The sequence below is a fragment of the Belnapia rosea genome (assembly GCF_900101615.1).
Classification (GTDB): domain Bacteria; phylum Pseudomonadota; class Alphaproteobacteria; order Acetobacterales; family Acetobacteraceae; genus Belnapia; species Belnapia rosea.
This window is the reverse complement of record NZ_FMZX01000006.1, coordinates 114,591-209,599: the sequence shown is the minus strand read 5'-3', so window position 1 is coordinate 209,599 and position 95,009 is coordinate 114,591. Positions and strand designations below refer to the sequence as shown.

General features: G+C 70.3%; 90 protein-coding genes, 1 tRNA gene and 1 pseudogene (1 of these 92 only partly in view). 50 read left to right on the top strand and 42 right to left on the bottom strand.

The window, feature by feature from the left end; translation table 11 throughout:
* The first annotated feature begins 974 nt into the window (after positions 1-974).
* Both BLR02_RS13890 and dinB read left to right on the top strand, forming a co-directional pair.
* Complete coding sequence (locus BLR02_RS13890) at positions 975-1,316, top strand: SOS response-associated peptidase family protein (protein WP_245704774.1); 342 nt, start codon at positions 975-977, stop codon at positions 1,314-1,316.
* A 46-nt stretch (positions 1,317-1,362) separates the two neighbouring features.
* The gene (gene dinB, locus BLR02_RS13885; RefSeq protein ID WP_281201064.1) at positions 1,363-2,472 is read left to right on the top strand and encodes a DNA polymerase IV; all 1,110 of its coding nucleotides are present in this window, start codon (positions 1,363-1,365) and stop codon (positions 2,470-2,472) included.
* 45 nt (positions 2,473-2,517) lie between these two features.
* On the opposite strand, the gene BLR02_RS13880 is transcribed toward dinB, so the two are convergent.
* The 3 genes and pseudogenes from BLR02_RS13880 to BLR02_RS30865 form a co-directional block, all read right to left on the bottom strand.
* Complete coding sequence (locus BLR02_RS13880) at positions 2,518-3,459, bottom strand: alpha/beta fold hydrolase (RefSeq protein WP_090663609.1); 942 nt, start codon at positions 3,457-3,459, stop codon at positions 2,518-2,520.
* A 157-nt stretch (positions 3,460-3,616) separates the two neighbouring features.
* Positions 3,617-4,373: pseudogene (locus BLR02_RS13875) on the bottom strand (Bug family tripartite tricarboxylate transporter substrate binding protein).
* A gap of 30 nt (positions 4,374-4,403) precedes the next feature.
* A complete protein-coding gene (locus tag BLR02_RS30865) occupies positions 4,404-4,538 on the bottom strand; it encodes a hypothetical protein (protein ID WP_281201062.1) in 135 nt (44 codons plus the stop codon).
* Positions 4,539-4,711: 173 nt separating this feature from the next.
* On the opposite strand from BLR02_RS30865, the gene BLR02_RS13870 reads away from it, so the two are divergent.
* Genes BLR02_RS13870 through arsB form a run of 3 tightly spaced genes read left to right on the top strand, consistent with a single transcriptional unit; the run spans position 4,712 to position 6,584 of the window.
* Positions 4,712-5,047 (top strand): ArsR/SmtB family transcription factor, encoded by a 336-nt coding sequence (locus tag BLR02_RS13870; RefSeq protein ID WP_408735518.1) that lies wholly within the window; start codon positions 4,712-4,714, stop codon positions 5,045-5,047.
* An 11-nt stretch (positions 5,048-5,058) separates the two neighbouring features.
* A complete protein-coding gene (gene arsC, locus BLR02_RS13865) occupies positions 5,059-5,487 on the top strand; it encodes an arsenate reductase (glutaredoxin) (RefSeq protein WP_090663607.1) in 429 nt (142 codons plus the stop codon).
* An 11-nt stretch (positions 5,488-5,498) separates the two neighbouring features.
* Positions 5,499-6,584 (top strand): ACR3 family arsenite efflux transporter, encoded by a 1,086-nt coding sequence (gene arsB, locus BLR02_RS13860; protein ID WP_456303765.1) that lies wholly within the window; start codon positions 5,499-5,501, stop codon positions 6,582-6,584.
* Between the two features lie 377 nt (positions 6,585-6,961).
* Here arsB and BLR02_RS13855 read toward each other — a convergent pair whose 3' ends face one another.
* The 5 genes from BLR02_RS13855 to bdcA all read right to left on the bottom strand — a co-directional run bounded on the left by BLR02_RS13855 (position 6,962) and on the right by bdcA (position 10,969).
* A complete protein-coding gene (locus BLR02_RS13855; RefSeq protein ID WP_090663606.1) occupies positions 6,962-7,372 on the bottom strand; it encodes a CopD family protein in 411 nt (136 codons plus the stop codon).
* The gene (locus tag BLR02_RS13850) at positions 7,372-7,722 is read right to left on the bottom strand and encodes a DUF3817 domain-containing protein (protein ID WP_245704773.1); all 351 of its coding nucleotides are present in this window, start codon (positions 7,720-7,722) and stop codon (positions 7,372-7,374) included. The genes BLR02_RS13855 and BLR02_RS13850 overlap by 1 nt, the downstream gene beginning before the upstream one ends.
* A 124-nt stretch (positions 7,723-7,846) precedes the next feature.
* Positions 7,847-8,446, bottom strand: coding sequence for a TetR/AcrR family transcriptional regulator (locus BLR02_RS13845; protein ID WP_090663605.1), 600 nt, complete (start codon positions 8,444-8,446; stop codon positions 7,847-7,849).
* Positions 8,447-8,525: 79 nt separating this feature from the next.
* Positions 8,526-9,902 carry a carbohydrate porin gene (locus BLR02_RS13840; RefSeq protein ID WP_090565686.1) on the bottom strand — a complete coding sequence of 459 codons (1,377 nt, stop codon included), beginning with the start codon at positions 9,900-9,902 and terminating at the stop codon, positions 8,526-8,528.
* A 353-nt stretch (positions 9,903-10,255) separates the two neighbouring features.
* Positions 10,256-10,969: an SDR family oxidoreductase gene (gene bdcA, locus BLR02_RS13835; RefSeq protein ID WP_090663629.1), complete on the bottom strand. Its 714-nt coding sequence runs from the start codon at positions 10,967-10,969 to the stop codon at positions 10,256-10,258.
* A 75-nt stretch (positions 10,970-11,044) separates the two neighbouring features.
* Here bdcA and BLR02_RS13830 point away from each other — a divergent pair, with 75 nt between their 5' ends.
* From BLR02_RS13830 to BLR02_RS13815, 4 genes are all read left to right on the top strand, one after another.
* Entirely contained in the window at positions 11,045-11,650 is a 606-nt protein-coding gene (locus BLR02_RS13830) for a TetR/AcrR family transcriptional regulator (protein ID WP_090663604.1), read from the top strand.
* A gap of 560 nt (positions 11,651-12,210) precedes the next feature.
* Positions 12,211-12,879 (top strand): HAD family hydrolase, encoded by a 669-nt coding sequence (locus BLR02_RS13825; protein WP_090663603.1) that lies wholly within the window; start codon positions 12,211-12,213, stop codon positions 12,877-12,879.
* 2 nt (positions 12,880-12,881) lie between these two features.
* Positions 12,882-14,498 (top strand): alpha-amylase family glycosyl hydrolase, encoded by a 1,617-nt coding sequence (locus BLR02_RS13820; RefSeq protein ID WP_090663602.1) that lies wholly within the window; start codon positions 12,882-12,884, stop codon positions 14,496-14,498.
* 59 nt (positions 14,499-14,557) lie between these two features.
* A complete protein-coding gene (locus BLR02_RS13815) occupies positions 14,558-15,826 on the top strand; it encodes an amidase (RefSeq protein ID WP_245704775.1) in 1,269 nt (422 codons plus the stop codon).
* Positions 15,827-15,948: 122 nt separating this feature from the next.
* Here BLR02_RS13815 and BLR02_RS13810 read toward each other — a convergent pair whose 3' ends face one another.
* From BLR02_RS13810 to BLR02_RS13790, 5 genes are all read right to left on the bottom strand, one after another.
* Entirely contained in the window at positions 15,949-16,755 is an 807-nt protein-coding gene (locus BLR02_RS13810) for an enoyl-CoA hydratase/isomerase family protein (RefSeq protein WP_090565739.1), read from the bottom strand.
* A 2-nt stretch (positions 16,756-16,757) separates the two neighbouring features.
* Positions 16,758-18,707, bottom strand: coding sequence for an AMP-binding protein (locus BLR02_RS13805; protein WP_090663600.1), 1,950 nt, complete (start codon positions 18,705-18,707; stop codon positions 16,758-16,760).
* A 32-nt stretch (positions 18,708-18,739) separates the two neighbouring features.
* Positions 18,740-19,525: a short-chain dehydrogenase/reductase gene (locus BLR02_RS13800; protein WP_090663599.1), complete on the bottom strand. Its 786-nt coding sequence runs from the start codon at positions 19,523-19,525 to the stop codon at positions 18,740-18,742.
* Positions 19,525-20,739, bottom strand: a complete 1,215-nt coding sequence (locus tag BLR02_RS13795) for an ABC transporter substrate-binding protein (protein WP_176849562.1) — start codon at positions 20,737-20,739, stop codon at positions 19,525-19,527. The genes BLR02_RS13800 and BLR02_RS13795 overlap by 1 nt, the downstream gene beginning before the upstream one ends.
* A 64-nt stretch (positions 20,740-20,803) precedes the next feature.
* Positions 20,804-22,759: an AMP-binding protein gene (locus BLR02_RS13790; protein WP_090663597.1), complete on the bottom strand. Its 1,956-nt coding sequence runs from the start codon at positions 22,757-22,759 to the stop codon at positions 20,804-20,806.
* Between the two features lie 398 nt (positions 22,760-23,157).
* On the opposite strand from BLR02_RS13790, the gene BLR02_RS13785 reads away from it, so the two are divergent.
* Complete coding sequence (locus BLR02_RS13785) at positions 23,158-23,904, top strand: SDR family NAD(P)-dependent oxidoreductase (protein ID WP_218127464.1); 747 nt, start codon at positions 23,158-23,160, stop codon at positions 23,902-23,904.
* Between the two features lie 161 nt (positions 23,905-24,065).
* A complete protein-coding gene (locus tag BLR02_RS13780; RefSeq protein ID WP_245704770.1) occupies positions 24,066-24,986 on the top strand; it encodes an IclR family transcriptional regulator in 921 nt (306 codons plus the stop codon).
* A gap of 368 nt (positions 24,987-25,354) precedes the next feature.
* On the opposite strand, the gene BLR02_RS13775 is transcribed toward BLR02_RS13780, so the two are convergent.
* The gene (locus BLR02_RS13775; protein ID WP_090663628.1) at positions 25,355-26,617 is read right to left on the bottom strand and encodes an aminopeptidase; all 1,263 of its coding nucleotides are present in this window, start codon (positions 26,615-26,617) and stop codon (positions 25,355-25,357) included.
* Positions 26,618-26,682: 65 nt separating this feature from the next.
* Here BLR02_RS13775 and BLR02_RS13770 point away from each other — a divergent pair, with 65 nt between their 5' ends.
* The 4 genes from BLR02_RS13770 to BLR02_RS13755 all read left to right on the top strand — a co-directional run bounded on the left by BLR02_RS13770 (position 26,683) and on the right by BLR02_RS13755 (position 30,955).
* Positions 26,683-27,258, top strand: a complete 576-nt coding sequence (locus tag BLR02_RS13770; protein WP_090565663.1) for a DUF1349 domain-containing protein — start codon at positions 26,683-26,685, stop codon at positions 27,256-27,258.
* 162 nt (positions 27,259-27,420) lie between these two features.
* Positions 27,421-28,713, top strand: coding sequence for a paraquat-inducible protein A (locus BLR02_RS13765; protein ID WP_143018129.1), 1,293 nt, complete (start codon positions 27,421-27,423; stop codon positions 28,711-28,713).
* Positions 28,710-30,401 carry a PqiB family protein gene (locus tag BLR02_RS13760; RefSeq protein WP_090565660.1) on the top strand — a complete coding sequence of 564 codons (1,692 nt, stop codon included), beginning with the start codon at positions 28,710-28,712 and terminating at the stop codon, positions 30,399-30,401. Before BLR02_RS13765 ends, BLR02_RS13760 begins: the two co-directional genes overlap by 4 nt.
* A complete protein-coding gene (locus BLR02_RS13755; RefSeq protein WP_090663593.1) occupies positions 30,398-30,955 on the top strand; it encodes a PqiC family protein in 558 nt (185 codons plus the stop codon). Before BLR02_RS13760 ends, BLR02_RS13755 begins: the two co-directional genes overlap by 4 nt.
* Positions 30,956-31,063: 108 nt before the next feature.
* Here BLR02_RS13755 and BLR02_RS13750 read toward each other — a convergent pair whose 3' ends face one another.
* Genes BLR02_RS13750 through BLR02_RS13740 form a run of 4 tightly spaced genes read right to left on the bottom strand, consistent with a single transcriptional unit; the run spans position 31,064 to position 34,370 of the window.
* Entirely contained in the window at positions 31,064-32,077 is a 1,014-nt protein-coding gene (locus tag BLR02_RS13750) for an MFS transporter (RefSeq protein WP_342670580.1), read from the bottom strand.
* Positions 32,071-32,358 (bottom strand): hypothetical protein, encoded by a 288-nt coding sequence (locus tag BLR02_RS30995; protein ID WP_342670579.1) that lies wholly within the window; start codon positions 32,356-32,358, stop codon positions 32,071-32,073. The genes BLR02_RS13750 and BLR02_RS30995 overlap by 7 nt, the downstream gene beginning before the upstream one ends.
* A 10-nt stretch (positions 32,359-32,368) precedes the next feature.
* A complete protein-coding gene (locus tag BLR02_RS13745; RefSeq protein ID WP_218127943.1) occupies positions 32,369-32,959 on the bottom strand; it encodes a TetR/AcrR family transcriptional regulator in 591 nt (196 codons plus the stop codon).
* 58 nt (positions 32,960-33,017) lie between these two features.
* The gene (locus BLR02_RS13740) at positions 33,018-34,370 is read right to left on the bottom strand and encodes a hydrolase (RefSeq protein ID WP_090663592.1); all 1,353 of its coding nucleotides are present in this window, start codon (positions 34,368-34,370) and stop codon (positions 33,018-33,020) included.
* A gap of 514 nt (positions 34,371-34,884) precedes the next feature.
* On the opposite strand from BLR02_RS13740, the gene BLR02_RS13735 reads away from it, so the two are divergent.
* The 4 genes from BLR02_RS13735 (at position 34,885) to BLR02_RS13720 (ending at position 38,446) form a co-directional block, all read left to right on the top strand.
* On the top strand, positions 34,885-35,103 hold the full coding sequence (locus BLR02_RS13735; protein WP_090663591.1) for a hypothetical protein: 219 nt from the start codon (positions 34,885-34,887) through the stop codon (positions 35,101-35,103).
* Positions 35,100-36,248, top strand: coding sequence for an acyl-CoA dehydrogenase family protein (locus BLR02_RS13730; RefSeq protein ID WP_090663590.1), 1,149 nt, complete (start codon positions 35,100-35,102; stop codon positions 36,246-36,248). Before BLR02_RS13735 ends, BLR02_RS13730 begins: the two co-directional genes overlap by 4 nt.
* A 103-nt stretch (positions 36,249-36,351) precedes the next feature.
* Positions 36,352-37,329 (top strand): Bug family tripartite tricarboxylate transporter substrate binding protein, encoded by a 978-nt coding sequence (locus BLR02_RS13725; RefSeq protein WP_176849561.1) that lies wholly within the window; start codon positions 36,352-36,354, stop codon positions 37,327-37,329.
* A 13-nt stretch (positions 37,330-37,342) separates the two neighbouring features.
* On the top strand, positions 37,343-38,446 hold the full coding sequence (locus tag BLR02_RS13720) for an LLM class flavin-dependent oxidoreductase (RefSeq protein WP_090663588.1): 1,104 nt from the start codon (positions 37,343-37,345) through the stop codon (positions 38,444-38,446).
* A gap of 22 nt (positions 38,447-38,468) precedes the next feature.
* Here the strand turns inward: BLR02_RS13720 and BLR02_RS13715 are convergent, their stop codons facing one another.
* The gene (locus tag BLR02_RS13715) at positions 38,469-38,699 is read right to left on the bottom strand and encodes a hypothetical protein (protein ID WP_090663587.1); all 231 of its coding nucleotides are present in this window, start codon (positions 38,697-38,699) and stop codon (positions 38,469-38,471) included.
* Between the two features lie 590 nt (positions 38,700-39,289).
* On the opposite strand from BLR02_RS13715, the gene BLR02_RS13710 reads away from it, so the two are divergent.
* Positions 39,290-40,027, top strand: a complete 738-nt coding sequence (locus tag BLR02_RS13710) for a CBS domain-containing protein (RefSeq protein WP_245704769.1) — start codon at positions 39,290-39,292, stop codon at positions 40,025-40,027.
* A gap of 185 nt (positions 40,028-40,212) precedes the next feature.
* On the opposite strand, the gene BLR02_RS13705 is transcribed toward BLR02_RS13710, so the two are convergent.
* From BLR02_RS13705 to BLR02_RS29485, 4 genes are all read right to left on the bottom strand, one after another.
* Positions 40,213-41,364 (bottom strand): MFS transporter, encoded by a 1,152-nt coding sequence (locus BLR02_RS13705; protein WP_218127942.1) that lies wholly within the window; start codon positions 41,362-41,364, stop codon positions 40,213-40,215.
* A 395-nt stretch (positions 41,365-41,759) separates the two neighbouring features.
* Positions 41,760-41,835: transfer RNA gene (locus BLR02_RS13700), tRNA-Glu, on the bottom strand.
* A gap of 44 nt (positions 41,836-41,879) precedes the next feature.
* A complete protein-coding gene (locus BLR02_RS13695; protein WP_090565638.1) occupies positions 41,880-42,059 on the bottom strand; it encodes a DUF2256 domain-containing protein in 180 nt (59 codons plus the stop codon).
* Entirely contained in the window at positions 42,056-42,328 is a 273-nt protein-coding gene (locus BLR02_RS29485; RefSeq protein WP_245704768.1) for a DUF6476 family protein, read from the bottom strand. The genes BLR02_RS13695 and BLR02_RS29485 overlap by 4 nt, the downstream gene beginning before the upstream one ends.
* Here BLR02_RS29485 and BLR02_RS13685 point away from each other — a divergent pair.
* The 3 genes from BLR02_RS13685 to BLR02_RS13675 all read left to right on the top strand — a co-directional run bounded on the left by BLR02_RS13685 (position 42,315) and on the right by BLR02_RS13675 (position 45,055).
* On the top strand, positions 42,315-43,331 hold the full coding sequence (locus BLR02_RS13685) for an RluA family pseudouridine synthase (protein ID WP_090663585.1): 1,017 nt from the start codon (positions 42,315-42,317) through the stop codon (positions 43,329-43,331). The two genes, BLR02_RS29485 and BLR02_RS13685, sit on opposite strands and share 14 nt — an antisense overlap.
* 240 nt (positions 43,332-43,571) lie before the next feature.
* Positions 43,572-44,453, top strand: a complete 882-nt coding sequence (gene rpoH, locus BLR02_RS13680) for an RNA polymerase sigma factor RpoH (RefSeq protein WP_176849560.1) — start codon at positions 43,572-43,574, stop codon at positions 44,451-44,453.
* Between the two features lie 92 nt (positions 44,454-44,545).
* The gene (locus tag BLR02_RS13675; protein WP_090663584.1) at positions 44,546-45,055 is read left to right on the top strand and encodes a VOC family protein; all 510 of its coding nucleotides are present in this window, start codon (positions 44,546-44,548) and stop codon (positions 45,053-45,055) included.
* On the opposite strand, the gene BLR02_RS13670 is transcribed toward BLR02_RS13675, so the two are convergent.
* Both BLR02_RS13670 and BLR02_RS13665 read right to left on the bottom strand, forming a co-directional pair.
* Positions 45,056-45,787, bottom strand: coding sequence for a metallophosphoesterase (locus BLR02_RS13670; protein ID WP_090663583.1), 732 nt, complete (start codon positions 45,785-45,787; stop codon positions 45,056-45,058).
* Positions 45,784-47,238, bottom strand: a complete 1,455-nt coding sequence (locus BLR02_RS13665; RefSeq protein WP_342670578.1) for a cryptochrome/photolyase family protein — start codon at positions 47,236-47,238, stop codon at positions 45,784-45,786. Before BLR02_RS13665 ends, BLR02_RS13670 begins: the two co-directional genes overlap by 4 nt.
* Positions 47,239-47,447: 209 nt before the next feature.
* On the opposite strand from BLR02_RS13665, the gene BLR02_RS13660 reads away from it, so the two are divergent.
* The gene (locus BLR02_RS13660; protein WP_176849559.1) at positions 47,448-47,972 is read left to right on the top strand and encodes a fasciclin domain-containing protein; all 525 of its coding nucleotides are present in this window, start codon (positions 47,448-47,450) and stop codon (positions 47,970-47,972) included.
* On the opposite strand, the gene pdeM is transcribed toward BLR02_RS13660, so the two are convergent.
* From pdeM to BLR02_RS13645, 3 genes are read right to left on the bottom strand one after another with little or no spacing between them, the layout of a single operon-like run.
* On the bottom strand, positions 47,950-48,699 hold the full coding sequence (gene pdeM, locus BLR02_RS13655) for a ligase-associated DNA damage response endonuclease PdeM (protein WP_090565624.1): 750 nt from the start codon (positions 48,697-48,699) through the stop codon (positions 47,950-47,952). The two genes, BLR02_RS13660 and pdeM, sit on opposite strands and share 23 nt — an antisense overlap.
* Positions 48,696-51,245, bottom strand: a complete 2,550-nt coding sequence (locus BLR02_RS13650; RefSeq protein ID WP_090663580.1) for a ligase-associated DNA damage response DEXH box helicase — start codon at positions 51,243-51,245, stop codon at positions 48,696-48,698. The genes pdeM and BLR02_RS13650 overlap by 4 nt, the downstream gene beginning before the upstream one ends.
* 42 nt (positions 51,246-51,287) lie before the next feature.
* Positions 51,288-52,319, bottom strand: coding sequence for a sensor histidine kinase (locus BLR02_RS13645; protein WP_090565620.1), 1,032 nt, complete (start codon positions 52,317-52,319; stop codon positions 51,288-51,290).
* 337 nt (positions 52,320-52,656) lie between these two features.
* Between BLR02_RS13645 and BLR02_RS13640 the strand changes: the two genes are divergently transcribed.
* Both BLR02_RS13640 and BLR02_RS13635 read left to right on the top strand, forming a co-directional pair.
* Entirely contained in the window at positions 52,657-53,700 is a 1,044-nt protein-coding gene (locus BLR02_RS13640) for a ligase-associated DNA damage response exonuclease (protein ID WP_090663579.1), read from the top strand.
* Positions 53,697-55,301 (top strand): cisplatin damage response ATP-dependent DNA ligase, encoded by a 1,605-nt coding sequence (locus BLR02_RS13635; protein WP_090663578.1) that lies wholly within the window; start codon positions 53,697-53,699, stop codon positions 55,299-55,301. The genes BLR02_RS13640 and BLR02_RS13635 overlap by 4 nt, the downstream gene beginning before the upstream one ends.
* Here BLR02_RS13635 and BLR02_RS30420 read toward each other — a convergent pair.
* Positions 55,274-55,990 (bottom strand): winged helix-turn-helix transcriptional regulator, encoded by a 717-nt coding sequence (locus BLR02_RS30420; RefSeq protein ID WP_090565614.1) that lies wholly within the window; start codon positions 55,988-55,990, stop codon positions 55,274-55,276. The two genes, BLR02_RS13635 and BLR02_RS30420, sit on opposite strands and share 28 nt — an antisense overlap.
* 60 nt (positions 55,991-56,050) lie before the next feature.
* Between BLR02_RS30420 and BLR02_RS13625 the strand changes: the two genes are divergently transcribed.
* The 6 genes from BLR02_RS13625 (at position 56,051) to BLR02_RS13600 (ending at position 60,171) form a co-directional block, all read left to right on the top strand.
* Positions 56,051-56,473 (top strand): VOC family protein, encoded by a 423-nt coding sequence (locus tag BLR02_RS13625; RefSeq protein ID WP_090663577.1) that lies wholly within the window; start codon positions 56,051-56,053, stop codon positions 56,471-56,473.
* 73 nt (positions 56,474-56,546) lie between these two features.
* The gene (locus BLR02_RS13620) at positions 56,547-56,939 is read left to right on the top strand and encodes a hypothetical protein (protein WP_090663576.1); all 393 of its coding nucleotides are present in this window, start codon (positions 56,547-56,549) and stop codon (positions 56,937-56,939) included.
* Positions 56,940-57,002: 63 nt separating this feature from the next.
* Positions 57,003-58,169, top strand: a complete 1,167-nt coding sequence (locus BLR02_RS13615; protein ID WP_090565607.1) for an ATP phosphoribosyltransferase regulatory subunit — start codon at positions 57,003-57,005, stop codon at positions 58,167-58,169.
* Positions 58,169-59,458, top strand: a complete 1,290-nt coding sequence (locus BLR02_RS13610; RefSeq protein WP_090565605.1) for an adenylosuccinate synthase — start codon at positions 58,169-58,171, stop codon at positions 59,456-59,458. Before BLR02_RS13615 ends, BLR02_RS13610 begins: the two co-directional genes overlap by 1 nt.
* Positions 59,459-59,471: 13 nt before the next feature.
* A complete protein-coding gene (locus BLR02_RS13605) occupies positions 59,472-59,759 on the top strand; it encodes a contact-dependent growth inhibition system immunity protein (protein ID WP_090565603.1) in 288 nt (95 codons plus the stop codon).
* 133 nt (positions 59,760-59,892) lie between these two features.
* Complete coding sequence (locus tag BLR02_RS13600; protein ID WP_090565601.1) at positions 59,893-60,171, top strand: DUF4242 domain-containing protein; 279 nt, start codon at positions 59,893-59,895, stop codon at positions 60,169-60,171.
* A gap of 68 nt (positions 60,172-60,239) precedes the next feature.
* On the opposite strand, the gene BLR02_RS30080 is transcribed toward BLR02_RS13600, so the two are convergent.
* Positions 60,240-61,265: an alpha/beta hydrolase family protein gene (locus tag BLR02_RS30080; RefSeq protein WP_090663575.1), complete on the bottom strand. Its 1,026-nt coding sequence runs from the start codon at positions 61,263-61,265 to the stop codon at positions 60,240-60,242.
* Positions 61,266-61,405: 140 nt separating this feature from the next.
* Entirely contained in the window at positions 61,406-63,046 is a 1,641-nt protein-coding gene (locus tag BLR02_RS13590; protein ID WP_090565597.1) for a peptide chain release factor 3, read from the bottom strand.
* A 156-nt stretch (positions 63,047-63,202) separates the two neighbouring features.
* On the opposite strand from BLR02_RS13590, the gene BLR02_RS13585 reads away from it, so the two are divergent.
* The 5 genes from BLR02_RS13585 to cofC are packed head-to-tail and all read left to right on the top strand — an operon-like array spanning position 63,203 to position 67,365.
* Complete coding sequence (locus BLR02_RS13585; protein ID WP_176849558.1) at positions 63,203-64,060, top strand: TIGR03620 family F420-dependent LLM class oxidoreductase; 858 nt, start codon at positions 63,203-63,205, stop codon at positions 64,058-64,060.
* 13 nt (positions 64,061-64,073) lie between these two features.
* Positions 64,074-65,078 carry a glucose-6-phosphate dehydrogenase (coenzyme-F420) gene (gene fgd / locus BLR02_RS13580; RefSeq protein ID WP_090663573.1) on the top strand — a complete coding sequence of 335 codons (1,005 nt, stop codon included), beginning with the start codon at positions 64,074-64,076 and terminating at the stop codon, positions 65,076-65,078.
* A 27-nt stretch (positions 65,079-65,105) separates the two neighbouring features.
* The gene (gene cofE, locus BLR02_RS13575) at positions 65,106-65,819 is read left to right on the top strand and encodes a coenzyme F420-0:L-glutamate ligase (protein ID WP_245704767.1); all 714 of its coding nucleotides are present in this window, start codon (positions 65,106-65,108) and stop codon (positions 65,817-65,819) included.
* On the top strand, positions 65,816-66,724 hold the full coding sequence (gene cofD, locus BLR02_RS13570; protein ID WP_090663572.1) for a 2-phospho-L-lactate transferase: 909 nt from the start codon (positions 65,816-65,818) through the stop codon (positions 66,722-66,724). Before cofE ends, cofD begins: the two co-directional genes overlap by 4 nt.
* The gene (gene cofC, locus BLR02_RS13565) at positions 66,721-67,365 is read left to right on the top strand and encodes a 2-phospho-L-lactate guanylyltransferase (protein ID WP_090663571.1); all 645 of its coding nucleotides are present in this window, start codon (positions 66,721-66,723) and stop codon (positions 67,363-67,365) included. The genes cofD and cofC overlap by 4 nt, the downstream gene beginning before the upstream one ends.
* Before the next feature lie 12 nt (positions 67,366-67,377).
* On the opposite strand, the gene BLR02_RS13560 is transcribed toward cofC, so the two are convergent.
* From BLR02_RS13560 to cofH, 5 genes are all read right to left on the bottom strand, one after another.
* Complete coding sequence (locus BLR02_RS13560) at positions 67,378-68,139, bottom strand: DeoR/GlpR family DNA-binding transcription regulator (protein WP_090663626.1); 762 nt, start codon at positions 68,137-68,139, stop codon at positions 67,378-67,380.
* Between the two features lie 7 nt (positions 68,140-68,146).
* Positions 68,147-70,423, bottom strand: coding sequence for a 4-hydroxythreonine-4-phosphate dehydrogenase PdxA (gene pdxA / locus BLR02_RS31075; RefSeq protein ID WP_090663570.1), 2,277 nt, complete (start codon positions 70,421-70,423; stop codon positions 68,147-68,149).
* A 6-nt stretch (positions 70,424-70,429) separates the two neighbouring features.
* Positions 70,430-71,422 (bottom strand): 2-keto-3-deoxygluconate permease, encoded by a 993-nt coding sequence (locus BLR02_RS13550; RefSeq protein WP_090565584.1) that lies wholly within the window; start codon positions 71,420-71,422, stop codon positions 70,430-70,432.
* Between the two features lie 310 nt (positions 71,423-71,732).
* On the bottom strand, positions 71,733-72,725 hold the full coding sequence (locus BLR02_RS13545; RefSeq protein ID WP_090565582.1) for a Bug family tripartite tricarboxylate transporter substrate binding protein: 993 nt from the start codon (positions 72,723-72,725) through the stop codon (positions 71,733-71,735).
* Between the two features lie 94 nt (positions 72,726-72,819).
* Positions 72,820-75,165, bottom strand: a complete 2,346-nt coding sequence (gene cofH / locus BLR02_RS13540; RefSeq protein WP_218127941.1) for a 5-amino-6-(D-ribitylamino)uracil--L-tyrosine 4-hydroxyphenyl transferase CofH — start codon at positions 75,163-75,165, stop codon at positions 72,820-72,822.
* A gap of 88 nt (positions 75,166-75,253) precedes the next feature.
* Between cofH and BLR02_RS13535 the strand changes: the two genes are divergently transcribed.
* The 3 genes from BLR02_RS13535 to BLR02_RS13525 all read left to right on the top strand — a co-directional run bounded on the left by BLR02_RS13535 (position 75,254) and on the right by BLR02_RS13525 (position 78,671).
* A complete protein-coding gene (locus tag BLR02_RS13535) occupies positions 75,254-76,204 on the top strand; it encodes an LLM class F420-dependent oxidoreductase (RefSeq protein WP_090663568.1) in 951 nt (316 codons plus the stop codon).
* A gap of 6 nt (positions 76,205-76,210) precedes the next feature.
* Positions 76,211-77,248, top strand: a complete 1,038-nt coding sequence (locus tag BLR02_RS13530; protein ID WP_090663567.1) for an LLM class F420-dependent oxidoreductase — start codon at positions 76,211-76,213, stop codon at positions 77,246-77,248.
* Positions 77,249-77,366: 118 nt separating this feature from the next.
* Positions 77,367-78,671: an alpha/beta hydrolase family protein gene (locus BLR02_RS13525; RefSeq protein WP_090663566.1), complete on the top strand. Its 1,305-nt coding sequence runs from the start codon at positions 77,367-77,369 to the stop codon at positions 78,669-78,671.
* Between the two features lie 36 nt (positions 78,672-78,707).
* On the opposite strand, the gene BLR02_RS13520 is transcribed toward BLR02_RS13525, so the two are convergent.
* The gene (locus BLR02_RS13520) at positions 78,708-79,559 is read right to left on the bottom strand and encodes an LLM class F420-dependent oxidoreductase (RefSeq protein ID WP_090663565.1); all 852 of its coding nucleotides are present in this window, start codon (positions 79,557-79,559) and stop codon (positions 78,708-78,710) included.
* Between the two features lie 47 nt (positions 79,560-79,606).
* Positions 79,607-80,920, bottom strand: a complete 1,314-nt coding sequence (locus BLR02_RS13515) for an LLM class flavin-dependent oxidoreductase (protein WP_090663625.1) — start codon at positions 80,918-80,920, stop codon at positions 79,607-79,609.
* A 104-nt stretch (positions 80,921-81,024) separates the two neighbouring features.
* Between BLR02_RS13515 and BLR02_RS13510 the strand changes: the two genes are divergently transcribed.
* Entirely contained in the window at positions 81,025-82,593 is a 1,569-nt protein-coding gene (locus tag BLR02_RS13510) for an ABC transporter substrate-binding protein (RefSeq protein WP_176849557.1), read from the top strand.
* On the top strand, positions 82,590-83,969 hold the full coding sequence (locus BLR02_RS13505) for an LLM class flavin-dependent oxidoreductase (RefSeq protein ID WP_090663563.1): 1,380 nt from the start codon (positions 82,590-82,592) through the stop codon (positions 83,967-83,969). The genes BLR02_RS13510 and BLR02_RS13505 overlap by 4 nt, the downstream gene beginning before the upstream one ends.
* On the opposite strand, the gene BLR02_RS13500 is transcribed toward BLR02_RS13505, so the two are convergent.
* Complete coding sequence (locus BLR02_RS13500; RefSeq protein WP_090663562.1) at positions 83,921-85,108, bottom strand: FAD-dependent oxidoreductase; 1,188 nt, start codon at positions 85,106-85,108, stop codon at positions 83,921-83,923. The genes BLR02_RS13505 and BLR02_RS13500 overlap by 49 nt on opposite strands.
* A 10-nt stretch (positions 85,109-85,118) precedes the next feature.
* A complete protein-coding gene (locus BLR02_RS13495) occupies positions 85,119-86,102 on the bottom strand; it encodes an MBL fold metallo-hydrolase (RefSeq protein WP_218127940.1) in 984 nt (327 codons plus the stop codon).
* Positions 86,103-86,105: 3 nt separating this feature from the next.
* On the opposite strand from BLR02_RS13495, the gene BLR02_RS13490 reads away from it, so the two are divergent.
* From BLR02_RS13490 to BLR02_RS13475, 4 genes are all read left to right on the top strand, one after another.
* The gene (locus tag BLR02_RS13490; protein ID WP_218127939.1) at positions 86,106-86,990 is read left to right on the top strand and encodes a hypothetical protein; all 885 of its coding nucleotides are present in this window, start codon (positions 86,106-86,108) and stop codon (positions 86,988-86,990) included.
* Positions 86,991-87,000: 10 nt separating this feature from the next.
* Positions 87,001-87,789 (top strand): aldolase, encoded by a 789-nt coding sequence (locus BLR02_RS13485; protein WP_090663561.1) that lies wholly within the window; start codon positions 87,001-87,003, stop codon positions 87,787-87,789.
* 13 nt (positions 87,790-87,802) lie between these two features.
* Positions 87,803-88,786: an alpha/beta fold hydrolase gene (locus BLR02_RS13480; protein ID WP_090663560.1), complete on the top strand. Its 984-nt coding sequence runs from the start codon at positions 87,803-87,805 to the stop codon at positions 88,784-88,786.
* A gap of 88 nt (positions 88,787-88,874) precedes the next feature.
* A complete protein-coding gene (locus BLR02_RS13475; RefSeq protein ID WP_090663559.1) occupies positions 88,875-89,234 on the top strand; it encodes a hypothetical protein in 360 nt (119 codons plus the stop codon).
* A gap of 76 nt (positions 89,235-89,310) precedes the next feature.
* Here the strand turns inward: BLR02_RS13475 and BLR02_RS13470 are convergent, their stop codons facing one another.
* The gene (locus BLR02_RS13470) at positions 89,311-90,165 is read right to left on the bottom strand and encodes an NUDIX hydrolase (RefSeq protein WP_090663558.1); all 855 of its coding nucleotides are present in this window, start codon (positions 90,163-90,165) and stop codon (positions 89,311-89,313) included.
* An 81-nt stretch (positions 90,166-90,246) separates the two neighbouring features.
* Here BLR02_RS13470 and BLR02_RS13465 point away from each other — a divergent pair, with 81 nt between their 5' ends.
* The 3 genes from BLR02_RS13465 to BLR02_RS13455 all read left to right on the top strand — a co-directional run bounded on the left by BLR02_RS13465 (position 90,247) and on the right by BLR02_RS13455 (position 92,882).
* Positions 90,247-92,115, top strand: coding sequence for an ABCB family ABC transporter ATP-binding protein/permease (locus BLR02_RS13465; RefSeq protein WP_090663557.1), 1,869 nt, complete (start codon positions 90,247-90,249; stop codon positions 92,113-92,115).
* A gap of 57 nt (positions 92,116-92,172) precedes the next feature.
* Positions 92,173-92,439: a hypothetical protein gene (locus BLR02_RS13460; protein ID WP_090565554.1), complete on the top strand. Its 267-nt coding sequence runs from the start codon at positions 92,173-92,175 to the stop codon at positions 92,437-92,439.
* A gap of 101 nt (positions 92,440-92,540) precedes the next feature.
* The gene (locus BLR02_RS13455) at positions 92,541-92,882 is read left to right on the top strand and encodes a hypothetical protein (protein WP_090663556.1); all 342 of its coding nucleotides are present in this window, start codon (positions 92,541-92,543) and stop codon (positions 92,880-92,882) included.
* Positions 92,883-92,902: 20 nt separating this feature from the next.
* Here the strand turns inward: BLR02_RS13455 and BLR02_RS13450 are convergent, their stop codons facing one another.
* Positions 92,903-94,558: an NAD(P)/FAD-dependent oxidoreductase gene (locus BLR02_RS13450; protein ID WP_218127938.1), complete on the bottom strand. Its 1,656-nt coding sequence runs from the start codon at positions 94,556-94,558 to the stop codon at positions 92,903-92,905.
* A gap of 68 nt (positions 94,559-94,626) precedes the next feature.
* Between BLR02_RS13450 and BLR02_RS13445 the strand changes: the two genes are divergently transcribed.
* A protein-coding gene (locus tag BLR02_RS13445; protein ID WP_090663555.1) for an aldo/keto reductase crosses the window boundary here: on the top strand, positions 94,627-95,009 show its beginning. It continues 583 nt past the right edge of the window; only the first 383 of its 966 coding nucleotides appear in the window; the start codon lies at positions 94,627-94,629; its stop codon lies beyond the right edge, outside the window.

Here is a 95,009-nt window from a genome sequence, read left to right as displayed (position 1 = left end):
TCCTTGAAAGCCTCAAGACCTTCCAAGGTGGCGCGGCCAGAGACCAGATCGGAGCCAGATCGGTTAGTCAGACAGTCCGGTCACAGACCCTAGCTGCCAAGGTCGGGGCCGGGAGCGTTACCGCGAACGAAACAACGGATGCTGCAGCCGGCCTCGCCGGACCGGTGCTGCGTTACTCTGCCAAGGGGGCAACGGCGCGGTGTCTGGTGCCGTCCGAATTCGAAGGAATGCCTGCGACCTATGCCGCGGGGCGAATCAGCGCCTTGTGCCTCCTCTCCGGCCTCGACACGGACGGATGCCCTATCCGCATCACCGCCAGTGGGGCAGACCCTTCCGCTATCCATGTGCGGGGCCGCTCTACGCGCCTGGGCGAAGATAGCGTGGTCGCACAATTAGCTGAGGCAAGTAGGAGTACACGGGCCATGAAGACGCTTAATCAATGAGGAAAATCTTGGCGGTTCCAATTCTCTTGCTTGGCCTGCTGTTAAGCGTATTGGGAATTATCTTCGATCGAATAGGTGGAGCGTTCGTGGGCCTCTCCATCATCATTGCTGGGGGAGGCGCAACCGACGCCAACCGCATACTCAAGCCCAAACACAGGGACTTGAAATTGAACTCATAGCAACAACGCACATCTCATGCGCCTCCACGAATATCCCTGCCGGAACTCGGTCCTGACTCAGCGGTGTTTGGCTCGGCCAGCAGCGGCCGAAAGAACAGAGTGGTTGTGCCGCTGGTTCGTGGCTGAAGTAGTTACAACGGCCTGCGCGCAACGCAGTCAGGCGAGCCGCTGTCTCGGCAGGCAAAAGGATGGTGTTCATGACCGTCGAGGATGAGCATGGCATCGGCGAGCTGGTGATCTACACCGATATCGCAGCCCGGGATTCTGTGGCGCCGGGGGCTGGGTCGAGCGGCAGGTGGAGCTTGCCGAGGTGCCAATCATCCATCTTGTCCTCCGCCAGGAGGGCAATTGGGTGAGCCGGGTGCTGGGTCCCGCCGATAAGGTTCGCCCTGGGCGAGACCATCCGCTCGCGGTGGCTGCCGGTATCTGGACGCGCTGGACCTTTATCCGGAAGATCAAGGATGGCGAAGCCACCGCCGGCCTGTTCGCCTTCCTGACCGCCGAGCCGAATCCCAGGGTCGGTGTCGTGCATCCCAAGGCCATGCCGGTTATCCTGACCATGCTGGAGGAGATCGAGCCGTGGCTGAGGGCGCCAGCGAAGGACGCCCTCGAGCTGCAGCGGCCCCTGCCTGACGGCTCGTTGATCGTCGTGCCCTGCGGCGAGAGGCAGGACGGAGCGCCCGCCGCGACCTGATGGTGTGACCTTGTCCGACGCCAGCCACGACGCCAGCCAGGGGAAGATCGATCAGGCAGGACGCAACGGTGCGGCGGCCGAGGTCGTCCGGCCGCGCAAGATCATTCACATCGACATGGACGCCTTCTACGCCTCGGTCGAGCAGCGGGACAATCCGGCACTGCGTAGCCTGCCGGTTGCCGTTGGTGGCTCGCGGGAGCGCGGCGTGGTAGCTGCCGCGAGCTATGAGGCCCGCAAATTCGGCGTGCATTCAGCCATGCCATCGGTGACCGCCCGCCGGAAGTGCCCGGAGCTGATCTTCGTGCCGCCACGCTTCGACGTCTATAAAGCGGTGTCCTTGCAGATCCGCGGCATCTTCGCCGAATACACGCCCATGATCGAGCCGCTCTCGCTGGACGAGGCCTATCTCGATGTCACCGAGAATTTGCCGGGCATCGCCACGGCAACCGAGATCGCCCAGCGCATCCGTGCCCGGATCAGGCAGGAGACGGCGCTGACCGCATCGGCCGGCGTGTCCTACAACAAATTTCTGGCCAAGCTGGCTTCCGATCACCGCAAGCCTGACGGCTTGTTCGTCATCACGCCTCGGATGGGCCCTGCCTATGTCGAGGATCTGCCGGTCAGCAAGTTCCATGGGGTCGGCCCGGCGACTGCCGCCAGGATGAACCAGCTTGGGATCCAGACCGGGCTCGACCTTCGGGCGCACAGCCTGGCCTTCCTGCAGCAGCATTTCGGCAAGGCTGGCGCCTATTATTACTGGATTGCCCGCGCCATCGACGATCGCCCGGTCCGGCCGGACCGGATCCGCAAATCGGTTGGCGCCGAGAACACCTTCAGTGCTGACCTGTTCACCTTGGGGGAGGCCCATGGAGCGCTGCAGCCGATTTTCCAGAAGGTCTGGTGCTACTGCGACAGCACCGGGATCCGTGGTCGCACCGTAACGCTCAAGGTCAAGTACGCTGACTTCAGCCAGGCCACGCGCAGCCGGACTGCGGCTGCACCCATCTCGAGCCAGCACGAACTTGAGCGGGTGGGCCTCGCGCTGCTGGAGCCGCTCTTTCCGGTGCCGAAGGGCATCCGGCTCCTGGGCATTACGCTCTCGACGCTCAACGACCAGCCAAGGCAGACAGCGGCGCAACTGCGATTGTCGGTGTAGCGCGCTGCATAGCCGCGCTGGTTTTGGCGCGGTGCCCGGCAAGCGTCAGCCGTCTGCTTCGGCCTCGAGGAACGCCCGCAGCGCCCGCGCCGAGACCTCCGGCGCCTCCTCCATCGGTACATGGCCGATCCCGGGCAGGATCACCCTGCGCACATCGGGCAACGCACGCTCGTAGTCGGCGGCATGGGAGGCGGGCACCGCGCCGTCCCGCTCGCCCCACAGCAGCAGCACCGGTACGCGGATCGTTGCCAGGATCGGCTCGGGCGGCACAAGGCGCGTCTGCAACACGCGGTCGAGGATGGCGCGCCGCACACCAGGGGCGAGCAACATGGCATGGTAGCGGTCCACTACCGCATCCGTGAGCACGCCGGGGACGGCGTAGGCGTTCTGCATCGTCCTGCGCAGAAGCGGCTTCGGCGCGCTGTAGGGCAATAGCCGCATCAGCCAGGGCAGCCGCTCCGGCGCGCGGCCGTACTCGCGGCCCAGGCTCGCAAAACCGTCCGGTGCCATCAGCACAAGCTTCGAGACGCGCGTCGGCTCGGCCGCGGCGAAGCGCCAGGCAATCCGGCCGCCCATGGAGGAGCCGACCACCGCTGCCTTCCCGATCCCGAGCCGGTCCATCAGCGCTGCAAGCACGGCGACGCTTCGCTCGTCGGAGTAGTCGCCAGTCGGGTCCGGCCCGGTCAGGCCGAAGCCGGGCAGGTCGAGCGAGACGACGCGGAAGCGGCTCTCCAGCAGCGGCATCCACGCCTCCCAGGTGTGCAGGGAGGAGCCGAAGCCATGGATCAGCAGCACTGCCGGACCATCGCGCGGTCCGGTGTCGCGGATATGGAGCCGCACTCCTGCTGCCTCCACGAACTGTGAGGGTGGCGGCGCCCAGCGGCGTTCCAGCGCGGCTCGGGGCAGGTCGGGGTTGTAGAGCCAGCTCCCGCCGCCCACCAGCAGGATGCCCAGCACCACGGCGATGAGGGTCACAATGCGTCCCATTCAACTCCTCTTCGCCGCGATCAGCAGCTTTCCACACTGCATATGCGGAAGGCGGCGCGTTTGTCACCGGGCGCATTGACGCGTGGCGTCACTCCAAAGGAAAGCGCGACACCGCGCAAATTGAGATCGTCCTCACCGACAAAAGTCGGACCTCATGTCACGTCGTGTCCATCACGAGCCCTTCGCGACGAATGACCTCCCGCCACTTCGCTATCTCGACCGCGATGAAGTCGCCGAATCCTTCGACGGTCGTGACATGGGCTTCGGACCCTGTTTGGGTCAATTGCGCAACTGTACCCGGACGCGTCAGCGCTCGTCGTGCTTCCCTATTCAGGGCTGCAATCGCCTCCGCGGGTGCCGCCGCTTGTACGAAAAGCCCGACCCAGGTGCTGACGCCATAGCCGGCCAGTTCGGGCGCCAGTTCCTGCAGCGCCGGAAGCTCGGGCAGCAGGGGGCTGCGATGAGCGGAGGTGACGCCGAGCGCGCGCAGGCGGCCCGCTTGCACATGCTGGCTCGCGGCGATCAGGTTCTCGAACATGAACTGGACATTGCCCGCGAGCAGTTCGGTCAGGGCCGGGGCCGAGCCGCGGAAGGGCACATGCGTTGCTTCGGCTCCGAGACTGACCGATGCCAGAGGAGCCATAGTTCAGCTGACGTGGCCGCGCCCGGAGAAGCGTGACCAGCTCCCGCAAGCTTGTCGCCGGCACCGAGGGGTGCATGACCAGGATATTGGGGTCGCGAATGAGGCCGGACACCGGAGCGAAGGCCGCCGGCGTATAGGGCAGGTTGCGGAACAGCGTGTAAGCCGTCGCCTGCGGACCGATATTGCCGACCAGCAGGGTATGCCCATCCGCGGTCGTGCGGAGGAACTCGTTGGTACCGCTCAGCCCGCCGCCGCCCGCGCGGTTGTCCACCACCACCGGTTGTCCCCAACTTGTCTGGAGCTACGCGGCGAGGATGCGCGCGGCGATGTCGGTGATGCCGCCCGGCGGTGCCGGGACGATGATGCGGAGCGGCCGCGACGGTCGCCAGGCGCTTGCCAGCGCCGCCGGCGGTGCCGCACGGACGCCTGCCAGCATGGCAGGCAGCAGGCCGGCGGGAGATTGAGACCATGGCTGCTTCCTCCCATTCGCGGCGCTCTCCGGCGCCGCTCAATTGATCCGCCTTTTGAGGATCATGGAAATGGGCTCTTGCTTTGCGTCGTCATGTCCACGATAAACGACATATGGACCTGAGCGCTGCTGTAGAAGCCATGAATGCCCTTGGGCAGGAGACGCGCCTGCGTGCGTTCCGCCTGCTCGTGGAGGCTGGCGAGGAGGGGGTGTCGGCTGGCGAGATCGCCCGCCGGCTGGAAGTGCCGCACAACACCATGTCCACGCATCTGGCGCAGCTGACGCGCGCCGGCCTGATCCGCTCGCGGCGCGAAAGTCGCTCCATCATCTACATGGCGGATCTCGCCGGCACCCGCGCGCTGCTGGCCTTCCTGGTCCAGGATTGCTGCCATGGCCAGCCGGAGGCCTGCGCACCGCTGCTCGATGCGGTGCTGCCACTCGCGGCTTGCTGCCCGGCACCGCAGCGGCCGGCGTAAGGGAGGCTCCGATGACGGCGACTGTCACGATCTACCACAACCCGGACTGCGGTACCTCGCGCAACGTCCTCGGCCTCATCCGCAATGCCGGCATCGAGCCACTGATTGTCGAGTATCTGAAGACACCGCCGAGCCGTGACGAGCTGGCCGACCTGATCCGCCGCGCCGGCCTCAACCCGCGTGACGCGCTTCGGCAGAAAGGCACACCCTACGAAGCGCTGGGCCTGGGCGATCCGTCGCTCACCGATGACCAGTTGCTTGACGCCATGATGGCGCATCCTATCCTCATCAACCGTCCCCTGGTGGTCACCGACCAGGGCGTGAAGCTCTGCCGCCCCTCGGAAACGGTGCTCGATCTCCTCATCTTGCCGCAGCGAGGCGCCTTCACCAAGGAGGACAGCGAGCGTGTGGCGGATGGGCAGGGCCGCCGGCTGCGCTGAAGGAAGCCGATATGTCTGATACAGCAATCTCCGCCGGCACTGCGGCAACGCCGCCTGCCATGGGCAGCTTTGAGCGCTTCCTGACGCTGTGGGTCGCCCTTTGCATCATCGCCGGCATCCTGCTCGGCCAGCTCGCCCCCGACGTCTTCCGTGCCATCGGTGAGGCGACGGTGGCCGAGGTCAATCTGCCGGTCGCGGTGCTGATCTGGCTGATGATCGTCCCGATGCTGCTGAAAATCGATCTGGGCGCCCTGCGCCAGGTCGGCAGCCACTGGCGCGGCATCGCGGCGACGGTCGGCATCAACTGGCTGGTGAAGCCTTTCTCGATGGCGCTGCTCGGCTGGCTTTTCATCGGCTGGCTGTTCCGGCCCTACCTGCCGGCCGATCAGGTGGATAGCTACATCGCCGGCCTGATCCTGCTGGCGGCAGCACCCTGTACGGCCATGGTCTTTGTCTGGTCGAACCTGGTGGACGGCGAGCCGCACTTCACCCTGAGCCAGGTGGCACTCAACGACCTGATCATGGTGGTGGCCTTCGCGCCCATCGTCGGGTTGCTGCTCGGCCTGTCCGCCATCGCCGTGCCGTGGGACACGCTGGTTCTCTCGGTGGTGCTCTACATCGCCGTGCCGGTGATGGTGGCACAGCTCTGGCGCCGCGCGCTGCTGAGCGCTGGCGGGCCGGCCGCGCTGTCGCGCACCCTGGGCCGCCTGGCACCCGTCTCGCTGTCGGCGCTGCTCCTTACCCTGGTGCTGCTGTTCGGCCTGCAGGGCGAGCAGATCGTCCGCCAGCCGGCAGTGATTGCCCTTCTGGCGGTGCCGATCCTGATCCAGGTCTATTTCAACGCGGGGCTGGCCTACTGGCTGAACCGCAAGCTCGGCGTCGAGTGGTGCGTGGCCGGCCCCTCGGCGCTGATCGGCGCCTCCAACTTCTTCGAGTTGGCGGTCGCCGCCGCCATTGCCCTGTTCGGCTTCCAGTCCGGAGCGGCACTCGCCACGGTGGTCGGCGTCCTGGTCGAGGTGCCGGTGATGCTGTCGGTCGTGCGTATCGTGCGGCGTAGCCGGGGCTGGTACGAGGCCGGTGCGGCGGCTCAGAGGTAGCAGCTGGCTGTTCCTTGAGCCCGGCTTCACTCCGCCTCTGCCGTGAGCCATGCTGCGTAGCGTCGCCGGTGCCGGCGCTGCACATGGTACGGTTCTGGTCCTCATCCGTCCTTGACCACTGGCGGCTGGACGTCAGCCTGCGGCGGCCCGCTGTCCGTGACCCTCATGCGGCTTCGATGCCGGTTCTTGGCGGGAGAGCGGGCATCTCCAAATGCCAGTGAGGGCTGGTGACTTCGCGCCCATTGTTGGCGAGTGAAGTCGCTGTCTGCTCTACCGAGGGCGGACCTGATCCTGGACGGCTCTCCTGGTCGAGTTTGGCAAAAGGCGAACATCCTTGCCCCGTCAGCATCCGGCAGCGCCGTGGGCCGCAGCCGCTCTCAGAACGGCTTGGCGACGGCCAGCAACGCGACGGCGACGAATGACAGAACCACCGCCACCGGAGCCCAGCCAAGGCTGCGCGGTGGCCTTCCTGCCTCAAATGCCAGCCGACGAAGTGCGCCGGCTTGTATCCCGTGCAGGCCGGTGAGCGAGATGACCAGCAGCAGCTTGGCGGACAGCCAGCCTGCCCCGAACCAGCCGCCTTCCAGCACCGCAGCGATGCCAAGAGCCCACATGGCCAGCAGTGCCGGAGCGGTGATGCGCTGGTCCCACCGGCGCAGCCGGGCGAGGACGCCGGGGCTCACGCTGTCCTGCAGCGCAGCCGCGAGCGCGAGTGACTGCGCGAGAAGCCCACTGGTGAAAAGCAGCACTGCCGCGACGTGCAGCGCCTTCAGCCAGAGCAGGTCCATCACGCCTGGACCCGGCTGGCCGCCACCAGCGTCGCTTCCTTCCGCTGCAGCAGCCCTGCGCTGAGGAGGGCGCCAAAGGGCACGAAGGCAGCGACCACCAGACGCAGGATCTCCCCCCGGCGCCAGGAACCGCCCGACACGGTTGCGAGAAGCATCCATGCATAAGCCACGAAGGCGAGGCCGTGTACCGGCCCTATGACCTTCGTTGCCGCAGGCAGGCCGAACAGGTGCTTTGCCGGCACCGCGACGAGGACGAGGACGACCAGCGTCACCCCTTCCACTAGCGCCGCCAAGCGCAGCCGCCGAAGCTGTGCCAGCTCCGCGGCCCTGATCCCCTCGCTACGGCTCACGCGCTGATCACCGCTCGCCCCAGGGTGGCCTGCGTGCCGGGCCGATGCAGGGCCGTGGCTGTTTGCGATTGCTGGCAGGATGGGCTTCGGATCCCGAGCGGCATGGCGGATGTTCCAGTCCTGGCTAGCTCGGCAGCGCCGCGCCGGCGCGGCGGAGCAGGGCATCAAAGGCGTGGCGTGCCCGCGTCTCGGCGGCAGGATCACGCAGGAAGCGGGCAGAGGCATGATGGCTGAGGTAAATGCCGCAGAGGTCCCAGACGAACTGATCCACATCTGTCTCTGGGCGCAGATGTCCCAACGCGGCGGCAGAGGCCGTAAGGGAACGGAGAAGCGCGCGCCATTCCTGCTCCAATGCGGCGACGTGGTCGCGCACCTCGCCCTCGCGGTCGTCCAGCTCAAACAGGGCCGCCGCGACGGGACATCCACCGGGCAGGCCAGCGCGCGAGGCCCAGCCGAGCCAACGCTCCACCAGCACGCGGAGCCGAGGCAAGCCTGCCGGCGCTTCCATCGCGGGTTCGACGACATGTGTGTGCGCCAGCCGCGCCGCTTCGTCGAGCAATGCTAACTCAAGCTGCTCCTTGGAGCGGAAATGGGCGAAAAGGCCGCTTTTGGACAGTCTGGCTGCCTCAGCCAGCCGGCCCAGGGTCACGCCCGACAGGCCATAGACGCTCAGCACGTTAAGGCCGTGGTGGAGGAGCGAAACCCGGGTTGCCTGCGACTTCATAGCCCATAATACGACCGGTCGTGCTATTTTCCAAGCGCCGGCCTGTTGCGGGTCCCGTGGACCTGTGCCGAAGCCTCCCTCAGAACTGCAGGTAGCTGCGGAAGCCGAGCACCAGGGCCTCGCGGCGCGCATCACCGCCAGGGCGCCAGACATGGGTGAGCGCTGGTTGAAGGCTGAACCCCGGCCGAACCTCGGCCACATAGGTCACCTCCAGGTTCATCTCGAACTCGCGCACTGCCGCTCCGGCGCCGGCCAGGCGGTCACGGTCAAAGCCGCGCACCGCGTCGGAGAAGCGGGCATAGATCAGGCTGAAGCCAAAGCGGTCCCGCGGCCGCGTCGCGACGAGACCGGAGAATACCACGCCGCCGTCGAGGTACAGGCTGATCGTGCTGCGGTCGGACGGGGCAACCGAGGCGCGCCCGAACGCTGTCACGCCGCTTTCTTCGTCGCCGCCGCGCTTGCGGTAGAGCTGGTGTTCGCCCACCGCGTATAGTCCCCAGCTGCCGCGCAGACGCCGCGGTGCGCCCGATCCCGCCGGGTCAGCCAGCAGCCCGCCATCCTCGGCGAGCCGCCGGTGGTCGAACTGGCCCAGATGCGTCCATCCACCAACCTTGATCGTGCGGGCGAGCCCTGTGTCTCCGGGCGCCTGGTTGGCGCTGAGCTGAAGCTCGGCCAACACCAAAGCGGGGTCGCGCACCCGGAAGGCGAGGCCGTGCCGGTTCCGTCGTTGCTCGTCACCCGGCCCAGGTCCGGCGGGGTTCCCGTTATAGACACCGAGCTGCAGCGTCACGCCCGGCTCGGGGTCGAGGGCAAGGAGGGCGCCTGGCGTGGACAGCGGGTAGGCAGGGCCGCCGCTCGGCAGGTTGAGCGCGGCGATGGTGGGCCAGTCGGTCTGCAGGAAGATGTCGGCCGCTTGCGCGAAGAAGAAGTCCGCGTCTGCCGCGAGCTGCCCGGCCCTGAACCGCGCAAGGCCGCCGAGCAGCTGTTGCTCGAGCCAAAGCTCGGAGAGGCGGACCGTCGGCGCGGCCTCGATCGCGGCGATCGTGTTGACGCCGCCTACAAGGTCTCGGCGGATGCGTCCGGTGTTATGGATCAGAAACAGGTTCGTGTAGAGGCGCAGCCCGTGCAGGCCTGCAAGCTGCCCGAGGTCGACGGACAGGCTGGGCTCGAGCAGGCCCTGATTGATCACCTCGCGCTGGGACCCGCCGGAGGTGCTGGCCAGGACGTCGTTGCGATACCAGAGATTGTAGTAGATGCCCCGCGCTGCCAGCCAGCGGCGATGACCGAACAGGTCACCATTGCCTGGGAGAGCGGTGGCGATGGACCGCTCCGGCAGGCCGTCGGGGCGGTACTCCGGCTCTTCGGTCCGCCTGCGGACCTCGTCGGCACGAGCACCGGCAGCGACCGCGGCGAGAAGGACGAGGCCAAGCCATGCGTGGAGGAGCAGCGCTGCCAACGGGGCCTTCCAGGCCGGAAGTGAAGAAGCCTGCGACGGCTATCCTGCGGCCGTTCCGAGCGTCAAGTGACAGGACTGGGGCATGCGTGGACGGCAGTGATGCCCTGTCCGCGCTCAGGTGTTGGATGCTGGCGTCCACGGACGGCAGGCCTCGTGCAGTCGACTTCGCCCGCGCCGATGATGCCGATCATTGTCATGGGTGGCGGCACCTTTGGGTCTGCATGACTGACGGAGATGATGGTTTGCCGTTGGTTCGGCTGTCCGACGGCGATACGAGGTCTTGAAGCGGTGAACTGGGCCACCGGAAACCGGCCGGGGCCGCCGGTGCCCCGGCCGCCCCGTATCCTAATGGATCAGGCACCGAAGCCGCCGTCGATCGTGTGCATCGCCCCGGTCACGAAGCCTGCCTCCGGCCCGGCCAGCCAGGCTACCATTCCCGCCACGTCCTCCGGCCGCCCATGACGTTTGATGGCCATGACGGCGTGCTGGATATCCTTCATCGGCCCGTCCGCCGGGTTCAGGTCCGTGTCGATGGGCCCGGGCTGTACGACGTTCACAGTGATCCCGCGCGGCCCGAAATCTCGCGCCAGCCCCCGTGCCATACCCTGCAGCGCCGACTTGCTCATCGCGTAGGCCGCCAAGCCCGGGAAGGGGATCCTGTCCCCGTTGACCGAGCCGATCACGATGATCCGCCCGCCCTCCGGCATCCGCCGCGCCGCCTCCACCGCAGCGTGGTAGGGCGCGTTCACGTTGATGCGGATCAGCCGGTCCACTGCGTCCGGGTCCTGCTCCAGCGGATCGCCGAAGGCGCCAACCCCCGCATTCACCACCAGTACGTCCAGCGGCCCGCTCTCCCGCACCCGCGCGATCACCGCATCCCGATCCGCACTGTCTGTCACCACCGCCGTGGTGCCCGTCTCCGCCGCCAGCCGCTCCGCCGCCTCCTTCGAGCCGGCATAGGTGAAGGTTACCGCCGCGCCGTCGCCTGCGAAGCGCCGCACGATCGCCGCCCCGATCCCCCGGCTGCCGCCGAGCACGAGAACGGACTTACCCTGAAAACTGGCCATCAGGCCCTCCTTGAGGATCAACCTAGTGACCGCTACATAAATCATCCGACAGCCTCGTCAAGGCGTTCTGTATCAATGACTACAAAATCCTCTCGCCCCCGTGGCCGCCCGCGCCGCTTCGACCCCGACCAAGCGGTCGCCACCGCCCAACGCCTCTTCCACGCCCGTGGCTACGACGCCGTCAGCGTCGCTGACCTCACCGAAGCACTGGGCATCAACCCGCCCAGCTTCTACGCCGCCTTCGGCAGCAAGGCCGGCCTCTACGCCCGCATCCTCGGCCGCTACACGGCTGCTGAGGGCGTTCCCCTGGCTGAAATCCTGCGCCCTGGGCGCCCCGTTGCCGAAGCCCTCACCGAGATGCTTGAGGAGGCCGCGCGCCGCTACGCCGCCAACCCTGCGGCCGCCGACCCTGCTGCGGCCGGCTGCCTCACCATCGAGGGCGCCCGCTGCAACGACCCCGAGGCACGCAAGGCTGCCCGCGCCCTTACCGCCGCCGCCGAGGACACCATCCGCCGCTTCGTCGCCGCGACCCATCCTGAGGCGGCCGGGCGCTTGGCCGACTATGTCGTGACAATCATGACTGGCCTTTCCACCATGGCCCGCGAGGGCCACGGCCTGGACCGCCTCCTCGCCACAGCCCGCCTCGCCAGCTTGGCCCTCGCGCACGGGCTCCGAGCCTGAGCACCTCACTGGCGGATCGTCTGGAAAGGTCAATCAGGCGGCAATACGGAGGAGCATGACGCGCCACATTGCCGTATGGATCATGACTTGGCCTGTTCGGGGCCGGCGTTCGCCATCGTGGGCGAACCTGCGTGAGCGCGACAACCATGCTGCGTCTCTTTCCGCAACCCAGTCCCGCAGGATGACCTGAAAGCCTTTGGCCTTTTCTTCCAGGCCGTATCGCCAGGGATCGCTATCACGATGCTTTGGCGCCGCGACGCACCAGTCTCGCACCAGTGGGCGAAGGTGCCGGACCGGGCACCATCTGCTCCGACCGACTCTAGATGGGGGGCATCGTCTGGCTCGGTTGGACATGATCGCCCCTTGGCTCCGTATGCGAGAGCGCATCAGCCCAGCGGGTGAGGGCAGGTAGTTCCTGCTGCGGGAAGTTCTCGTGCAGGGCATGGAGGCCGATATGCGGAGGGGAGCCATGGTCGCCTCCTTGCGGCATGTCCCACAGGCCGGGAACTTGCGACGCGCGTTCCGGTTGCCGAAGAGCATGCGACGGAAAAGGAAACGCGATGGTCAAGGCAGTCATCTTCGATGTGGACGGAACGCTGATCGACACGAATGATCTGCATGTCGCCTCCTGGGTCGAAACCTTCCGGCGCTTCGGCCATGAGGTTGCGCAGGACGCAGTGCGCGGCCAGATCGGCAAGGGCAGCGACCAGCTCATGCCAGTCTTCCTGCCGCCTGAGTTGGTCGAGCGGCGTGGCGAGGAAATCGCTGCCGCCCGCACCGCGCTGTTCCTTCAGGACTATGTCGGCCAGGCGCGCGCCTTCCCCGGCGTGCGGCCTCTGTTCGAGCGCCTGCACAGGGCCGGCCAGCGCATCATCCTCGCCACCTCCGCCAAGGGCAAGGAACTCGAGCGGTATCGGGAAATCCTCGGGGTTGATGACTTGATCGACGATGCCGTCACCTCGGATGACGCGGAGCATTCCAAGCCGTCTCCGGACATCTTCCAGGCGGCGTTGAGTCGGCTCGCACCGCTGACAGCCGCGGAGGCGAGCGTCGTCGGCGACACTCCCTACGACGCGCAGGCGGCTGGCAAGGCTGGGCTCAGCACGATTGGGCTGCTCTGCGGCGGCTTTTCGGCGGCCACATTGCGGGAGGCCGGCTGCGTTGCCCTTTACCGAGATCCGGCGGAGCTGCTGGCGCAGCTCGACCACTCGCCGCTGGCCGCGCGCTGACCATGGCCGGCAAGAACTTCGCCTGGTGGCAAAGCGGAGTGATCTATCAAATCTATCCGCGGTCTTTCCAGGATTCGAATGGCGACGGCGTGGGAGATCTGCCCGGTATCCTGACGCGGCTCGACTACCTGGTGGCTCTCGGCGTGGACGCGATCTGGATCTCGCCGGTCATGCCCTCGCCAATGGCAGATTTCGGCTATGATGTCGCAGACTACACAGGCATCGACCCGGTCTTCGGCACGCTCGGCGATTTCGACCGCCTTGTCGCGGCGGCGCATGAGCGCGGCCTGTACGTCATCCTCGACTATGTGCCGAACCATAGCTCGGACCGGCATCCCTGGTTCCTCGAAAGCCGGGCGTCCCGTAGCAATCCGAAGCGCGACTGGTACATCTGGTGCGATCCGGCGCCGGATGGCGGTCCGCCCAACAACTGGCTGAGCGAATTCGGCGGCCCTGCCTGGACCTTGGACGCAGTGACCGGCCAGTACTGGTACCATGCCTATTTGCCGGAACAGCCGGACCTGAATTGGCGCAACCCACAGGTACGGGACGCCATGCTGGCGGTGCTTCGGTTCTGGCTGGACCGCGGCGTCGATGGCTTCCGCGTCGATGCCATCCATCACCTGTTCGAGGATGGGCGGCTGCGCGACAACCCACCCAACCCCGACTGGAAGCCCGGCATGTCACCGGCACGCCGGGTGATCCGCGCCCATACCATGGACCAGCCGGAGGTGCAGGAGGCGGTCGCCGCCATGCGCCGCGTAGCCGATGCCTACCCCGGCAAGCGCCTGCTCATTGGCGAAGCCTATCTGCCGATCGACCGGCTGATGGCCTATTACGGCCCCGGGCTCTCGGGCTTCCAGCTGCCCTTCAACTTCCACCTTCTCTCGACACCCTGGGAAGCAGGCGCGATCGCTGCTCTTGTCGCGCGCTATGAGGCGGCGCTGCCTCCTGGCGCCTGGCCGAATTGGGTGCTTGGCAACCACGACCGCTCGCGCCTCGCCAGCCGGCTGGGCCCAGCGCAGGCGCGCGTCGCCGCCATGCTGCTGATGACCCTCCGCGGCACACCGACGATCTACCAGGGCGAAGAGATCGGGATGACCGACGTGCCGATTCCGCCAGGGCGTGTGCAGGATCCTTGGGAACGGCGGGTGCCGGGATTGGGCCTTGGGCGTGACCCGGTGCGGACGCCTATGCAATGGGAGGCGGGCGCCGGCGCCGGCTTCACCACCGCCGCCGAACCCTGGCTGCCTTTGGCCGATGACTGGACCTCGTTGAATGTCGCGGCACAGGAACGGGATGCGTCCTCCATGCTCTCGCTCTATCGGGCGCTCCTCACCTTGCGCCGCGCCGAACCCGCGCTGTCGGCTGGCGCCTATGGTTCCGTCGTGGTTGGTGCGCCGGATGTGCTGGCTTACGATCGCTGGGATGAGGCCACTGGCCGAAGGTTGCGCATTGCCTTGAACCTGGGCGATGGCCCGCAGATGCTGGCGGGCTTCGCACCAGGGGCCAGGGTGCTGCTTTCCAGCCACCTCGACGAAAGAAGCGGCCCGATCCAAGGCGCAATGCGGCTTCGGCCGGCTGAAGGCGTCGTGTTGGAACTGCCAGCCGGCGCCTGAGCGGCGTCTCCATCGGCACGAACGCCTTCTCCAAGCTGAAGGGATCCGGCTTGGATGCCGTGCCACGCTTCCAGGACGGCACGGACACGCCGCGCGCCTATCTGGAGCGCTGCCTGGAGGTGATCGCGGCGCGCGAGCCGGTGGTGCGCGCCTGGGTGACGCTGAACGAGGCTGGCGCGCGCGAGGCTGCCGATGCGGCAACGGCTCGGTACAAGGCCGGGCGCGTGCTCTCGACCATCGACGGCATGCCCATCGGCATCAAGGACATCCTGCAGACGAAGGACATGCCGACCGAGCAGGGTACGCCCCTGTTCAAGGGCGTGCAGACGAAGACGGACAGCGCGAGCGTCCTGGCCCTGCGCCAGGCCGGCGCTGTCATCCTCGGCAAGACCGTGACGACGGAGTTGGGCATGTCCCATTCCGGCGCCACCACCAACCCTTTCAACCCCGACCACACGCCCGGCGGTTCCTCCTCCGGCTCTGCCGCCGTGATCGGGGCAGGGATGGTGCCGGCGGCGCTAGGCACGCAGGTGGTGGGCTCCATCATCCGCCCAGCGGGATTCTGCGCGAACACCGCCATCAAGCCAAGCTTCGGTGCCATCATCCACCGGGGCGAGCGGCTGGCCTTCAGCCAGAGCCATATCGGCGTGCATGCGGGCGACCTGACGGATATGTGGCGCGTCCTCTACGAGATGGGTGTGCGCTCCGGCGGCGACCCGGGGCAGCCCGGCCTCTACGGCGAAGCCGCCCTCCGGCCCGCGGCAAAGCCGAGCCGGCTGATCGTGATGGAGAGCGAGGGCTGGGCGATGACGGATGCGGCCACCGCCGGCGCCTTCGAGCAGATCCTTGGCCAGCTGCGTGACGCGGGCGTGACGATCCTGCGTCGTGGCGACAACCCGCTGATCGAGAACTTCGAGCACGCTATTGGGGAAAGCCTGGCGATTTGCCGCGACGTCTGCGGCTACGAGCTGCGCTGGACGCTGGAGAACCTGGTCGAGCGTTTCACGACCGGGCTCAGCAACAGCATGATGTCTCGCCTCGACCTTGCCCACAGCATGACGATCGAGGATTACCGCCTGGTGCTGATGCAGCGCGAGGCAGCGCGGCGCGCCTTCGAGGCGATCGGATATCTGGCCGATGGGCTGATCAGCCTCTTTTCCATCGGCCCGGCGCCGCTGATGGAGAACAAGGCCAAGGACTCCGGCGTGACCCACACGACGGGCTTGCCCGCCTATAACGCCGCCACCTCGGTCCTCGGTTCCGCCGCCATCACTCTGCCGCTCCTCTCCGTGAGCGGCATGCCCGTGGGCGTGCAGGTGATCGGCTAGTACCGGCGTCGCTGTTGCCTGGGCTGCTGATGCCACTACGCTCGCCCCAAACGAGGCTTATCAACCCAACCTGACACCAATCAGGCATCCTTGCAGAGCCCTGACCAGGCAGGTTTCGGTGGTCAGACTTCAGACCCTGTCGGAAAGCTTGGCTTTCGCTTTTCGAGATGCGAAGATAGGCCTTCTTTGACCTCTGGCCCACTGAAGCCCATGAACTCCATGGCCAGGGAGGCATCGAAGCTCGGGCCTGCCATGCGCAACCAGTTGTTCAGGGCGTATTTGGTCCACCGTATCGCTCCCTGCGCACCCTCCGCCAGGCGCGACGCAACCTCCACCGCCTTGCCATCGAGCTCGGGATCCTCCACGGCCAGGGAGATCAGGCCGATGCGCTCCGCCTCCTCTCCCTGAAGGAGGTCGCAGGTCAGCAGGTAGTACTTCGCCTTGGCCATGCCGCAGAGCAGCGGCCAGATGATCGCGGCGTGGTCGCCCGCCGCGACGCCGAGCCGCGTGTGCCCGTCGGTGATCCGGCAATCCTTCGTCGCGATCGAGACATCGGCCAGGATGCCGCAGACGAGCCCTGCGCCGACCGCCACGCCGCGCATGGCGCTGACCACGGGCTTGCGGCAGTTGATCAGGTTGTAGACGATGTCGCGCGCTTCCCGCCAGACGCGGGTCCGCGTCTCGAAATCTTCGGATATGGCCCGCACCATCTCGAAATCGCCGCCGGCGGAGAAGGTCTTGCCCGCCCCGGTGAGGATGGCGCAGCTCACGCTGTCATCGGCGTCGATGTCGCGCCAGATCCGCACCAGCTCGCCATGCATGACGGCGTCGGCCGTGTTCATGCGGCCATTGTCCATCGTGATGCGCAGCACGCGCGGATGCGGCCGGTCGAAGCGCAGCCGCTGGTAATTCTCGTAGGTCACGGTCATCGTCATTCCTCCGTTCCTGCCGCGGCATGGCGCGCCAGCTCCTCGACCGTCTCCGGGTTCACCAGGCTGGACAGGTCGCCCGGCGGCTGGCCCGCCAATGTCGCACGCACCACGCGTCGCAGTACCTTCATGGAGCGAGTGCGCGGTAGTTCTCGCATGAACACAATGCGTTTCGGCCGGAAGGCCCGGCCCAGCGCGGCCGATGCGGCCTCGGCCAGGAGCCGTGCCTGCGCCGCATCCCCGGCCTGGCCCGGCGCCGGCACGACCACGCAGGTCACGGCATTCCCGGTGACCGCATCGGGCAGGGCCACCGCCGCCACCTCCGTCACCGTGCCGGTGGCCAGCAGCGCCTCCTCGATCTCGGTGGGGCCGATGCGCTTGCCTGCGACCTTCAGCGTGTCGTCGGACCTGCCATGCAGGAACCAGAAGCCGTCCGCATCGCGCGATGCGAGGTCGCCCTGCGCCCACAGGCCCGGGATCTGCGACCAGTAGCTGTCGTGGAAACGGTCCTGATCGCGCCACAGGCCTCGCGTGGTGCCGATGCAGGCCTCCCGCATCACCAGCTCGCCGATCTCGCCGGGCGGCAGGCTCCGGCCGTCGGGCCCCACGATGTCACCACCCGTGCCCGGCACGGGGCCGTTGAAGCTGGCCGGCCGCTGCGGGAACAGGATGTTGGAGGCGACGATCGCGCACATCTCGGTTCCACCCGAGAAATTCAGGATCGGCGCCCGGCCGCCGCCGACGCGCTCCATCACCCAGCGCCAGGTATCCTTGTCCCAGGCCTCGCCGCTCGAGGGGAAGGCCCGAAGGGAGGACAGGTCATGACGCGCCAGCAGCGCATCGGCATCCCGCCGCAGCATGCGCGCCAGGGTCGGCGCCGTGCCGAAATGGGTGACGCGGTGCCTGTCGATCAGTCGCCATAGCCGATCGGGCGCGGGATAGGTCGGGTTGCCCTCGGCGATCACCAGCGTGGCGCCGGCCAGCAGGCTGCCGAGGATGGTGACCGTGCCGCCGAACCAGCCGAAATCCGTCGGCCAGAGCAGCCGGTCGCCCGCCTTGAGGTCCAGCGTCAGCCGTGCGTCCTGCCCGATCTTGATGCCGAGCCCGCCATGGGTGTGGACCGTGCCTTTTGGCAGGCCCGTCGTGCCGGAGGTGTACATCAGCAGCACCGGATGCTCTGCCGGCAGCTCCAGCGGCGGTACCGTTTCTTCCAATGCCAGATCATGCCACCAGTGGTCGCGCGGCTCCCGCATCGCTACCTCGGCGCCGTGATGCCGCAGCACGATGACGTGCCGCACCGCCTCCTCGCCCTGGAGCGCCGCGTCGATCACCGGCTTCATGGCCACCCACTCGCCACGCCGCTGCGTGCCGTCCACGGTGATTACGGCGCGGGCCCCGCCGAGGCGCAGGCGCTGTGCCACGGCCTCGGGGCCGAAGCCGGAGAAGAGCGGCAGCGCGATGCAACCGAGCCGGGCGCAGGCCAGGAAGGCGGCGGCGGTCTCCGGCAGCATCGGCAGGTAGATGCCGATCACATCGCCAGGGCCGAGGCCGAGGCGCCGCAGCCCTGCCGCGAGGCGCGAGGTGTCGCGGTCCAACTCGGCGTAGCTGCGCGTCTGCTCGTGACCGGCCTCGGCCTGCCAGATCACGGCCGGGCGGCCTGGGTCCCTCTCCAGGGTCGCGGTCACGGCGCTGTCGTAGAGATTGGCCGTGCCGTCCAGGAACCAGCGGGGATGCGCGATGCCGTCGGCCAAATCGAGCATGCGACCGGGCGGGCGGCGGAACCGGAATTCCAGCCAGCCGGCCAACGCCCGCCAGTACCACTCCGGGTCGGCCGAGCTGCGGGCAAGGAGGGCCGCGTAGTCCGGGAGCCCGCAATGGGCGATGAAGCCGGTCCAGTTGGCGTCCCGGCATGTCGCCTCGGAGGGGATCCAGGCAATTCCCGTCTCATCCATGGGCGTTACCTCCTGCTCCAGCACAAGGCACGTCAGAAGGCCTTCCTGCGGCTTGCCATGCCGCCATCGACGGTGACAACGGTACCACTGGTGTAGCCGGACAGGTCGCTGGCCAGGAAGGCGACGAGGGCCGCGACCTCCTCCACCCGGCCGGCGCGGCCGAAGGGCATGTCGGCCATGGTCTCGCGCCAGCGGCCGGGGTCGCCCAGCGTCTCCCCGGCGCGTCGCCGCAGCAGGGCCTCCAGGCGGTCCGTGAGGATCGGGCCGGGATTGATGCCGACCACCCGCAGCCCGTCCGCGGGCGCCCTGCCGCCGAGCGCGCGAGTGAAGGCCATGAGCGAGGCATTGCCGGCACTGCCCGCGATGTAGTCGGCATCGGGACTCTCGCCGGCGGCCCCGATGACGTTGACGATCACGCCACCCGTCCCGCGGTCGCGCATCGACGCGTAGAAGCGGCGGCACATATGGATGTAGCCGAACACCTTCAGGTCCCAGGCCGCGCGCCAGCGGGCCTCGTCGATCTCGTCGAGCGAGCCGCCGGGGATCGCGCCTGCGTTGTTGACGAGGATGTCGGTGTCCGGGAACTCGGCGGCCAGCGCGTCGATGCTGCGGCTGTCGCTGAGGTCGAGCGCCCGGGTGCTTACCGCGATATTGCCGGTGCCGCGCAGACGCGCAGCGGCGGCGGCGAGGTCGCCGGCGCTGCGGGCGACCAGGACGATGTCGCAGCCCTCCGCGGCGAGGGTCTCCGCGCAGGCGAGGCCGATGCCCTTGGAGGCACCGGTGACGAGGGCACGGCGGCCGCGCAGCCCGAGTTCCATCAGAACGGCTTCCTGCACTGGCTCTGTTCGAGGGTACGGAAGGCCTCCGCGCCGGGCACGACGCCCAGGATCTCGTAGTAGTCCCAGGGATGGCGCTGCTCCGCGGGGGTCTTGATACGGGCGGTCAGCATGTCGTGGACCATGCGGCCATTGGGCAGCAGGCGGGCATTGCGGGCGAAGACGTCCTCGAACGGATGGTCCCGGAGATGGGCGCGTACATCCTCCGCCTTGGTGCTGCCGGTCGCCTTCACCGCGTTCAGGTACTGGAGAACGGCGGAGTAGACGCCGGCCTGGAACATGGTCGGCTGCTTCTGCCGCACCGCGAAGAACCGCCGCGCCCATGCGCGGGTCTGCTCGTCGCGGTCCCAGTAGAAGGCGGTGACGAAGTTGAGGCCCTGCAGCGCCTCCAGGCCGATGCCATGCACATCGGTGATCACGGTGAACATGGTGCCGATCTGCTGGCCGCGCTGGACCAGCCCGAACTCGCGCACCTGCTTGAGCGCATTGATCAGGTCCGAGCCACCGGCCGTGAACATGACGAATTTGGCGCGGCTGGCCTGCGCCTGCAGCAGGAAGGCGGAGAAATCCGTCGTGCCGAGCGGATGCGCGACCTGCCCGACGACCTTCCCCCCCGCGACCTGCAGCGTCTCCCGCGCCGTGGCGGCCAGCGCATGGCCGGAGGCATAGTCCTGGTGGATGATGAACCAGGTGTCGAGGCCGCGCTTCATCTGGAGCTGCACGCTGCTGCGCGCCACCGAGTAGATGTCCCAGGTCCAGGACAGGCCGTAGCCGTTGCAGTCCTCCTCCGTCAGCCGGTCGATGATGGCGGTGCTGAAGATGCAGAGCTTGCGTGACTGGCCGGCGACGGTGTTCACCGCCAGGGCGACCGAGCCGGTCGGACAGTCGAAGATCGCGTCGACGCCCTGGCTGTCATACCAGGATCGCGCGGTGTTGGAGCCGACATCCGGCTTGTTCTGATGATCGGCGGAGACGATCTGCACGCGGTCGCCAAGCCCGGAATCGACCGCCGCGAGCCGCGCCGCCTCGACCGATCCGATGCCCGCGTAGTCCGCATAGACCGAGCTCATATCGGTCAGGATGCCGAGCTTCACGGAAGGCGATTGGGCCCGCAGCACGGGCGGCGCCGCGAGGCCCGCCAGGGCCGTGCCAAGCACGGTACGGCGCGCCAGGGCGCCGGCTATCGGATGGGTCAAGGCATTCCTCCCGTTCTTCGTTCTGGATCGTGTCGTCCGTGGCGTGGCTGGCCGGCGCGGGACCTCAGCCGGTCTCCTGCGCGGCGGCGCGGATCCGCTCGATGGCGGGCGGGTTGTCGAGGGAGCCGAGATCCCCCGGGTTCTCGCCTGCATAGACCCGCCGGATGACGCGCCGCATGACCTTCTGGCTCCGCGTCTTGGGAAGGTCGCCGACGATGTGGACCCTGGCCGGCCTGAATGGCCGGCCCAGCCGGCTCTCCACCGCCGCCGCAGCCCTGGCGGCCAGAGCCGGGCCGGATGGCTGGCCCGGCGCGGGGACGATGAAGACCACCAGCTTCTGGCCCTTCGCCGCGTCCTCCACGCCGATGGCCGCGGCCTCGCTGACCTCCGGCAGTTCCAGCAGCACGTCCTCGACCTCGGCGGGGCCGAGCCGCTTGCCCGCCACCTTCAGCGTGTCGTCCGAACGCCCCAGCAGGAAGACCATGTCGTCGCTGGTCCGCATGGCGAGGTCGCCATGCATCCAGATCCCGGGCACCTGCGTCCAGTAGGTCTCCAGGTAGCGCTCGCGGTCCCGCCAGAAGGACTGCGTCATGCCGACGAAAGGCTGCAGAATCGCCAGCTCGCCCACCCGGTCGCGGACCGGCTGCCCCGCATCATCCACCACATCGACCTGCACGCCGGGCGAGATGCAGTTGAAGCCGGCCGGGACAATCGGGCGCAGCAGGACATTGGCGACGAGGGCGCCGGAAACCTCCGTGCCGCCGGAGTAGTTGATGACCGGGCAGGTCCCGCGGCCCATATGGCGCTGGTACCAGACCATGTGCTCGGGCGCGATCACCTCGCCCGCCGTGATCAGCAGCCGCACCGTGTCGAGCGGGGCCGCGGTCGCCAGCGCCGCATTCCCCGCGAGGCCGCGGATCAAGGTCGGTGACGCGCCGAGATGCGTCACCCGATGCGCCGCGACGAGGCGGGACAGGCGGGACCAGTCGGGGAAGTCGGGTGCCCCATCGTAGCAGACCAGGGTCGCGCCGCGCATGAGCGCCGCGGCGATCGTCAGCGGCCCCGCGACCCAACCCATATCGGCCGGCCAGAAGAACACGTCGCCGGCGCCGATATCGAGATGCACCGCGGCGTCATGCGCGATCTTGAGCGGGAAGCCGCCATGAGTATGGACCGCCCCCTTGGGCTTGCCGGTCGTGCCCGAGGTGTAGATGACCATCATGGGCTCGTCCGGCGCCATGCCGGCGGGCTCCTTGCCGGCCATCCCTTCATCCGCGGCGGCGTCGCCGACCTCGCCCCAGGCGACGGCCTGCGGCATGGCGCCAACCTCCTCCGGCGATCCCTTGAGGATCAGCAGCTCGAGGGTCGGCAGCTGGGATCGCGCCTCCCGCAGCAGGGGCTTCACATCGATCCTGCGCCCGCGGCGGTCGAAGCCGCTCGTAGCGATCAGCGCCCGCGCCTCGCAGGCCGACAGCCGGGAGACGATGGCATCGACGCCGAAGCCGCTGAACAGCGGCACCGCGACGGCGCCCAGCCAGGACAGGGCGAGCAGGGATACGACCGCCTCGGTGCCGCTCTCCATCAGCAGGCCGACACGGTCGCCGCGCCGCAGACCGCGCCGCGCCAGCCCGGCGGCGAAGCGGGCCACCTGCGCCCGCAGCTCAGCATAGGTGACCTGGCGTGTCCCGCCCGCCTCGTCCGTGGCGATGACGGCGGGCCTGCCTGCTCCATCCGCCATGCCATGGGCGAATATCGTGTCCAGCCAGTTCAGCTCGCCGCCCACGAACCAGCGGGGGAACTGGATCCCATCGGCCAAGTCGAGGAACACCGCGTAGTCCCGCCGCCACCGGATGCCAAGGGCGTCGATGGCGCCGCGCCAGTACCGGTCCGGGTGCCGGTTGGCGTGGTCCAGGAGTTCCTCGAGCGAGGTCAGCCCGAGGCTGGCGATGAGCCTCGCCAAATGGGAGCCGGAGGCCTCCCCTGGGCTGGGATGCCAGATGGGCGCGTGCTTCTGCTCCATCGCTCAGCGCCTCGCCATCGCCTGGGCATGGACAGGCCCCGGGCATGGGCCCGTCACCACGGTGTGGCCAGTGTCTCGCCGGTGGCTGCCGGCACGCAGGCGCTGGGACTGCAGGATGCGCAACTGGTTGTCCTCCCCGGCATCTTTCCGGCCGCCTGCGGTTGGGCTGGCCATCATTCAGAATATTGGATACCATTCTCCCCACTGGATGCAAGCCCACTGGCGGTCCGCCGTCACGGGTCCCCCCTTGCAGGGCTGCTTCAAGCGCCCTGCCGCGCGGGACAGGCATCCGCCGAGGGCGTTCGGGCGGTGACGCCCATCACATCGGCCGGCATGCCTCGGCAGCTGGCTGCAACAACGGGAGGTCGGCAGTCGTGGGGGAGAAGTCAGGGGGCAGGTTGGCCGGCAAGGTCGCCTTCATCACCGGCGCAGGGACCGGCATCGGCCGGAGCACGGCCGAGCTGTTCGCACGGGAGGGCGCCAGGGTGGTGATCGCGGAGATCGATGCGCCGAGCGGAGAGGGCACGGCGCACCGCATCCAGGCGGCAGGCGGCGACGCCATCGCGATCACGACCGATGTGGGTGAGCCCAGCAGCATCGAGGCGGCGATCCGGCAGGCGGTGCAGCACTACGGCAGGCTGGACGTGCTCCACAACAATGCAGGCGGCTCGACAAGCGTCGATGCCGACGTCACCCAGGTTCCGATCGAGGAATTCTGGCGCGCCATCCGGCTCGATCTCTTCGGCACCTTCCTGGGCTGCCGGTTCGGCATTCCCGAGATCATCCGATCCGGCGGTGGCTCGGTGATCAACATGGCGTCGGTGGTGGCGCTGATGGGGTTTCCCGGACGCGACTGCTACACGGCCGCGAAGGGCGGCGTCGCGGCCCTCACGCGCTCGCTGGCGGTCGAGTTCGGGCCGCAACGCGTGCGGGTGAACGCCATTGCGCCGACGGTGACCTTGACCGAACGGGTGCGCGGCCTCCTCGCCGGCAGCGCCGCCATGCAGGCGCTGAGCGCCACGCATCTCCTCGGCCTCGGCGAGCCGGCCGACATGGCGCATGCGGCGCTCTACCTGGCCTCCGACGAATCCCGCATCACCACCGGCGTGATCCTGCCGGTCGATAGCGGCCTGGTGACGGTGTGAGGCGGCGATGGATACGGTGACCAGGCTCGGCTGCTTCGGTCCGGATCCGTGGGTGCGGTGGCGACGATGCCCGGCGTGCCGGTACGGGCGATAAAGCAGGCGGAAGGGTCTGGCGCCTCGCATCGAGCCACCGCCTGGCTGCCAGCGGCATCACCGGACTCATGCAGCTGATGGAAGGCTGGGCCGGTACAGGGATCGGTGGCCACGCAGCGGCCCAGGGTAGCGGTCTTGGGTGGAAGCCGTGGCAATTGACCCTATTGAAAAGCCTTATCCGAAAGCCTGAAGCCAATCCCATGTACGACGAGTCCGATACCTCGAGGACATCGCAGAAGGATGTTGGTGCGGTCTTCAATGCCGTCCAGATCCTGGCCAGCCTCGCCGCCTCCACGAAGCCGATGGGGGTCGCCGCCGTCGCACGGGCCAGCGGGGTGAGCACCAGCACATGCTTCAACATCCTGCGTACCCTCACTCGTGCGCGGTACGTGGCGTTCCATCATGTGGAGAAGACCTACTCGCTCGGGCTGGCCATTGCCGAATTGGCCGCAGGCCTGATCGGCACCAGCCCCACTGCACTGATCCGGCCTGAGATGGAACGGTTGGCCATAAAGCATGGCATGCTCGTCCTGCTCTGGCGCATCACCGAGGATGACCACGTCATCCTGGTGGACCGCGCGCACAGCCAAAGCGCCATCCGCGTGGAAATCAGCGTCGGGTTCCGCATGCCCGCCTTCGCCGGGGCAGTTGGCCGGAGCATCGCCGCAGCGATGGATTTGCCAACCGCCGAACTGTCCCGGCGGTTCAAGACGCTGCGTTGGCAATCCAACCCAGGCTTCGACACCTATCGGTCGGAGGTAGTTGCTGCGCGGGATCGCGGCTGGGCAACGGACAACAACAATCTGTACAGCGGCATCATCAGCGTTGGGACAGTCGTCAGCGATGCGGACGGCATACCGCGATTTGGCCTGAGCGGCGTCTGCATAGCCGGGCAGTACCAGGAGCAAGCGGTCCAGAGCTTTGGACAGGACTTGCTTGAGGTCGCCAGGATTGCCGGCAGGGCGCTCTATCCAAAACCTAAACCATGATGCGAATTCAGCATCTGTTTCCATGAGGGTTGGCATGCAGGAAATCGTGGAACTTGCTGCCAACCCGCCGCATAGCCGGTCAGGGCCTCAGGCAAGACAGGCCGCCCTCGGCATAGGCCGAGGAGCGCATTCCCGGTTGATGGCGGCGGCCCCTCCGTAGCGACTACGGAAAGCGCCGCACATCGCGGATGAGTTGCTGCCGGGCACAGGCGCCACCACCATCCTGCAGCAGAGTGGCTCGCTCGACGAGCTCAAGAAGGCGGTCGCCACGTAAGCGCTGAACGCCGAGATGGACCTATCACCTCGACGGCCAAGAAAATCCACTATTGCGCAGTCATGCCGACGGCAAGCCGAAGCGGCGCCGGCTCCTACTTTACCCACTCGCCGGCGCGCATCAGTGGCTCGGCAATCCCGGTCGCGTCGATGCCGTCCACATCCGTTTCGGCCGAGCCGATCATCCAATCGACATGGATGAGGCTGCGGTTGGCCCCGGCCGCGTCCAGCGCCGCCGCATCCAGGTTCTGGTCGAGGAAGCATTTGGAATAGGCCTGGCCGAGGGCGATATGGCTCGCCGCATTCTCGTCGAAGAGGGTGTTGAAGAAGAGCAGGCCGCTCCGCGAGATGGGGTTGGAATTCGGCACCAGCGCCACCTCGCCCAGCATGCGGGCGCCTTCGTCGGTGCCGATCATCCGTTCGAGCACCGCCTGGCCGGTGCTGGCCTGCGCCTCGGTGATGCGGCCGGCCTCGAAGCGCACGCGGATGTCGCGGATCAGCGTGCCCTGGTAGGAGAGCGGCTTGGTGGCTGAGACGACGCCCTCGGTCACCGTCCGGTGCGGGGTGGTGAAGACCTCCTCGGTCGGGATGTTCGGGTTGCCGGTGATGCCGTTCTTGGCGGTGGAGAGGCCACCCATCCAGGCATGGCCATCGGCGAGGCCGACCGTGAGGTCGGTGCCCGGCCCGCGGAAGCGCAGCGCGGCATAGCGCCGCGCGTTCAGCATGGTCCGCTTCTCCATCAGCCGAGCGTTGTGCGCGGCCCAGGCGCCGACCGGATCCGCCTCGTCGACGCGGGATGCGGCGAAGATGGCGTCCCAGAGCCGGGCGAGGGCAGCCTCCGCCGGCAGGTCCGGGAAGACGGTGACGGCCCAGGCCGGGGTCGCGCTGGCGACGAGCGACCAGTTGATCGCCGTCGCGGTGATCAGCTCCAACGCCGGGCGATAGGCGATGGAGCGGGCGCGATTGGCCCGGGCCACCCGCTCGGCATCCTCGCCGGCCAGCAGGGTCGGGTTGTCGCCGACAATCGCCAGCCGGGCGGCGCCGCGGCGGAAGGCCTCGGCCATGCCGTCGAACAGCCAGCCGGGCGCGGTGTCGAAGCTGTCCTCGGAGGCATGGCGGTAGCGGGCCAGCGCCATCTCGTCATCGCCGAGGATGGTGGTGACGAGCGAGGCCCCGGCGCGGTAGGCCTGCTCGGTGATGCGGCGGGCGAGCGGCAGCGCCTCGACCGGCGCCGTCATCACCAGCTCCTGCCCCGGGGCCAGGTTCAGCCCGACCCGCACCGCGAGCTCCGCCAGCCGGTCGAGGCGCTGGGCATGTGTCGGGGATTGCGGGGAAAGGCTGGTCTGATGCGTATCCATCATCATGGTCCTGAACGGGAGGGCGACTATCCCGAGGCCCGGGACGGGCGGCAAGGGGAGGGCGGATGTTCGCGCAAGGCAGCTGGCTGAACGAGCCCGCCGAATGGTGGTTCGAGGGCGAGGCCCTGCATGTCGTCACCGACCGGGGGACGGATTTCTGGCGGGAGACGCATTACGGCTTCACCCGCGACAGCGGCCATTGCCTCGGCCTCGCCACCGCGGGGGATTTCACCGCGGAACTGCGGGTGCAGGCCGAGTACCGGGCGCTCTATGACCAGGCCGGGATCATGCTGCGGCTGGATGCGGAGCGCTGGCTGAGGGCGGGGATCGAGCTCTCCGATGGCCAGGCGATGCTGGGCAGCGTGCTGACCCTCGGCCGGTCGGACTGGGCGACCGGCCCCTATGCCGGCGACCCGGGCGACCTCCGGCTGCGGCTGACGGTGGCGGCGGGGGTGCTGCGGCTGCAGGCCTCGGCGGATGGGTGGCGCTGGGGCTTGGTTCGGCTGGCACCCTTTCCCCGGGCCGCGTGCTATACGGTCGGGCCGATGTGTTGTACGCCGGAACGAGCCGGGCTTGTGGTACGCTTTTCCGAGTTCCGGCTCGGGCCGCCCTTGGGCCGGGACCTGCACGACCTCACCTGAGCGGCTGCGGTCGCAAAGGGTAACCAAGAGGTTCAGTCCCGGGCGCCCGCGCAACTCCTGCGGGTTCGAACCGTTCCCGCGCCCGATCCTCTTGCTCAGGCTGCCCCGAATGCGTGTTCGATCCCACCCCCGATCCTGCCCCGCCCGGGCGCGAACCGCGCGGTGAGCCTGGTCGTCAGCGCCATGGGGGCTGCCGACGCGCCACCCGGCCGTGACCTCCGGGAATGCGAGGGTTGCGGCCGCCTGGTCCGGCTCGGCCCGCTGGAGCGGCGCGAGGAGGCACGCTGCCCGCGCTGCCAGACGGTGCTGCGGCGCCATGCGCCGGCCTCGCTCGACGCGCCCCTGGCCCTCGGGCTCGCCGGGCTGGTGCTCTACGCGGTGACGATGACCATGCCCTTCCTCGGCCTGCAATTGCTCGGCCAGGTGCGGTCCAGCCATGTCGAGACCGGTGCCTTCTCCTTCCTGCAGGACGGGTTCGGGGTGCTCTCCATCCTGGTGATCCTCACCCTGGTCGCGGTGCCGCTGGCACGCCTGCTGCTGCTGGTCGGGGTGCTGCTCGGCCTGCGGCTGGAGGCGCCGCCCCGCCGCCTCTACCTCGCCTTTCGCTGGCATGAGCGGCTTGGCCCTTGGGCGATGCTGGAGGTCTTTCTCTTCGGCGTGCTGGTCTCCTACACGCGCCTGGCGGATCTGGCGCAGGTCGAGATCGGCCCAGCCGCTTATGGGCTGGCAGCGTTGGCGCTGGCCCAGGTGGCGCTCAACGCCCAGCTCGATCCCGACCGGGTCTGGGAAGCGCTGGAGGCGCGCGGCGCCACCGCCACGCCGGCCGAGGCGCCGCTGCCGGCCGCGCCGCTGATCGGCTGCGGCTGCTGCCGGCTGGTCGCCCCGGCGGAGCCGGGCAGCAGCTGCCGGCGCTGCGAGGCGGTACTGCACCCACGCAAGCCGAACAGCGTGGCGCGGAGCTGGGCGCTGATCCTCGCCGCGGTGGTGCTCTACATACCGGCCAATGCCTTCCCGGTGATGGATATCGTCACCTTCGGCCATGGCGGGCCGCACACGATCCTGGGCGGCGCCTGGGAATTTGTCGAGAGCGGCTTCTGGCCGCTGGCGCTCGTCGTCTTCCTCGCCAGCGTCGCGGTGCCGCTGCTGAAGCTCATCGGCCTCGCCACCATGCTGATCGGCATCCATCGCCGCTCCGCGTCGCAGCTCGTCACGCGGACGCGGCTCTACCGCATTGTCGAGGCGATCGGCCGCTGGTCGATGATCGACATCTTCGTCGTCTCGGTGCTGATCGCGCTGGTGCGCTTCGGCAACCTCGCCTCGATCAGTGCCGGGCTCGGCGCCGCCTGCTTCGCCGCCGTGGTGGTGCTGACCATCTTCGCCGCCGAGGCCTTCGACCCACGCCTGATGTGGGACGCCGCGGAGGAGCGGGAGGCCATGGCGGAGCGCAAGGCGTGAGCGGTACCCAGGAACAACCGGCCGAGGCGGAGCGCCGCCTGCGCCGCCGCCGCATCTCGCCCATCTGGCTGGTGCCGGTGGTCGCGCTGCTGATCGCCGGCTATCTCGGCTGGCGGACCTATGTCGATCGCGGGCCCCTCGTCACCGTCACCTTCCGCGATGCGGGGGGGCTGACCGCCGGGCAGACCCAGGTGCGCTACAAGGCGGTACAGGTCGGCACGGTCGAGACGATCGAGCTCTCCGACGACCTGCAGCAGGTCCAGGTGCGGCTGCGCATGAACAAGTCGGTGCAGGGCCGGCTGACCGAGGGCGCCCGCTTCTGGGTGGTGCGGCCGCGGCTGACGGCCGGCAATGTCTCCGGCCTCGAGACCATCGTCTCCGGCGCCTATATCGAATTCGACCCGGGCGGGGAGGGGGCCAGCGAACGCGATTTCGCCGGGCTCGAGAATCCGCCCGGCGTGCGCTCGGACGAGCCGGGGCGGGTCTTCACCCTGCTGGCGCAGCGCGTCGGCTCGCTCGACCGTGGGTCGCCCGTCTTCTTCCGCGACGTGACGGTGGGGGAGATCCTCGATATCGATCCGCCCGGGCTCGACGGCAATGTCACCATCCATGCCTTCATCCGCTCCCCCTTCGACGGCTATCTACGGGAGGGGTCCCGCTTCTGGAACATCTCCGGCATCAATGCACGCTTCGGTGGAGGCGGGCTGAAGCTGGAGCTCGAGAGCCTGCGTGCCCTGCTCGCCGGCGGCGTCGCCTTCGACACGCCGCCCGAGCTGCGTGACGAGCCGCCGGCACCGGATGTCACCCGCTTCCAGCTCTATGACGACCTTGAGGCCGCAGTCTCCGCCACGACCAAGGACCGCCTGGTCTTCCTGCTCTACTTCAACGAATCGGTGCGGGGGATCGAGGTGGGCACCCCGGTCGAGATGCGCGGCCTGCGCATCGGCAGCGTGCTCGAACGGACGCTGGAGTATGACCTGGCGAGCGATACCTTCCGCGTGCCCGTGCGTATCGCCATCGAGCCGGACCGCATCGCCTATCCCTCCGGCAAGGCGGGGCGGACGCAGGAGGATGTGCTGACCTATGCCCGGCGGATGGTCGGCAACGGGCTCCGCGGCCGCCTGCAGACGGTCAGCTACGTCACCGGACAGGTGGTGATCGCCTTCGACTTCGTCCCCGACGCCCCGCCGGCCGAGGTGGTGCTGCAGGGCGAGGAGATCGTCATGCCGACCATGAGCGCGGACAGCGTGCTGGCCAGTGTCAGCTCCGTCGCCGCCCAGCTGCAATCGATCCCCTTCGACGAGATCGGCCGCAACCTGAACGACACCCTGGCCTCGGTGAGCGGCCTCGCCGGAAGCCCGGAATTGCGGGGTGCGGTGCAAGGGCTGTCCGGGGTGCTGGACCAGGCCCAGGGGCTGCTGCGGCGGGCCGATGAGGGGCTGGCGCCGCTGCTGCGGCGGCTGCCCGGCATCGCCAGCAACCTCGACCAGGCGGTGGGCCGCGCCTCCAGCGCCATGGCCTCGATCGAGCGGGGCTATGGAGCGCAGAGCGAGATCAACCGCCAGGTGGCGCGGGTGCTGGCCCAGGCCAGCGATGCCGCGCGTTCCGTCCGGTTGCTGGCCGACCTGCTCGACCGGCATCCGGAGGCGCTGATCCGCGGCCGCACCGACCGGGGGAATGCGCCATGATTGATCGCCGCATGCTGCTCGCCGGGCTGGTGCTCGCCGGTTGCGCCTCGGCCGAGCCCGAACTGTACCGGATGGTCGCAGTGCCAGGGGCGGCACGCTCCGGCGCGCCCGGGCTGATCGAGCTGCGCCGCGTCGGCGTCCCGGCCTATCTCGACCGGTCGCAGATCATCCGCGCCGTCGCGGATTCGCGGCTCGTGACGCTCGGTGCCCGCTGGGGCGAGCCCTTCAGCGACATGCTGACCCGCGTCCTGGCCGAGGACCTGATGCTGCGCCTGCCGGGCACCACCGTCTTCACCGAGACCGGGGCGCTGCGTGGCGAGGCGGGCCTGATCCTCGAGACCGAGATCCAGCGCTTCGAAGCGGGGCCGGGCCCGGCTGTCACCCTCCTGGCCCAGCTTGCCCTGCGCCCGCCGGGCGGGGCGACGCGGGCCGCGCGCGTGCTGCGCTTCGAGACGCCGCTGGCCGAGCCCGGGCTGCCGGCTCTCGTCCAGGCGATGAGCGCGACGCTTGGCCAGCTGGCCGATGCCGTCGCCGCGCTTGCCGCTGGGCGCTGAGGGCCGTCCCGCAACACGGCTGGGCGCCCATGACGAGGATACGCCCGTGAAGCACGAGGAAGGCCCTGGGCGGCGACGTCGCCGCCTGCTTGACCGCACGCTGCCTGGTCAGGCCGTGGCCGGGATGGCGGCGGTGGGCCGTGCCGGCCGCGCCGCCAGCGCCAGCAGCGCGGCGATGAGGCAGGCGGCGCCGGCGATGAAGAAGGCCGGCAGGTAGCTCGCCAGTGCATCCCGGCTCATCCCGGCGCCGAGCGCGGCGATGGCGGCGCCGAGCTGGTGCGCGGTGAAGATCCAGCCGAAGACCAGCGGCGCCCGCTCCCGCCCGAAGGCCTGGCCGGCGAGCTTCACCGTGGGCGGGACGGTCGCAATCCAGTCGAGCCCGTAGAAGACGGCGAAGATCGACAGGCCGTAGAGGGAGAAGGTGCTGAAGGGCAGCACGAGCAGCGAGAGGCCGCGCAGGCCGTAGTACCAGAAGAGCAGCCGGCGGTTGTCGTAGCGGTCCGACAGCCAGCCGGAGGCGATGGTGCCGGCGAAGTCGAAGATGCCCATCATGGCGAGCACCGAGGCCGCCTCGACCTCCGCCATGCCGAAATCGGAGCAGAGCGGGATGAAGTGCGTCTGGATCAGCCCGTTGGTGGAGAGGCCGCAGATCAGGAAGGTGGCGAAGAGGATCCAGAAGACGCGGCTCTGCGCGCTCTCGGCCAGGGCGGCGAAGGCGTTGCGCACCGCATTGCCGGCCGGCGCGGCGGGACGCGGGGCGATCGTCGCCGCGGTGTCGCCATAGGCATTCAGCCCAAGCTCCGCCGGGTGGTCGCGGCCGAACAGCCACATCAGCAGCCCGGCGAGGAGGCAGGCGCCGAGGCCCGGCAGCATCGCCGCCCGCCAGCCCTCATGCTGCGCCAGCCAGGCGGCGAGCGGCAGGAAGGCGAGCTGCCCGGTGGCATTGGCCGCCGTCAGCATGCCGAGCACCAAGCCACGCCGCTGGACGAACCAGCGGTTGGCGACCGTCGCGCCGAGCACCAGCGCTGTCATGCCCGTCCCAAGCCCGGTCAGCACGCCCCAACTGAGCCAGAGCTGCCAGGGCGCCGTCATCCGCATCGACAGCAGGCAGCCGATCAGCACCAGGGAGAGCGCGACGACGATGTACGGCGCAGCCCGTAGCGCTGCAGCAGGGCGGCGGCGAAGGGCGCCATCAGCCCGAAGAGCAGCAGGCGCAGCGCCAGCGCGCCGGAGATGGTGGCGGTCTCCCAGCCCGTCTCGCGCTGCAGGGGCAGCAGCAGCGCGCCGAGGATGCCCATGGCGCCGGCCGAGGCGAGGGAGACGAGGAAGGTCAGCGCCACCATCACCCATCCATAATGGATGCCGCGGCGGGCGAGGGCGGGCGCGAGTTGGTTGGCGAGCATCGATGGTCCCTCAGGCGCCGCCGGCATCACCGGCGGACAGGTGGCTGCGCCCGGCCGCGAGGATGCGGTCGGAGAGCTCGGGGTCATCCACGGCACGCGCCAGGATCAGCGCGCCGACGAGGGTGGAGAGGCTGGCGAGCGCCGCCGGCTCGGCCGCCTTCGGCTCCAGCGGCAGCGCGGCGGCCAGGCGCCCGGCCATGCGGCGCAGGGCGGCGGTGAAGGTGCTGCGGACGGCGCTGCCCTCGCGGGCCGCTTCCGGCCCGATCGCGGCCAGGGCGCAGCCGGTGCCGGGCCGGTCCCGGTGCGCGGGCGAGAGGTATTGCGCGGCGAAGCGGCCGATCCCGCCGCCGGGTGGCAGCCTGTCCGCCTGGACGGCGTCGCTGGCCGCCATCGCTTCGGCCAGCGCCTCGGCGACCAGCCGCTCCTTCGAGCCGAACTGGCTGTAGAGGCTGCCATGAGTGAAGCCGGCGGCGCGGGCCAGGGCATCGACGCCCGAGCCCGCGATGCCGGCCTCGCGGATCATCCGTGCCGTCTCGGCCAGGAGCCTGGCCCTGTTCTCCGCCACCTGTGCCTTGCTGACCCGCATATCCACCTCCTCCACGGAGAATAGATAGCGGTCGCCATCAAAAGCAAGTCCCCCGGCATGCGCCGGGGTGCGGCTACCAGGTCAGCTCGGCCACCGCGATGCGTCCCTCGGCGGCGGGCCAGGCGCGGGCGACGAGGCGCTCCTCGTTGAACAGGGCGGGGATGGGCCGGCCGAGCTCGCCCGCCGGCAGCCGCAGCGTCGCCGTCGCGGCGCGGGCGATGCCCTGCGGCACGTCGCCCGGCACCCGGCCGTCGAGCAGGATGGCGTCGCGCGGCAGGCAGAAATAGCCGCGCGGCCGGGTGAAGAGCAGCACGCCGCCGGCCGCGCGATCCGCCTCGGTCAGCGGCCGGGCGGGGCGGAGATGCAGGACGGAGGAGGAGCGCGGGAAGGGCGAGCGGTAGATATGGGTGACCGGATGCTCCGGCGCCGCCACCACCAGCTCGAGCGTCCAGCCCGGCTCGACGGTGACCGGCCCCCAGCGTCCGTCGGCCCCGGTGGTGCGGCGGTGCAGCGCCTCGCCGATGCGGGCGCCCGTCTCCGGGTCGGTGCGGAAGACCTCGACCACGGCGCCCTCGACCGGGCGGTTGGTCTGCACGCCGCCGGGCGTGCCGGTGACGAGCCCGTCCAGCACCGGCCGCGCCTCCGGCAGCACGGCAATGCGGGCGGGGGCGCGGCCGGCGATGAAGCGCGCCATCTCGGCGAAGGCGCGGGCATGGTAGGCGGTCTCGCGGTGGTCGAGGCCGGGCAGCACCAGATTCGTCGCGCCGCGCAACTCGGGCCCGTCGACATCGGTGCCCGTCGGCCGGTCCGGCGTCGTCGGCGACCAGATGGCGCGGGGCTGGGCGTAGAGGTCGTTGCCGTCGCTGCGGAGGGTGAGGAAGGCGGTCTCCGCCACCACGTCGCTTGGCCCGGCATTCAGCCGGCTAAGGAAAGGACCGCGGCCGTTGAACTCGTTCCCGGCGCGCTCCGGCCAGTCATGGACGCCGCGATTCGGCGTGCCGCAGAGCACCGCATGCGAGACCTGCGAGGCGCCACCCTGATGGACGGTGAAATCGCGGATCGGGTTGCCGCCACGGCTGTTGCCGGCCAGCGCGATGCGCGTGGCGCCGGTCTCGGCGCGGAATGTGCGGACGAATTCAGCGAGGCGCTCGGTCTGTTCCAGGCTGCTGCTGCGGCGGGGCTGCGCCACGGCATCGTCGTCGCGCGCCAGCGGGTCGGGGAAGTTCACCGCCCGCAGCCGCTCGCGCGGCCAGCCGTTGGACTCGAAGCGCCAGAGCGTCGTCTGCCACAGGGCCGCATGGTCACCGTTGCCGTGCAGGAAGAGCACCGGCGTCGGCGCCTCAGGGGCCTGGGCGCGGACGATGCCGGCGAGGAAGGGCAGGGCAAGGCCGGGCAGGGCGAGGGCGGTGCGGCGGGGAATCGTCATGGCGGCAGCCTGCCATGGCCGGCACCGCGGCCCCAGGGTTGCGGCGGGCGCGCAACGGCAGGCTCCCATCCATTCATCGGCCGGGCGCCGGGCCAGGGCGCCTATATACGCGATGAAGTGGTGGAAAGTGCAGCTACCGCATGGGCCGTGGATGCGTGGCCGGGCCGGAGTGAGGGTCGATGAAGCCCATAAACCACTGAATTCATAAGGTTCGTGGATCATGCGCGCGCTGACGTGAATAGGCTCGTGGCAAATCGTGATTTCTCAGGTTGACGAATAACCGTCATTGATCGTTCAATCCGTCCGTGGCCGGGGCATTCCGCCCTGACCCCGCGGATTTTGAACGATGCAGCTTGCACCGCGATACCAAGCGCTAAAGCACCACCCCTCCGGCCCGAAGGCCCGCATGGCCCTTCGCTGTCGCGGGATGCGCTGTCGGCGCTGAGCGCCCGCCCACCGCCACCCCCATCAGCCATCCCGTTCGGCGTGCCCCGGCATGCCGGGAGCCATAGCCATGCATACGTCACGCCCCATCGAGGTGGGGGGACGCTTCCTCGGCGTCGCCGTCGCCCATGCCGCCGCCTGGCGCTTCATCGCCACGGACCCCGCCGTCGAGGATATCGACGGCGCCACCTTCCCGAGCCCGGCCGAGGCCGAGCGCGTCGCCGGGCTCGTCGTCGGCCGCAACAGCGGCCCGGGCCCGCGCCGCATCCCGCAAAGGGCCAACCGATGACCGCACAGCCCAACCCGCTCGCCGGCCTCGGGGCCCTGCTGCCCGCCATCGCCGCGGCGGCGGCCCGGCACGACCGGGAGGCGAGCTTCCCCCATGACAGCCTCGCCGCCCTGCGCGAGGCGGGGCTGCTCGGCCTCACCGTCCCGGCCGCGCTCGGCGGCGGGGGAGGGGGGCTGCGCCTCGCCGCCGAAGCCGTCGCGCAGGTCGGTGCGGCCTGCCCGGCGACGGCGCTCGTCCTCGCCATGCAGTACCTGAAGCATGCCGCCCTGGCCCGCAGCCCGGACTGGCCCGAGGCCCTCCGCCGGCGGCTGCAGCGCGAGGCGGTGACCGAGGGCGCGCTGGTCAATGCCCTCCGCGTCGAGCCGGAGCTCGGCTCGCCGACGCGCGGCGGGCTGCCGGCGACCGTCGCGCGGCGCACCGCCACGGGCTGGGCGCTGACCGGCCGCAAGCGCTACGCGACCGGCGCCCCCGGCCTCCGCTGGATGGAGGTCTTCGCCCGCACCGATGAGGAGGCGCCGCGGGTCGGCAGCTTCCTCGTCCCGGCCGATGCGCCGGGCATCACCATCCTCGAGACCTGGAACCATCTCGGCCTGCGCGCCTCGGGCAGCCATGACGTGGTGTTCGAGGCGGTGGAGATCCCGGCCGAGCATGCCATCGGCCTCGCCCCGCCCGGCCGCGCGGCGCCCGATGCGGTGCAGATGCTCTGGAACGCGGTGCTGGTGCCCGCGGTCTATACCGGCGTCGCCCAGGCCGCGCGGGGCTGGATCATCGGCTTCGTGCAGGAGCGGGCGCCGGGCAGCCTCGGCGCGCCGCTCGCCACGCTGCCCCGCGTGCAGGAGGCGGTCGGCCGCATCGAGGGCCTGCTCGCCGCCAATGCCCGCATCACCGAGGCGCTGGCCGCCACCGCCGATGCCGGCCTGCCGCCCTCGGCCACGGAGGCCGGGGCGCTCAAGGTGGTGCTGACGGAGAATGCCGTCCGCGCCGTCGAGGAGGCGACGCTGCTCGCCGGCAACCATGCGCATGACCGGGCCCTGCCGCTCGAGCGGCACTGGCGCGACGTGCAATGCGCCCGGATGCACGCGCCGGCCGCCGATGCGGCGCATCTCGCCGCCGGCCGCGCGGCGCTCGCGGGGGCGCTGGCGTGACCAGCCTCGCCTTCCGGTTTCTGCTCGCCCTTTCCATCGCGCTCGGCGCCCTGGCGATGACCGATCTCGCCCGCCCGCCCGCGCTGCTCCAGGAGTTGTCCCGATGATCTCCCGCCGCCTGCTGCTGGGCGCCGGCCTTGCCGCGCCCTTCGTCGCCACGCCCTTCCTCGGCCGGTCCGAGGCCTCCACCCATGGCTTTCCCGAACGGACCGTGCGCTATGTCTGCCCCTTCCCGCCGGGCGCCACCAACGACAACGTCTCCCGCACCATGAGCCGCGCGCTCGGCCCGCGGCTCGGCGTCACCGTCCTCGTCGAGAACAAGGCCGGGGCGGGCGGCGCCGTCGGCAGCCGCATGGTCGCCGAGGCGAAGCCGGACGGGCACACGCTGCTGAATGCCTCCGCCGGCAACCTCACCATCGCGCCGCATTTGTCGAATGTCGGCTACGACCCGCTGCGGGACCTGGCACCGGTCGCGCTGGCCGGGGATGCCTATAGCGTCGTCGCGGTGAACCCGGCGCTGCCGGTCCACAGCGTGGCGGAGCTGATCGATTTCGGCCGCCGCCGGCCCGGCGTCCTGAACTATGCCTCGGCCGGCATCGGCTCGGCCGGGCATCTGCGCGGCGCGCTGCTGGCCGACGAGGCCCGGTTCGAGGCGGTGCATGTGCCCTTCCCGGGCAGCGCCGCGGCGGCGACCAGCGTGGTCGCCGGCGACTGCCACCTGGTGATCGACCCGATCGCCATGCCGCATGTGCAGGAGGGGCGGCTGCGCGCCCTGGCGACGGTCGGGCCGGATCGCTGGGATGCCTTCCCTGACCTGCCGAACCTCGCCGAGCTCGGCATCGGCCGGGCCTGGCCGGGCGGCACCTGGTTCGGCCTCTTCGCACCGGGCACGACGCCGGCGCCGGTGATCGCCCGCCTGAACCGCGATTTCAATGATAGCCTCGCCGAGCCCGAGGTCGCCGCCGCGCTGCGCCGCTTCGGCCTGAAGCCGGAGGCGGTCTCGCCCGAGGAACTCGGCCGCCGCGTCGCCGCCGACCATGCCGCCATCGGCCGCGCGCTGCGCCGGCTCAACATCGCCTGAAGGAGCAGCCAGGATGACGCATCCGCTCGAATTCATCGGCATGATCGCCCACCGGGCACAGTCCGAGATCCATCCGCCCGAGGGGCCGGTGGTCGATCCCGGCTATATCCAGCGCTTCGCGCAGGCGCATGAGGCGGCGGGCTTCGACCGCATCCTCGTCGCCTGGGGCAGCAGCTCGCCGGATGCGCTGCTGGTCGCCAGCCATGCCGCGGCGGGGACCAGCCGCATCGGCTTCATGGTGGCGCACCGGCCGGGCTTCATCGCGCCGACGCTGGCCGCCCGGCAATTCGCCACCTTCGACCAGCTCACCGGCGGGCGCGCCGCCATCCATGTCATCAGCGGCGGCAGCCCGGTGGAGCAGAAGAAGGATGGCGACTGGCTCGACCATGGCCAGCGCTATGCCCGGTCCGAGGAATATGTCGCGCTGCTGAAGCGGCTCTGGACCGAGGACCGGCCCTTCGACCACGAGGGGGCCTTCTACCGCTTCGAGGGCGGCTTCTCCGAGGTGAAGCCGCTGCAGCAGCCGCATATCCCAGTCTTCTTCGGCGGCTCCTCCGATGTGGCGATCGACATCGCCGGGCGCATCGCCGATGTCTATGCCTTCTGGGGCGAGACGCTGGACCAGGCGCGGGAGACGATCGCGCGCGTCCGCGCCAGCGTGGCGAAGGCGGGGCGGGACCCCGGCGCGATCCGCTTCAGCATGTCCTTCCGCCCGGTGCTGGCGGGGACGGAGGAGGCTGCCTGGGCGCGGGCCGATGCCATTATCGCCCGCATCCGCGAGCTGCGGGCCGGGGCGGTTGGCAGCGGCGGGCCGAAGCCGGAGAGCGTCGGCTCGCGGCGGCTGCTGGATGCGGCGGCGGGCGGCCGGGTGCGGGACAAGCGGCTCTGGACCGAGGTCGCAGCCGCGGTCGGGGCGGGCGCCAACACCACCGGCCTCGTCGGCACGGCGGAGCAGGTGGCGGATACGCTGGCCGACTACCATGCGCTCGGCGTCAGCACCTTCCTCATCCGCGGCTTCGATCCGCTCGAGGATGCGACCACCTACGGGCGGGACCTGCTGCCGGCGACCCGCGCCGCCATCGCGGCGCGGGGTGGGCTGGCGGCGGCGGCCGAGTAGCGCGCCGCCGCCGGGGCCGGTCTCAGCGCGTCCCGGCGCGGCCCGGCTGGTTGCCGCTGCCGACGCCGCCGGCGCCGCCCGGCTGCAGCGGGGTCGGAACGCCGCCGCCCGTCGCGCCGCTGTTCACCGAACCGGTGGGGGAGGCGGCCGAGGGCGCCATCGGCTCCCCAGGCGAGGTCGAGCGGCGCGGGCCGGAGTTGCAGGCGGCCACCAGAAGGACCAGCGCGAGGGTCCCGGCAAGCTTCATCGTCATTGTTCTGGTTCCTTTTGTAACAGAACTCGCAACGACGAAACCGGCGCCTGAGTTCCCGCTGGCGCTTCAGGATGGCCCCTTGGCTTGGCGACGTCGCCGGGGCGCGGGCTCCGATCCTCAGCCCGGCGGCCATCTCCTTAGGTATCTAATGGCAGGAGATCGCCGGCCGAGCGGCTGAAGGTCTCGCAGGCGGCCGGGCTGCCATGGTGCGCCACCACGACCGACGCCGTCTGGGTGCAGCCCAACCTTCCCGTCGGGGCATGCCGGGCGTGGCGATGCATAGTGGGCGTCCATGCGCAGCTGCGGGCGGATGATGCGATCACGGCCAGTCTGGCCACCGCGGTCGAGGCGGTGCGCGACAGCTCGTCCTGGGCCACTGGCTCGAAGGCGCTACCGGCGATGGACGAAGGCTGGAAGCCATCCGGCAACACCCGTCACGGCGGCCCAGAGGCCCCGGTACATAGGCCAGTCAACGATAAGGCCTTGGGGAACACGGCCTCACCCTCGGGGCAATATGGCATTCGGACAAGCGATGGCCGATCCGGAATGGCCCGGCCACCGCCTCAAGTTGATGCTGGAATCCCGCCACGGTGAAGGAGCATGCTTCCTGGCACAAGAAAAAGGAGGACGCCATGACCTCACTTCGTGCCCGAGACGTAATGACGAGGGAGGTGGCGACAGTGCAGCCCGAGACGCCGGTTGCCGCTATCGCACGTATGTTCGCCGATCGGGGCATCTCGGCTGTATCGGTTACTGATGCGGCCGGCGCCCTGCTTGGCATCGTCACTGAATCGGATTTGATCCGCCGTCTGGCCGATGAGGATGAGCAACCGTCCGGGTGGCTTTCGCGGTTGTTCGACCATTCGGTCGCCAGGGCCGACCGCTATGCACGGAGCCACGGCATCAAGGCGAGCGAGATAATGACCGAGCGGGTGATCACGGCAAGCCCTGGGGACAGCGCCGCGCATGTTGCCCGCCTCATGGAGAACCATCGGATCCGCCGGGTGCCCATCACCGAGGATGGGAAGCTGCTCGGCGTTGTCACCCGCTCCGATCTTGTCCGCACTCTGGTGTCGCGGGAGGAGCCCCAGGCCGACAATCTCACCGACGAGCAAATCCACCGTGCCGTGATGGCTGCGATGCAGCGCGAGCCCTGGGCCGACACGATCCACACTGCAATCCATGTCCAGGACGGGGTGGTGGAATTCTATGGCTTCACTCGCTCGGAGGCGGTCAGCCGCGCCCTCTACGTGCTCGCCGAGAATGTGCCAGGGGTGAAGCGTGTCGTGGACCGCACCAGCCATCGGATCAGGTGGGAGCCAGCGTGATCGAATGCGAGACGCCTCCTGGCATGAGCGGGCATGGCAGCCGCTGGCGTGCATGCCATGGGGGAACCCAGCGCGCAGCTTGGACCCGTCGATATGCATCGGCGGAGGTTCTCACCCCTGGCCGGAAGCCCCGGCAATTCGGCACGCCCCGTCCATTTCGAGGCGGCTGCCATGTTTGTCGCCATCTAAAGCCGAGCAGCAGGACGGCTGCATATCGGGACCAACGCCATCAGGCCCGCCAGCAGCCAAAAGGCGATCGACAGGCTGGTTGCATGGGAGACGAAGCCGATCGCGGCTGGACCGGCCAGGACTCCCGCATATCCGATTGTCGTGACAGCGGCCACGGCCAGACCTGCCGGCATTGCCGTCTGCCGTCCGGCCTGGCTGAAAAGCACGGGCACGATGTTCGCCGTGCCAAGCCCAATGAGGATGAAGCCTACAAGTGCCGCCATCCCCTGGGCGGCAAGAAGCAGGACGAACCCGGCAACGGTCAGCAGGCCGCCCCAGAGGAGCGTCCGTCGATTGCCTACAGCCTGCACGGCCCGATCCCCTGTCAGCCGACCTGCCGTCATCGCAATGGAAAACAGCGTGTAGCCAAGCCCGCCCTGGGTCGGCTCGACTAAGTCCCGATCGAGCAGGAACAATGCGCTCCAATCGAGGATGGCGCCTTCGACGAGGAAGCTGATGGCAGCCAGGGCTGCCAACAGGAGCACAATGCCACGCGGGGCAACGAGGGCCGGAGGTTTGCCCCCCTGAACCTGTAACAGGCGCGGCCAGGCCACGAGGATAGCGGCCAGACCCAGGCCACTGCCGCAAACCGCGCCGGTCAGCGGCGAAACCTCGCGGGACAAAAGCCAGGTCATGCCGCCCGCTCCCGCGAAACCGCCCAGGCTGAACATCGCGTGGAACCCCGACATGAGCGGCCTCCTGGCAGCCTTCTCGACTTCGACAGCATGAACATTCATCGCCACGTCGATGGCGCCGAGCGAGGCGCCAAAGACAAGCAACGCCGCGGCGAGCAGGAGTGGATCCGTGACGACGGCCAGGGCGGGTAGGACCGAAACCAGCCCGAAGCCTCCGGCCAGGATCATCGGCTTGCCTCCGACCTGGGCGCTAACCCAACCGGTCAGGGGCATGGCGATGATCGAGCCTATCCCGATGCAAAGGAGCAGAAGTCCCAACTCACCATCGGTGACTCCCAGATTGGCCTTGGCAAAGGGCACCATGGGCGCCCAACAGGCCATGATGAAACCCGCGGCAAAGAACGACAGGCGGGTTGCAAGGCGCGTTCTCGCCGTATCCGCGCTGGAAGCCATCTGGGGTTCCGACAGGAGCATGGATGGAGTTCGGTCGTCAGCCATGCCCCTCCAAGCGGAAGCGGGCTGCTCCCGTTCCGGATCCAGTCAGGTGTTTTCAGCGCATAGGCTTCGACGCAGGAAGCGAGGCGCCATTCCTCGCGCCCGGTGCGACGCGGTCAGGCCATCACAGAAGGCAAGCCGACGCGACACCCTCGCGTCATGCAGGCGCCGGAGAACACCGCTAACTCGTGCTTGCCTTGGCGCCGGCGACCATCAGCGGCATTTTTTGCCGCAACGAAGCCGCACCCGCTCCTGGCAGCCCTGCCTCGGCGGGTTTGGACATCACGGGTTCGCGGAAATCCGCCAAGGAAGATGAAGCTTGCCGCAACCTTCAACACAGCTGGACTGATGCGACTGTCTGGCGAAACGCCCGGTGGCGTCCCCTAGGGGATTCGAACCCCTGTTACCGCCGTGAGAGGGCGGTGTCCTAGGCCTCTAGACGAAGGGGACAAGGCCGGTGGAGGCGCGCCTTCTACCCGTGGATGGCGCCGGGATCAAGCGCCCTTCCGGCGTTTTTCATCGGCGATCTTCGCGGCCATGTACCGGCCGCTCCGGCAGGCTTCGGAACAGAAGCGCACCTGCTCCCAGTCGCGGGCCCATTTCCGCCGCCAGGCGAAGGCCCGGCCGCAGGCGGCGCAGGTCTTCTCCGGCAGGGGCGCCCTCCCACCCTTCATCGGCCGAGGCGGATCTCGCCGGTGACGCGGCCGCGCTTCGGGTCCACCACCAGGACCCGGTCGCCATCCGGCCGCTGGACCCAGACGCCGATTCCACTCTCGCTCGCCGAGACTCCGCCGATCCGCGCCCCCTCCGGCTGCTCGAGCGCGGCCTGCCAGGCCGCGCCCCCGTCGCCACCCGCCCGCTGGACGAGCAGCGCAACCAGGGTCACGGTGCCGCCGACGATCAGCACCCCCATTGCGACGACCAGGACCTTGAGCGCACCCACAGACCATCTCCCTTCCGCCGCCGAGACCTTCACGGTCACCGCCGGGCCGGATTCCGCCGGCACCCGTGCCGATCGCTTCCTGGCGGAAGCGATAGGTTCGCTCTCGCGCTCCCGCGTCAAGGCGTTGATCATCGCCGGCGCCGTCACCAGGGACGGCCAGCCTCTCCGTGATGCCTCGGAGGGGGTGCGGGCGGGCAGCACCTATGCCCTCGCCGTTCCCGCCGCCGTGGAGGCAGCCCCGCTGCCCCAGGACATCCCGCTGACCATCCTGTTCGAGGACCGCGACCTCATCGTGCTGGACAAGCCGGCCGGCCTCGTCGTCCACCCCGCACCCGGCAACCAGGACGGCACGCTGGTGAACGCGCTCCTCGCCCATGCGGGTGACGACCTGCCCGGAATCGGCGGCGAGAAGCGGCCCGGCATCGTCCACCGGCTGGACAAGGACACCTCGGGCGTCATGGTCGTCGCCAAGACCGAGCGCGCCCTCCGCACGTTGTCGGAAACCTTCGCCAACCGCGACCTCGACCGGGAGTACCTCGCCCTGGTCTGGGGCGTGCCGCAGCCGCCGGCCGACGAGATCGAGGGCGATATCGGCCGCCACCCCATGGACCGGAAGCGCATGGCCGTCGTCACCCGCAACGGGAAGCATGCCCTGACCCGCTACCGGACCGAGCGGGCCTGGGGCGCCGCCTGTGCCCTGCTGCGTTGCCGGCTGGCAACCGGGCGGACCCACCAGATCCGGGTCCACCTGGCCGAGCGCGGGCATCCCCTGGTCGGCGACCCGGTCTATCTGCGCCGGACGCCGGCGGCGGCGAAGCTCCTCGCCGAGCCGGCGCGCTCCGCCCTGCTCGCCTTCCCACGTCAGGCGCTGCATGCCGCGAGCCTCGGCTTCCGCCATCCGGTGACGGGAGAGGCCTTGCAGTTCAGCGTGCCGCCACCCCCGGATCTGGCCGGATTGCTGGAGCAATTGCCGGCCTCCTCAACGGCCGGCAACGCCAGGTAACGGGGAGTAACCAAGCCAGCGGGTCGGTTTTTTGTTGCACCGCGGCACCACTTCCGCTAAAAAATGCCACGGCAGCGTTCCCCGGGTGCCAAAACCCCATATCGCAGCTTTGCTCGCCTCGTCGTGACCGGGGCAGGCGCGGTCGGGTGGGCTCGGAGGACGTTCAACTGCCAGATTCGTCGCTGGCCCCGGCACCGCCGTCACGGGGTTGCCCGCCAGCGCAGGAGGCAGATATCCATTATGGCTTCCAGCTCTGTTATCCCCATCGCCCCCGAGGGCAATCTCTCCCGCTATCTCCAGGAGATTCGGAAATTTCCGATGCTGGCTCCGGAGGAGGAGTTGGCGCTCGCCAAGCGTTGGAAGGAGAACGGCGATGAGCGGGCTGCCCACAAGCTCGTCACCAGCCATCTGCGCCTCGTCGCCAAGATCGCCATGGGCTATCGCGGCTACGGCCTGCCGGTCGGCGAGCTGATCTCCGAAGGCAATGTCGGCATGATGCAGGCGGTGAAGCGGTTCGACCCGGACCGTGGCTTTCGCCTCGCCACCTATGCCATGTGGTGGATTCGCGCCGCCATCCAAGAATACATCCTGCACAGCTGGTCGCTCGTGAAGATGGGCACGACCGCTGCGCAGAAGAAGCTGTTCTTCAACCTCCGCCGGCTGAAGGGCCAGATGGCGGCGTTGGAGGATGGCGACCTGAAGCCGGAGCAGGTCGAGAAGATCGCCCGCGTGCTCCAGGTGCCGGAGCAGGACGTGGTGTCGATGAACCGCCGCCTCGCCTCGCCCGACCACAGCCTGAACGCTCCCGTCCGCGCCGACAGCGAGGGCGAGTGGCAGGATTGGCTGGTGGACGATCAGGAGACGCAGGAGAGCGAGCTCGCCGACCGCGAGGACATCGGCAACCGCCGCATGCTGCTGGGTGAGGCGCTGAAGACGCTCAATGAGCGCGAGCGCCACATCCTCATCGAGCGCCGGCTGAAGGATGAGCCGACCACGCTCGAGGAGCTGTCGCAGCAGTACAACATCAGCCGCGAGCGCGTGCGGCAGATCGAGGTTCGTGCCTTCGAGAAGCTGCAGAAGAGCATGAAGACGCAGATCATCGAGCGGCGGCTGGCGGTCTGATCATAGCCCCGCGCGATCACCGATATTGCGACTGATGATTGGCGCCGCCCCCTGGGGCGGCGCCATTGTTTTGGGCGAAGGAGTTCCCCCCGATGCCCGAAGCCCCGCTTTCCGGCCCTGCCGCGGCCACGCCGGTCCATCCCGCGATGCGGATCGGCCATGTGCATCTCAAGGTTGCCGATCTCGACCATGCGCTGGGTTTCTGGCGCGACGTGATCGGGCTCGAGGTGCAGCAGCGCATGGGTCGGCAGGCCGTCTTCCTCTCGGCCGGCGGCTACCACCACCACATCGCCCTCAACACCTGGGAGAGCGCGGGCGGCGCCTGGCCACCCCCCGGCACCACGGGTCTCTACCATGTGGCGCTGCTCTATCCGGACCGCGCGGCGCTGGCCGTGGCGCTGCGCCGGGTGCTGGCGGCCGGCATCACGCTCGAAGGCGCCTCGGATCACGGCGTCTCCGAGGCGATCTACCTGCGCGACCCGGATGGCAATGGCGTCGAGCTGTACCGTGACCGGCCGCAGGAGGATTGGCCGCGCGATGCAGCCGGCAACCTGATGATGGTCAGCCGGCGGCTCGACCTCGAGGCCTTGCTGCGCGAGTAGCTACCAGGGCAGGTCGATCCAGGAGAGGTGGCCACCCTTGCCGGCGCCGGTATCGAGGAAGATGGCCCGCCCGCCGGTCTCGCCCGGCTGGACATAGGGGCGGCCATCGGTCGAGCGCCGCTCATGGCCGCAATAGAGGGTGAATCCCGCCGGGATGCGGTCCACCCAGTCATGCAGCCGCTCGGGGAAGCCATCGGGCTGCATCCGCCCCGTCACCTGGCCGAAAAGGGCGCGGGAGAGCAGCGGGTCTGGCTTGCGCGCCCCGGCATCGGGCGGCGAGGGCTCGCGGAGCATCCGCGGATGCCAGCCGCCATGCACGAAGAGCGCGGTGCCGAGCCGCAGCCAAGCCGGCGCCGCGGCGATCTCGGCGATGGCCCTGGCCTTCAGCGCCGCGCCATCCGGCGCCTCGTCGAGCTGCGCCAAGGTCCGCCCCAGCCCCTCCGCCGCCATGCGGACGCGTTGCCCCATCAGCACCCGGCGCAGCTTGTGGTCATGGTTGCCGAGCAGGAAGCGGCCGCTGCCGGCATCGAGCAGGCCGAACATCCGGCGCAGCACGGCGGGGCTGTCCGGCCCATGGTCGGTCAGGTCGCCAAGCTGGAGCAGGAAGAGCCGCTCCGCCTCCGCCCCCGCGGCCGCATGTTCGAAGGCCGCCGCATCGCCATGCACGTCGCCGACGATGCGGAGGCCGCGGAAGCCGCGCGCGGCGAGGTCCGCCTGGGCGTCCAGCCTCATGCCGCCGGCTCCGCCCGGCCACGCAGGGTGGCGAAGGCCTCGAGCGCCCGGCGGCGGCCCTCCTCGGGCAGCACCACCGGCCGCGGATAGTCCCGCCCGAGGCTCAGCCCGGCTTCGGCCAACACCGTCTCCGGCGCCTCCCAGGGGCGGTGCAGCCAGCGATCGGGCAGCGCCGCCAGCTCCGGCACGAAGCGCCGCACATAGGCGCCCTTGGGATCGAATTTCTCGCCCTGCAGGACCGGGTTGAAGACCCGGAAATAGGGCGAGGCATCCGTGCCGCTGCCGGCGATCCATTGCCAGGAGGCGCTGTTCGAGGCGAGGTCGGCATCCACCAACGTGTCCCAGAACCAGGCGGAGCCCTCCTGCCAGGGCTGCAGCAGCTGCTTCACCAGCAGCGAGGCGGTGATCATCCGCACCCGGTTGTGCATCCATCCATGCCGCCAGAGCTGGCGCATGCCGGCATCGACGATGGGGTAGCCGGTGCGCCCGCGCTGCCAGGCGCGCAGCAGCGCCGCATCCGGCGCCCAGGGGAAGGGGGCGAAGCGTTCGCGCAGCGGCACGTCCGGCATCTCCGGCCGGTGCCAGAGCAGATGGTAGGAGAATTCCCGCCAGAGGATTTCGGAGAGGAAGGGCCGGGCGGCCTCGACATCGCCAGGGATGGCCTCGCGCACCGCATGCCAGACCTGGCGCGGCGAAACCTCGCCCCAGCGGAGATGCGGCGACAGGCCGGAGGAGCCCTCGATGCCCGGCAGGTTGCGATTGACCGCATAGTCGCGCACCGGTCCGGCGAGGAATCGCCCAAGCCGGGCCTCGGCCCCTGCCTCGCCCGGCGTCCAGATGGTGCCGAATTCGGCCGCCCAATCCGGCACCGGCGGCTGGGGCAGTAGGTGCCAATCCTCAAGCCGGTCGCCGGAGGGCGCGTCCTTCGCCGGCCGTAGGCGGTCCGGAGCGGGCAGCGGCGCCTCTGGCTCGCCGCGCGTTGCCATGGATTTGGCGAAGGGGCCGTAGACCGTATAGGGCTTGCCGCTGCCGCTCAGCACCGTCGGCGGCTCGCGCAGCAGGGTGGAGGTGTGGAGGCGAAGGCTGCGTCCGGCGGCCTCCAGCGCCTCGGCCACCCGCGCATCCCGCTCCCGCGCCCAGGGCTCGGTGAGCCGCCCGGCCAGCACCTCCGTGGCGCCGACCGCATCCGCCAGCGCCGGGATAACGATCTCCGCCCGGCCGCGCGCGAGCAGCAGCGGCGCACCGCAGGCGGCCAGCGCCTCCCCCAATGCAGCGAGCGAGTGGTGCAGCCACCAGCGCGCCGCTCCGGCCGGGGCCCAGCGCCCGGCCGGGGCATCATCCAGCACGTAAACCGGCAATACAGGCCGGCCGGTGCCGGCAGCGAGGGCGGGATTATCGGCGAGGCGCAGATCCTGGCGGAACCAGATCAGGGCAGGAGGCGGATCGGACATTCTCGTCATGTAAGTGCCACTTGCGAAAACACGACATTCATGACGGGCACGCGATGCCGCGAACCGACGCAGTGCGGTGGCGTTCCGCCATCGCACGGGAGCGATCCCGATGGCCGAGCTTTCACCCCGACCTTCAACCAACAAGGCAATTTCCTATGATTTCCTTACACCGCCGTCATTTTCTCTCCACGGCTGCTATCGGCAGCGCCATGATCCTCGGCGCCCGGCCGGGCCAAGCGCAGACGCGCAACGTCATGGACACGCTGGCGGCCGACGGGCGCTTCAGCCGCTTCATCGACATCATCACCCAGGCGGGCGTCACCGACCAACTCCGCTCGACCGCGAGCGTGACGGTCTTCGCCCCGGTCAACCAGGCCTTCGACGTGGTGAATGCGCGCATGACCGAGCTCACCTCGCAGGGCTCGGGCAACATCAACCAGAACAGCACGGACCCGCTGCGGCTGCGCGCGCTGATCGCCTACCACATCGTCGCCGGCTCCATGCCCTCCTCGGGCCTGCTGAACGACCGCCGCTTCAAGACCGTGAACGGCGCCGAGCTCCTGGTGGCAAATGACGGCAGCAAGATCGCCGTCAGCAACCCGGCGCCCGAGCAGCAGACCGGCAGCTTCGGCGCGGGTGGGCTGAACGTGCAGGCCCCGGCGCTGGTGGTCGGGCCGGACATCATCGCCAATAACGGCATCATCCACGCCATCAGCCAGGTCCTGTTTCCGTAAGCACGGGCCTTGGCGCCGGCCCGCCCCCTGCCACAGCCCGGGGCGGGCCGGCCGCCATGCTGAACAGCCGCTCGCGCCCCAGCAGGAAGAGGCGCGCACCGCGCGGGAAAAGGCCTGCGATGGCCGGGTCCCGCGCATCCAGCCCGCCGGTATAGGCGCCGAAGGCGGGCAGCAGCAGGCGCCGCCCATCGGCAATGAAGCAGGGGCGGGTGATGCCGCCCACCCGCGTCGGCATCGTCGCCTTCGGATGAAAATGCCCGGACACCTCGCCCCCCGGCGCCATGGCGAAGCGGGATGCCGCGGGCCGTGCCTGGTGGCGGAACACCAGCGGACCGTCGCGCAGCTCCTCGGCCGCGAGGCCGGGCAGCCCCTCGGGCGGCTCCGGGTCGTGGTTGCCGAGCACCCAGACCATCTCGACACCCGCCAGCATGCGGTGCAGCGCCTCCGCCTCGGCGGGCGGCAGGCGGGAGGCGCCATGCCGGTCATGGAAGCTGTCGCCGAGGGCGACGATCCGCTCCGGTTTCCAGCGCCGCAGCAGCAGGGCGAGGCGGGACAGCGTCTCCCGCGTGTCATAGGGCGGCAGGAAGCGGCCGGCGGCGGCGAAGGCGCTGCCCTTCTCGAGATGCAGGTCGGCGACCACCAGCGTGCGCCGCGCCGGCCAGTGCAGCACGCCCGCCGGGTCGAGCATCAGCCGCTCGCCGCCGAGATGGATGGGGGCGGCGCTCATGCGCTGCGCGGCATGCTGCGGATGAAGCGGCTGCGGCGCGGGCGCTCGCGGTGGCGCGGCTTGTCCACGTCGCGCGGGCGGATGCGCACGCCCTCCGTCACCTCGGCCAGCAGCTCCGAGAAGATCTCGGCGCCATCCGTCACCTCCTCGACCAGCGCCTCGGCCTCGGCGAGCAGCGCATCCTCGGCGCCGCCGGCCACCCATTCGCGGCCCTCCTCGATGAGCGCCGGCACGGCGAGCGGCGAGACGCGGTCGAGGGAGCGGTGGATGATGCGCCCGCGCGCGCGGGCCAGCAGCAGGCCGATGCGCGCGACATCGGTGAGGCCGCCCGCCGCCTCCTGCCGCGTGGCGCGGAGCAGGATGTGGTCGGGCTCGTGCTTGCGCAGCACGTCGTAGATCAGGTCGGCATTCATGGTCATCTGGCGCGGGCGCTTCTCTTGTCCCGGGTGGTTCTTCTCGAGCAGCCCGGCGATGGTGGCGATGTTGCGGAAGGTGCGGCGGAGCATGGAGCTCTCGGCCATCCACTCCTCCAGCTCCTCGCCGAGGATGTCTTCCTCGAAGAGGGTCTCGACCGCGGTCGGCTCGAAGGCCGACCAGGTGGCGAGGACATAGTCGGTGGCGAGGTAGCCGAGTGGCCCGAAGCCGGCGCGCTCCATCCGCTTGGTGACGAGCATGCCGAGCGTCTGGTGCGCCAGCCGCCCCTCGAAGCAATAGGCGACGAGGAACCAGCGGCCGCCGCGCGGGAAGGTCTCGATCAGCAGCCCGTCCTTGGGCGGCAGCATCGAGCGCCGCTGCTGCAGCCGCAGCCAGTCCCGCACTGGCTCCGGCAGCAGGCGCCACTTGCGCGGCTCGTTGATGATCTCCCGCACGCGCGCCGCCAGCCAGGTGGAGAGCGGCATGCGGGAGCCGGCATAGGCCGGCACGCGCGGGTCCCCCTCGCCGCCACGGGAGACCACGGCGCTGACGCCGTCCAGCGCCTCGAAGCGCAGCGTCTGGCCGGCGAAGATGAAGCAGTCGCCGGCGACGAGGGTGGAGATGAACCACTCCTCCACCTCGCCGAGCACCGGCCCGCCGCGCAGCCGCACCTTCACCAGCGGCGTCTCGACGATGGTGCCGAGATTCATCCGCAGCTGCCGCGCCACGCGCTGGTCGCGCACATGCACCATGCCCTCGGCATCGCGGAACAGCTTGCGGAAACGGTCATAGACGCGCAGCGCGTAGCCGCCATTCTCGACGAAGCCGAGCACGTCGTCGAAGTCGCGCCGGGTGAGCGCCGCATAGGGCGCGGCGCACCGCACCTCCTCGTACAAGGCATCCGGATGGAAGGGGGCGTGGCAGGCCATGGCCAGGATGTGCTGCGCCAGCACGTCGAGCCCGCCGGGCCGCGGCGGGTCGCCATCCAGCTCCTGATGCCGCACGGCCTCCAGCGCCGCGGTGCATTCGATCACCTCGAAGCGGTTGGCCGGGACCAGCACGGCGCGGGAGGGCTCGTCCATCCGGTGGTTGGCGCGGCCGACCCGCTGCAGCAGCCGGGCGACGCCCTTCGGCGCGCCGACCTGGATCACCTGGTCCACATCGCCCCAGTCGATGCCAAGGTCGAGCGAGGCGGTCGCCACCACCGCCCGCAGCTTTCCGGCGGCCATCGCCGCCTCCACCTTGCGGCGCTGCTCGACGGTCAGGCTGCCATGGTGGAGGGCGATCGCCAGGCTGTCGTCATTCAGCCGCCACAGCGCCTGGAAGCAGAGCTCCGCCTGGGCGCGGGTATTGACGAAGACGATGGTGACCCGCGCCTCGCGGATGCGGCGATAGACCTCCGGCATGGAGGCAAGGCCCATATGCCCGCCCCAGGGCAGCCGCCCCTCCGGCAGGGTGATCGACAGCTCGGGCGCCGCGCCGCCGCGCACCTGCACCAGCCGCACCGCCTCCGCCTCGCCGGTGGCGGAGAGAAAGGCGCGCAGCGGCTCCGGCCAGGCGACGGTCGCGGAGAGGCCGACGCGCCGTGCGCCCGGCGCCAGCCGCCCCAGCCGGGCGAGGCAGAGGGCGAGCTGGTCGCCCCGCTTGGTGCCGGCCAGGGCGTGGATCTCATCCACCACCACCGCGCCGAGCCCGGCGAAGAATTCACCCGCCTCCGGCTGGGTAAGCAGCAGGGCGAGGCTTTCCGGCGTGGTCAGCAGCAGGTTGGGTGGATCGACCCGCTGCCGCGCGCGGCGGTTCTGCGGCGTGTCGCCGGTGCGCGTCTCGATCCGGATGGGGAGGCCCATCTCCTCCACCGGCGCCATCAGGTTGCGGGCGATATCGACGGCGAGCGCCTTCAGCGGCGAGATATAGAGGGTGTGCAGCGATCCCGCCCCATTGGCACGGGGCGCCCGGGCGAGGTCGATGAGGCTCGGCAGGAAGCCGGCCAGCGTCTTGCCGCCGCCGGTCGGCGCGACCAGCAGGGCGGAATGCCCGGCCTCGGCCGCCCGCAACAGGGCGAGCTGGTGTGGTCGAGGCGTCCAGCCGCGCCCGGCGAACCAGGCGGCAAAGGGTTCCGGCAATGTTCCCATCTGGCCCCCAATATGGCGGGGCGGAGGCCGGGCGGGAAGGTTTCAGCCGCAGGCGAAGCGAAGCGTCGCCCGGGTGCCGTGGTCAGCCTCGAGGCGGAGGCTGGCATGGGCCTGGCGGGCGAGGCGGGGGACCAGGTGCAGGCCGAGGCAGCCCTGCGGCGAGGTGCGCCGCTGCGCTTCCTGCAGCCCTATGCCGTCATCCTCCACCACCAGCTCCCCCAGGCCCGGCGCCGGGCGGCGGAGCCGCAGGCGGACCGTGCCGCCATGGCCGTCCGGGAAGGCATGGCGGGCGGCATTCACCACCAGCTCGTTCACGATCAGCGCCAGCGGCGTCGCCTGGGAGACCGGCATCAGCAGGCCCGCCTCCACCTCGGAGTCGAGCATGATGCCCGGGCGGGCGACCACGTCCAGCGCACTCTGCGCGGTGGCCTGCAACTCCGTCCCGAGATCGATCATCGCATTCTCGGCGATGCGGAACATGCGGTCCTGCACCAGCGTGGCCAGCATCACACGGTTGGCCGCGCCGCGCAGCGCCGCGGCCACCTCCGGGCTGCTCGCGCGGCTGGCCTGCAGGCCGAGGAAGGAGGTCGTCGCCTGGGCGTTGTTCTTCACCCGGTGATGCAGCTCCGCCAGCAGCACCTCGCGCTCGGCCAGCGCCCGGCGCCGCTCCTCCAGGGCCTCGCGCATCTCGGTGATGTCGACGCAGGAGCCGACGAAGCCGGTGAAGACGCCGTCCTGGCAAAGCGGCCGGGCGGTATCGAGCACCCAGCGCCAGGCGCCATCATGCCGGCGCAGCCGGTAGTCGATGGTGAATGGCCGCTCCGAGGCGAAGCCCTCGAGCGAGGCCTGCTCGCAACGGGCCCGATCCTCCGGATGCAGGTTGTCCACCCAGCCGAAGCCCAGCTCCGCCTCCGCAGGCCGGCCGGTGAAATCGAGCCAGGACTGGTTGACGAAGCTGCGCGACCGGTCAGGCCCGGCCTGCCAGATCATGACCGGAGCATAGTCCAGCAGGAGGGAGGGCTCCGCTTCCGCCGCCGTCCCGGCTTCTGCCGCATCCCGCTGCCCTGGCGACATCCAAATCCCTTGCCCTTCATGCACCTAAGATGCCCACCAGCCGTTGCGGGCGCGGTAGCATTTTGACGCCTGACGCGACCGGTGGTTTCCCGGCCCCAGCACGGCGCACGCCACTGGGAACGACCTGGTGCAAGGGGGGTTGCCACCAGGCCCGAAACCACATGCCACAGCGGTGCCATACTGTGGCCGAAGTGTAGACATTGCGCCATTGGCATGCGTGTGCGCCACCTCGTTATTCACCTTTTGGTTGAGGGCACCTCCCGTCATTGCTCTGCAACCGGCTTGAAGCCTGGCACTTTCTCCCCAAGCTCCGCAGGACCGAGGTGACCCCATCCCGATGCCCCACCCCGAGACCTGGCTCCGTGTCACCCCTGACGGCCTGCTCTGCGAGCCTGGCGGCTTCTTCATCGACCCGGTGCGGCCGGTGGAGCGGGCCGTCATCACCCATGGCCATGCCGACCATGCGCGACCGGGCCACCAGGCCGTGCTGGCGACGCCGGAGACGCTCGCCATCATGCGGGCGCGGATGGGGGAGGGGGCAGGCGCCAGCCAGCAGCCGATGCGCTATGGCGAGGTGCTGCGCCAGGGCGAGGTGACGATCCGCCTCGTCCCGGCCGGGCATGTGCTCGGCTCGGCTCAGGTGGTGCTGGACTGGCGCGGCTCCCGCGCCGTGGTCTCCGGCGACTACAAGCGGCAGGCCGACCCGACCTGTGCGCCCTTCGAGGTGGTGGGCTGCGATGTCTTCGTCACCGAGGCGACCTTCGCCTTGCCGGTCTTCCGCCACCCGGACCCGGCCCATGAGGTGGCGAAGCTGCTGAAGAGCCTGGCCCTGTTCCCGGAGCGGACGCATGTGGTCGGCTGCTACGCACTCGGCAAATGCCAGCGGGTGATCGCCCTGCTGCGCGCCGCCGGCTGGGACCGGCCGATCCATCTGCACGGCGCCCAGCAGCCGCTCTGCCGCCTCTACGAGGAGCTCGGCGTGCCGCTCGGCGAGCTGCGGCCGGCGACCGTCGCCAACAAGGCGGAGCTGCGCGGCGCCATCGTCCTCGCGCCCCCCTCGGCCATCGCCGATCGCTGGGCCCGGCGCCTTGCCGAGCCGGTGACGGCGCTGGCCAGCGGCTGGATGCGGGTGCGCCAGCGGGCCAGGACGCGCGGGGTCGAGCTGCCCATGGTCATCAGCGACCATGCCGATTGGGATGACCTCAACCGCACCATCGACGAGGTCGGCGCGCCCGAGGTCTGGGTGACGCATGGCCGCGACGATGCCCTGGTGCATGCACTGGCCGGGCGCGGCATCCGCGGCCGGGCGCTGCACCTGGTCGGGCTCGGCGAGGATGAGGACGAGGCGGCCGTGCCGGCCGACGAGGCGCCGGCGGCATGAGTGTCTCCGCCTTCGCCGAGTTGCTGGAGCGCCTGATCTTCACCCCTGGCCGCAATGCCAAGCTGGCCCTGCTGCGCGACTGGTTCGCCACCCAGCCCGACCCCGATCGCGGCGTCGGCCTCGCGGCGCTCACCGAGGAGCTGGTCTTCACCGCCGCCAAGCCGGCGATGATCCGCGATCTCGCCGCCGCCCGCACCGACCCGGTGCTCTTTGCCCTCAGCCACGACTATGTCGGCGACCTGGCCGAGACGGTGGCGCTGATCTGGCCGGAGAGGGCCGGCGTGAACGCCCCGCCGCCGACCCTCTCCGAGGTGGTGGAGGCGCTGGAGGTGACGCCGAAGGCGGAGCTGCCGGCCTTGATTGCCGGCTGGCTCGACACGCTCGATTCCGGCGGGCGGCTGGCGCTCATCAAGCTCATCACCGGGGGGCTGCGCGTCGGCGTCTCCGGCCGCCTCGCCCGGGTGGCACTGGCCGAATGGTCCGGCAAGCCGGTGGAGGAGATCGAGGAGATCTGGCACGGGGTCGCGCCGCCCTACCTGCCGATCTTCCGCTGGCTGGAAGGCGGGGCCGAGAAGCCCGATCCGCGCGACGCCCCGGTCTTCCGCCCGCTGATGCTGGCCCATCCGCTGGAGGACCGCGACCTCGCCGCCCTCGACCCCGCCGCCTGGCGTGCGGAGTGGAAATGGGACGGCATCCGCGTCCAGCTCACCGCCGGGCCGGGCGGGCGGCGGATCTGGAGCCGTGGCGGCGAGGATATCTCGGGCGGCTTCCCCGAGATCCTCGAGGCGATGGACTTCCATGCCGTGCTGGATGGCGAGCTGCTGGTGATCCGGGACGGTCTCGTCGCGCCCTTCGCCGACCTGCAGCAGCGGCTGAACCGCAAGCTGGTCGGGCCGAAGATGCTGCGCGACTACCCGGTCGGCGTCCGCCTCTACGACCTGCTGTTCGAGGGCGGCGAGGATCTCCGCGCGCTGCCCTTCGACGAGCGCCGCCGCCGCCTGGAGGATTGGGTGGCCCGCTTCGAGCCGGCGCGGATGGACCTCTCGCCGCTGATCGCCTTCGCGTCCGTCGCCCAGCTGGGCGAGGTGCGGGACGGGGCGCGGGCCGCCTCCATCGAGGGGCTGATGCTGAAGCGCGCCAACAGCCCCTATCTCGCCGGCCGGCAGAAGGGCCTCTGGTGGAAGTGGAAGCGGGACCCGCTGAGCATCGACGCGGTGCTGATGTATGCCCAGCGCGGCCATGGCAAGCGCAGCAGCTTCTACAGCGACTACACCTTCGGCCTCTGGCGGCCAGACGGGGCGGGGGGCGAGGAGCTGGTGCCCGTCGGCAAGGCCTATTCCGGCTATACGGATGAGGAGCTGGGCTGGCTCGACCGCTGGATCCGCAACCACACGGTCAGCCGCTTCGGCCCGGTGCGGGAGGTGGAGAAGGCCCTGGTGCTGGAGGTGATCTTCGACGCCGCCCAGCTGTCGGGCCGGCACAAATCGGGCGTCGCCCTCCGCTTCCCCCGCATTGCCCGCATCCGCACCGACAAGCCGGCCAGCGAGGCGGACCGGCTGGAGAACCTGATGGCCTATGTGGAGGCCCCTGCCGAGGCCTGAGGGCCCGGCGCCTTCGGCGGCAGCGGGAAGAGGGTGACGAAGCGTGCCGCCAGCGCCCGGTCCCCCTCGATTCGGAGCGCCCCCGCCGCCTCCAGCGCCGCCAGGGGCTGGCCGCCATAGATGGCCCCGGCGATCACCGGCGGCGCCCCGTCGAGCACCAAGTCCGCCCCCGCCACCGGCCCGGCGGCGATCGCGATCCGCCCGCTCTCCAGCCGCGCCAGGTAGTGCTCCTCCCCCAGGCGGAAGCCGATCCGCGCCGTGAGCCCCGCGGCCCGCCCGGCATCCAGCATGGTCCGCAGCGAGAGCAGCAGGGAGGCGGCGCTGAATGGCAGGGCCGGGTCATGCAGCGGCGAGCGGGCCGCCCAGCGGCCGAGCGCCTGGAAGATCGGCTCGCTCTCCAGCCCCCATTCGGTCAGCGCATAGACCTGGGCGGAGGCGGGTGGCGGCAGGCGGCGGCGCACCACCACCCCGGCCGCCTCCAGCCCCGCGAGGCGCTGGGTCAGCACATTGGCGCTGATGCCGGGCAGGCTGGTGCGCAACTCGCTGAAGCGGCGCGGGCCGAAGATCAGCTCCCGCATCACCAGCAGCGCCCACCGCTCGCCGACCAGGTCGAGGGCATGGGCGGCGGCGCAGGCATCTTCGTACCAGCGGCGCGGTGCCGCATCGGAAGTTATTTTTTCTGACTTCATGGTTGCAATTAATAACTCACATCGGGCAGCATCGTCAAAGCCCAGGGGAGGACACCATCCATGTCGAAGCTGATCTTCGTGAACCTGCCCGTAACCGACCTGACGCGGGCGATCGCCTTCTACGAGGCCGTCGGCGCCCGGCTGAACCCGCAATTCACCGATGAGACCGCCGCCTGCATGGTCTTCTCGGAGACCATCCACGCCATGCTGCTGACCCATGACAAGTACCGGATGTTCACCGCCAAGCCGATCGCCGATGCCCATGCGGCAAGCGGCGTGCTGATCTGCCTCTCCGCCGGGAGCCGCGCCGAGGTCGATGACACGGTCGGGCGCGCCGCCGCCGCCGGTGGCCGTGCCGACCCTGGCCAGACCCAGGATTACGGCTTCATGTATGGCCGCAGCTTCGAGGACCCGGACGGGCATCATTGGGAGGTGATGTGGATGGACATGGAGGCGGCCCGGAAGGCCATGGAGAAGGCCTGATGGCCATGGGCGGGCTCGACCTCGCCGCGCTTCGGCGGTCCTATGCGGGGCAGAGCCCCGCGGAGCCCGCCCCATGCGCTTCAACCACGTCGCCAACCGGCTGACGCCACAGCATTTCGAGACGGTGGTGGCGCTGTTCACCACGCAGCTCGGCTTCACCGTGCTGCGCCGGACGGAGCGGGCCATCTGGCTCCGCCAGCCCGGCGCCAATGTGGACCTGCAATTCAGCCGCAGCGACACGCCGGGCCGGGATGCGGACAAGCTCCGCTCCCAGGTCTCCTTCCTCAGCGAGACGCCGCGCGAGGATCTGGAGGCCCTGGCCGAATGGGCGGCGGGGCAGGGGATGGCGGCGCAGGTCGGCGCCTATTCGGGGCGCGAATTCTACCTCGACGCCCCCGAGGCCTTCGTCGATTTCGTCATCGAGGCCATGCGGCCGGAACTGGCCGACTATCCGCTCGACGAATAGGGGCGCCGGCCCCCTGCGTAGCCTCTTGCGCCCTTGGCCCCCCCCTGCCACACCCGCGCCCGCATGACCGACGACGCGCCCAACCCCGCCCTCCTGCCCGCCGGGCTGATGGACCTGCTGCCGCCCGAGGCGGAGCGGGAGGCGGATCTCGTCGAGGCGCTGATGGCCGCCTTCGCCGGGCATGGCTATGAGCGGGTGAAGCCGCCGCTGCTGGAATTCGAGGACAGCCTGCTGGCCGGCTCCGGCGGCGCGGTCGCCGAGCAGACCTTCCGGCTGATGGACCCGGTGAGCCAGCGGATGATGGGGCTGCGCGCCGACACCACGCCGCAGGTGGCCCGCATCGCCGCGACGCGCCTCGGCCAGCAGGCCCGGCCGCTGCGGCTCTGCTATGCCGGCCAGGTGCTCCGCGTGCGCGGCACCCAGCTGGCACCCGAGCGGCAGCTGCCGCAGACCGGCATCGAGCTGATCGGCAGCGATGCCGCGGAGGCCGATGCCGAGGTGGCGCTGGTCGCCGCGGAGGCGCTGGCCCGCGCCGGCGTCCCCTCCGTCTCGCTCGACATCACCCTGCCGACCATGGCGCCGACCCTGCTGGAGGCGGCCGGCGTCCCGCCCGCCCTGCGCCAGCGCCTCGCCCGGGCGCTCGACCGCAAGGACTCCGCCGCCGCGACGGAGCTCGCCGAGCAGGCCGGGCCGCTGGCCGCCGCGCTGCCCGTGCTGCTCGCCGCCGCCGGCCCGGCCGATGGGGCGCTCGCCGCGCTCTCCGCCGCCGACCTGCCGCCCGCCGCCCGCGCCATCGCCGATAATGCGGCCGCCGTCATTGCCGCCATCCGGGCCCGCGAGCCGGGTCTGCGCATCACCCTCGACCCCGTCGAGTTCCGCGGCTTCCGCTACCATGTGGGCGTCGCCTTCACCCTCTACGGGCCGGGCGCCACCGGCGAGCTGGCACGGGGCGGCCGCTACGTCTCGGCCAATGACGAGCCGGCGACAGGGATGAGCCTCTACCCGGATGCCGTGCTCCGCGCCGCCCGTCCGGCGGCGCCCCGCCCGCGGGTCTTCCTGCCGCTCGGCACACCGCCCGCCGATGCATCGGCGCTCAGGGCCCAGGGGTATGCCACCGTCGCCGCCCTGGCGCCGGGCGACAGCCCTGCCGCGCTGCGCTGCACGCATGTCCTGCGGGACGGCGCGGCCCAAGCCCTGAGCGCCACGCCTTTCAGCAAGGACGATGTGTGATGGCCAATGTCGCGGTGATCGGCGCCCAGTGGGGTGACGAGGGCAAGGGCAAGGTGGTCGACTGGCTGGCGAGCCGCGCCGATATCGTCGTGCGCTTCCAGGGCGGCCACAATGCGGGCCATACGCTGGTGGTGGGCGAGCAGACCTACAAGCTCTCGCTGCTGCCCTCGGGCGTGGTGCGCGGCAAGCTCGGCATCATCGGCAATGGCGTGGTGCTGGACCCGGAGGCGCTGCTGGCCGAGATCGGCAAGGTCACCGCCCAGGGCCTCTCCGTCACGCCGGAGAACCTCCGCATCGCCGAGAACACCCCGCTGATCCTCCCGCTGCACCCGGCGCTCGACAAGGCGCGCGAGGCGGCGCGCGGCGAGGACAAGATCGGCACCACCGGGCGGGGCATCGGCCCGGCCTATGAGGACAAGGTCGGCCGCCGCTCCATCCGCCTGTGCGATCTGGCGGAGCCGGCGACGCTCTCGGCCAAGCTCGACGAGCTGCTGCTGCACCACAACAGCCTGCTGCGCGGCCTCGGCGCCGCCACCTTCGAGAAGCAGGCGCTGCTCGACGGGCTGCTGGCCCTGGCGCCGCGGCTGCTGCCCTTTTCCGAAGCGGTGTGGGAGCGCCTGGATGCGACGCGGCACAACGGCCAGCGCGTGCTGTTCGAGGGCGCGCAGGCGGTCATGCTCGATGTCGACCACGGCACCTACCCCTATGTCACCAGCAGCAACACCGTCGCCGGCAATGCCGCGGCGGGGGCGGGCATCGGGCCGGATGCCATCGGCATGGTCCTCGGCATCGCCAAGGCCTACACGACGCGCGTCGGCAGCGGCCCCTTCCCGACGGAGCTGCAGGACGAGATCGGCCGGGGCCTCGGCGAGCGCGGCCGCGAATTCGGCACCGTGACGGGCCGCCCGCGGCGCTGCGGCTGGTTCGATGCCTGCATGGTGCGCCAGGCGGTGAAGACCGGCGGCATCCAGGGCCTGGCTCTCACCAAGCTCGACGTGCTCGACGGGCTGGAGGAGCTGAAGATCTGCACGGGCTACACGATCGGCGGCGAGAGCTACCGTCGCCTGCCCTCCGCCGCCGGCGCGCAGGCCGCGGCCAGGCCGGTCTATGAGGTGCTGGAGGGCTGGACCAGTTCCACCCGCGGCGCCCGCTCCTATGCCGACCTGCCGGCGGCAGCGGTGAAGTATGTCCGCCGCATCGAGGAGCTGGTCGAGGCTCCGGTCGTGCTGCTCAGCACCAGCCCGGACCGCGACGACACGATCACGCTCCGCGACCCCTTCGCGGGGTAGGAGGCGGCCGGCCATGGCGGCGCTCTACCCGCATCTGGCCGGCTTCATCCAGGCCTGGTTCCACCAGGATTGCGACCTGGACGGCGACGATGCGGCGATCATGGCCAAGGTCCGGCAGGTGACGACGCCAGGGGAGCGCGCGGTGATCGCCGCGGATATCCGCCGCTTCCTCGCCGGCCATCGCGGCAGCCTCGCCGATGCCGCCTTCCTGCGGCATCTCGAGCCGGATATCGACCCCTCGGCCGATGGGCAGCCGGCGGCGTGGCTGCAGGAGATCCTGCGGCGGTTGGAAGAGTCCTAGAACTCTCCTCTGAACGACTTCAGGATAATTTTCTTGATGCTCGAAGATGCCCCGGACGGTAGCGTCTGCGGGGCGCCATGAAGCCAAACCGTCGCCGGCGCCTGTCCAATGAGACGGAATCCGGGAGGTCGGAATGCCCAAATTCATCATCGAACGAGAGATGGCTGGTGTCGGAGCGGCATCCGCCCAGGATCTGCAGGGCGCAGCGAAGACGTCCTGTGACGTGCTTCGCGTGATGGGGCCGGAGATCCAATGGGTTGAGAGCTACGTCACGGGCGACAAGATCTACTGCGTCTATGTCGCACCAAACGAGGAGATGATCCGCGAACACGCCCAGCGGGGTGGCTTCCCCGCCAACCGCATCAGCAAGGTCGAGCGGATGATCGACCCGACCACGGCTGAAGTGGCCTGACCGGCGACGTCGTTCGGGGCACGCGCCGTGTAGACGGCGTGCCCCGACGTCGCATGCCGGACTGCCCGCTAGATCAGGTGCAGGTCGTGGCCAAGCGTGGCCAGCTGGTCGCGCACGCCGGTGAAGGCGTCATTCGCCTCCGCCCGCACATCCTGCCGCCAGCCCTCGAGGAGGGATTGCGCCACCTGCCCATCCGGCCCGTCGCTGTCATAGAGGCTGCGCAGCGCGAGAAGCTGCGGATCGGTCGTGCCGACCTCCGGCACCACCAGCTCCGGCTCCGCCGAGGCCGCCGCGGTGGCGGTGCTGCCCGCATAGAGCTCCGGCGCATGCTGCCCGGTATCGAGCCGGGCGAGGCCGGCGATGCCCGCCGCCGGCGACAGGTCCCCGCTCTGCCCCGGCAGCAGCACGATGTCGCCGCGGTTCTCGTAATTCACCGTGAGGCTGTTGAGCGCCGCCAGCGCCTGGTCCTGGGTGAGGCCGGGGAGTTCCTGCGCGGCCTTCTCGGCGGCGAGGCTGGCGAGCGTGGGGTCGGACCGCAGCACCTCGCCGATCTCCGCCCGGTGCGCGCCGAGCGCAACCGCCGGATCATCGGCGATGACGACATTGGTGATCCGCGCATCCTCGCCCGGCGGCAGGATCGCACCAGGCGAGCCGAAGGTCACGGCGTCATAGGTCACGCCTGCCTGGTCGGGATGCGTTGCCATGAACTGCTGCGCGAGCGACCCGCCGAGGCTATGGCCCGTCACCACTACCTGGCCATATTGCCCGCTCGCCGCCGCCGCATCCGCTGCCTGGATCAGCGAGGCGAAATGCGGGTAGCCGGCATTGATGTCCTGCAGGTCGTTCAGGCTGTCGACCTGGTCGTCGCTGCCACGGAAGGCGATGACGAGGCTCTCCTTGCCGTCCACCACCCCCTCGGTCACCAGCGCCGCCGAATTGGCGCTCTGGTAGAGGCCGCCCGCGAAGCTCTCGCCGGCGCCGAGGGTGAGGGGAAGCTCGGTGGCGGGGGTGAAGCCGGCCGGCAGCGCCACCGGCACATTGGAATAGGCGTCGAGCGAAAGTTGCGCGAGCGCAGCGTCAGTCGCTGAGGTCACAAGGTGTCTCCTGCGGTTCGGCCTCCCGTCGGGGCGGGGGCGGATGGCCCGGTCGGTGCCGGGCCTGGCCAGGGTCGCCGGGTCCTGCCCGGCTTGGCCTTCGCGGGAGGAACACCCTGGGCAAGCTCAGGGTTGCAGGATCAACGCTTCGCCATCTCCAGCCCATGCTGCTCGCGCACGGCGTGGAAGCGCAGCATCGGCCATTCCTCCTCCGCCCGCTTCCGCCGCCAGTCGGAGCCGAAGAAGGCGACAAGCTCGCCATCATGGTCCTCGCCGGCATCGCGCCGGTTGGTGGTGGCGAAACGGTCGAGCGCGGCACGATCCGAGCCAGGGTCCGCTGGGGTGACCCAGCGCATCATCTGCCACATCGTGTCGTCGAAGCCGGCCGGCACGCCATATTCGACCTTCAGCCGGCTCTGCAGCACGTCGAGCTGCAGCTGGCCGACCACGCCGACGACGGGGTTCGAGCCGTCGAGAGGCCGGAAGAGCTGCACCACGCCCTCCTCGGCCAGCTGGGAGAGCGCCGTCTTCAGCTTCTTCGCCAGCATCGGGTCTTCCAGGCGGACATGCCGCAGGATCTCCGGCGCGAAGCTCGGCACGCCGCGGAAATTCAGCGCCTCGCCCTCGGTCAGCGTGTCGCCGATGCGCAAGGTGCCGTGATTGGCAACGCCCACCACGTCGCCCGGCCAGGCCTCCTCCGCCACCTGCCGGTCCTTGGCGAAGAAGAAGAGCGGCGCGTTGACCGGCACCTGCTTGCCGGTGCGGACCTGCTTCAGCCGCATCCCCTTCACCAGCCGCCCGGAGCAGAGGCGGACGAAGGCGACGCGGTCGCGGTGGTTCGGGTCCATATTGGCCTGGACCTTGAAGACGAAGCCGGTCAGCGCCGGCTCCCCGGGCTCGACCGGGCGCGCATCGGCCGCGCGGCTCTGCGGCGGCGGGGCATAGCGGGCGAGGCCGTCCAGCAGGTGGCCGATGCCGAAGTCGCGCAGCGCGCTGCCGAAGAAGACCGGGGTGAGGGTGCCCTGGCGGAAGGCCTCCAGGTCGAATTCCGGGCAGGCTGCCTCGGCAAGCCCGACCTCCTCGGCCAGGGCCGCGGCCCGCTCCGCGCCGACCAGTTCGGCCAGCTTCGGGTCGTCCGGGCCGGAGAGGGTGATCGCCGAGCGGTCATCCGCATCGACGGGCAGGAAGTGCCGCGCCAGCATGTCCCAGGTGCCGGCGAACTCGCTCGCCCGGCCGACCGGCCAGGCGACCGGCGCGGCGTCGAGCGCCAGCGTCTTCTCGATCTCATCGATCAGCTCGAAGGGGTCCCGCGCCTCGCGGTCCATCTTGTTGACGAAGGTGATGATCGGGATGTCGCGCAGCCGGCAGACCTCGAAGAGCTTCCGGGTCTGCGCCTCGATGCCCTTGGCCGCGTCCAGCACCATCACCGCGGCATCCACGGCCGTCAGGGTCCGGTAGGTATCCTCGGAGAAATCCTCGTGGCCCGGCGTATCCAGCAGGTTGAAGATCAGCCCGCCGCGCTCGAAGGTCATCACCGAGGTCGCAACGGAGATGCCGCGATCCTGCTCGATCTTCATCCAGTCCGACCGGGTGCGCCGGGCATTGCCCTTGGCGCGCACCGCGCCGGCCAGCTGGATGGCACCGCCGCGCAGCAGCAATTTCTCGGTCAGGGTCGTCTTGCCGGCATCGGGGTGGGCGATGATGGCGAAGGTGCGCCGGCGGCCCGCCTCGGCCGACACCTCATTCGGTGCCGCCGTGGCGGAGACGCCGGCCGGGGTCATGGCATCCACGGGCAGCTCTCGTCGTTCTATGGGGGTCTGTCGCCATCGATCTAGGCGCCCCGGGCCCGGAAGACCAGAGCGGCGTGCCGAACCAGGGTGCAGGGACCCCGGTTGCAGGGGTGACGGGCGGGGGCCATGCTGCCGGATGGAGGGCCGATGATGGAATTGGGACGCCTCGGGGTCTGGTACCCCGCCGACCGGCTGGATGGGCCGGGCCTCGCCACCCTGGCCCGCCGGGTGGAGGAGCTGGGCTATGGCACCCTCTGGTACCCGGAGGCGCGTGGCTATGAATCCTTCACCCTCGCCGCCCACTTCCTGGCCTCCACGACGCGGCTGAAGGTCGGCAGCTCGATCGCCAATATCTATGCGCGGGACGCCTTCACCGCCCGCCGCGGCATGGCGACGCTGAACGCCTTCCACGGCGGCCGCTTCATCCTCGGCCTCGGCGTCAGCCATATCCCGATGGTGGAGGGGCTGCGCGGTCATCGCTACGACCGGCCTGTGCCCGCCATGCGCGCCTATCTCGACGGCATCCAGGCCGATACGGGCGAGGATTGGCCCATCCTCCTCGCCGCCCTCGGGCCGAAGATGCTGGAGCTTGCGGCCCGGCGCACCCATGGCGCCGTGCCCTACAACGTGACGCCCGAGCATACCGCCATCGCCGCCGGCATCCTCGGCCCCGGCAAGGTGCTGGCGGTCGAGCAGAAGGTCTGCCTCGAGACCGATCCCGAGCGGGCGCGCGCCCTCGGCCGCGCGGAACTCGCCCATTACCTGGCCCTGCCGAATTACGTGAACAATTGGCTGCGCACCGGCTTCACCGAGGCCGACCTGAAGGATGGCGGCAGCGACCGCTTCATCGACGGGATGGTCGTCTCGGGCGATGCCGCCGCCATCAAGGCGAAGCTTGCCGCCCATTTCGCGGCCGGCGCCACCCATGTCTGCATCCAGCCCGTCCATGCCAAGGGCGATATCGCGGCGCGCGATGCCATGCTGGCGGCGCTGGCCGATAGCTGAAGGAAACACGCCCATGCTGACGCTCGGCTACAAGGCCTCAGCGGAACAATTCGCCCCCGCCCGGCTGCTCGAATTCGGCATCCTCGCCGAGGAGGTCGGCTTCGACTCCTGCTTCATCTCGGACCACTTCCAGCCCTGGAAGCATACCGACGGCCATGCGCCGAACTCGCTCGTCTGGCTCGGCGCCCTCGGCGCGCGGACGCAGCGGCTGGTGATGGGGACGAGCGTGCTGACGCCGACCTTCCGCTACCACCCCTCCATCGTGGCGCAGGCCTTCGGCACGCTCGGCTCCATGTTCCCCGGCCGCGTCATTCTCGGTATCGGCACGGGGGAGGGGCTGAACGAGGTGCCCTCCACCGGTGCCGCCTGGCCGGAATTCAAGGAACGCTTCGCCCGCATGCGCGAGGCGGTGCAGCTGATGCGCAAGCTCTGGTCGGAGGAGCGCGTGACCTTCGAGGGCCAGTACTACCGCACCGACAAGGCGACCATCTACGACCGGCCCGATACCATGGTGCCGATCTATGTCGCCGCCGCCGGGGCGCTGGTCGCCAAATATGCCGGCCGCGCTGGCGACGGCTTCATCTGCACGTCAGGCAAGAAGCAGGAGCTCTATACCGAGACGCTGCTGCCCAACCTCGCCGCCGGGCTGGAGGCCGCTGGCACGCCGAAGCCCGATTACGACCGCATGATCGAGGTGAAGGTCTCCTTCGACACCGACAGGCAGCGCGCGCTGGAGGATACCCGCCACTGGGCCGCGCTCGCCCTCTCGCCAGAGGAGAAGATGTCGGTCGAAGACCCGGCGGAGATGGAGCGCCTGGCCGACGCCCTGCCGCTGGAGCGCGCCGCCAGCCGCTGGATCGTCTCCAATGACGCCGAGGAGCATGTCGAGCGCATCGGCCAGTATGTCGCGCTCGGCTTCAACCACCTTGTCTTCCATGCGCCAGGGCCGGACCAGGCGCGGTTCCTGAAGCTCTATGGCGACCAGGTGCTCCCGCTGCTCCGCCGCCGCTTCGGCTGAACCGTGCAGCGGCTGGAATTGCATGCGTTGCCCGGCCTGCCGATGGTGCAGGCCGGCGATGACCTCGCATCGCTGATCGAGGCCGGCCTCGGCCGCGCCAATCTCGTGCTGCAACCGGATGACGTGCTGGTGCTGGCGCAGAAGATCGTCAGCAAGGCCGAAGGCCGCAGCGTGGCGCTCGCCTCCGTCACCCCCTCGGCCGAGGCGCGGGCGCTGGCGGAGCGGGTGCAGAAGGACCCGCGCTTCGTCGAGCTGGTGCTGTCGGAGAGCCAGCGCGTCGTCCGCGCGCGGCCCGGGCTGCTGATCGTGCAGCACCGGCTCGGCTTCGTCATGGCGAATGCCGGCATCGACCAGTCCAATCTCGGCCAGGAAGGCCACGCCCTGCTGCTGCCGCGCGACCCGGACTGCACCGCCGCCGGGCTCTCGGCCCGGCTCGGCTGCCCGGTCATCATCACCGACAGCTTCGGCCGTGCCTGGCGGCGGGGGACCGTGGGCGTTGCGATCGGCGCCGCCGGCCTGCCGGCGCTCTGGGACCTGCGCGGCCGGCCGGACCTCTTCGGCCGCAGCCTGCAGGTGAGCATCAGCGGCTTCGCCGACGAGATCGCCGCCGCTGCCTCCCTGCTGCAAGGCCAGGGCGCCGAGGCGCAGCCCGCGGTGCTGGTGCGCGGCCTCGCATGGGACGCGCCGCCGAACCCCGCCGCCGAACTCCTGCGGCCCGAGGCGGAGGACCTGTTCCGATGATCGTCGCGCTCTCGGGCGGCATCGGCGGCGCCAAGCTCGCGCTCGGCCTCAGCCATCTCCTCCCGCCGGAGGAACTGCTGATCGTCGCCAATACCGGTGACGATTTCGAGCATCTCGGCCTCGCCATCTCGCCCGACATCGACACGCTGACCTATGCGCTGGCCGGCCTCGACAACCAGGAGCTTGGCTGGGGCCGCCGCGACGAGACCTGGTCCTTCATGGAGACGCTGGCCGGCATCGGCGGCGAGACCTGGTTCCGCCTCGGCGACCGCGACCTCGCCTTGCATGTCGAGCGCACGCGCCGCCTGCGGGCCGGCGAGAGCCTCAGCACCGTCACCACCGACATCGCCCGCCGCCTCGGCGCGCGGCCGCGCATCCTGCCGATGAGCGACGACCCGGTGCGGACCCGCATCCGTAGCGATGATGGCTGGATCGACTTCCAGCACTGGTTCGTCCGCGACCAGACGCGCCCGCCGGTGCACGCCATCGAATTCGCCGGCGCCGCCGAGGCACGGCCGCAGCCCGGGCTGCTCGCCGCGCTCCGCGCCCGCCCGCGCGCCGTGGTGATCTGCCCCTCCAACCCCTTCATCAGCATCGAGCCGATCCTGGCCGTCCCCGGCCTCCGCGCCGCCATCGCCGGCTGCGAGGCGCCGGTCATCGCCGTCTCGCCGATCATCGCCGGCCAGGCAGTGAAGGGCCCGACCGCGCGCATGTTCGGGCAGGCCGGCATTGCGCCGAGCGCCGCCGCCGCGGCCGCCCGCTATGCCGGGCTGCTGACGCATTACGTCATGGAGCCTGGGGATGACGCGACAGGCATCGCCGCCCAGGTCATCCACGCCCCGACGCTGATGCGCAGCCTGGAGGACAAGGTGGCGCTCGCCCGCGCCGTGCTGGCCGCCGCATGATCTGGGCGGTCCTGCCGGTGAAGGAGCTGGAGGGCGCCAAGCAACGCCTCTCCCCCGCGCTCAGCCCGGTGCAGCGCGTGGCCCTGATGCGGGTGATGATCGGCGAGGTGCTGGCGGCACTGCTGGCGGCGCGCGGCCTGGCCGGCGTCGCGCTGGTGACGCTCGACCCATGGGCCACCGCATTGGCCGGGCGCAGCGGCGCCCGCGTGCTGACCGAGGGCGCGCGCGACGGCCATACCGGCAGCGTTACCGCCGCCGCGCGCGTGCTGGCGGCGGAGGGGGCGGCCGGCATCATCACCCTGCCGGGCGACATCCCCGCCGTGACGTCCGCCGAGATCGAGGCGGTGCTCGCGGCGCATGGGGCGGCACCGGCCTTCACCATCGCCCCGGCGCATGACGAGCTCGGCTCCAACGCCGTGGTCCTGTCACCGCCGCTCGCCGTGCCGCTCCGCTTCGGGGAGGACAGCTACTTCCCGCATCTTGCCGCGGCCCGCGCCGTGGGGATCGCGCCACGCATCGTGCCGCAACCGGGGATCGGGATGGATATCGACCACCCTGCCGACCTCGCCAGCTTCGCCCGCCTGCCGCAAGCCGAGGGCACGCGGACGCTGGCCTTCCTGCGCGAGAACGGCCTGGCCTGAGCCGCGGCCGCCTCAGCCGGCGCCTGGAGCCCGGACCACCTCGGCGCCTTCGGCACCGAAAGCCTCGCTCGCCCGCTCCGGCGCGTCGGTCACCAGTGTCCAGCGCGCCGGCAGGGGCGCCCAGCAGGGCTGGCCGGCGCGGCCGAGCTTCGAGGCATCCGCCAGCACCGTCACCGCCGCGGCACGCTGCATCATCAGCGACTTCAGCGAGACCTGCTCCAGCGTCGCCTCGCAGAGGCCGAGGCCGGGCATCAGCCCATCGGCGCTGGTCAGCAGCCGGTCCGCCGTCAGGCAGCGCAGCGCCGCCTCGGCGAGCGGCCCGCTGGTGCTCATGCTGATCGGCCGCACGGCGCCGCCGAGCACCACCAGCTCGATCCCCGGCTGGTCCGCCAGCAGGGCGATCAGGGGCAGGTTGTTGGTGATGATGCGGTGGCGCCGCCCGCGCAGCAGCCGGCCGAAGGCGGCGATGGTCGAGCCGCCATCGAGGATCAGCGTCTCGCCCTCCGGCACCAGATCGAGCGCCGCCGCCGCGATCGCCGCCTTGGCGCCGCGATTCATCCCCTCCCGCGCGCCGAGGCTCTGCTCCTCGGCCATCGGGGCGAGCATGGCGCCGCCATAGGTGCGGGCAATGGCGCGCTCCGCCGAGAGGCGCTGCAGGTCGCGCCGGATGGTGGAGGGGGAGACGCCGAAGCGCGCCGCCAGCCCATCCACATCCGCCTCGCCGGCCGCGATGGCGGCGAGGATCGCCTCCCGCCGCGTGCCGCTTCGCCGCATGCCCTGGTCAGGCCGCGGGGCGGAGCCGGCGCGGCGCGAGGTCCACCGCCTGGCGCAGCGCCTCGACCAGGCTGCCCTCATCGGCGATCCCGCGGCCGGCGATGTCGAAGGCCGTGCCATGGTCGACCGAGGTGCGGATCACCGGCAGGCCGACCGTGATGTTCACCCCGGCCTCCAGCCCCATCACCTTCACCGGCCCATGGCCCTGGTCGTGATACATGGCGACGACAAGGTCGAAATCGCCGCGGGCGGCGCGGAAGAACAGCGTATCCGCCGGCAGCGGCCCGTCGACCTTCCAGCCCTTGGCGCGGCAGGCCTGCACGGCGGGGATGATCTTCTCCTCCTCCTCGCCCTGGCCGAAGAGGCCGTTCTCGCCGGCATGCGGGTTGATGCCGCAGACGCCGATGCGTGGCTCGGCGATGCCGGACTTCACCAGCGTGGCATGGCCGCGCGCGATCGTCCGCTCGACCAGTCCGGGCTCGATCCGCCGGATGGCGTCCATCAGGCCGATATGGGTGGTGACGTGGATGACGCGCAGCTTCGGAGCCACCAGCATCATCGAGACCTCGGGCGTGCCGGTGAGATGCGCCAGCAGCTCGGTATGGCCGGGGTACTTATGCCCGGCGGCATGCAGCGCCTCCTTCGACAGCGGCGCGGTGCAGATCGCATCCGCCTCGCCCGCCTCGACCAGGCGCGTGGCGCGCTCGATGTAGCGATAGGCGCCCTCGCCGGAGACGGGGGAGAGCGTGCCGAAGGGGTGTCCGGGCGGGATCAGGCCGAGATCGATGCAGTCGACCGTGCCACGCTGGTAGCGGGCGGCGGAGGGCTCGGCGAGGGCCGCGACCGAGAGTCCGCCGCCGGTGATCACGCCCGCCTCGCGCAGACGCCCGGCATCGCCGATCACCAGCGGGCGGCAGATCCCATAGACATCCTCACGCGCCAGCGCCTTCATGATGATCTCGGGACCGATGCCGGAGGCATCGCCCATGGTGATGGCGACGATGGGCCGGTTGTCCTGGCCAAGGTCCTGATCGGGGGTCATGGCGGGTCCTCGTGCAAGCAGGGTGCGCAGCCGGGCGAGGCTGCGGGCGATGGTCTCGGCCGTGCCGAAGGCACCGGCCTTGGTCATGACGGGGATGGCATGGGCACCAAGGGTGACGCCGAGCGGCACGCCCGGCTCCATCTCGTCGAGCAGGCGGATGCCGGTGACGCCGAAGCGGCCGAGCAGGGCGCAGGCCGTCTCGCCGCCGGTGGCGAAGAGGCCGGCGACATGCGGCGCGGCCGGCGCCAGCACGGCGGCGAGGCGCCCGGCCAGCAACGCGCCGCGCGAGAGGTCGGCCTCGCCCTCGGCGCCGATATCGACCAGCACATCCTCCCCGGCGGCGAGGGCGGCGGCGATGGCCGTGCCCGCTCGCTCCGCGGCCGCTGCATCGAGCAGCAGACTCGGCGGCAGGCTGAAGGGGCGCACGGCACCGGCCTCGACCAGCCGCGCGGCGGCGGCGCGGGAGGCCTCCGCCACGCTGCCGACCACGACGAGCATGCCGCCGGCCCCGGCGCGGGGCAGGGAAGGCGGCGCTGCTGCCCCGGCGCCACCCTCGGCCGTGGCCAGCGCCACGGCGATGCCGCCCGAGCCGGTCCAGAACACCCGGTCGCCGAAGGGCAGGCTGGCCCGGGCGATGGCGTCGAGATCCTCCGGCCGCGTGGCGTCGCAGACCAGGGCATCCAGCCCCTCGGCCAGCGCCGCGGCGATGCCCTCCGCCGCCGCGCCGCGCACCGCGTCCAGCGGCAGCAGCCGGGCCTTGAGCCCCTCGGCCTCCAGCACTGCGACGAGATCGGCGCTGGGGTAGCTGTGGTCGCGCGCCCAGAGCGGCGTCGCCTCCAGCGGCACGCCCTGGAGATGGATGCGGCCGCCCTCGGTGGTGCGGCCGGTCGCCGGGAAGGCTGGGGCGACCAGCGCCATGGCGCCGGCACCGCGCGCCCGCAGCGCCTCGATGGTGGCCCGCAGCTCCGCCGCCGGCTGGCCGCGGAGCGTGCTGTCGATCTTCTTCACCAGCCGCATCCCGGGCCGCAGCCGGGCCTCCAGCAGGGCGCGGTGGCGGGCGGCGGCCTGCGCCGGGCTCAGACGCCGGCTGTCGGCATCGATGGCGAAGACCTCGGCTCCCGCCGCCGGGACGGGCGCCTCGCCCCACCCGACCACGGCCGGCTGGCCATGGCGGGCGAAGGCGATGGCGCAATCGGCCGCGCCGGTCAGGTCATCCGCCAGGATCAACCAGCGAGGGGCCATGATGAGCTACTCCGCCGGGCCGGGGGCTGCGGCCGGCTCGGTGGCCGGCTGCACGCCCACCGCCTTCGCCGTCCAGGCCGTCAGCAGTGGCACCAGCACGGTGGTGACGATGACGGCGGCGGCGACCAGGATGGTCGCATGCGTCGCCGCCTCGGCATAGGCCGGGTTGGCGGCCGCGACGATCGCCGGCACCGCCGCGGCATTGCCCGCGGTGGACGCGGCGGCGACGCCCGCCACGCCCGTGCCGCCCGTCGCGCGGTCGGCGAGGAAGAGCGGGATGCCGGTCAGCACCACCACGGCGACTCCGAGGCCGAGGCCCAGCAGTCCCGCCTGCCAGACCTTCGCCAGGTCGAGCCCGCTGCCGAGGGCGAAGGCGAAGAAGGGGATCATCACCGGCACCGCGCGGGCGAGGAAGGCGCGCATCTCGCGGTCGAGATTGCCGAGCAGCATGCCGAAGAGCAGCGGCAGGATGGAGCCGACCAGCGTCGGCCAGGGAAAGGCCGAGAGGCCGGCGACGCCGAGCGTCACCATCGTCAGGAAGGGCCCGGATTCCAGCGACATGATGGAGTAGGCGCCGACGTCGCGCGGCTCGCCGTACTGGCCCATCAGCGCCATGTAGAGGCCGCCATTGGTGTCGTTCATCGCCGCCACCACGGCGAGGGTGGAGAGCCCTGCGAAAAGTCCGGCGCCGATCGGTGCCTCGCCGAGCCACTGGCCGAAGACCACGCCGAGGATGACGGCAACGGCGATCTTCACCCCAAAGAGCGTGCCGCCCTTCTTCAGGATGTAGGGCGTGGCGCGGATGTCGATGCTGGCGCCCATGCAGACATAGAAGACGGCGAGGATGGTCAGCGCGCCGCTGAACAGGGCACCGGTGAAGGAGCCAAAGAATTTCGGCGTGCCGGGGGCGAAGGTGGCCAGGAGCGCGCCGAGGGCGAGGGGCACCACCATCATGCCGCCGGGGACGCGCTCGATGGCACGCTTGATCGGGATCTGCATCGGAACTCCAGGAACCTGCGCGAAATGCGCAAAACGCGGCGAGGAAGCGCCTGTTTCGCGTGAGAACCGGGCGGAGATGCGCGCCGTGTCTGCGCAAGTCAAGCTCACCACTGCGCGATGTGCGCAGTCATGCGCTGCCTGCACCCCGGGCCGGTGGCCTCAGGGCGTGACCTGATCGGTAAGTCCTGGGGGGCGCCCTGCTTTCAGGAGCAGGGTGCAGAGGTGGCGGCCATGGCCGAGACCGGCGCCAACATTCGCCGGGCTGCCAGGTAAGGGGCGCCCGGCCACCGGAAGGCCGGGCGCCGCTGCGCTATTCCATGGTCGCGCCGGAGGCCTCGACCAGCCCCTGCCACACCTTCTCCTGCGCGCGCATATAGGCGCCATAGGCCTCGGGCGACTCATCGGCGATGGGGGTGAAGCCGATCGGCTCCATCTTCTGGCGGAAGGCATCCGAGCGCACCACCTGGGTGAGGGCACGGTGCAGGGTGGCGATGCGGTCTGCCGGCGTGCCGGCCGGGGCGTTGATGGCGTACCAGCTCTGCATGTCGATATTGGCGTTCGGCAGCAACTCCTTCATCGCCGGCACCTCGCGCAGCTCCGGCACATAGGTGATGCGCTCGGCACTGCCGACGGCCAGCGGGCGGAAGGCGCCCTCGCGGATATTGGCGATCGCCGCCGGGATCACGTCGAACATCAGGTCGATGTTGCCCGCCAGCAGGTCCTGGAAGGCAGGCCCGCCGCCGCGATAGGGCACATGGGTGATGTCGACGCCGGCCGCGCGCTTCACCGATTCAATGGTCAGGTGGCTCACGGTCCCGGTCCCGGACGAGCCCATGGTGAGCTTGCCCGGGTCCTTCTTCGCCGCCGCCATCAGTTCCTGGAAGGTCTTGTAGGGGCTTTTCCCGTTGACGATCAGCACCACCGTGCCGGTCGTCACCCGCGTCACCGGCGCCAGGTCGCGCATCGGGTCGAGCGGCATCGACTTGCGGAAGAGGAATTTATTGGCGCAGAGGATGTTCGCCGAGCCGAGCAGCAGCGAATAGCCGTCCTTCTCCGCCTTGGCGACGACATCGGCGCCGAGATTGCCGCCAGCCCCGCCACGGTTGTCGACCACGACATTCTGCTTCAGCACCGGCTGCAGCTGCTCCGCCAGCAGGCGCCCCGTCAGGTCCACCGCGCCACCCGGGGCGAAGGGCACGACGATGCGCAGCGACCGGTCAGGGAAGCCGCCGGACTGCGCCCGGGCGGAGATGGCGGGTAGGGAAAGGGCGGCAGCCTTCAGCAGGATGCGGCGGTTCGGCATGGATCTCTCCGGCAAGGGATGGGGGGTCTCGGCGGCGCCCCCTCGGTCGGCCGGAGCCATAACGCAGGAGCGGCGAAAAGGCGATCCGCCAGCCTCAGCCCCGCACCGCCTCCCGCTTGCGCGGCGCCGTCTGCACCACCGGTGACAGCTCGGCGGCCTCGAAGGCGGCCTGCCGCCGGCTTTCCGGCACTGGCCCGTAGAGGGTCGTCCGCTGCTCCGGCTGGCGCCCGATGGAGCGGATCAGCGCCTCCATGGCTTCGGGCGGAAATTCCTGGCCATGCTGCGTGCCGGCCGCGCGGCTGATGCTTTCGTTCATCAGCGTCCCGCCAAGGTCATTCGCCCCGGCCTGCAGCGCCAGCGCCGCCCCGGCCGGCCCCATCTTCACCCAGCTCGTCTGGATGTTCGGGATCAGCGGATGCAGCACCAGCCGCGCCACGCCATGCATCAGCACCGCCTCGCGGAAGGTCGGCCCGCGCCGCGCCTGGCCCTTGAGGAACATCGGCGCCTCCATGGCGACGAAGGGCAGGGGGACGAATTCGGTGAAGCCACCCGTCTCCGCCTGCAGGTCGCGCAGCGCCAGCAGGTGGCGCGCCCAGTTCAACGATGTCTCGACATGGCCGAACATGATCGTCGCCGTGGTCCGCAGGCCGAGGCCGTGCGCCGCCCGCGCCACCGCCAGCCATTCGGCGGTGTTCACCTTGTCCGGGCAGATGATGGCACGGATCTCGTCGTCGAGGATCTCCGCCGCCGTCCCCGGCAGCGTGCCGAGCCCCGCTGCCTTCAGCCGCGTCAGGTATTCCGTCAGCGAGAGGCCGAGCGTCGCCGCCCCCTGCGTCACCTCGAGCGGCGAGAAGGCGTGGATGTGCATCTCCGGCAGCACGGCGCGGATCGCCCCGCAGATGCCCTCATAGGTCGCGCCCGTGTAGTCGGGATGGATGCCGCCCTGGAGGCAGACCTCGGTCGCGCCACGGTCCCAGGCCTCGACCGCACGGCGGACGATCTCGCCATGGTCGAGGTCATAGGCCGGTCCGCGCAACGCCTCATGGGTGCGGCCCTTGCTGAAGGCGCAGAAGTGGCAGCGATAGGTGCAGATATTGGTGTAGTTGATGTTGCGGTTGACGACATAGCGCACCGTCCCACCGGAGACGGCCGCGCGCAGCGCATCCGCCGCCGCGGTGACATGGGCGAAATCCGCATCGCGCGCGGCGAAGAGCTGCATGATCTCGGGAGCATCCAGCCGCTCACCCGCCGTCGCGCGCGAGACGATGCGCGCAACCGTGCCATCGGCCGCCGCCAGCCGTGGCGAGGGCAGGCGCGGTGGCGTCACCTCGCCCGGCGACCAGCGATCCTCGCGTGCCCAGCCCTCGGCATCGCTCGCCTGCCGCAGCCGCGGCGCGACGACGGGCGCGATCCAGGTCTCGGCCGCCCGCACATAGGCCGGGTAGGCCGGCAGCCGCTGCACCAGCACCTTGCCCGCCTCCGCGGTGCGGGCCGCCAGGATCTCGATCCCGGGCCAGGGCGCCTCGGGGTTCACATGGTCGATCGTCACCGGCGAGACGCCGCCCCAATCGTTCAGCCCCGCCGCGACCAGCCGCTGATAGACGCCGGGCGACAGGTTCGGCGGCGCCTGGATGTTCATCGCCGGCCCGAGCAGGATGCGCGCCGCGGCGATGGTCCAGAGCAGGTCCTCGAGATCCGGCTCCTCCGCTCCGGCGAGCCTGGTGCCCGGCTTCGCGCGGAAATTCTGGATGATGACTTCCTGGATATGCCCGTGCTCGGCATGCGATGCGGCGATGGCCTGCAACGCCTCCAGCCGCTCCGCCCGCGTCTCGCCGATGCCGATCAGGATGCCGGTGGTGAAGGGCACGCGCAGCTCGCCGGCCAGGCGCAGCACCTCCAGCCGCGCCGCCGGGTCCTTGTCCGGGCTGCCGTGATGCACGCCGCCGGGCGCGCAGAGCCGCGTGCTGGTGCTCTCCAGCATGATGCCCTGGCTCGCCGTCACCTCGCGCAGCGCGGCGACCTCGTCCCGCGTCATCACGCCAGGATTGGCATGCGGCAGCAGCCCGGTCTCCTTCAGCACCAGGGCGCACATGGCGACGAGGTAGTCGATGGTGCTGGCATGGCCGAGCGCCGCCAGCGCCTCCCGCGCGGCGTGCCAGCGCAGCTCCGGCTTGTCGCCCAGGGTGAACAGCGCCTCGGTGCAGCCCGCGGCGGCGCCGGCGCGGGCGATCGCCAGCACCTCCTCCGGCGTCAGATAGGGGTTCTGCCCGGCGCGGGGCTTCTCGGCGAAGGTGCAGTAGTGGCACACGTCGCGGCACAGCTTCGTCAGCGGAATGAAGACCTTCCGCGAATAGGAAAAGGCGCGGCCATGCCCGGCATCGCGCAGCGCTGCCGCCTCCGCCATGAGCTCCGCGAGCGGCCGGTTCAGTAGCGCATTCATCCCGTCACCCTTGCCCGTCACCCGGGGTGGCCGCATCCTGTGGCAGAGCCCGGCGGGACGCAATGCGCTGGCAGGAGGAGACGGAAGCATGCAGATCGGCTTCAACGCGCCGAGCGGCGGCCCGCTGGCCACCCCCGAGGCCTTGACGCAGCTGGCCCAGGGCGCCGAGGCGCTCGGCTTCCATTACGCCACCTTCAGCGACCATGTCGTCATCCCGAAGGATATCCAGGCGAAATACCCCTATACCGATACCGGCGAATTCCCCGCCAGCAGCCGTGGCGAGAGGCATGAACAACTCACCCAGGTGATGTTCGTTGCCGCGCGGACCGAGCGCCTGCGCCTCGTCACCTCGGTCATGGTGGTGCCACACCGGCCGGCGCTGCTTACCGCGAAGATCGTCTCGACCATCGACGTGCTCTCCGGCGGCCGCCTCACCCTCGGCATCGGCGCCGGCTGGCTGCGCGAGGAATTCGAAGCGCTGCAGGCGCCGGATTTCGCCGCTCGCGGCAGGGTGACGGACGAGTACATCCTGGCCGCCCGTGCCTTGTGGACGCAGGAGGAGCCCCGCTTCGAGGGCGAGTTCGTCCGTTTCGCGGAGATCGGCTTCGCCCCGAAGCCGGTGCAGGACCCCTTGCCGATCTGGGTCGGCGGCGAGAGCGGCCCGGCGCTGCGCCGCACCGCACGGCTCGGCGATGGCTGGTACCCGATCGGCACCAACCCGTCGCATCCGCTCGACAGCCTGCCCCGCTACCGGGCCGCCATCGAGAAGCTGCACGGCCTCACCCGCGCCGCCGGGCGGGACCCGGCCGCTATCGCGCTCGCCTATCGCGTGCAGAAATTCGGCGCCGAGGTGCCAGCCAGGGCGGGCGACGGCGAGCGCCGCCTGTTCTCCGGCCAGCCCGGGGAGATCGCCGCCGACCTCCGCGCCTTGCGTGCGCTCGGCGTCGCTGCCATCGACTTCACCTTCCCTGGCGAGACGGCGGAAGGGGCGCTGGACGCCATGCGCGCCTTCCGCGACACCATCCTGTCCAAGGCCTGACCCGCGATGAAACTCGGCATCACCATCGGCATGATCCGCGGCGCCAGGCCGCAGCTGGAGATGGATCTCGTGCTGGAGGCGGAGCGGCTCGGCTTCGACGCCATCTGGTGCGGCGAATCCTACGGCACGGATGCGGTGACCCCGATCGCCTGGGTGCTGGCCCGCACCACGCGCATCAAGGCCGGCACCGGCATCATGCAGATGCCCGCCCGCACGCCGACCTGCGCGGCGATGACGGCGATGACGCTCCAGGCGCTGTCGGGCAACCGCTTCCTCTGCGGCATCGGTCCCTCGGGCCCGCAGGTGGTGGAGGGGTGGCATGGCCAGCCCAATGGCAAGCCGCTCGGCCGCACGCGGGAATATGTGGAGATCATCCGCGCCATCCTGGCCCGCGAGAAGCCCCTCGAGCATGAGGGCGAGCATTACCAGATCCCCTACAAGGGTCCCGGCGCGACCGGCCTCGGCAAGCCCTTGCGCAGCATCATCCATGGGGATCCGGCGCTGCCGATCTACACCGCCTCCATCACGCCCGGCGGCATGCGCCTCTCGGGCGAGATCGCCGATGGCAACCTGCCGATCTTCATGTCGCCCGAGGGGGCCGATGCGGTGGTCGGGCCGACGCTGGAGGGCATGGCGAAAGCAGGCCGCACATTGGCCGGATACGACATCGCGCCCTATACCAAGATCCGCCTCGGCGATGACCTCCAGGCCTGCCGCGACGCGGTGAAGCCGGAACTCGCCCTCTACATCGGCGGCATGGGCGCCAGGGGGAAGAATTTCTACAACGACTACTGCAAGCGCCTCGGCTACCCCGATGCGGCGGTGAAGATCCAGGATGCCTTCCTCGACGGCCGCAAGGCCGAGGCCGCCGCGGCGGTGCCGGACAAGCTGGTGGACGAGATCGCGCTGGTCGGCCCTGCCGACCGCATCCGCGGCCGGTTGCAGGACTGGAAGGCAGTGGCGAAGGAGGGCAAGGTCGGCACCGTGGTCCTGACCGGTGCCACGATCGAGGCCCTGCGGGTCGCGGCCGAGGCGGTGCTCTGAACCCGGTTCACCGGGTCGGCAACCTTCCCGCCATGTTTCATTCGGCAACCGGTGCATCCCTTGGGTTGTTGCCGCGTTAAGCGGCGGCAAGACGGAACCAGCCCAGGGAGACGCGGCCATGCCCACGGTGAGGGATTACACGCTGGCGCAATTTGCCAGCACGGCCTTCGAGAATACGCCTTCGGCCTTGCCGGGCGGCTTCACGCCTTTGACGCCCGCGGCGCTCGGCGTGGTGGTCGATGCCCCGGGCGAGAGCTTCGCCAATGGCGTCTACCGGCAGGACAATGCGGCCGCCCTGGTCGGCACCGGGGTGCTGGGCGGGCTGAACACCATCGTGCTCGCCTTTCGAGGCGCCGATGACCGCACCGACTCGAACAACGTGTTGCGGGACCCCGCCACCGACTATCCCAAATTCGCTGAGTTGGTCGCGGCCGTGGACAGGCTCGCCGCCAGCGGCGCCTACCAGCAGGTGGCGGTCACCGGGCACAGCCTCGGTGGCTCGCTGGCGCAGATCTTCATGGCGAACCATCCGGCGGGCGCCACCACCGTCCACTATGTCAGCGACACTTTCGGCTCGCCGGGTGCCCTGGTGCCGGATGCGAATGACGCGCGGATCACCAACTATGTGGTGGTGGATGATCCGGCAGTCTTCCTCGGCGAGAACCGGGAGGCGGTCGGCAACACGATCGACGGCAACCTCCTGCTGGAGCGCCCGGCCGCCGAGCTGGCCGCCAGGGTCTTCCCCGGCCTGACCGTGGATGATGCGCTCGACGCCATCCCCACCTTCAGCGCCAATTACGAGAATGCCGGCGGCACGGTGAACCTCCCCGGCAAGGCCGGCGGCACAGGCCCGATCTCCAGCGTCACCGGCCTCCTCCAGGCCGACCCGGCGCAGCACGCGATCTCGAACTATATCAGGGAGCTCGGCAACATCGCCTTCCGCCTGCCCGGCAGCGGCAATGAAGGTCTGTTCGACCGCGACTTCTACCTGCAGCGCAACGCCGATGTCGCGGCCGCCGGCATCGACGCGAAGCAGCATTTCGACACCCATGGCTGGCGCGAGGGGCGCGACGCCTCCGCCGTCTTCGACACGGGCTTCTACCTGCAGAACAACCGCGACGTCGCCGCCGCCGGCGTGAACCCGCTGGCGCATTTCGAAACCCATGGCTGGCGCGAGGGCCGTGCCCCCGATGCCTTCTTCGATACCGGGGTTTATCTGCGCGAGAATCCCGATGTCGCCGCGGCGGGCATCAACCCGCTGGTGCACTACCTGCTGTTCGGCTGGAACGAGGGACGGGATCCGGGCCCGGCTTTCGACACAGCATCCTATCTGCTGGCCAATCCCGATGTCGCGGCGGCGGGGATCAACCCCCTGGAGCACTACCTCGAATTCGGCATCAACGAGGGCCGCGTCATCGCCTGACGCCAAGCTCGCCTGACTGGGGGCTGCCGCCTCCGGTCAGGCGACCAGCCGCGCCAGCTCCGCCCAGCGGTCCAGCTGCGGCAGGATCACCTCGGCCTTGGCCGGCTCGAGGCTGACCACGACCCGGTCGATGCCGAGGTCGCGGTCGGCCAGCAGCGCCTCGCGGTCCTCCGTCGCGCCCCAGATGGTGATGGGCACCTCCTCCGGCTTGCGTCCGGCCGCCGTCACCATCTCGCGGAATTGCGGGACGAGCGCCGCGACATCGGCATAGTGCTCGCGCACGCGATGCGGCATCCAGCCATTGCCGTAGCGGATCGCCCGCCTTGCCCCCCAGGGGAAGGCGCCACCGACGATGACCGGCGGATGCGGCTGCTGCACCGGCTTCGGCCAGGTCATCATCGGGCCGAAATTGACGAATTCCCCATGGTATTCCGGCTTCGACCGGGTCCAGATCGCCTGCATCGCCTCGATCCGCTCGCGCGCCAGCTTGTGCCGCGTCCCGAAGGCGGTGCCGTGGTTCTCGATCTCCTCCCGGTTCCAGCCATTGCCGACGCCGAAGAGGAAGCGCCCGCCAGAGATGCGGTCGAGCGATGCGACGGATTTCGCCGTCTGGATCGGGTCCCGCTGCACCACGAGGCAGATGCCGGTGCCGACCTTCAGCCGCGTCGTCGCCATCGCCGCCGCGGTGAGCGTCACGAAGGGGTCCATGACGTCGTAATACATCTTCGGCAGCTCGCCGCCGCCGGGCCAGGGCGTCGCCCGGGCCAGCGGGATATGGGAATGCTCCGGCGCCCAGAGGCTCTCGAACCCCCGCTCCTCCAGCGCCCGGGCCAGCTCGCCGGGTGCCATCGAATAATCGGTGAAGAACATCGCCGCGCCGATCTTCATCGCCAGCCTCCCCGTTTCAGGCAGGCTGGACCGGAAGCGGGCCGCGCTCAAGGATGGAAAAGGCGGCTCCGCGGGCGGTCGAGGCCCAGATGCTCGCGCAGCGTGGTGCCGGAATACTCCCGCCGGAACAGGCCGCGCTCCTGCAGGACCGGCACGACGAGGTCGACGAAGTCGTCGAAGCCGCCCGGGAAATAGGGCGGCAGGATGTTGAAGCCGTCGCAGGCCCCGGCCTCGAACCATTCCTGCAGGGTGTCGGCGATGCTCTCCGGCGCGCCACAGATCACCCAGTGGCCGCGCGCCGCCCCGGTCAGGTTGAACAGGTCCCGCCAGGTCATCCGCTCGCGCAGCGCCTTGGCCAGCATGACGCGGGCGAAGCCATGCGAGCTGTCGGGCAGCGGCAGCTCCGGCACCAGCGCATCGAGGGGGAAGCCCGAGACATCGACGCCGAGGCGCGAGGACAGCATCGAGAGCGCGTTGTCGGTGTTGACGAAGCTCTGCAGCGTGTTCAGCCGCTCCCGCGCCTCCGCCTCGGTCCGGCCCACGACCGGCATCACGCCCGGCAGCACCGCGAGCGTGTCCGGGTCCCGTCCGAAGGCCGGCATGCGCGATTTCAGGGCCGTGTAGCCTGCCTTCGCCTCCTCCAGGTCCTGCACCACGGCGAAGACCACATCCGCGGTGCGGGCCGCCAGCGCCAGGCCGGGCTCGGAGGAGCCGGCCTGGAGGATGATCGGCTGGCCCTGCGGCGTGCGGCTGGTCGGCAGCGGGCCCTTGACCCGGAAGAACCGGCCCTCATGGTCGAGCGGCTTCACCTTGGCCGGGTCGATGTAGCGCCCCGTCGCATGGTCACGGATGATCGCGCCATCGTCCCAGCAGTCCCACAGCCCGCGCACCACATCGACGAATTCCTCGGCGACCTCGTAGCGCGCGTCATGCTCCGGGTGGATGCGGCCGAAATTATCGGCGGCCTTCTCGCCGGAGCTGGTCACCGCATTCCAGGCCGCGCGGCCGCCGCTGAGATGGTCGAGCGAGGCGAAGGTGCGGGCGACGTTGTAGGGCTCGTTGTAGGTGGTGGAGGCGGTGGCGCCGAGCCCGACATGGGTGGTGGTCGCCGCCAGCGCCGCCAGCATGGTCAGCGGCTCGAACCGCGCGGCGAAGGAGGGGTGCATGCCCGGCTCGCTGGCCAGGTTGTCACCGAGGAAGATGAGGTCGAACTTCCCCCGTTCCGCGATGCGGCCGATCTCCTGCACCACGCCCAGATCCTCGAAGCTCTGTGCCGCGCCCGGATAGCGCCAGCCGGCGATGTGGTTGCCGGTGCCGAGGACGAAGACCCCGAGATGCATCTGCCGGGGGGACTGGGACATGCGGAAAGGCTCCATGCTGTTGTCCCGGAGGGAAGCAATTTCCGTGCCCGGACGGCATGGGCCTTGCATGGCAGCCAAGCCGCCGCCGCATGAGGAGAGCCTGCATGCTCCGCCCCCTGGTCCTTGCTGCCCTGATGATCTCCGCCACCGCCGGTGCCCAGGAGTTGCGCATCGCCATGAAGGCGGCGGTCGACAGCGCCGACCCGCACCTCACCTATACGCCGAACCGCAATGTCGGCATCCATGTCTTCGAGACGCTGGTGGATCTCGACCCGCAGCTCCGCCCCATCCCGGGCCTTGCGGAATCCTGGCGCCCGGTCGACCCGCTGACCTGGGAATTCACTCTGCGCGAGAATGTCCGCTTCCATGACGGCTCGCCCTTCACCGCGGAGGATGCAGCCTTCTCCATCCGCCGCGCGCAGAGCATCACCGGTGCCCGCACCTATGCCAATGCGGTGCGCAACATCGCCGAGGCCGAGGCACGCGACGCCCGCAGGCTGGTCCTGCGCATGAAGGCGCCGACGCCCCTGCAGCCGAATTTCCTCGCCCAGATCGGCATGGTCTCGGCCCGCGCCTCGGTCGATGCGGCGGAGGGGGACTTCAACGGCGGTCGCGCCGGCATCGGCACCGGCCCCTATCGCTGGGTGCGCTGGACGCCGGGGCAGGATGTGGTGCTGGAACGCAGCGCCACCTGGCGCGGCACGCCGGAGCCCTGGTCGCGCGTCACCTTCCGCGTCATCAGCAACGACAGCGCCCGCGTCGCCGCGCTGCTCGCCGGCGATGTCGATGCGATCGACACCGTCCCTGCAGGGCTGCAGCCGCGCATCCGCGAGAGCGACCGCACGCAGCTCGTCAGCACCGACAGCATCTTCACCCACTACCTCTACATGGACAGCATGAGCGCCCGCATCCCGAATGCCACGGGCGCGGATGGCCAGCCCCTGCCGCAGAACCCGCTGCGCGACCAGCGGGTACGGCAGGCGATGACGCATGCGATCAACCGCACCGCGCTGGCCGAGCGCGCCATGGAGGGCGGGGCGAGCTCGGCCGGCCAGGTCTCGCCGCCAGGCTTCCTCGGCCATGACCCCTCGATCCCGGTACCCGCCTATGACCCGGCGCTTTCCCGCCGGCTGCTGGCCGAGGCCGGCTACCCGGGGGGCTTCGCCCTGACGATCCACTGCACCAATGACCGCTTCGCCGGCGATGCGCGGGTCTGCCAGGCGATCGGGCAGATGCTGACCATGGTCGGCATCAGGACCAGCGTGGATGCGCTGCCGACCTCCATCTATTTCCGCCGCGGCACGACGCTGACGCCGACCGGCGAGCCGGAGCTGAGCGCGCATCTCTCGATGTACGGCTCCACCACCGGGATCGGCACGGAGAGCATCACCTCGCTCATTCGCACCATCAACCCGGGCCTCGGCCATGGCGGCTGGAACCGCACGCGCTACTCGAATGCGGAGCTCGACCGGCTGCTGACAGTCGCCGAGGAGATCTTCGATGCGGATGAACGCGAGCGCGCCATGCAGCGGGCGCTGCGCTTTGCCGTCGATCAGCAGGCGCTGCTGCCGGTCTTCTTCGTGAAGATGGCCTGGGGCATCCGCCGCGGCCTCACCATGCCGGCGCGCGGCGACGGCTTCACCATGGCCACCGCCATCCGGCCGGCGCCATGAGCCGACGGCAGCTCCGGCTCGGCGCCTTCCTCTACACGCCGGGCAGCCATTCCGCCGGGTGGCGGCACCCGGATGCGGTGCCCGAGACCGACATGGATTTCGCCTGGTACGTACGGATGGCGCGGACCGCCGAGCGCGGGCTGATCGACACCGTCTTCTTCCAGGACACGGCGGCGGTGAACGGCAGCGCCAACCTCGACGGCGCCGGCGCCATCCGCCCGCGCGTCTCGCGCCAGGTCTATCTGGAGCCGGTGAGCCTCATCGCCGCACTGGCGGCGGTGACGACGCATATCGGCCTGATCTCCACGGCGACCACCACCTACTCCCAGCCCTATGACCTGGCCCGCCGCTTCGCCACCATCGACCATATCAGCGGCGGCCGCGCCGGCTGGAACCTCGTCACCTCGCAGATCGAGGACGAGGCCGGCAATTTCGGCGCCGAGCGGCATATGGACCACGCGCTGCGCTACGAGCGGGCGGAGGAATTCTGGGATGTCGTGACGGCGCTCTGGGATAGCTGGGAGGACGGCGCCCTGCTGCGCGACAAGGCGAGCGGCGTCTATATCGACGGCGACAGGCTGCACTTCCAGCACCATGAGGGCCGCCACTTCAAGGTGCGCGGCCCGCTGAACCTGCCGCGCACGCCGCAAGGCCGGCCTGTCATCTCCGAGGCGGGCTCATCGGAGGCCGGCAAGCGCCTCGCCGCCCGCACCGCCGACCTCGTCTTCACCGCCCAAACCGTGCTGGAGGAAGGCCGCGCCTTCCGCGATGAGGTCCGCGCGCTCGCCACCGGCTTCGCGCGGGACCCGGACGATGTGAAGATCCTGCCCGGGCTGATGACCATCGTCGGCCGCACGGAGGAGGAGGCCCAGGCCAAGCTCGCCGTCCTGCAATCGCTGATCTCGGACGAGGCGGCGATGCGCCTGCTGGCGCGGCTCTGCGGCGATCTCGACATCTACGCCTACGACCCGGACGGCCCGCTGCCGCCATTGCCGCCCTCCAACGCCGCCAAGGCGCGCCAGCAGCTCATCGTCGACCTGGCGCGGAAGGAGGGCCTCTCCATCCGACAAGTGGCGCGTTATCTCGGCACGTCGCTCGGCCACCAGCTCCAGGTCGGCACGCCGGCGCAGATCGCCGACCGGATGCAGGAATGGCTGGAAGAGGGCGCCTGCGACGGCTTCAACCTGATGTTCCCGCACTTCCCGCGCCCGCTCGAGGATTTCGTCGAGCTGGTGGTGCCGGAACTCCAGCGGCGCGGCATCTACCGCACCGGCTATGAGGGCAGGACGCTGCGCGAGAATCTGGGCATTCCGGTCCCGGCCAACCGCTACACCCGCACCGGCGCGAATTCCTCGGGCGGCGGCACGTCGGTGTAGAGGCGCCGCAGCCTCGCCAGGAATTCCGGCCCGCCCTTGGCCAGGGACCCGGCCACCGCGTCCTGTCCGGGGAACATGGTATCCGTCGCCTCCAGGCTGAAGCGGCGGACGAACTCGATCCGCGTGTCGCGCCAGGCGGCGACATCCTCGGCCAGGCCACCGCGCCGCAGCACGGCACCGGCGATGACGCCATCCTCGATCGCCTGGGTCGCGCCCTGGCCGAGCGTCGGCACCATCGCATGCGCCGCATCGCCGAGGAACAGCACGCGCCCCGCCGCCGCGCTGCGCAGCAGGGGCGCATCCTGCAGCCGCGCCCAGTGGATGGCGCCGATGCCGGCGGCCAGCCGCTCGCACATCCAGGCGACGGCGGGGGAGGCCCGGCCGTCCTCCGGCGTGTAGAGCGCGCGCTGGAAGGCGGCGGTCCGCGCCTCGGGGGGGATCTCGGCCTCGGCCGAGGCCAGCGGGAAGCCGCCGGCGATATAGGCGGCGCCCCCCGGCAGCCGGTAGGCCAGCAGCCGCGCATTGCCGTTGAACCACTGGCCGTAATCCTCGAAGGGGCAATCCGCCGCCTCCGGCACCAGCAGCCGCGTCATGGCAATGCCGTGGAAGACCGGCCGCGGCGCCCCCGCGGTCAGCCGCCGCAGCGCCGAATAGCGGCCATCGCCGGCAACCAGCAGCTCGTAGCCCCGCGGCCGCAGCCGGGCCCCGTCCGGCGCCTGCAGCACGGGCACCAGCCGCCCCGCCGCATCCTCCTCCACCGCCACCAGTTCCAGCTCGTGATGGGTGATATCGGCGACGGGGGCGCGCAGCTGCCGGTACAGCTCCGACCAGCGCAGGCGAATGCCGGCGTCCTCCGCCACCGTCTCGAGCGTCAGGTCGAGGAGGCGCTGCCCATCCGCTGTCTCGATGATCCAGCGCCGCCAGGGCAGCGAGGCGGCGCGCACCGCCGCATGCCGCTCGGGCAGGTGGAGCCGCAGCGCCTTCATCGCATTCGGCCCGCAATTGAGCCCGGTCCCCGCCTCCTCCTCGCTGCCCCGCGGCATGCGGTCGAAGATGTCGACGGTGAAGCCAGGGGCGCCCATCAGCATCTCGGCCAACACGCTGCCGGCCACGCCGCAGCCGATGATGCCCACTCTCATCCCTTGGCCCTCATCCCGCCGTGGCCATGAAGCGGAAGCCATCGCCCCAGCGCGTCACATGGCCGGTGGAGGGTGAGGGGAAATGCGCCGTGCAGATCAGCCGCCCGGTGTCGCAATGGCACTCCAGGAAGCGCCGCCGCGTCGCGGCCGACTGTGCCTGGTCGGTATCCGCCCGCATGGAGATCTCGGGGTAGCGCGCCTGCAGGGGCGAGTGGATCAGGTCACCCGTCAGCACCGCGATGGTCTCCTCCTTGCCGATCTCCACCGCCACATGCCCCGGCGTATGCCCCGGCGTCGGCGTCAGCCGCAGGTGGTCGCCGATGCCGCTGTCGCCGGCGACGAGGTCGGCCCGCCCGGCTTCCAGGATCGGCAGCACGCTGTCCTCGAAGACGGGGTTCGGTGCCGTCTTCCGTGCCTCCTCCCAATGCGCCACCTCCGTCGCCGCGAAGAGGTAGCGGGCCTTGGGGAAGGTCGGCACCCAGCGGCCGTCCTGCAGCCGCGTGTTCCAGCCGACATGGTCCACATGCAGGTGGGTGCAGAGGACATAGTCGATATCGCCGAGGCCGAGGCCGGTCGCCGCCAGGTTGCGCTCCCAGCTGTCATCGGTCTTGTTGTTCCAGAAGGGCTGCGACCGCTGCTTGTGGTTGCCGACGCAGCTATCGACCAGGATCCGGTGGTGCGGCGTCTCGATCACGTAGCTCTGGATGCAGAGCCGCAGCTTGCCCGTCGCCGGGTCGATGGCCTCGGGCTCCAGCCAGGACCGGTTCTCCTCCAGCAGCTCCGGCGCAAGGTTCGGGAAGAAGGTGAGGGGGTCGAAGAGCGGGCTCTCCTCCTCGATCACCCGGTGGATGGTGAGGTCGCCCAGCCGGAAGCCCGTGCCCATGTTGCCGTCCCCTGTCGTGCCCGCGCATGGTAGCGCGAAGCCCGGCGGCTCATAGGTCTTGCGTGGTGTCCGGCCCGGCGCGAAGCTTCGCGGCGCCAGCGGGAGGAACATACCATGGACGGCATGGCGAAGGTGGATTGTCCCTTCAACCGGGCCAGCGAGACCCTCGGCAATTCGGTCGAGCTCCAGCACGTCAACCTCCGCGTGCCCGACCAGGCGCTGGCGACGGCCTTCTACATCACCGGCCTCGGCCTGACCCGCGACCCCTATCTGATGACCGGCCTCGACAACATGTGGGCCAATGCCGGCGTCAGCCAGTTCCACCTGCCGACCGGCCCGGCGCAGGTGCTGCGCGGCGTGGTCGGCCTGGTGACGCCGAACCGGGAGCTGCTGCTGCACCAGCTCCACCGCGCCCGCCGCTGGCTGGAGGGCACGCGCTACGCCTTCGCCGAGGCCGAGGGGCATGTCGACGTCACCTGCCCCTGGGGCAACCGCATCCGCGTCCATGAGCCGGACGCCGCGCGCTTCGGGCGGATCCATCTCGGCATGCCCTATGTCCAGCTCGACGTGGCGCCCGGCACGCTGCACGGCATCGCCCGCTTCTATGACCAGATCATCGGCGCCCCGGCGGCAATGCGGGACGGCGCGCTGCATGTCCTCGTCGCCGCATCCCAGCACCTCGTCTACCGCGAGACCGACGCGCCGCAGCCGGAGTATGACGGCCACCACATCCAGCTCGCCTTCGCCGATTTCGGCGGGGTGCATGCGAAGCTCGCCGGGCGCGGGCTCATCAGCCGCGAGGACAGCGAGCACCAGTACCGCTTCATCGACCTCATCGACCCGGAGGATGGCCGCCGCCTCTTCCAGGTCGAGCACGAGATCCGCAGCATGACGCATCCGCTCTTCCGCCGCCCGCTGGTCAACCGCAACCCGGCGATCAGCAACAACCTCTACGCGCCCGGGCACGAGGCCCTGGCGCCCGCCATACCACCCGCCTGAAGGACCCATCATGGCCCATAGCCTCGCCCCGCCCGCCGCCCCCGCCATCCTGCGCAATTCCAACCTCGATGCCGCGGCGGTGCAGCAGGCGCGCATCGACCTTGCCGCCTGCTTCCGCATGGCGGCGAAGCTCGGGCTGCATGAGGGCATCTGCAACCATCTGAGCGCCATGGTTCCGGGGCGGGACGACCTGTTCCTCGTCAACCCCTATGGCTGGGGCTTCGCGGAGGTCACCGCCTCCCGCCTGCTGGTCTGCGACTTCCACGGCCATGTCGTCGCCGGCGAGGGCGTGCCGGAGGCGACCGCCTTCTACATCCATGCCCGCGTCCACAAGAACGTCCCGCGCGCCCGCGCCTGCTTCCATACCCACATGCCGAACGCGACGGCGCTCGCCATGCTGGAGGGCCCGCCGCTGGTCTGGGCCGGCCAGACCGCGCTCAAATTCTACGGCCGCACCATGGTCGACGAGGAATATGCGGGCCTCGCCCTCGACGAGGTGGAAGGCGACCGCATCGCCGCCAGCATCGGCGATGCCGACATCGTCTTCATGAAGAACCACGGCATCATGGTGGTCGGCCCGACCATCGCCGAGGCCTGGGACGACCTCTACTACCTCGAGCGCGCCTGCGAGGCGCAGCGCCTGGCCATGTCCACCGGCCGTACCCTGAAGCCCGTGCCGCCCGCCATGGCGGAGAAGACCTACCTGCAGATGCGCGAGGGCGACCGCGAGAGCGCCCGCCTGCATCTCGAGAGCATCAAGCGCATCCTCGCCCAGGAGGCGCCCGGCTTCGCCGACTGACGGAGGACGCCCCATGCCCAGGATCCGCCATCGCAGCCTCGCCGCCAATGGCATCACCCAGCATGTGGCGGAGGCGGGGGAGGGGCCGGCCGTGCTGCTCTGCCACGGCTTCCCGGAATCCTGGCGCTCCTGGCGGCACCAGCTCCTGGCGCTGGCCGAGGCCGGCTTCCACGCCATCGCCCCGGACATGCGGGGCTATGGCGAGACCGAGGCGCCGGCCGCGATCGAGGACTACACGATCCTGCACCTCACCGGCGACATGGTCGGGCTGCTGGACGCGCTCGGCCTGCCGCAGGCCGCCATCATCGGCCATGACTGGGGCGCGTCCGTCGCCTGGACCGCCGCCCTGCTGCGGCCGGACCGCTTCCCGGCCGTTGCCGGGCTCAGCGTGCCCTTCAGCCCGCGCGGGCCGGTCAGCCCGGTGGAGGCGCTGCGCCGGGCGGGCCGCCACCGCTTCTACCAGCTCCATTTCCAGCAGCCCGGCCTCGCCGAGACCGAGCTCGGCCGCGACCCGGCGGTGACGCTGCGGCGCACCCTCTGGTCGCTTTCGGGCGACCCGCCGGAGGCGGAGCGATGGCGGCCCGACCTGCCGGAGAGTGGGTTCCTCGCCAGCCTTGCGGAGCCGCCCGCGCTGCCCGCCTGGCTCCCGGAGGAGGAACTGGCCGCCCTCGCCGCCATCTACCGCCGGACCGGCTTCACCGGTGGCCTCAACTGGTACCGCAACATCCATCGCAACTGGCAGCTGATGGCGCCCTTCCAGGGCCTGCTCCTCCACCAGCCGAGTCTCTTCGTCGCGGGCACGCTGGATCCGGTGCTCGGCTGGGCCGGCCCGGCGGTGGAGGCGCTGCCGGCGCGTGCCACCGGCCTCCGCGGCACCGTATTGCTGGACGGCATCGGCCACTGGGTCCAGCAGGAGGCGCCGGCGGCGGTGAACGAGGCGCTGCTCGGCTTCCTCAACGGCCTGCGCGGGGAGGGCGTGCTGGTCGCATCCTCTTGAGAGACCGGCCTTTTTCCGCCGGCTTGCTGCCACAAACCTGGCACGATCCGGCTGTTTCATCAGGGACAGACCCAAGGAGGGTTGTGAGATGAAATTCCGTATCGCCGCCGCTGCGGCCCTGATCGCAGCCACCGCCCTCGCCGCTCCCGCCGCCCAGGCCCAGGGCTGGCACCGCGGCGGCCATGGCGGTGGCTGGGGTGGCCCGCGCCATCACCATCATCATGGTGGCGGCGGTGCGGCGGTGGCCGGCATCATCGGTGGGCTGGCGCTTGGTGCGCTGGCGCTCGGCGCGGCCAATGCCTATGCGGCGCCCCCGCCGCCGCCGGTCTATTATGCCCCGCCGCCTCCGCCGGTGGCCTATGCGCCGCCTCCGGGCTACTACGCGCCCCCGCCGGCCTATTACGCCCCGCCGCCGCCGGTGGCCTATCGCCCTGCCTATGCCTGGTAGGGCATGGGCCTGACGACGCGGGCGGGGTTGCCGGCCACCAGCACCCCGGGCAGCATCCCGTCCCGCCCCGTCATGCTCATCCCCCCTGGTCCAGCCCCCGCCGCAAGGCGCGGCCTTCCTCGCTCGCGGGGTCGATCAGCCCCTCGCGGAGGAACAGGTCGATCAGGACCAGGTTCACGTTGAACTTCACCCGGTCGGTGTCCCGCACCGTCTCGAGCAGCCGCCGCACCGGCCAGAGCTCGAACCGCTCCACCTCGCCATCCGCGGGCACCGGGGTGAACGCCTCCGGCAGGTCGAGGTCGAAGGCATGCAGGATGTCCCGCCGCATGCCGATGCCATGGCGCATGACATAGGACATGCGCGCCACCGGCCGCGCCTGCCCGGCCAGTTCGGCGGGGATCGAGGCCTCCTCCGCCGCCTCCTTCACCAGGCATTCCAGCGGGCTGAGCCCGGCCGGGATGCCGCCTGCCACGAGATGGTCGAGCTGCCCCGGCGCCACCGGCTTGTGGCGGGACCGCACCCCGACCCAGACCTGCAGCCCATCCGCCCGCCGCACCAGCCCGTTCAGATGGACGCCGGCCGCCTGGACCCCGAAGGCCGGGATGGCGCCCCGGTCGAGCTGCGCCAGCGCCGGTCCTTCCGGCTCCGCCCGCACGTCGAAGGCCTCGTCCCGCAAGGTGAAGAAGCCCCGGCCGGCCAGGGACCGGCAGGCCACCGCCAGCGCCTCGGTCCGCGCCGCCGGGCCGCGCAGCCGGGAAGCCAGGGCGACACCCTCCGCATCGAAATGGAAGTCGCGCGGGAAGAAGGTCAGCCCCCGCGCCAGCTCCGGCCCCAGCCAGCCGACCTGCGTCCCCGCGATGCGGAAGGGGATGAAGCCGGCAGGGGAGGGGAGGTCGTTGCAGGCCTCGATATGGCGCAGGAAGGGGCTCATCCCCCAGGTTTAGCCCCCGCGGGTCCTTCCCGGCCATATGGCCGGTTTGCCGCCCCGGCGTTCCGGCCTATGTGCCACCCCATGAGCCAGTCCGCCGTGCCGCCCGAGCGCACCCACGTCCAGACCCTGCTGACCCTCGCCCCCTGGCTCTGGCCCAAGGGTGAGCCGGGGCTGCGGGCCCGGGTGGTGATCTCCCTGCTGCTGCTGGTGGTGGCGAAGGGGGCGAATGTGCTGGTCCCCATCGTCTATGCCCGCGCGGTGGATGCGCTGGGGCCGCAGGCGGGCGGCATCGCCACCATCCCCATCGCCATGGTCGTCGGCTACGGGCTGCTGCGGGCCGCGAGCGCCGGCTTCGCCGAGCTGCGCGATGCCGTCTTCGTGAAGGTCCAGGCCCGCGCCACGCGGCGGATCGCGCTGCAGGTGTTCCAGCACCTGCACGCGCTCTCGATGCGCTTCCACATGGACCGGCAGACCGGCGGCCTCAGCCGGGTGATCGAGCGTGGCGCGCGCGGCATCACCTTCGTGCTCGATTTCATGCTGTTCAACATCATCCCGACACTGCTCGAGATCGGGCTGGTGACGGTGATCCTCTGGGGGATGTTCGACTTCTCCTATGCCGCGGTGACGCTGGCGACGATCGGCGTCTACATCGCCTTCACGCTGATGTTCACCGACTGGCGGCTCCGCTTCCGCCGCGAGATGAACGCGACCGACCAGGAGGCCAACACCAAGGCGATCGACAGCCTGCTCAATTACGAGACGGTGAAGTACTTCAACAACGAGGGCCATGAGGAGCGGCGCTACGACGCCTCCCTCGCGCGCTACGAGCGGGCCTATACCCGCTCCGAGGTGACGCTCAACATGCTGAATGGCGGCCAGGCGGCCATCATCGCCGTCGGGCTGACGCTGGTGATGCTGATGGCAGCCAACGGCGTCGCGTCCGGCCGCATGTCGATCGGCGATTTCGTGCTGGTGAACACCTACCTCATCCAGCTCTACCTGCCGCTCAACTTCCTCGGCTTCGTCTATCGCGAGATGAAGCAGTCGCTGACCGACATGGAGGCGATGTTCCGCCTGATGCGGGAGGAGCGCGAGGTCGCCGACTCGCCGGACGCGCGGCCGCTCGCCGCCGGGCCGGGCGAGCTGGTCTTCGAGGATGTGCGCTTCGGCTACCGGCCGGATCGCGTGATCCTGAAGGGCATCTCCTTCCGCGTCCCGCCGGGGAAGACGCTGGCGATCGTCGGCCCGACGGGCGCCGGCAAGTCCACCATCTCGCGCCTGCTGTTCCGCTTCTACGACGCGACCGGCGGCCGCATCATCCTCGACGGGCAGCCGATCGAGGATGTGACGCAGTCCACGCTCCGCGCCGCCATCGGCGTGGTGCCGCAGGACACGGTGCTGTTCAACGACACCATCCGCTACAACATCGCCTACGGTCGCCCGGATGCGAGCGAGGAGGAGATCGTCCGCGCCGCGAAGCTGGCCCAGGTGCATGACTTCGTCACCCGCCTGCCCGAGGGCTACCGCACCATGGTCGGCGAGCGTGGCCTCAAGCTCTCGGGCGGCGAGAAGCAACGCGTCGCCATCGCCCGCACCATCCTGAAGGACCCGCGCATCCTGGTGCTGGACGAGGCGACCAGCGCCCTCGACACCCGCACCGAGCAGGAGATCCAGACGGCGCTGCGCGAGATCTCGGCCGACCGCACCACCCTCGTCATCGCCCATCGCCTCTCGACCGTGGTGGAAGCGGACGAGATCATCGTCCTGCAGGATGGCCGCATCGTCGAGCGCGGCAACCATGCGGCGCTGACGGCCCTCGACGGCCTCTATGCCGAGATGTGGCGTCGCCAGTCGGAAGCGGTGGCGATGGCGGAAGCGGCCGCCGCCGCCCAGCGCGCCGCCGATCTCGACCAGCCGCGGATGCGCCTGGGCGAGGCAACGACCGGCTGAGGGGTTTTCGCCGGGCCGGCGAGCCCCTATCTCCGGCACCGAAAAGGAGCGTACGGCATGCAATTGGACCCCCAGGGCGTGGCCCCCGACGATCTCAGCCACGCCGGCTCGGTGGTGGACAAGGCGATCGAGTACATGATCGAGCAGAACATCGCCCCCATCTCGGTGGCCTCCGCCCTGCTCGGCGGCGCGCTGGGCCTGCTCGCCCGCACGATGGACGACCGCTCCATCGCCGGCGTGCTGCGCAACGCGCTGGCCAGCGTGGAAAGCGGTGAGCTGCGGGAGATGCGCGACCAACTGCCGGGCGGCAATGCGCCCGTCTGATGAGGCGCATCTGACGCAGAGCCTTTCTTAACCCGAACCGGCCTACTTCCGGGGATGGGCCATGGCGCGGATGCCGCGCCGCCCATCCTTGGGAGAAGCCGATGCACCGCCGCCTTGCCCTCACGCTTGTCCTGTTCGGCGCTGTTGCCGCCGGCCAGGCCGCCGCGCAGTCCTGCGACACCTCGATCGAGGTCGTGAATAAGTCCGGAGTGCAGGTGGATGAGCTTTATTTCAACCCGACCAGCAACAGCAACTGGGGCCGCGACCGCCTCGGCGAGAATGTGCTGACCCCCGGCCGCAAGGCGAGCTTCCGCCCCGGACGCGGCGGCAATTACGATTTCCGCGTGGTCTGGAGCGGCGGCGGCGAGGCGGAAATCCGCAGCGTCGACATCTGCTCGGTCAGCCGCATCGTGGTCGGCCGCGGCAGCCTGCTCGCGGAGTAGGGCGGGCGACGGAGGCGACGCTACCCGTAGGTCGTCTCCGAGGCCTCCACGCCCCGGCTCATCTCGCGCGGCACCTCCTGCCCGGTCGCCAGCAGCGCCAGCGCCTCCGCCACGCGGATGCCATCGACGCCGGCGCTGAGGATGCCGCCCGCATAGCCCGCGCCTTCGCCGGCCGGGAACAGGCCCGGCGTGTTGAGGCTCTGGAAATCCCAGCCGCGGCGGATGCGGATCGGGCTGCTGGTCCGCGTCTCGACACCGGTCATCACCGCATCCGGCCGTGCGAAGCCGGGCATCTGCCGGTCGAAGGCCAGCAGCGCCTCGCGCATGGCCGCGACCGCGAAATCCGGCAGGCAGAGCGAGAGATCGGTCGGCGTCACGCCTGGCTTGTAGCTCGGCAGAACATCGCCGAGCGTGGTGGAGGGGCGCCCCGCGAGGAAGTCGCCGACAAGCTGCCCCGGCGCGCGGTAATCGCCGCCGCCAGCGAGGAAGGCCGCGCTCTCCAGCCGCCGCTGGAACTCGACGCCAGCCAGCACGTCGTCCGGATAATCCGCCGGCGAGATGCCGACGACGATGCCGGCATTCGCATTGCGCTCGGCGCGCGAATACTGGCTCATCCCGTTGGTGACGACGCGCCCCGGCTCGCTCGTCGCCGCCACCACCGTGCCGCCGGGACACATGCAGAAGCTGTAGACGCTGCGGCCATTCCGCGCATGGTGCACCAGCTTGTAGTCGGCCGCGCCGAGCAGCGGGTTCCCGGCATTCGGCCCCCAGCGCAGCCGGTCGATCATGCCCTGCGGATGCTCGATCCGTACGCCGATGCTGAAGGGCTTCGCCTCCAGATGCACGCCGGCGTCGCGCAGCATGACGAAGCTGTCGCGCGCGCTGTGGCCGATGGCGAGCACCACCGACCGCGTGGCGATCTCCTCGCCACTCTCGAGCACGACGCCTTCCACCTGCCGCCCCGGACCGAGGCGCAGGCCGGTCACCTTGCAGCCGAAGCGGTACTCACCACCCAGCCGCTCGATCTCCTCGCGGATGCTCTCGACCATCGAGACAAGGCGGAAGGTGCCGATATGCGGGCGGGAGACGTAGAGGATCTCCTCCGGCGCCCCGGCCTTGACGAATTCCGTCAGCACCTTGCGGCCGTAATGCCGCGGGTCCTTGATCTGGCTGTAGAGCTTGCCGTCGGAGAAGGTGCCGGCGCCGCCCTCGCCGAATTGCACGTTGCTCTCCGGGACCAGCACGCCGCGGCGCCAGAGGCCCCAGGTATCCTTGGTCCTCTCACGGACCAGCTTGCCGCGCTCGAGGATGATGGGGCGGAAGCCCATCTGCGCCAGCACCAGCGCCGCCAGCAGGCCGCAGGGCCCGGTGCCGATGACGACCGGCCGTGGCGCGCCCTCCGGCGCATGGGCGACGAATTTGTAGCGCGTGTCCGGCGCCGGCCGCAGGTTGGCGTCGCCCGCATGCCGCGCCAGCACCCCCGGCTCGTCGCGCAGCGCGAGGTCGAGCGTATAGACCCACATGATGGCGCGCGGCTTCCGTGCGTCATGGCCGCGGCGGAAGACGGTCACGCCCAGCAGCTCGTCATCGGCGATGCCGAGCCGGGCGAGGATGGCGGCGCGTAGCAGCTCGGGCTCATGGCCCAGCGGCAGGCGCAATTCGGTCAGTCGCAGCATGGCGGGCGAGGCATGGGTTTCCAGAAGCCGGGCGGGGCGTATCCTCCCTTAACCGGGAGGAACGGCGGATGGAACAGCGGGTCTTGGGGCGTACCGGACTGGGGGTCTCGGTGCTGGGTTACGGGGCCGGCGTCGTCGGCGGGCTGATGGTGCGCGGCACCCCGGCGGAGCAGGAGCGTTCGCTCGCCCGGGCGCTGGAGGCCGGCATCACCTATGTCGATACCGCCCCCTCCTATGGCAATGGCGAGTCGGAGCGCAATCTCGGCCGCGTGCTGAAACCCCTCGGCGCCCGGCCGGTGCTCGGCACCAAGATCCGCCTGCCCGCCGCGGCCCCGCGCGATATCCCGGGCGCCATCGCCGCCTCGCTGGAGGCCAGCCTGCAGCGCCTCGGCCGCGACAGCATCGACCTGTTCCAGCTGCACGACCCGATCGGGGTGGTGGAAGGCTATAC

Coding starts and splice junctions, on each gene's coding strand:
- BLR02_RS13880 (WP_090663609.1), bottom strand. CDS start 3,459: ATGGGACGCATTGTGACCCTCATCGCCGTGGTGCTGGGCATCCTGCTG.
- BLR02_RS30865 (WP_281201062.1), bottom strand. CDS start 4,538: ATGCTGGCAGGCGTCCGTGCGGCACCGCCGGCGGCGCTGGCAAGCGCC.
- BLR02_RS13870 (WP_408735518.1), top strand. CDS start 4,712: ATGAATGCCCTTGGGCAGGAGACGCGCCTGCGTGCGTTCCGCCTGCTC.
- arsC (WP_090663607.1), top strand. CDS start 5,059: ATGACGGCGACTGTCACGATCTACCACAACCCGGACTGCGGTACCTCG.
- arsB (WP_456303765.1), top strand. CDS start 5,499: ATGTCTGATACAGCAATCTCCGCCGGCACTGCGGCAACGCCGCCTGCC.
- BLR02_RS13855 (WP_090663606.1), bottom strand. CDS start 7,372: ATGGACCTGCTCTGGCTGAAGGCGCTGCACGTCGCGGCAGTGCTGCTT.
- BLR02_RS13845 (WP_090663605.1), bottom strand. CDS start 8,446: ATGAAGTCGCAGGCAACCCGGGTTTCGCTCCTCCACCACGGCCTTAAC.
- bdcA (WP_090663629.1), bottom strand. CDS start 10,969: ATGGCCAGTTTTCAGGGTAAGTCCGTTCTCGTGCTCGGCGGCAGCCGG.
- BLR02_RS13830 (WP_090663604.1), top strand. CDS start 11,045: ATGACTACAAAATCCTCTCGCCCCCGTGGCCGCCCGCGCCGCTTCGAC.
- BLR02_RS13825 (WP_090663603.1), top strand. CDS start 12,211: ATGGTCAAGGCAGTCATCTTCGATGTGGACGGAACGCTGATCGACACG.
- BLR02_RS13820 (WP_090663602.1), top strand. CDS start 12,882: ATGGCCGGCAAGAACTTCGCCTGGTGGCAAAGCGGAGTGATCTATCAA.
- BLR02_RS13810 (WP_090565739.1), bottom strand. CDS start 16,755: ATGACCGTGACCTACGAGAATTACCAGCGGCTGCGCTTCGACCGGCCG.
- BLR02_RS13805 (WP_090663600.1), bottom strand. CDS start 18,707: ATGGATGAGACGGGAATTGCCTGGATCCCCTCCGAGGCGACATGCCGG.
- BLR02_RS13800 (WP_090663599.1), bottom strand. CDS start 19,525: ATGGAACTCGGGCTGCGCGGCCGCCGTGCCCTCGTCACCGGTGCCTCC.
- BLR02_RS13790 (WP_090663597.1), bottom strand. CDS start 22,759: ATGGAGCAGAAGCACGCGCCCATCTGGCATCCCAGCCCAGGGGAGGCC.
- BLR02_RS13780 (WP_245704770.1), top strand. CDS start 24,066: ATGCAGCTGATGGAAGGCTGGGCCGGTACAGGGATCGGTGGCCACGCA.
- BLR02_RS13775 (WP_090663628.1), bottom strand. CDS start 26,617: ATGGATACGCATCAGACCAGCCTTTCCCCGCAATCCCCGACACATGCC.
- BLR02_RS13770 (WP_090565663.1), top strand. CDS start 26,683: ATGTTCGCGCAAGGCAGCTGGCTGAACGAGCCCGCCGAATGGTGGTTC.
- BLR02_RS13755 (WP_090663593.1), top strand. CDS start 30,398: ATGATTGATCGCCGCATGCTGCTCGCCGGGCTGGTGCTCGCCGGTTGC.
- BLR02_RS30995 (WP_342670579.1), bottom strand. CDS start 32,358: ATGCTCGCCAACCAACTCGCGCCCGCCCTCGCCCGCCGCGGCATCCAT.
- BLR02_RS13740 (WP_090663592.1), bottom strand. CDS start 34,370: ATGACGATTCCCCGCCGCACCGCCCTCGCCCTGCCCGGCCTTGCCCTG.
- BLR02_RS13735 (WP_090663591.1), top strand. CDS start 34,885: ATGCATACGTCACGCCCCATCGAGGTGGGGGGACGCTTCCTCGGCGTC.
- BLR02_RS13730 (WP_090663590.1), top strand. CDS start 35,100: ATGACCGCACAGCCCAACCCGCTCGCCGGCCTCGGGGCCCTGCTGCCC.
- BLR02_RS13725 (WP_176849561.1), top strand. CDS start 36,352: ATGATCTCCCGCCGCCTGCTGCTGGGCGCCGGCCTTGCCGCGCCCTTC.
- BLR02_RS13720 (WP_090663588.1), top strand. CDS start 37,343: ATGACGCATCCGCTCGAATTCATCGGCATGATCGCCCACCGGGCACAG.
- BLR02_RS13715 (WP_090663587.1), bottom strand. CDS start 38,699: ATGACGATGAAGCTTGCCGGGACCCTCGCGCTGGTCCTTCTGGTGGCC.
- BLR02_RS13705 (WP_218127942.1), bottom strand. CDS start 41,364: ATGCTCCTGTCGGAACCCCAGATGGCTTCCAGCGCGGATACGGCGAGA.
- BLR02_RS13695 (WP_090565638.1), bottom strand. CDS start 42,059: ATGAAGGGTGGGAGGGCGCCCCTGCCGGAGAAGACCTGCGCCGCCTGC.
- rpoH (WP_176849560.1), top strand. CDS start 43,572: ATGGCTTCCAGCTCTGTTATCCCCATCGCCCCCGAGGGCAATCTCTCC.
- BLR02_RS13675 (WP_090663584.1), top strand. CDS start 44,546: ATGCCCGAAGCCCCGCTTTCCGGCCCTGCCGCGGCCACGCCGGTCCAT.
- BLR02_RS13670 (WP_090663583.1), bottom strand. CDS start 45,787: ATGAGGCTGGACGCCCAGGCGGACCTCGCCGCGCGCGGCTTCCGCGGC.
- BLR02_RS13665 (WP_342670578.1), bottom strand. CDS start 47,238: ATGTCCGATCCGCCTCCTGCCCTGATCTGGTTCCGCCAGGATCTGCGC.
- BLR02_RS13660 (WP_176849559.1), top strand. CDS start 47,448: ATGATCCTCGGCGCCCGGCCGGGCCAAGCGCAGACGCGCAACGTCATG.
- pdeM (WP_090565624.1), bottom strand. CDS start 48,699: ATGAGCGCCGCCCCCATCCATCTCGGCGGCGAGCGGCTGATGCTCGAC.
- BLR02_RS13650 (WP_090663580.1), bottom strand. CDS start 51,245: ATGGGAACATTGCCGGAACCCTTTGCCGCCTGGTTCGCCGGGCGCGGC.
- BLR02_RS13645 (WP_090565620.1), bottom strand. CDS start 52,319: ATGTCGCCAGGGCAGCGGGATGCGGCAGAAGCCGGGACGGCGGCGGAA.
- BLR02_RS13640 (WP_090663579.1), top strand. CDS start 52,657: ATGCCCCACCCCGAGACCTGGCTCCGTGTCACCCCTGACGGCCTGCTC.
- BLR02_RS13635 (WP_090663578.1), top strand. CDS start 53,697: ATGAGTGTCTCCGCCTTCGCCGAGTTGCTGGAGCGCCTGATCTTCACC.
- BLR02_RS30420 (WP_090565614.1), bottom strand. CDS start 55,990: ATGAAGTCAGAAAAAATAACTTCCGATGCGGCACCGCGCCGCTGGTAC.
- BLR02_RS13625 (WP_090663577.1), top strand. CDS start 56,051: ATGTCGAAGCTGATCTTCGTGAACCTGCCCGTAACCGACCTGACGCGG.
- BLR02_RS13620 (WP_090663576.1), top strand. CDS start 56,547: ATGCGCTTCAACCACGTCGCCAACCGGCTGACGCCACAGCATTTCGAG.
- BLR02_RS13615 (WP_090565607.1), top strand. CDS start 57,003: ATGACCGACGACGCGCCCAACCCCGCCCTCCTGCCCGCCGGGCTGATG.
- BLR02_RS13610 (WP_090565605.1), top strand. CDS start 58,169: ATGGCCAATGTCGCGGTGATCGGCGCCCAGTGGGGTGACGAGGGCAAG.
- BLR02_RS13605 (WP_090565603.1), top strand. CDS start 59,472: ATGGCGGCGCTCTACCCGCATCTGGCCGGCTTCATCCAGGCCTGGTTC.
- BLR02_RS13600 (WP_090565601.1), top strand. CDS start 59,893: ATGCCCAAATTCATCATCGAACGAGAGATGGCTGGTGTCGGAGCGGCA.
- BLR02_RS13590 (WP_090565597.1), bottom strand. CDS start 63,046: ATGACCCCGGCCGGCGTCTCCGCCACGGCGGCACCGAATGAGGTGTCG.
- BLR02_RS13585 (WP_176849558.1), top strand. CDS start 63,203: ATGATGGAATTGGGACGCCTCGGGGTCTGGTACCCCGCCGACCGGCTG.
- fgd (WP_090663573.1), top strand. CDS start 64,074: ATGCTGACGCTCGGCTACAAGGCCTCAGCGGAACAATTCGCCCCCGCC.
- cofD (WP_090663572.1), top strand. CDS start 65,816: ATGATCGTCGCGCTCTCGGGCGGCATCGGCGGCGCCAAGCTCGCGCTC.
- cofC (WP_090663571.1), top strand. CDS start 66,721: ATGATCTGGGCGGTCCTGCCGGTGAAGGAGCTGGAGGGCGCCAAGCAA.
- BLR02_RS13560 (WP_090663626.1), bottom strand. CDS start 68,139: ATGCGGCGAAGCGGCACGCGGCGGGAGGCGATCCTCGCCGCCATCGCG.
- pdxA (WP_090663570.1), bottom strand. CDS start 70,423: ATGGCCCCTCGCTGGTTGATCCTGGCGGATGACCTGACCGGCGCGGCC.
- BLR02_RS13550 (WP_090565584.1), bottom strand. CDS start 71,422: ATGCAGATCCCGATCAAGCGTGCCATCGAGCGCGTCCCCGGCGGCATG.
- BLR02_RS13545 (WP_090565582.1), bottom strand. CDS start 72,725: ATGCCGAACCGCCGCATCCTGCTGAAGGCTGCCGCCCTTTCCCTACCC.
- cofH (WP_218127941.1), bottom strand. CDS start 75,165: ATGAATGCGCTACTGAACCGGCCGCTCGCGGAGCTCATGGCGGAGGCG.
- BLR02_RS13535 (WP_090663568.1), top strand. CDS start 75,254: ATGCAGATCGGCTTCAACGCGCCGAGCGGCGGCCCGCTGGCCACCCCC.
- BLR02_RS13530 (WP_090663567.1), top strand. CDS start 76,211: ATGAAACTCGGCATCACCATCGGCATGATCCGCGGCGCCAGGCCGCAG.
- BLR02_RS13525 (WP_090663566.1), top strand. CDS start 77,367: ATGCCCACGGTGAGGGATTACACGCTGGCGCAATTTGCCAGCACGGCC.
- BLR02_RS13520 (WP_090663565.1), bottom strand. CDS start 79,559: ATGAAGATCGGCGCGGCGATGTTCTTCACCGATTATTCGATGGCACCC.
- BLR02_RS13515 (WP_090663625.1), bottom strand. CDS start 80,920: ATGTCCCAGTCCCCCCGGCAGATGCATCTCGGGGTCTTCGTCCTCGGC.
- BLR02_RS13510 (WP_176849557.1), top strand. CDS start 81,025: ATGCTCCGCCCCCTGGTCCTTGCTGCCCTGATGATCTCCGCCACCGCC.
- BLR02_RS13505 (WP_090663563.1), top strand. CDS start 82,590: ATGAGCCGACGGCAGCTCCGGCTCGGCGCCTTCCTCTACACGCCGGGC.
- BLR02_RS13500 (WP_090663562.1), bottom strand. CDS start 85,108: ATGAGAGTGGGCATCATCGGCTGCGGCGTGGCCGGCAGCGTGTTGGCC.
- BLR02_RS13495 (WP_218127940.1), bottom strand. CDS start 86,102: ATGTTCCTCCCGCTGGCGCCGCGAAGCTTCGCGCCGGGCCGGACACCA.
- BLR02_RS13490 (WP_218127939.1), top strand. CDS start 86,106: ATGGACGGCATGGCGAAGGTGGATTGTCCCTTCAACCGGGCCAGCGAG.
- BLR02_RS13485 (WP_090663561.1), top strand. CDS start 87,001: ATGGCCCATAGCCTCGCCCCGCCCGCCGCCCCCGCCATCCTGCGCAAT.
- BLR02_RS13480 (WP_090663560.1), top strand. CDS start 87,803: ATGCCCAGGATCCGCCATCGCAGCCTCGCCGCCAATGGCATCACCCAG.
- BLR02_RS13475 (WP_090663559.1), top strand. CDS start 88,875: ATGAAATTCCGTATCGCCGCCGCTGCGGCCCTGATCGCAGCCACCGCC.
- BLR02_RS13470 (WP_090663558.1), bottom strand. CDS start 90,165: ATGAGCCCCTTCCTGCGCCATATCGAGGCCTGCAACGACCTCCCCTCC.
- BLR02_RS13465 (WP_090663557.1), top strand. CDS start 90,247: ATGAGCCAGTCCGCCGTGCCGCCCGAGCGCACCCACGTCCAGACCCTG.
- BLR02_RS13460 (WP_090565554.1), top strand. CDS start 92,173: ATGCAATTGGACCCCCAGGGCGTGGCCCCCGACGATCTCAGCCACGCC.
- BLR02_RS13455 (WP_090663556.1), top strand. CDS start 92,541: ATGCACCGCCGCCTTGCCCTCACGCTTGTCCTGTTCGGCGCTGTTGCC.
- BLR02_RS13450 (WP_218127938.1), bottom strand. CDS start 94,558: ATGCTGCGACTGACCGAATTGCGCCTGCCGCTGGGCCATGAGCCCGAG.